Here is a 115,343-nt window from a genome sequence, read left to right on the forward strand (position 1 = left end):
CGGCCACAAAAAAGCGCCAGTTCCGTTAAAGGAGCTGACGCTTTTTTATGGCGCGAGAGGCGCAATCAGTTGGTTTGCGGCATCTCGCCCTTGGCCAGGCGCTTGTTGATATCGGCTATCACTTCCGGTAAATCGGTGATGGTGTCGATCATGTAGTGCGGCCGCGAGCCTTCGAACATGGTGTGAATGCGCTTGCGTTCGCTGGCCAGTTTTTCGCTGCTCAGGGCGCGATAGCCTTCGTAGTCCAGACCCAGCGCGTTGCCGGAACAGATCAGCGCCACGGTCCACATGCCGGCGCGGCGACCTTCGAGAATGCCCGGCACCGTGTCGTCGATTTTCACGCAGGCCGCGACGTCGTCGATGCCCAGGGCGATCACGTTGGCCAGTGCCTGAGCCGGCCAAGGGCGACCGTTGGGTACTTCGTCGGTGGCGACCACGTGATCGGCGACGTAACCGTTGGTGGCGGCCAGTTCGACCACTTTGTCCATGACCTGTTTCGGGTAGCCGGAGCACGAGCCGATCTTGATCCCTTGTTGGCGCAGGTTGGCGATGGTGTCCAGGGCGCCCGGAATCAGTGCCGAGTGTTCGGCGATTTTTTCGATCTGCAGTGGCATGAAGCGTTTGTAGATGGCGGTGACGTCATCGTCGGTTGGGGTGCGACCGAACACGTTGCGGTAACGCTCGGCGACTTGCGGCTGATCGCACAGGGTTCGGATGTGGTCCCACTTGCCCATGCCCATCGGCCCGCGGGCTTCTTCGATGGAAACCTGGACGTCGAACTCGGCGAAGGCTTCGACAAAAATCTGCGTCGGGGCGAAGGAGCCGAAGTCGACCACGGTGCCGGCCCAGTCGAGGATGGCGGCTTGGAGTTTGGTTGGGTTGGTGTAGTTCATGTCTCATATCCTGTCTTGGGGAATGGTGATCCCTGTAGCAGCTGCCGAGCCTGCGAGGCTGCGTTCGGCTGCGAAGCAGTCGTAAACCCTGCGCACCTGGTTTAACTGAAAGATCGCGGTGCTTGATTTCACGACTGCTTCGCAGCCGAACGCAGCCTCGCAGGCTCGGCAGCTGCTACAGGTCGTCGTGAATCAGATTTCTAGTACTTCCATCTCGCGCAGCACCTCGGCCACTGCCGCCACCGCAGCGTGCATTTCGGCCTGGTTGACGTGGCCGATGCAGCCGACGCGGAAGGTTTCGACCTGAGTCAGTTTTCCGGGGTAAAGGATGAAACCCTTGGCCTTGACCCGCTCGTAGAATTCCTTGAACTGATAGCGCGGGTCTTTCGGCGCGTGGAAGGTGACGATGATCGGCGCCTGGATCGCGGCGGGCAGGAAGCTGCGCAGGCCCAGTTTGGCCATGTCATCAAGCAACACCTGGCAGTTACTGGTGTAGCGCTGATGCCGAGCGGGCAAGCCACCTTCTTCGTTGTATTGCAGCAACGCTTCGTGCAGCGCCGCGACCACGTGGGTCGGCGGGGTGAAGCGCCATTGGCCGGTCTTGGCCATGTAGGTGTGCTGATCGAACAAGTCCATCGCCAGTGAGTGCGAGTTACCGGCGGCCTTTGCCAACGCTTCTTTGCGCGCGAAAACGAAACCCATCCCCGGCACACCTTCCAGGCATTTGCCCGAGGCGGCGATCAGTGCATCGAACGGCACCTGTTGGGCGTCGATCGGCAAGGCGCCAAACGAACTCATGGCGTCGATGATCAGGCGTTTGCCGTGTTGCTCGATGACGTGGGCGATTTCCGTCAGCGGGTTGAGAATGCCGGTGCTGGTTTCGCAGTGAATCAGCGCGACGTGGGTGATGCTGGCATCGGCCCGCAGCAGGCGGTCGACGTCGGCGGCGGTGGTCGGTTCATCTTCAGCGGTTTCGAAGGTGCTGAACGAGCGGCCAAGCACTTCGCAGATTTTCGCCAGACGTTTGCCGTAGGCGCCGTTGATCAGTACCAGCACTTTACCGTCGCGAGGCACCAGCGTGCCGATGGCCGCTTCGACCGCGAACGTGCCGCTGCCTTGCAACGGCACGCAGTGATGGCTGTCGCCGCCGTTGATGATCGTCAGCAGCTGTTCGCAGAGGCTGGCGGTCAGTTGGTTGAAACGGTCATCCCATGAGCCCCAGTCGACCATCATTGCCTGACGGGTGCGGCTCGATGTGGTCAATGGGCCGGGGGTGAGCAGGATGGGCTCGGCAGTACTCATTCTTGTGTCCTCGCAAAAGCTCAGTGGGATGAAGCTACGGGACATAAATTGCAATTCGGTGAGCTATCAATCAAATTGTTTGTTGTTATGCCAGCCATCAGTGAGGGTTATTCATGAATCTGTTTCAGCTGCGCGCCTTCGATGCTGTGGCTCGGGAAGGCAGTTTTACCCGCGCCGCCGAGCGCCTGTTTATCAGCCAACCGGCCGTCACCGGGCACATCAAGGCGTTGGAGGAGCACTACCAGATCACCTTGTTGCGACGCACCGCGCGGCGGGTCGAGCTGACAGAAGAGGGCACCAAATTGGCGGCGATCACCCGGGCGATGTTCGGCCTGGCCGAAGAAGCGCAGGTGATGCTGGAGGCCAACCGGCAGTTGCTGACCGGGCGCCTGGAAGTGGCGGCGGACGGGCCGCACATGGTCATGCCGATGCTCGCCAGTTTGCGCGCGCGTTATCCGGGGATCACCGTGAACCTGCGGTTGGGCAATGCTCAGGAAACATTGGCGGCGTTGTTGTCGGAGCATGCCGACGTGGCAGTGCTGACCGAGGTCGAACCGCGCAAGGGGCTGCACCTGCAAGCCTTGAGCGAGTCGAGGATTTGCGCGTTGGTGCCCGCTGGGCATCCGTGGGCGCAAAAGTCGAAAGGGGTACAGCTCAAGGAGCTGGACCAGGTGATCATGGTCCTGCGCGAGCCAAGTTCGATTACCCGACGCACGTTCGACGAGGCGTGTGCTCAGGCCAAGGTCAATCCACGGGTGTTGCTGGAGCTGGACAGTCGTGAGGCCGTGACCGAGGCCGTGGCCGCAGAATTGGGCGTGGGCGTGGTGTCGTCGGTGGAAGTCAGCCACGACCCGCGAGTGGCGGCGGTGCCGATTATTGGCGAGGGGTTGGTTAATCGGCACATGATCGGATGCATGGAGCGGCGGCGGGATTTGCGCTTGATACAGGCGTTTTTTGGGTTGGCGCCAAATCTGACTTGATCGTGGATTCCCTGTAGGAGCTGCCGAAGGCTGCGATCTTTTGATCTTCGCATTTAAAAGCAGAATCAAAAGATCGCAGCCTTCGGCAGCTCCTACAGAGTGGGTAAGCTTTCGCGAACCATCTCCAGAAACGTCGCCACCACTCGCCGCGAACTCTGTTCGCGCAAGCACACCAGGGTTTCCGTCAGCCGCCGTGTGCAATCGGTAATCGGCAACGCGCACACCCGCGAATCCGCGCCGAATTCAGCGGCCGACACCACCCCCACGCCAATCCCGACCACCACTGCCTCGCGCGCCGCTTCGCGGCCTTCGACTTCGATCGCCGGGCGGATGCGAAACCCGGCGCGGGTCATTTCTTCTTCCAGGGTTTGCCGCGTCACCGAGCCGATTTCCCGCAGCACCAGCGGCGTGTCGTCCAGGTCCGCCAGGCAGATGGATTCGCGATCAGCCCACGGATGATGGCGTGAAACGAAGGCCACCATCGGGTCATTGCGCAGTGGCAACGAAAGCAAACGATCGTCGCTGACATCGCGTCCCAGCAGGGCCAGGTCGGCTTGGTAATTGAACAGCCGAAACAGCGATTCGTCGGTGTTACCGGTTTCAATCTTTACGCTGATGCCGGGATAGCGCTCACAGAACCGCGCAATCTGCGGCAGCACATGCACCGGCGCATCCACGGCCAAAATCAGGCTGCCGGTTTGTAACGCCTGAGACGCGTGAAGCAACTCCTGCGCCTCGGCCTCGATGACGAACAGCCGCTGGGTGATGCTCAACAGGCGTTCGCCCAGATCGGTCAGGCGCACGGAGCGTTTATTGCGGTGGAACAGCAACACACCGAAACGCTCCTCGAGCTTGCGCACTTGGTCGGAAATCGCCGGTTGGGTCAGAAACAGCCGCTCGGCGGCTCTGGTAAAGCTTCCATGGACCGCGACGGCATGGAAGGCTTTGAGCTGGGCGTGGGATACCGACATCGAACACTCCAGAAACAAGCTGGGCCAGTAACAAGCTGAACTTATATTGGAAATACGATAAATCGATTTCACTTATTAATCAGTAATTGTTTTTATCCGCTTCAACCCCGGTGACTGGTCAGTCGAACAGCATCGGTGGCCATGAGCCCATGCGTGCAATCAGCAGGACTCATCTGACCGGTATCGCCTCAGGGATCAGGGGCTACCGCAGTGCTCAACAATAAAAACACAGGCGTTTTCTTCCAATTCTGCCGGCACACTCACACCCTGAGGTCAGAACCACAATGAACAGTCCCATCGGTACCATCAAGCGTTGGCGCGTGCAGATTTTCGCCATCACCTGGCTCGCGTATGCCGCGTTCTACTTCACCCGCAAAGCCTTTTCCGTGGCCAAACTGGGGATCGCCGAAGACCCCGACTTCACCCTCGACAAAATGGCCATGGCCAACCTCGATGCTATCTACCTGGCCGCTTACGCCATCGGACAATTCACCTGGGGCATTCTGGCCGACCGCTTTGGTCCAAGGGTTGTGGTGCTCGGCGGATTGCTGATTTCCGCAGTGGCCGCGCTGGTGATGGGCAGCTTTGCCACGTTGCCGATTTTCGCCACGTGCATGCTGATTCAAGGGCTGGCGCAGTCCACCGGATGGTCGGGGCTGTGCAAGAACATCGGCAGTTTCTTTCCCGCCGAGCAGCGTGGGCGGGTGCTCGGTTTATGGAGTTCCTGCTACGCCTTTGGCGGACTGGTGGCCTCACCGTTTGCGGGTTGGTGGGCGTATACGCTGATCGGCACCTGGCACGCGGCGTTCATTTCCAGTGCAGCGGTGGTTGGGCTGGCCGCCGTGTTGTTTTTTATTTTTCAGCGTAACAAACCCGAAGACGTTGGCTTGCCAGCGGTGGAGCCGGAACCGGAGCTGACCGCTGAAGAGGCACATGCTCAAAGCAAGATCAGCATCCTGGAGCCGCTGCGGGAAATCCTGCGCAACCGCACAGTGTTGGTGCTGGGGCTGGCGTACTTTCTGTTGAAACCGGCGCGCTACGCGATTCTATTGTGGGGGCCGGTGATCGTCTTCGAACAAATGCCCACGGTGGGCAAAGTCGGCGCAGCGATTATTCCCACCGCGTTCGAACTGGCCGGGCTGCTCGGGCCGATCCTGCTGGGGCTAGCCTCGGACAAACTGTTCGGTGCCCGACGCATGCCGGCCTGTGTGTTGAGCTTGTTGGCACTCACCGTTTCCCTGGCGCTGTTCATGGGCGCCCTGCAAACCGGCAGCGTGTTGCTGGTGGTGGCGCTGCTGTTCGTCATGGGCCTGACCCTGTACGGCCCGGACTCGATGATCAGCGGCGCGGCGGCCATCGATTTCGGTACCGCCAAGGCCGGTGCCACGGCGGCGGGCTTCGTCAACGGTTGCGGCTCGGTCGGGGCGATTCTCGGTGGGCTGCTGCCGGGTTACTTCGACTCGGTCACGGTGTTCATCGTCTTTGCCGGCTGCGCATTGTTCTCCGCTCTGGTGTTGATTCCTTACTGGAACAGCCGCCCGGCGGGTCTGCGTCCCGAAAGTGCATCTGTGCCTAACCAACCGATGACTGTAAAACCCCTGCGTACATAAGGATTACCCCATGAGACCTTACTGGCTGGAACAGGCGCTGGCGGCCGAGTCCTGCGCGCGGTGCGAACCTTTAGCGGGTGATGCCCGCGCCGACGTCTGCATTGTCGGTGGCGGCTACACCGGGTTGTGGACCGCAATCATGCTCAAACAGCAGAACCCCGAACTGGACGTGCTGCTGATCGAGGCGGACATCTGCGGTGCCGGTGCCAGTGGGCGCAACGGTGGTTGTGCGCTGTCGTGGTCGGCCAAGTATTTCACCCTGGAACGGTTGTTCGGCGTCGAAGAAGCCGTGCGCTTGGTCAAGGAGTCCGAGCGCAGCATCCACGCCATCGGCGCCTTTTGCGAACAGTACGCGGTGGACGCCGATTACCGCCTCGATGGCACGCTCTACACCGCGACCAATCGCGCCCAATGCGGCTCGACCGACGCGGTGATTGCGGCGCTGGAGCGCAACGGCATCAATTCTTTCACCCAGCGGCCACTGGCGGATGTACAGCGCATGGCCGGTTCCAGCAAACACCTGGAGGGCTGGTTTTCCCCGGCTGCCGCGAGTGTTCAGCCGGGCAAACTGGTGCGCGGCTTGCGTCGGGTGGCCTTGCAGTTGGGGGTGAAAATTCATGAAAACACGGCGATGACCGGCCTCGTGGAAGGCAAGCCTGCTGGGGTTAAAACACCCAATGGCACGGTTCGCGCCGACCGGGTGGTGCTGGCGATGAATGCCTGGATGGCTCGGGCGTTTCCACAGTTCGAACGCAGTGTAGCGATTGTTTCCAGCGACATGCTGATCACCGAACCGCGGCCGGATCTGCTCAACGAGATCGGTTTGACCAGCGGCGTGACGGTGCTTGATTCGCGGATTTTCGTGCACTACTACCACAACACCCCGGACGGTCGAATCATGCTCGGCAAGGGCGGCAATACCTTCGCCTACGGTGGACGAATGTTGCCGGTGTTCGATCAGCCATCGCCCTATGCCGGCTTGTTGCAGCACAGCCTGAGCGAGTTCTTCCCGGCGTTCGCCAAGGTCAAGGCCGAGGCCACCTGGAACGGGCCGTCGGATCGCTCGGTCACCGGTTTACCGTTTTTCGGCCAGATGAGTTCCAGCGGCAATGTGTTCTACGGTTTCGGTTACTCCGGCAGTGGGGTCGGGCCTTGCCATATGGGCGGGCAGATTCTCGCCTCTATGGTGCTGGGGCTGGACAATGCCTGGACTCGTTCGCCTTTGGTGAACGGCCCGTTGGGCTTTTTTCCGCCGGAACCGATCCGTTATCTGGGTTCGCTGATGGTGCGCAATGCCATTCGCCGCAAGGAGCGCGCCGAGGATCACGGGCGTCGGCCACGGCACCTCGATGTGCGTCTGGCCAAGTTTGCCGCGGCGGCGGGCAAGGCCGACAAGGGATGAAACTCAAGGTGCGAGATCCGAGCGATTGATCAGCCAATCGAGCAGCAGACGGCCATCGCGGCGTGGCTCCGGAGCTGGGCGGGGAGGCTGGGGATGGCCCATGCCGGCACACAAAACCGGCCGGTCCGGGTCGCTGTCGAGGAAACTGATCAGCACCTCGGTGCCGGCCATGGGCAGCCTGGCCGGATCGATTCGACCGTCCGGCGTTGCAAGGGCCACCGGTAGCCAGAGACCAGCGGACTCATCCGCCTCGAACGCCGGCGTCGGCCATAGCCTGACCTGTATCCGGCCTTGGTCATCGAGCGCCGCCGGTTGCCCGACGGGACCCAGCACCCGTGCGGTCTGATAGCCCGGGATGCTCGGCCTGGCTTGTTTAAGCGCCGGCCTGAAGACCGTTGACCAGGGAATGGCGGTGAACTGATTGCTGTAGCGCCGGGCAATGCCGGGCGGGTCCTCGGCGAGAATCGACGGCTGCTGCCCCCGGTGCCGGATTTCGGTGAGCAGCCACTGATCATTGAAACTCGAGAGCGGGTGCTGCGCCACTTGCAGGATCCGTCCACTGCGCAGTTCGCTGTGGTTGCTTTGGCCGTGGATCTGCCGTTGCTGGCAACGCAGGCGTTCCAGCAGTCGATGGCTGAGCTGGTCGCGATGAAGTTGTTCGGGGGCAGGGCGTGCCGTCGCCGGCCCCGTTCTGGTGAGCGGGTGGTTGGCCGCTCCATCGCCGATCACTCGCGTGCCGCGGTTTCTGGCCTCCCATCGTGCGGGGGCGAGGTCCGGCTCATGGCGCTGGAACAGTTCACTGATCACCGGCAGAACGGAGTCGTTGAATGCGTCGTCATGAAACGGCATCAGCAGTGGTTCCTGAGGGAAATTCAGGCTGTCATCGGCGAGCACCAGCACGTGCCCGTCGTGCTGATGTTCGAAGTGATAGTGGATGCCTTCTTCTTCACACAGCCGCTGCAGGAAGACCAGATCGCTCTCATCGTACTGAATGCAAAAAGGCCGGGGCGGGTAGCAGCCGTTGACCAGTTCGAAGCGATAGCTGTGCTCGGGCAACTGATGCTCCTCCAGCAACTGGCGCACGATCGCGGGCACGCTGAGACGATGAAACACCCGACGCGAACGGTGCCGATCCAAGTGTTGAAGATGGGGTGTCAGCACCAGGGAATAGCCGACCCGGTGCGGGCCGCGATGTTCGCGACTGACGCTGTGGATCACGCCGTGAATGCCTTGGTCATCCGCCAGCCGCAAAAACGCCGGTTGTTGCAGCCATTGCTCGAGGTGCATCGCCGGGGCGAGGCCGATCACGTCGATGTCGAATCGATAGGGCTGGTTGAGACTTTCATGGCCACTGAACTGCAACACCTGCAGGCTCAAACCGCCGTCGAGGAGTGTCAGGGTAAAGGGGCTTTCCTTGTCGTTGTGCATCGAACGCGCTTCTGCCAGGGAGGATGGGCGCAGAGGGTACGGAACCACAGCCCTGAAGCGTCACCGCAAATCGACTTTTCAGAATCGCCCTACAAACACTGGTGAAGAAGTCGATTCGTCATGGGGTGAAGATCTTGGAATTTTTGGTCGATTGGCATCTTTAGGCCGTATAAACTTGCGCCATGCGTCGGCCAATAGATGTCTCGGCGCCACAGATCAAGAGAGTGAGTAATGGGCGCACAGTGGAAGGTTAAACACAAAGAAGCGGCATCTAACGCCAAGGGCAAAATCTTCGGCAAACTGGTGAAAGAAATTACCATTGCTGCCCGTAACGGTGCCGATACTGCCACCAACGCACACCTGCGTCTGGTGGTCGAGCAGGCCAAGAAAGCCTCGATGCCCAAGGAAACCCTGGATCGCGCGATCAAGAAAGGCGCGGGCCTGTTGGGCGAAACCGTGCAATACCATCGCGTGACCTATGAAGGCTTCGCACCGCATCAGGTGCCGCTGATCGTTGAATGCGTGACTGACAACATCAACCGCACCGTCGCTGAAATCCGCGTCGCGTTCCGCAAGGGCCAGTTGGGCGCTTCCGGTTCGGTGGCCTGGGACTTCAACCACGTCGGCATGATCGAGGCATCCCCGGACAGCCCTGACGCCGATCCGGAAATGGCTGCGATCGAAGCCGGTGCGCAGGATTTCGAGCCGGGTGAAGACGGCGCGACGCTGTTCCTGACCGAACCTGCGGACCTGGATGCAGTGCAGAAAGCGCTGCCGGAGCAGGGTTTCACCGTGTTGTCGGCCAAGTTGGGTTACCAGCCGAAAAACCCGGTCAGTGGTTTGAGCGAGGAGCAGATGGCGGAAGTCGAAGCGTTCCTCGAAGGCCTCGATAACCACGATGACGTGCAGGACATGTTTGTCGGGTTGGCGGGTTAAAGATCAAAAGATCGCAGCCTTCGGCAGCTCCTACAGGGGTTCGCGTATACCTGTAGGAGCTGCCGCAGGCTGCGATCTTTTTCTTCAATTCTCCGCAATAATTTCCTGCAATACGCGACTAACCTCGCTGTACCCAGGCCGTGCCAGCACATCCGGCTGACAGCAACGTTGCTGTAATGCTTCTAACGACTCACGCCCTTCATCGCTCAACCCCGAGTCGATCCGCTCCAGCAATTCCCCCAGCAGCACCCCGAACGCTCGCACCTCGATCCGTTGCAGCGCGCGGCTTTCAAGGCTGTCCGAAGTGGCATGGAAAGACGCCGCGCCAAAGTCGCCCAACAGGCAATCACCGTCCTCGTTCCACATAATGTTGTGAGCATAGAGGTCGCCGTGAGTGATGCCTTGGCGGTGCAAATGTTCAGCCACTGAAGCAATGCCACTGGCGATGCGCAGCGCCACTTCAGCGTTGAATCGGGTGTCGTCGGCGTAGACGTCGCGGGTGCAGGACGCCAGGCTCGGCAGCCCGGCGAGGTTGCGGTAACTCGGATCGATCAGTTGCATCACCAACCCGGCCTGCGCTTGCGGATGGCCGGAGATCCTTCCTTCGACCCGGATCAGGTTAGGGTGGATGCCGGCGGTGATGCAGGCGTTCATTTCGTGCAGCGGTGAGCCATCGCTGGTCATCTCGCCTTTATAGAGTTTCACCGCGACCTGTTTCGTCTGTTCCCACAACCCCTGATGAATAACCCCAGACGCGCCTTCGCCGAGTTTTTTCTCCAGGCTCAGTTCGGACCAGGGAATACTCGCCGTGGCTTCGAGGGCGGCGGCATCGGCTTCGGTTTCCAGCGGATTACCGGCGTAGGCGAGCCAGGTGAGGCTCGGCAGGGTCAGCAGCCACTCGGGGAGCTCAGTGAGCTGATTGGCGGCGATGCGGATCAGTTCAAGTCGATGGCAATGCCTCAGGCTTTCGGGCAAACGCTGTAACCGGTTGCCGGCGAGCATGAGCTTTTGCAGACGCGGGCGTTCACCCAGTTCGGTCGGCAGACTCGTGATGCAGTTATCGGTCAGGATCAGCCAACGCAGCAGCGGTGGCAGCGCGGTGCCCGGCACGTTTTCGATGGCGTTGGCCTTGAAGCCGATCATCGTCAGCGCGGTGCACTGGCCAAGACAAGCGGGCAGTTCGGTGAACTGATTGTCCGAGCAGAACAGCACGCGTAAACGGGTCAGCCGGTGCAGGTCGTCCGGCAGGCTGCGCAAGGCGTTGCCACTGAGGTTGAGCACTTCCAGCGAGTCCGCCAGGTCGAGGATTTCCCGGGGGAACTCGGTCAGGCCGCAGGACAGATCCAGGCGGGTGATGCCCGACAATTGGCCGGCGCGCAGTTGTGCGAGGGTATCCATGGGCAGGTTCGCTATTGATCAGGAGGGGGGCGTGGGGGCCTGGAAATGGGCGACATGATAGCGGGAAAGTCGGGCTTGCCCTAAGGCCAGTAAGTCAAGGCGCAGAATCTGTAGGAGCGAGCGGTGCGGCGATCCGACTTGCCCGCGAAGAATGCGCCGCGGTTTTTCAGGCATTACGCGTCATCGTTCTTCGCGGGCAAGTCGGATCGCCGCACCGCTCGCTCCCACAGGATTTTCGTTAGCGCTCGATACTGCGATTCCACCGAGCATTCCATGCCGGGCGCTGTTCGTTGACCTGGTCCCAATCGATGGCGATCGCGGAGGTCAGATACTGCTTCATCGCCTCGACCTGACCGCGGGTCTTGTCGGTGGTTGGCGTATTCGGGTTGGACGGAATCTGATCGCCATCTTCAAGCGCGGCAGCTTGTGCTTCGGGGGTCAGCAGGAAGGCGGCGAGTTTCTGCGCCAGTTCCGGTTGGGTGTTGTTGGCGATGGCGCATTCAGCGACGTTGAGCACCACGGAGCCTTCCTTCGGCTGCGCATACTCCACCGGCATGCCCTTGAGTTTCAGCGCAGTGACCTGGGTCGGCGTCAGCGGGAACAGCGCCGCTTCGTCGGTCTGGAGCATTTCGGAGATTTTCGCCGAGCTCGGAATGTACTCCAGCACGTTACGTCCGACGGTGTTTGGCCAAGCCTTGAACCCCGGTTCGACGTCGGTTTCGCTGCCGCCCTGAATCCGGTTGAACATCAGAAAACCATGTAGGCCGAAGGTCGACGAGGCCATCGACTGGAACACCAGTTTGTCCTTGAAGCGCGGGTCGGCCATGTCCATCCAGGAGGTTGGCGCGCTCCAGCCTTTTTCCTTGAATAGCCGCGTGTTGTACGCCAGCCCCGTGACCCCGAGGCTGACCGCCACGGCTTGATCCTTGATGCGACCCTTGGCCGGAATCTGCGCCAGGGGCGGGCTGTCTTCGAGTTTGTCGCACAAGCCCATGGCGATGGCGCGGTACATGATGCCGTCGTCGAGGAACATCACGTGCATCTGTGGGCTACCTTTGCTGGCCTGGACCTTGGCCAGAATATCGGCGGAGGTTCCCGGCACGATCACCACGTTGACGTTGTTGGCTTTCTCGAAAGCCGGCAGCACCTTGTCGGCGTAGAGCCGCTCCATGGTTCCGCCGTTCATGCCCAGGTAAAGCGTCGGCTCGGCGTGGGCCTGGGTGGCCATGAGCAGGGCGCTCATGCAAGACAAACCGAGCATGGCATTGCGTTTGAGGTTTTTCATTGGCGCGACCTTCCTCTATCAAGCTACGGAGATGGAGTGAAACCGGGTGATGGAAAACGCATCCAGCGACGTCTTTGACGCGCCGCTGCAGATGATCTCGGTGAGCGCCTGGCCCACCGCAGGCCCGATCTGAAAGCCCGCGCCGGCAAAGCCGAACGCGTGCAACAGACCGGGTTGAGTGCTGCTGTGGCCGATCACCGGTTGGCGATCGGGCAGATAACCTTCGGTGCCGCTCCAGGTGCGAATCGCCTGGGCGCCTTCAAGAAATGGGTAGAGCTCGACGGCCTGGCGCAGGATCTCGATGACGGCATTCTGACCGGGCCGGGCGCGGGCGTCATCGAGGGCAAAACCCTGGCCGCCGCCCAACACGCAGTTGCCGCGCGCGACCTGACGGGCATAGATGCCGCCGCCCTCGACGCCGGTGCTCGCGTTCATCACCAGCGGCAACGGTTCGGTGACCAGCATTGCCGGGTGACCCGCGTGCATCGGCACTGCTTCGCCGAATTGCGCGGCGAGCTTTCCGGCCCAGGCGCCGGCGCAATTCAGTAGCCAGGGGGCGTGCAACTCGTGGCCGGTTTGAGTGCTGACCTGAAAGCGCTGACCGTCATGTTCAACGGTGCTGACCGCGCATTGTTCATGGATTTGCGCACCGTGCCGACGGGCCATCTGCGCGAAGGCGGGGGACACCAGTCGCGGGTTGGCGTGGCCGTCGTCCGGGCACAACGAGGCACCAACCGCGACCTTTCCGACCCACGGAAAACGTGTGCGCAACTCATTGCGGTCGAGTACCTGCAAATCGAGGCCGAACCCCTGGCTGCTGGCGGCGTAATCCTGCAAGGCGTGCAGGTCGTTGAGGCTGCGTGCGAGTTTCAGATGACCGCTGCGCTGGTACTCGCCGTTGATGCCGATCAGCTGCGGCAGTTGCCCCCAGATCTCGTGAGCCCGTTGCGACAGCGGCAATTGCGACAGTGGTCGGCCCTGACGCCGCACGCCGCCGTAGTTCACGCCGCTGGAGTGCGAACCGCAAAAGTCCCGCTCCAGCAATGCGACTCGTTGGCCGGCCTTGCTCAGAAACAGGGCGGCGGAGGCGCCGACAATGCCACCGCCAATGATGATTGCATCGACCTCGATCATGGCTCGACCTCCAGACCGAACGGCAACGGTTTGATCGGCGCCTGAGCTCGCAATCGGCCGATGTCGGACACAGCGCGCTGGCTTTCGCAGGCAATGATTTCCGCTGCCGCGGCGCCACACATCCGTCCCTGGCAGCGACCCATGCCGACCCGGCAATGGGCCTTGACCCGGTTGATCTCCCAATGGCCTTCGCGCACCACCTGACGGATGTCGCCGGCGCGCACTTCTTCGCAGCGGCAGATCATCAGGTCATCCGCCGCATCGGTGGCCCAGCTTTCGGGAAACAGGAAGGCGCGTTCAAGACCTTGGCGGAATCTGCCGATCGTTTGAAGCGACTGTTCCAGCCGGGTGGCGCGTTGTGGCGGGATCAGGTAACCGATGTCTTCGAGCAGCGCCAGGGCTGCCCGTTCACCGGCCATTTCGGCCGCGTCGGCCCCCATGATGCCGGCGCCATCACCGGCCAGGTACACCTCGGCGATGCTGCTGCGACCGGCGCTGTCACGCTGCGGCAGCCAGGCGCGGTTGAGCGGGTTCCAGGTGAATTCGCAACCCAGCAGGTCGGCGAGTTGGGTTTCACTGCGCAGGCCATGGGCGAAGGCTACGGCGTCGCATTCGATTCGATGTTCGCTTGTTGCGTTACGCCAGTTCAGCGATTGCACGCGGTGTTGGCCATCGATGCGTTTCAAGGTGGCGCCTTGGTGCACCGGGATGCCGTGGGCGGTTAGCCAGGTGCGGTAATAAATGCCTTTGGCCAGCGTGGAGGGTTGCGACAGCAGGCCGGGCAGGGCGCGGGCCTGAGCGCTGAAAGGCGAGCTATCGAGCACGGCGATCACGTTGGCGCCGGCCTTGGCGTATTGATACGCCACCAGATACAGTAACGGCCCGCTGCCGGCGAACACCACGCGTTCACCAATGGAACAGCCTTGAAACTTCAAGGCGATCTGCGCCGCGCCGAGGCTGTATGCCCCCGGCAGCGTCCAGCCTGGTACGGGCAGAATCCGGTCGGTGGCGCCCGTGGCGACGATCACGCGCGAGAATTCCAGCCGTGCGGCGCGGCCTTCATGCAAGGTGTCGAGCGCGCCAGCCTCGGCGTTCCACACCAGCGTGTCGGGGCGATAATCAAGTTGCTCGCGCAGTGCGTCGATGGTCTGATGCAGTGCCTTGGCCTTGCGTGCTTCGAAGCCATACAGCTTGATCGCCGAGCGCTTGAAATTCGCCGGCTGACGCCGATAAATCTGCCCGCCACCACGCGCTGCTTCGTCCAGCAGAACGGGGCGCACGCCATGGGCAACGAGGGTTTGCGCCGCCCGGATTCCGGCAGGGCCTGCGCCGATGATGACGACAGACTTCATACCCACCCCCTATGTGATAGACGCCCCAATCCTGTGGGAGCGGGCTTGCCCGCGATGACGGCGGAACATTCAACATCGGTGGTGGCTGACAGACCGCTATCGCGGGCAAGCCCGCTCCCACAGTTGGTGGAGGCATGCCGCATTATTTGTGACCGGCACGGAACCCCTGTGGGAGCGAGCCTGCTCGCGATGACTGCGGGACATCCAACATGGGTGGTGGCTGACAATCCGCTATCGCGGGCAAGCCCGCTCCCACAGGGAAATGGGTTTCTGCAGGGTGAGTTGGAGTTCATAGAGCGCGCCCCGGTTCGCGGCTGATGTGCTGTCCGGCTTCAAGCAGCGTCGAGCAGGCGCGCACCCGGCGGCCGTCGCCCAGGCGTACCCAGCAGTCCTGACAGGCGCCCATCAGGCAGAAACCGGCGCGGGGTTCGGCGCTGAAATCGCTGCCGCGCAGGTGCTCGCTGCAGGTCAGCACGGCGGTCAGCAGGGTGTCGCCGAGCAGGCCGCGGGCAGGCACGCCGTCGAGGGTAAAGTCCAGGGCCAGGCGGTCGCCTTCGGCCAGTCGTTTCAGCAGAGCCATGGCGCCCTCATTGTTTACCCACCAGAACCCGATCCAGGCCGTAGACCCGATCGAGCAGAATCATCGTCAGCGCGGTCAGCGCAATTACCAGTGCCGACACCGCCGCCATCATTGGATCGATGGATTCGGTGGCATACACGTACATGCGCACCGGCAGTGTTTGCGTGGCCGGCGAGGTGACGAAGATCGACAACGTGACCTCATCGAAACTGTTGATGAACGCCAGCAGCCAGCCACCGGCGACCCCCGGCAAAATCATCGGCAAGGTGATTTGCCGGAACAGCGTGAAGCGTCCGGCGCCCAAGGATTGCGCGGCGTGTTCGGCGCTGCGGTCCAGGCCAATGGCGGAGGCCAACACCAGCCGCAGCACATACGGCGTGATCACCAGCACATGGGCGAAGATCAGCCAGGCGAAGCTGCCGTTGACGCCCATCAGCGCAAACAAACGCAGCAACGCGACGCCCAGCACCAAGTGCGGAATGATGATCGGCGACAGGAACAGACCGTTGAAAAAGTCCCGTCCGGGAAACTCAAAGCGCGTGATTGCCAGGGCTGCCGGCACTGCGATCAGCGTCGCCAGCGTGGCGGCGCAAAACGCCAGGATCAGGCTGTTGTAGAACGCATCGACAAAGTCTGCGCGCTCGAATACCGCGCGGAACCAGCGCAGGGAAAACTCCGTGGTCGGCAGGCTCAGGGTATTTTCCGGGGTGAAGGCGACGAGGCACACCACCACCAGCGGCGCGAGCATGAACAGCACCACCAGCGTATGGAACAGCAGGGCGAAAGGACCGTTTCTGGACATGACGAATTATCCCAATGACTTCTTGTAGCGGCCTTCGATCATCCGGTTCCACGACAGCATGATCAGCAGGTTGAGCAACAGCAGCGCGACGGCAATCGCAGCGCCCATCGGCCAGTTCAGCTCCGACAGGTACTGGTCGTAGATCAGCGTGGCGACCATCTTTATCCGGCGTCCGCCGAGCAGTCCGGGAATGGCAAATGAACTCGCCGCGAGGCCGAACACGATCAAGGTGCCGGAGAGCACGCCGGGCATGATTTGCGGCAGCACCACTTTGCGCATCACCGTGAGGTGGCTGGCGCCCAGCGACAGCGCGGCTTGTTCGGCGGCGGGGTCGAGTTTTTGCAGCGAGGTCCAGACCGGAATGATCATGAACGGCAGCATCACGTGGACCAGCGCGATCACCACCGCGAACGGCGTATAAAGCAGCTTCATCGGTGAGCCACCGAAGGCTTGCAGCGTCTGGTTGACCAGGCCGTCGGCACCGAGCAACAGGCTCCAGCCGAAGGCGCGCACCACCACCGAAATCAGCAACGGCGTGAGGATCAGAATCAGGAAGATCGAGCGCCACGGCGCGCCCATGCGGCTGAGGATGTAGGCCTCGGGCACGCCGATCACCACGCAGAGCAGGGTGGTCAGGGCGCTGATCCAGAACGTCCTCAGAAAGATCTCGTAGAAGTACGGATCGCCCAGAAGGCTGCTGTAATGATCGAAGGTGTAGGCGTCGCTGTTGATCCCCGAGCTGTAATCGAAGACGTTGAACGACAGCACCAGCGTCAGCAGCAGCGGGATCACCAGCAGACCGAAGTACAACGCCAGGGCCGGTGCGGATAACCAATAGCCCTGACGTCCCTGACGTCCTTGGCGAATGACGGCAAGCGTACTCATGCCGACACCTCGTCGACACTCAGCACCCGCAGCAATGTTGCATCCCAATCGAGGCCGACCGCCGTGCCTTCGATCAAGGGGGCGGAACCATCGTTGCGGCGCACCACGCTGAGTTCGCCCAACGATGTCGATACGCCGTACAGCCATTGGCTACCGAGGAAGAAGCGGCTGACGATCTTGCCTGGCAGACGGCCCAGGCCTTTATCCAGCAAGTCGATTTTTTCCGGGCGCAGGCTCAACGTCAGTTCGCCGTCGCCACGATTGCAGACCTGCACAACGCCAGCGCTGTCCCGCTCGCCGGGCAGCAGATTGGCCTTGCCGACGAAGCCGGAAATGAACTTGGTGCGCGGGTGTTCGTAGAGGGTGTAGGGCGCGTCGATCTGAGTGATGCGCCCGGCCTGCATCACCACCACCCGATCGCTGATCGACAGCGCTTCGGACTGATCATGGGTGACCATCAGCGTGGTGATGCCGACTTCGCGCTGGATACGGCGGATTTCGAACTGCATCTCTTCGCGCAGATTGGCGTCGAGGTTGGACAGCGGTTCGTCGAGCAGCAGCACCGGCGGCTCGATCACCAACGCCCGGGCCAGCGCAACACGTTGGCGCTGACCGCCGGAAAGCTCTCGTGGATAACGCTCAGCGTGCAGGTGTAGACGCACCAGTTTCAGCACCCGATCCACCCGTTGCTGCAACTCGCCATTGGGCACTTTGCGCATGCGCAGGCCGAAGGCGACGTTGTCTTGCACGGTCATGTGCGGGAACAGCGCATAACTCTGGAACACCACGCCCAGACCACGACTGGCGGGTTTGGCGTGGGTGATGTCGCGACCGTCCAGCACAATGCGCCCGCTGCTGACTTCAACGAAGCCGGCAATCATTTGCAGGGTGGTGGTTTTGCCGCAGCCGGAGGGGCCGAGCAAGGAAACGAACTCGCCTTTTTCCACCGACAGGTTGGTGGCGACGACCGCGTCGATTTCGCCGTAACGTTTGCCGAGGTTTTCAAGTTGCACGAAGGCCATGACTGCGCTCCACCTGAGATTGTTATGCGTCGCCAAAGGCGCGCTTTTTTGTATGGGCAGATACGAAAAGGATGTTGCCGGGGTGCGTTGGCGCTCGACTTCTGCCGGCTGCCGCTGTTGTTCGAATCGCCCCTGATGGACGCAGAGTAGGACGAAGAATAGGATGGGCTCAATGGCCTATTTCACTGAAGCGATGACTATTTTCAGTTTCATTCAGTGAGTAAATTTATTGTTGAGAAATCACATGCCTGATTCCATTGAGCGGAATGAAAACAAAAATGAAGTCGGCGTGGGCGCCGTCTCAAGGCTGTTTGCGGTGCTGCGCAGCCTCGGGGATACCGTCGAGGGCGGAGAGCGCGTGACGCAACTGGCTCAGCGCATTGGTCTGTCGCAACCGACCACCCACCGCTTGCTGCGCAGCCTGATGGACGAGGGGATGGTCGAACAGGACCCGCGCAGCAAGCGCTATCGCCTGAGCCTGGAGTTTTTCGCGCTGGCGGCCCGCGCCGGCAACACAGGCAATTTGCGCGAACTGGCGCGCCCGGCGTTGCTGCGGCTGTCGGCTTCGTTGGGGGATTCGTTGTTTTTATTGGCGCGTAGCGGCTTCGATGCGATTTGTCTGGACCGCAGTGAAGGGCCGTTTCCGATCCGCACGTTTACCGGTGACATCGGCGGACGGGTGGCGCTCGGCGTGGGGCAGGGCAGCCTGGCGATTCTGGCTTTTCTGCCGGAAGAGGAGCGCGACACGGTGATTCATTACAACTTGCCGCGGCTCAAGGATTTTCACCTGTATGACGAGGTGTTCCTGCGCTCGGAAGTCGAGAATGTGCGCACCCTCGGTTACGCCGGGCGCAACACCGGCGTGTTGCAAGGCATGGCTGGAGTGGCCGTGCCGATCCTTGATCGCGAAGGCCGGGCGGTGGCGGCATTGAGTGTGGCCACGGTCAGTGATCGCCTGGGGCCGGATCGCTTGCCGACGGTGGTGGAGATGCTCAAGCGCGAAGCCGCGCTGATCGGGCCGCGGATCAATCCGTTCGATCCGCTGTTGCGAAGGCCTTCACAAGTCTTCGGGCAGGGTTGATCCCACGTTGATCGTTCCCACGCTCCGCGTGGGAATGCAGCCCGTGACGCTCCGCGTCACTGGACGCAGAGCGTCCCTAGAGGCATTCCCACGCAGAGCGTGGGAACGATCAGTATCGGGAGTCAGAACTGGACGGTTTGTTTGAGCATCTGCGCGGCCGGCGTATCACTCGGGCTGACCATTGCGTAGTTGTACCCCGCCCCCGACCAGTACTCGGCCTGCAACCCGCCATCGTTGCGACTGCCCCTCGGTAGCAGATAGTTTTTCGGTCCAGGTGGACGGACGTAGAAGCTAATCTTCTGGCCGTTCTGATTCTCGTAAATCACCATCGCCGCCGGTCCTTGTTCGGTGCTGAGCAGCCGCCCGCTAATGGGTGTGTATCCGGCAGCGGTCAGGTTCGGTAGACGATGGGCCTGGCTGAAATACCGATCGAGCCAGCCCTGTATATCGCCGTCATCGCTGACTGTGTAATCCGCCGGCAGGATGCCTTGCTGGGCAATCAGCCGGTAGGCCTGCATCGCATCGGTCATCGGCAGCGGGGTGCTGACCAGGGTCATTTGCCGGGCCTGCCAACCGCTCAAACCGCCAACGCTGACCGCGATCAGCAACATCGCGGCGCTGGCCAGATGGCGGCGCAACTGGCGTTTGACTCGCTGGCGAATCATTGCCGGGTCGAGTTGCGGGTTGGCCGGTTGCTGCAAGGCGCCGCTCAGGGCCGCGCGCAATTGTTGGGCATCGTGCTGCCAGGCGCGTACTTGCGCGGCCACTTCGGTGTTGTTGGCCAGATAAGTCTCGACCCGATGTCGGTCGGCATCGCTGAGTTGGTGATCGACGTAGGCGTGCAGGTCACGCTCGCTGGGAGGCATGCTGATCATTTGAGTCTCCGCAGAGAAGGGTGGGTGATTTCGCCGTCGCTGAGCTGGCGCAAGGCCTGGCGTGCGCGGGACAGGCGCGACATCACGGTGCCGATGGGGACGTCGAGAATCTCGGCGACCTCCTTATAACTCAGACCTTCCACCGACACCCAAAGCAGCAGCGCGCGCTGTTCGGTGCCGAGTTGATCGAAGGCTTGCAGGGTCGATTGGGCGATCACCGTGCGCTCTGCCGAAGGCTGTGCATCATCACGGCCGGTAAAGAATTCGAGCATCCGCGCATAACGCCGGGAGCGGCGATGAGCGTCGAGAAACTGCCGATAAAGAATCGAAAACAGCCAGGCACGCAAGTCACCTTCGGGACGTTTGTCGCCCCAACTCGACAGCGCGCGCTCAAGGCAGGCCTGCACCAGATCATCGGCGCTGCTGGGGTTGCGCGTCAGCGATACGGCGAAACGCCGCAGCCTGGGAATGACTTCCCTGAGTTGTTCGTCGATATCGTTCATGAAGTTCTGACCAGTCACTACGCTGTGGTGAGTGTTCAGGAAGACGCCCGACATTCGAGGTTATTCCACGCCCGGAAAAATAAACACCGGGCGATGGAATAAACCCTGGCGCGGTTCGTCTGCCTGATTCTTCCCACTTGTGGCCGATGGCCCTGGAGTCATTCATGGTAGATCGCTCATCACCACCAACGGGGCCTGGCCGGCCACCGCTGAGTGCCGCGAGCCTGACGTTGCGCCTGACCGGCATTGCCGTGGTGGTTGCCGCGCTGGCCGGGGCTTTTGCCTACGTCAACGGCACACTCGACCCACAACGCCTGACGCCGAACGCGCTGGTCAATGTACTGGAGAAAAACAACGGCGTGCACCCGGGATTTCGTCGTAACCACGCCAAGGGTGTTTGCGTGATCGGGCATTTCGAGAGCAGCAGCCAGGCACGCGAGTATTCCAGCGCCCAAGTGTTCGGCGAAGCGCGGACCCCAGTGGTCGGGCGTTTTGCGCTGCCGGCCGGCAATCCTTACGCGCCGGACAACAGCGTGCCGATCCGCAGCCTGGCGTTGCGTTTCACCCAGGCCAACGGTCAGCAGTGGCGCACCGGGATGAACAGCATGCCGGTGTTCCCGGTGGGCACGCCCGAGGCGTTCTACCAGTTGCAACAAGCGCAGTCCCCGGATCCGGCGACCGGCAAACCGAACCCGGCGGCTGTGCCGGCGTTCTTCGGTTCTCATCCGGAAGCCGCGCCATTTCTGGCCTGGATCAAAACTGCCAAACCCTCGGCCAGTTATGCAACGGAAACCTACAACAGCGTCAACGCGTTTTACCTGGTTAACGCGGCCGGGCAACGGCAGGCGGTGCGTTGGAGCATGACCCCATTGGCTCAGGACGCGGCAGGTGCAACGGCCCCTGAGGGCGGTGATTTCCTCGAGAAAGATCTGGTTCAGCGCTTGTCCGCCAGCCCGCTGCGTTGGCAGTTGAACATCACCCTGGCGAACCCCGGGGACCCGGTCAACGACGCGAGCAAGGCCTGGCCTGTCGATCGAAAAGTGCTGAACGCCGGCACGCTGGTGCTCGAAAGTACTCAGCCGCAACTCAATGGTGAGTGCCGTGACATCAACTACGACCCACTGGTATTGCCCAGCGGTATCGAAGGCTCCGACGACCCGCTGCTGGTCGCTCGCTCGGCGGGTTACGCCCGTTCCTACCTGCGCCGCACCAGCGAAGTGAAGCAGTTGCCCAACGCCAAACAGGAATCTCAATAATGAGTGCTCAACCGAACCATTTCGCGCCGTTGGCGCGGCTGCTGCACTGGCTGATGGCGCTGATGATCCTCTCGATGCTGTTTATCGGCGCGGGTATGGCGGCCTCGGTGTCCGAGCGCCATCAGTGGCTGATCAACCTGCATAAACCTTTAGGCGTGGCGATTCTGTTGCTGGTGATCGTGCGCCTGGCCGTGCGTTTTTCGACCCGGCAACCACCACTGCCGGCGGATCTGCCGGGTTGGCAAGCATTCGCGGCCAAGGCTTCGCATATCTTGTTGTACGCCTTGATGCTGATCTTGCCGCTGCTGGGCTGGGCGATGATTTCCGCGGCCGGCGACCCGGTGATGCTCAGTAGTTCTCTGCAGTTGCCGTCGATCCTGCCGGCGAATGCGCAGGTGTTTGCGTTCCTGCGCAAGGCGCATGGATATTTGGCGTATTTGCTGTTTCTGACCGTGTTGCTGCACTTGGCGGCGGCGTTGTTTCACGGGTGGGTGCGTCGTGATGATGTGCTGAACAGCATGTTGCGGGGTAAAGATCACGATTTGTAGCAGCTGGCGAAGCCTGCGTTCGGCTGCGCAGCAGTCGCAAATCCATTCTCCACGGTGGCTTGGAAAGATCGCGGGGTGTTTGGTTTTACGACTGCTTCGCAGCCGAACGCAGCCTTCGGCAGCTGCTACAGGTCAATGTGAAGCTGCTTCCGCAGGTTGAGCCTTTGGGGCCAACGTCATCCACCAATAAATCAATGCTACGGCATTGATGCCCGCACCCAGCCAACACACCCCAATCCATCCCGCCCAGGCGTACATCGCCGTCGAACCGATAGAACCCACGGCGCTGCCGATCGAATAGAACAGCATGTAGCCGGCGGTGAGTCGGCTTTGCGCTTCGGGGCGCACGCTGTAGATCATGCTCTGGCTGGTAACGTGAACGGCTTGCAGACCCAGATCCAGCGTAATCACCCCAAGCAGCAGCGCCCACAGCGAGGATTGGGTGAATCCGATGGGCAACCATGAGGCGAGCATCAGCAGCAACGACAGTCCACTGGTCCATTGACCCAAACCGCGATCAGCCAGATGCCCGGCGCGAGCGGCGGCCAGCGCACCGGCGGCTCCGGCCAGGCCGAACAGTCCGATTTCGGTGTGGGAAAGTGAAAGCGGCGGGGCACTCAGCGGCAACACCAAGGGTGTCCACAGCACCATGGCGCTGGCGAAGGTCAGCAGGGCGAGCATGGCCCGTTGACGCAATACCGGTTCTTCCTTGAACAGCGTGAATACCGAGCCGATCAACGCAACGTAAGCACTATTCGGTTGCGCATCTTCGTGCTTGGGCAGTACACGAAACCACAGCAACGCCATCACCAGGGTCAACCCGGCGGACAACAGATAAATCGAACGCCAACCGGCCAGATCGGCCATGCCGCCCGCCACCGTTCGTGCCAACAGAATGCCGACGACAATGCCGCTGGTGATCACGCCCACCACTCGTCCACGTTGCGCCGGGATGGCCAGGGTCGCGGCGTAGGCCACCAGGACTTGCGTCACGACCGCCAGTAACCCGGTCAGCGCCATGCCGAGCAACAGCCAGATGCTGTTCGAGGCAAACGTGATCATCAACAAAGCCAGGGCCGACAGCAGGGTTTGCGCGACGATCAGGCGTCGACGGTTGAGCAGATCCCCTAGCGGAACCAGCAACACAAGACCCACGCCATAACCGATCTGGGTAAGGGTGACGACGATACCGATGGTTGCCGGGTCCATGGCGAAGGCTTCGGCCATGGCATCGAGCAGCGGTTGTGCGTAATACACATTGCCGACGGCCAGGCCGCAGGCGACGGCAAACAGCAGCACCACTGCGCCGCTTAACGGGTGGTCAGGTTTCATCACAGCTTCCTTTTGTGGTTTCAAAATAAAACCAGTTGTACGGTAGGGAGTCTGGTTTTATATTGCAACCACATTTGTTGCCGGCGGACGCGGTCATGGTTAAACGTACAAGCATGGAAGGCGCCGAATGCCCGGTCGCCCGATCACTGGACGCGATTGGTGATTGGTGGTCGTTACTGATCGTGCGCGATGCGTTCGATGGCCTGCGGCGATTCGGTGAGTTCCAGCGCAATCTGGGCATGGCCAAAAACATTCTCTCGGCACGCCTGCGCACATTGGTGGCTCACGGGATTTTCGATCTGGTGCCTGCGTCGGACGGCAGCGCGTATCAGGAATACGTGCTGACGGAGAAGGGCAAGGGCCTGTTCCCGTTGATCATCGGGTTACGGCAGTGGGGCGAGGCGTTTTTCTTTGAGGCGGGGGAGGCGCATTCGCGGGTTGTCGATCGTGAGAACGGTCGACCGGTGCGGGCTCTGGAATTGCGTGCCGAGGATGGGCGCTTGTTGGGGCCGGAGGATTGTGTGCGGATTGCTGCCGAGTGAAACGTCAAAAGATCGCAGCCTTCGGTAGGAGCCTGCGATCTTTTGATTTTAAGGGTGATCAGCGCAAGGTATCGACCATGTCGGCGATGGTCGTCAGCACGTCCTTGCCCAACTGCTTCGAACGCTTGCCGGACCAGCCGGTCAGCGGGTTCGGTGCGTCGTTGTGGTCCTTAAAGGGCATTTCCAGGGTCAGCGACAGGCAGTCGAACTTCTGACCTACGCTGTTGCAGGCCAGGGTCATGTTGGCTTTGCCCGGCTCGTCGCGGGTGTAGCCGTATTTGGTCTGGAAGTCTTTGGTCTGACGTTTCAGATGACTGCGGAAATGCTCTTCGAGTTTTTCGATCCGTGGCGTATAGCCCGGGTTACCTTCGCAACCGGCGGTGAATACGTGGGGGATTTCTTCATCGCCATGGATGTCGAGGAACAGGTCGACGCCATACTTTTCCATCTGCTGCTGAACGAACAGCACTTCCGGGCTGAGTTCCTGAGTGGCGCTCTGCCAAGCGCGGTTCAGGTCCTGGCCCATGGCGTTGGTGCGTAAATGACCATGGAAGGCGCCGTCCGGGTTCATGTTTGGCACCAGGTACAGGTCGGCGCTGGCCAGGAGTTTTTTCAGCACCGGGTCGTCGTGTTTTTCCAGGCGCTCGATCACGCCTTCCATGAACCATTCGGCCATGTGCTCGCCGGGGTGTTGCTGGGCGATGATCCAGACCTTGCGTTGGCCTTCGGCCCCCGTGCCTTTGCGCAACAACTGGATGTCGCGACCTTCAACGCTCTTGCCGGTGGCCAGCAGTTCGGTGCCGGCTTTGGTCAGGGCCTGTTCGATCAGCCAGTCATGGCGGCCACGGCTGTAAGGTTCGAAATAGGCAAACCAGGCATGGGTGGCGGTGGCTTCAAGGCTGAAACGCAGGCAGTCGCCTTCGAAGATGGTCGGCACCCGGAACCAGTTGACGTGGTCATAGGACGCCACCGCCTGATAGCCATCCCAGGCTTTGTTGTACGAGGATTTGCTGGCGTTGTTCAGGCGAAACCAATGCTCCTGTCCGACGTGCAGACCGCTGGCCTTGAAGTGGAACCACTGGAAATGCTGGCTGCGAGTGTCTGGCTTGATCGCCAGCAGCGCTTGCAAAGGATTGCTGATGTCCAGCACTTCAATGTTGCCACTGTCGAAGTTCGCGTTGATGTCGAAAGAAGATCTAGCCACGGCCATAATCAATTCCTGAATATGATTTTTATGGCTGCTACTTTACACGCAAGGAAGGGATAAACCGGGGGAAATTGCGAGGGTGAAAATGGGGGGCGTCCTCCTTGACGCCGACGCAGCTTAGAGACTGTGCGAGTGATTCTCAAGTGCTATTTTGCGTTAGTTTGGCCCAATGCTACCGGGCCTCTCTTGCCAACAGATATTCTTTTGATATCATCCGCGGCAATCGAATTTGCAGCATCCACAGACTTCATTAGCCTGAAGCAAAAGCCAGAATAACTGGCAAAAAAAAGACCCGGCAAAAAGCCGGGTCAAAAACCGTGATTAGCCTGATGAGGAGATAGTCCAGGAGACCGACCTAAGGTCCCTTGGGCCATCGACTGATCTCGCGACCAGTTGATGCAATAATAATCATTATCATTTGCAAGTCAAATGTTTTTATCTGCTCGATTGGAAAATTTTCCTGTCCTCCTTCAAAGCGCTTCCTCCTCAAATGTTCTGATTGCCCTCCAGGGAGCGGTCGACCATCGCCTTGGCCATGTCGATCATGTGCACCGTCGAAAACGCCAGATCCCGGCTTGCGCCCTGCAGCTGGTTGGCTGACTCATGCGCGGTGGCGGCGGCACAGCGCAGCAGATCCGAAGCATGGACCAGTGCTTCTTCGCTGCTGATGTTACGGTTCACATCGAAGAAACGTTCTTCGCTGGCCTCTTCTGACACAGCTGGTTTCAAGTAATAGTCCAGCGCCCGCTGCGCGGCAGCAGAGCCTTTTGGCGAGTTGAGCGTGGTGTCGAATTGGGTGTCGGGCAGGGTAATGCTGGGGATGGTCATGACGATGGCAAGCTCCGTGATAGATTCAAATCCGTGAGCCCAGCTTAGTACGTACTGTATTTGTGTCTTTAATTTAAATACTACAATTTGTGTTTTGTTGGTCGGAGTACCCCACGTATCGTGCCGCACATGGATAAATGGATTGAATTGGTCAAGGCCAAAATGAGTGAACTCAAAGTCACTCAAGAGATACTCGCCGAGCGCATCGGAATGTCCCAGGGCGGCGTCGGCCATTGGCTGAATAAACGTCGTCAGCCCCGCATCCAAGAGATGAACCGTGTCTTGCAGGCGCTGGGAATGGACTATCTGGAAGTCGCGATGGTGATCAGGGAACCGCAGATCTCACAGGATGAGGAGATCTCTCTGACGCAAAAGTACAACCCGTACTTTCGCTACCCGGTCAGTGACTGGCGCGAAACCGGGGAGGTGCGCGACGGGGAGCTATCAACCTACGGCGCTTCATCGACTGTCAGCAAACCGCGCTTCGAGTTGTCCGATTACCACGCACAGGGCGCGGCGTTCTGGCTGGTGGTGGTCGGCGATGCGATGACCGCCCCCACGGGTGTGAGCATTGCCGCGGACATGTTGATTCTGGTGGACCCGGCCATCGTGCCGGAGCCTGGCAAACTGGTGATCGCCCAATGGCCCGGCAGCGCCGAGGCGGTTTTTCGCAAACTGATCGAAGAGGGCGGGCAGCGTTACCTGGTCCCGCTCAATCCGACCTATCCGAAAGCCCTTTACACTGAAGAATGTCGAATCATCGGCGTGGTGGTTCAGGCGACTGCCAAATTCTAATCAGATCGGTCCTCGCAGAGCGTAGGACCGATCTTCATTTCATGCGTGTTCCAACTCCACCAAAGCACTGCCTTCGCTGACCATCTCGCCTTCCTGGCAATACAACGCCTTGATAATCCCGGCGTGGGGCGCGCGAATGCTGTGCTCCATTTTCATCGCTTCCAGCACCACCAATTGCGCCCCGGCGTCGACCGTTTGCCCGGCCTCCACCAGCACTCGCACGATGCTGCCGTTCATGGGCGCGGTGAGTCCGCCCTGATGGCTGTGACTGGCTTCGACGGCACTGATCGGGTCATACGCTTCGATGCGGCGCAGCTCACCGTCCCATTGCAGATACAGCGTATCGCCACGGCGGATTGCCCGATGCTGGCGGCGCAAGCCGTTGTGTTCAGTCAGCAGGTATTCACCCTTGAGCTGGGCGGTATGAGCGTCGACATCGCCCAAGGTCAGCGCCCGGTCTTGCCCTTCGCAACTCAAATGCAGAGTGATTTCTGTTGGCAGTCCGGCACGGAATCCGTTGCCGATACCCCAAGGCGAACTCAGGTCATCAGCGCGGGTTGTGCTTGGCTGGCTCTGGGCAAATGCCTGCGCGGCCGCTTGCCAGAATTCATCGCTGAGGTCTGAAGGTACTGGCAGCAGTTGTTCCTGATAACGCGGAATGAACCCGGTATCCAGCTCGGCCGCGGCAAACGCCGGGTGGCCGATGATTCGGCGCAGGAAGTTGATGTTGGTCTTCAGTCCGCCAATGGCAAACTCGTCAAGCATGCTCAGCAAACGCAGCCGCGCCTGCTCACGGTCTTCGCCCCAGGCAATCAGCTTGCCGAGCATCGGGTCGTAGAACGGCGAAATCTCATCGCCTTCTTCGACGCCACTGTCCACGCGACGACCCGGCCCTTCTGCGGATTCGCGGTACAACGCCAGACGCCCGGTGGCCGGCAGAAAATCATTGCCCGGGTCTTCCGCATACAACCGCACTTCAATCGCATGGCCGATCAGCGGCACCTGATCTTGAGTCATTGGCAGCGCTTCACCGCGAGCCACGCGAATCTGCCAGGCCACCAGATCAAGGCCGGTGATGGCTTCGGTGACCGGGTGTTCGACTTGCAGGCGCGTGTTCATCTCCATGAAGAAGAACTCACCGCGCGCATCCAGCAAAAACTCGACGGTGCCGGCACCGACGTAACCGATGGCCTGTGCCGAGCGCACAGCGGCTTCACCCATCGCGCGACGCAGTTCCGGGCTCAGACCCGGAGCGGGGGCTTCTTCGACGACTTTCTGATGCCGACGCTGGATCGAGCAATCACGTTCGTTGAGGTACAGGCAATTGCCATGCTGGTCGGCGAATACCTGGATTTCCACGTGACGTGGTTTGAGCAGGTACTTCTCCACCAACATCCGCGAATCGCCGAACGACGACTGCGCTTCACGTTGTGCCGAGGCCAGGGCTTCGGCCAGTTGGCTGACCTCCTCGACCACTTTCATGCCTTTGCCGCCACCGCCCGCCGTGGCCTTGAGCAGCACCGGATAACCGATGCGTTCGCAGGCGTCGCGAAAGGTGTCGAGGTCTTGGGCTTCGCCGTGATAGCCGGGCACCAGCGGCACGCCGGCGGTTTCCATCAAGGCTTTGGCCGCGGACTTGCTGCCCATGGCGTCAATGGCCGAGGCGGGTGGGCCGAGGAAGATAAGGCCGGCCGCTTCGATTGCGCGAGCGAACCCGGCATTTTCCGAGAGAAAGCCATAACCGGGATGTATCGCCTGAGCGCCGCTGGCTTTCGCGGCGGCGATCAGTTTGTCGATTTGCAGGTAACTGTCGGCGGCTTTGCTGCCGCCCAGATCGACGCGTATATCCGCTTCTCGGCTGTGCCGGGCGTCACGGTCGGTGGCGCTGTGCACGGCCACGGTGGTCAGGCCCAGAGCCTTGGCGGTGCGCATCACTCGGCAAGCGATTTCGCCGCGGTTGGCCACCAGCAAGGTGGTGAGAACAGGTGCGCTCATCAACGCGGCTCCTTGAGGGTGGTTTCGGCTTGCCAGGTTGGCGAGCGTTTTTGCAGGAAGGCGCGCAGGCCTTCCTGGCCTTCGGGACTGACGCGAATTCGGGCGATGGCATTCTCGGTGTAGCGCCGCAGCGCCGGGGTCAGCGCACCATGGCCGACTTCACGCAGCAAATCCTTGCTGGCGCGCATGGCCGCCGGACTGTTGAGCAGCAGGTTGTCGATCCACTGATCGACTTTCTGCTCCAGCTCAGCCATCGGGTAGCTCTCCGACAACAAGCCGATTTCCCGAGCCCGTTGCCCGCCAAAACGTTCTGCGGTCAAGGCATAGCGCCGTGCTGCGCGCTCGCCGATGGCTTGCACCACGAACGGGCTGATGACCGCCGGCGCCAGGCCGATGCGCACTTCCGACAGGCAGAACTGCGCGTCGTCGGCACCGATGGCCATGTCGCAGCAACTGATCAGGCCCAGCGCGCCGCCATAGGCCGCGCCTTGCACCACCGCCACGGTCGGGATTTTCAGCTTGGCGAGGTTGTACATCAACTCCGCCAGTTCCCGGGCGTCGTCGAGGTTGGTGTGGTAATCGAGTTCGGCCGATTGCTGCATCCAGGCCAGATCGGCGCCGGCGCTGAAATGCTTGCCGCGTCCACGGATCAATAGAAAACGCAGACTGGCATCGCTCGACACTTTGTCCAGCGCGAGGATCAGTTCGCGGATCATTTCGGCGTTGAAGGCGTTGTTCTTTTCTTCACGGCTGAGCCACAAGGTCGCAAAACCCCTTGGATCGCTCAGCAGTTCGAGGGTGTTGAAGTCGCTCATATTCATCCGTCTCCACAACTCTATTCTGTAGGAGCGAGGCTTGCCCGCGAAGGAAGCGCCGCGGTGTACCTGTTGCACCGCGTCATGCCTGTTCGCGGGCAAGTCGGAACGCCGCCCGCTCGCTCCTACAAGGTCGGATCACATCCGGAACACGCCGAAGCGGCTCGGTTCGATTGGCGCGTTCAGCGACGCCGACAAGGCCAGGGCCAACACGTCGCGGGTCTGCGCCGGGTCGATGACACCGTCGTCCCACAGTCGAGCGCTGGAATAATAGGGATGCCCCTGTTCTTCGTACTGATCGAGAATCGGTTGCTTGATTTCGGCTTCCTGCTCGGCGCTGAAACCATGGCCACTGCGCTCGGCCTGCTCACGCTTGACCTGCACCAGCACGCCCGCCGCCTGTTCGGCCCCCATCACGCCAATCCGCGCGTTCGGCCACATCCACAGGAAGCGAGGATCGTAAGCCCGCCCGCACATGCCGTAGTTACCGGCGCCGAAGCTGCCGCCGATGATCACGGTGAATTTCGGCACCTTGGCGCACGCCACGGCCGTCACCAGTTTCGCGCCGTGCTTGGCGATGCCGCCGGCTTCGTACTTCTGGCCGACCATGAAGCCGGTGATGTTTTGCAGGAACAGCAACGGGATGCCGCGCTGGCAGGCCAGTTCGATGAAGTGCGCGCCTTTCTGCGCGGCTTCGGCGAACAGGATGCCATTATTGGCGAGGATCGCGATCGGGTAACCGTGCAGGTGGGCAAAACCGCAGACCAATGTCGTGCCGAACAATGCCTTGAACTCATCGAACACCGAGCCGTCCACCAGGCGCGCGATGACTTCGCGCACATCGAATGGTTGCTTGGCGTCCGCCGACACTACGCCGTACAACTCGTCGCTGCTGTACAGCGGCGCAATCGGTGTGCGTTGTTGCAGCTCACCGAGTTTGCGCCAATTGAGATTGGCGACGCTGCGTCGGGCCAAGGCGAGGGCGTGTTCATCGCTCTCGGCGTAATGGTCGGCGACGCCGGAAATCTTGCAGTGCACATCGGCCCCGCCGAGGTCTTCGGCGCTGACCACTTCGCCGGTCGCGGCTTTCACCAGCGGTGGGCCAGCGAGGAAAATCGTTGCCTGCTGACGAACCATGATCGCCTCGTCGGCCATCGCTGGTACATAAGCGCCACCGGCGGTGCAGGAGCCCATGACCACCGCAATCTGCGGAATGCCCATGGCGCTCATGTTGGCCTGATTGAAGAAGATTCGCCCGAAGTGTTCGCGGTCCGGGAACACTTCATCCTGACGCGGCAAGTTGGCGCCGCCGGAGTCCACCAGATAAATGCAGGGCAGGCGATTTTGCTGGGCGATGGTCTGCGCGCGCAGGTGTTTTTTCACGGTCAGCGGGTAATACGAGCCGCCTTTCACGGTGGCATCGTTGGCGACGATCATGCATTCGACGCCTTCCACCCGACCGATTCCGGCAATCACGCCAGCGGCGGGAACGTCTTCGCCATACACCGCGTAGGCCGCCAGTTGGCTTATTTCCAGAAACGGCGAGCCCGGATCGAGCAGGCGATTGATTCGTTCACGCGGCAGCAGTTTGCCTCGCGATGTGTGGCGTTCTTGAGCCTTCGGGCCGCCACCTTGCTGCACTTGCGCGAGCAGGGTGTGCAGGGCGTCGACCTGTTTGAGCATCGCCGCGCTGTTGGCCGCGAACTCCGCCGAACGGGGATTGAGCTGGGTATGCAGGATAGCCATGTGCAGCTCCGTTTAGCGGGTTTCGTTGAACAGTTCGCGACCGATCAGCATGCGACGGATCTCACTGGTGCCGGCGCCGATTTCGTACAGCTTGGCATCGCGCAGCAGACGACCAGCGGGGAATTCGTTGATGTAGCCGTTGCCGCCGAGAATCTGGATCGCGTCGAGGGCCATGCGGGTCGCGCATTCGGCGCTGTAGAGGATGACTCCGGCGGCGTCCTTGCGGGCGGTTTCGCCGCGCTCGCAGGCCAGGGCCACTGCATAAAGGTAGGCGCGGCTGGCGTTGAGTTGGGTGTACATATCGGCGACTTTGCCCTGGATCAGCTGGAATTCGCCGATGCTCTGGCCGAACTGTTTGCGGTCGTGGATGTACGGAACGATCAGGTCCATGCAGGCCTGCATGATTCCGGTTGGGCCACCGGAAAGTACCACGCGCTCGTAGTCGAGGCCGCTCATCAGCACTTTCACACCGCCGTTGAGCACGCCGAGGATGTTTTCTTCCGGCACTTCGACGTCATCAAAAAACAGCTCGCAGGTGTTCGAACCGCGCATGCCGAGCTTGTCGAATTTGTTGCTGCGGCTGAAGCCTTTCCAGTCGCGCTCGACGATGAAGGCGGTGATGCCGTGCGGGCCTTTTTCAAGATCGGTCTTGGCGTAGATCACGTAAGTGTTGGCGTCGGGGCCGTTGGTGATCCAGGTTTTGCTGCCGTTGAGCACGTAGTGATCGCCGCGTTTATCGGCACGCAGTTTCATCGACACCACATCGGAACCGGCATTCGGTTCGCTCATGGCCAGGGCACCGATGTGCTCGCCACTGATCAGCTTCGGCAGGTATTTGCTTTTCTGTTCGTGAGTGCCGTTGCGGTTGATCTGGTTGACGCAGAGGTTGGAATGGGCGCCGTAAGACAAAGCGACCGAGGCCGAACCACGGCTGATTTCTTCCATGGCGACGACGTGCGCCAAGTAGCCAAGGCCAGCACCGCCGTACTCTTCCGGCACGGTGATACCCAGCAAGCCCATGTCGCCGAATTTGCGCCACAGGTCGGCCGGGAACAGGTTGTCGATGTCGATCTGAGCAGCGCGCGGGGCGATCTCCTTGGCGACGAAGGACTGAACCTGATCGCGCAGCATGTCGATGGTTTCACCGAGGGCAAAGTTCAGGGATGGGTAGCTCATGGGGCACCTTTTGGCTTTTTTGTAGGGTGGGGAGGGCTGATTCGGCTCTCACCTTTACGTTAACGTAAGCCTGTGAAGAATGGCTGTCAATCACCCTTTACGTTAACGTCAACTTAGGTGATTCTGTAGGAGCTGAGCTTGCTCGCGATGAACGATGACGCGGTCCTGCAGCTAGACGCTGTGGCCTATCGCCGGCAAGTCGCATCGCCGCATCGCTCGCTCCTACAATAAAGACAATAGGGGTCGTCATGGATCAAGCCAGTGCAAGCCCGCAGCGCAGCTATACCCGTGGTTCCCAGGACAAAGCCTTGCTGGCGATGACCATCGGTCAGGCGTTTGATAACACGGTCGCGCAATACCCGAACGGGGAGGCGCTGGTCGTGCGCCATCAACAGCTGCGCTACACCTGGCAGCAGCTGTCAGAGGCCGTTGACCTGCACGCCAGAGCATTTTTGGCGCTGGGCTTGCAGACTGGTGACCGGCTCGGCATCTGGGCACCGAATTGTGCTCAGTGGTGCATCAGTCAGTTCGCCAGCGCGAAAATCGGCGTGATCCTGGTCAACATCAATCCGGCTTACCGCAGTTCCGAACTCGAATACGTGTTGAAACAGTCCGGTTGCCAATGGCTGGTCTGTGCCGGGGCGTTCAAGACTTCCGACTATCACGGCATACTGCAAGGATTGGTACCGGAATTGGCGGAGCAATCCATCGGCCAGTTGCAGAGCGAACGCCTGCCGGAACTTCGCGGGGTGATCAGCCTGGACGCGCAGCCGCCATCGGGTTTCCTGCCGTGGTCGCAGCTGACTGATCTGGCGGCCAGGGTGTCGGTCGAGCAACTGCGTGAACGTCAGGACAGTCTGCATTTCGATCAGGCGGTGAACATTCAGTACACCTCCGGCACCACCGGTTTCCCCAAGGGCGCGACCCTCAGCCACTACAACATTCTCAACAACGGTTACATGGTCGGCGAAAGCCTCGGACTGACGGCCAATGATCGGTTGGTGATTCCGGTGCCGCTGTATCACTGCTTCGGCATGGTTATGGGCAACCTCGGCTGTGTCACCCACGCCAGCACCATGATTTACCCCAACGACGCCTTCGATCCATTGCTGACGCTGAGCACCGTCGCCGAAGAAAAAGCCACCGCGCTTTACGGTGTGCCGACCATGTTCATCGCCATGCTCGATCAGCCCAAGCGCGCCGAGTTTGATTTGTCGAGCCTGCGCACCGGGATCATGGCCGGGGCGACCTGCCCGATCGAGGTGATGCGCCGGGTTATCAACGAAATGCACATGAGCGAAGTGCAGATTGCCTACGGCATGACGGAGACCAGCCCCGTGTCTTTGCAGACCGGTCCGTCAGACGAGCTGGAATTGCGCGTCACCACCGTTGGCCGAACCCAGCCGCAACTGGAAAGCAAAATCATCGACGAGGCGGGCAAACTGGTACCGCGCGGCACCATCGGTGAGCTGTGTACGCGAGGCTACAGCGTGATGCTCGGCTACTGGAATAACCCGCAAGGCACCGCCGAGGCTATCGATGAGGCGGGCTGGATGCACACCGGCGATCTGGCGAGCATGAACGACGAAGGCTACGTGTGCATCGCCGGGCGTAACAAGGACATGATCATCCGCGGCGGTGAGAATGTTTACCCAAGGGAGCTGGAAGAGTTCTTCTTCACCCACCCGGCGGTCGCCGACGTGCAGGTGATCGGCATTCCTTGCACCCGTTATGGCGAAGAGATCGTTGCCTGGATCAAATTCCACCCCGGCCACCGCGCCACCGAGCAGGAACTGCAAACCTGGTGCAAGGAGCGCATCGCACACTTCAAGACGCCGCGTTACTTCAAGTTCGTCGAGGAGTTTCCGATGACGGTGACGGGGAAGATCCAGAAGTTTCGGATGCGTGAGATCAGCATCGAGGAGTTGCGCATCAACAAGGCTAATGAATAACCCTGTGGGAGCGGGCTTGCCCGCGATGGCGTCAGACCAGTCGACATCAATGTTGAATGTTCCGGCCTCATCGCGGGCAAGCCCGCTCCCACAGGAGACCTGGAAACCCAAACGCCAGAAAGCACAAAGGGGAGCCGAAGCTCCCCTTTAATTTTGTCGTACGTGCTCTTTTTTTATTATTGAGGGGCGGTCTGTTGTTGTTTTTGGCAACCGTGGCCCTTTACCGCTGTTTTTGTCGATCCCCATCCGGGATCAAGAGCAAACGTATTTTTTTGAGCGCTGATCTACTTTTTCGCCAAGCGATCCAACCAGTTCGGGAGCTACCTGAAGGTAGTTTTATTGTTCTCTGCCCGGTTGCGGGTTACTTCGAAAAGCACCCTGAAAAGCACATCCTCTCCAAAAAAATCTGTTAGCTGCGTCTCTGCCGTGTTGTTCTTGTTATGTCAGAGTCGTTACGTCTTATTTTTATTGGTTTGCAGTTTTTATTCTTGTTATGCCATAGAGATAGCAGAAGCCGTGCCAACTTTTAAAAACCTTTTAAAATCAACGGTTTGAGTTTTTTGTAGGAATTTTCATCCGAGCCAAACCTGACAATTTGTTTCCGTGTTACTCGCTTCCGCCCACGTTTCTGCACACGCGGTAACACCCGGACACATCCACACTGTCACTGCGCGCTGCGGGCCTTGGCCACGCGCGAACCGGTAGGGCGCCCCAGCACCGCGCAAATCTGTTGGCCGGCCCGAATCAAGGCGTCCAGGTCGATTCCGGTCTCGATGCCCAGGCCGTTGAGCAGGTAAACCACGTCTTCGGTCGCGACATTTCCGCTGGCGCCCTTGGCGTACGGGCAGCCGCCGAGGCCGGCGATGGAGCTGTCAAACACCGCGATGCCTTCCAGCAGGCTGGCGTAGATGTTGGCCATGGCTTGGCCATAGGTATCGTGAAAGTGCCCGGCGAGTTTTTCACGTGGCACATCGGCCGACACCACTTCGAACATCTTGCGGGTCGCGCCGGCGGTGCCGGTGCCGATGGTGTCTCCCAGCGAAACCTCGTAACAGCCCATTGCATAGAGCTCACGAGCAACCCGGGCGACTTGTGCAGGTGCGATGTCACCTTCATAAGGGCAGCCCAGCACGCAGGACACGTAACCGCGCACGCTGACGCCGTGTTGTTTGGCGGCGTCCATGATCGGTACGAAGCGCTCCAGGCTCTCGCTGATCGAGCAATTGATGTTGCGCCGGGAAAACGATTCGGACGCTGCGGCGAATACGGCGACTTCCTTGACCCCGGCGGCGATGGCGTCTTCAAAGCCCCGCAGGTTGGGGGCGAGGGCGCCGTAGGTTACGCCGGGCTTGCGCTGGATCTGCGCGAAAACCTCGGCGGAGCCGGCCATTTGCGGCACCCATTTGGGCGAGACGAAACTGCCGACTTCTATATAGCCCAGGCCTGCGGCAGACAGTGCATCGACCAGTTGCACCTTGTCGGCAACGCTGATGGGCTGGGCTTCGTTTTGCAGACCGTCGCGGGGGCCGACTTCGACCAGGCGTACGTGGGTGGGTAGGGGCATGGCAATGGACCTGTTGAAATTGTATGAATGTTCACAGAACCCTGTAGGAGCTGAGCTTGCTCGCGAAAGCGTCAGGTCAGTCGACATCAATGTTGAAGGACATACCGCTTTCGCGAGCAAGCTCAGCTCCTACACGAGCTGCTGGCTCTTGATCGTCTGTTCCAGCGCCTGAGTACAGCGCTCTTCAGCCGTGTCGAGTTCCAGTTTCATCTGTTCGATATCCAACAGCTGCTGTTCGAGTTGTTCCCGACGTTCGGCGATTTTCGCCAGCATGCTGTGCAGTTGCTTGGTGTTACCGCTGGAGGGGTCGTAGAGTTCGATCAGCTCGCGGCATTCGGCCAGGGAAAAACCAATGCGCTTGCCCCGCAGGATCAGCTTAAGGCTGACCTTGTCACGGGGCGAATAAATGCGTTCCTGACCGCGACGCTCGGGGCTGAGCAGGCCTTGCTCTTCATAGAAGCGAATGGCCCGGGTGGTGATGTCGAGCTCGCGGGCGAGGTCGGAAATGCTATAGGTCTGGCTGCTCATGGAAGCGCTCGAAAAAGGTCATGGCGCTAAGCTAATGGCAGGTTGACGTTTACGTCAAGGGGCATGAATTTATGGTGCTGCTAATGGCCTCTTCGCGGGCAAGCCTCGCTCCTACAAGGTCGCGTCGAGCCAAATCGACACCAGACCCTGTAGGAGCGAGGCTTGCCCGCGAAGAACGATGACGCGGTCCAAAGCCCTACACCTTATCCAGCTTCTTCTCATGCGCCGTGACCTGCTGACACAACTCGATCATCTGCTCACGCATCCAGCGGTTGGCCGGGTCCTGGTCGGTGCTTTCGTGCCAGTAGAGGTGGGTTTCCACCGGCGGAACTTCTTTGACCGGCAGGTTCACCGAGTACAAGTCATGGCGACGGGCGAAGCGTTCCGGCACGGTCATGACCATGTCGGTCTGCTGCAGCACCTGTGACGCCATCAGGTAATGCTGGGAGCGCAGCGCGATCTTGCGCTGGATGCCCATTTTGCCCAGGGCCAGGTCGACATAACCCAGACCGCTGCGCCGGCTGGAAATATGGATGTGGGTCAGGGACAGATAATCGTCGAGGGTGAATTTGTCTTTGCCCGCCAACGGATGGCCCTTGCGCATGGCGCACACGTAACGGTCCTCCATCAACTTGACGTGACGCACCTGCGGGTCAGTGTTGAGCGGCGCATCCACGGCGAAATCGAGACGACCGGCGGCCAATTCCTTGGTGGTCTCGCGACGTTTGGACAGGAAGCTTTCGATGATCACCGTCGGCGCCAGGCGTCGCAGGCGCTGGAACAGCGGCGGCAGAATCACCGCTTCAGTGAGGTCAGTCATGCTGATGCGGTAGGTCTTGACCGCCTGCAACGGATTGAAAATACGACTTTCCTGCACCGACACCCGCAGCAAAGAGAGGGCGTTACGCACCGGGCCGATGATGTTTTGCGCCATCGGCGTGGGCACCATGCCTTGGGCGGTGCGCACGAAAAGCGGATCGTTGAAGGTCTCGCGCAGGCGGGCTAGAGCGTTTGAGACCGCTGGTTGAGTAATGCCGACAATCTGCCCGGCGCGAGTCAGGTTGGCTTCGGTATAGATCGCGTCGAAGACGATGAAAAGGTTGAGGTCGACCTTGCTCAGATTCATTGCGCTGCGCTCTCTGTTCTTGTTTTAGGAAGGTAGCTCGATCAGTCGATCATATATCGGTGATGAATGTTAATACACGCCGAGAATAGGCTAGGTAAATTATCAACGCTGTTCTAGCATCGATTGCATGACCTGAACAACCTCCCTTTAGAAGGTAGCTGCCCATGGATTTCGCTTATTCGCCCAAAGTGCAAGAACTGCGTGAGCGCGTGACCGCGTTCATGGACACCTACGTTTATCCCGCTGAAGCGGTGTTCGAACGCCAGGTCGCCGAGGGCGATCGCTGGCAGCCGACAGCGATCATGGAAGAACTCAAACTCAAGGCCAAAGCTGAAGGCCTGTGGAATTTGTTTCTGCCTGAATCCGAACTCGGCGCCGGCCTGACCAATCTCGAATATGCGCCATTGGCGGAAATCATGGGCCGCTCGCTGCTGGGTCCGGAACCGTTCAACTGCTCCGCGCCAGACACCGGCAACATGGAAGTGCTGGTGCGTTACGCCAATGAAGAACAGAAGCAGCGCTGGCTCGAACCGCTGTTGCGCGGCGAGATCCGCTCGGCGTTCGCCATGACCGAGCCGGACGTCGCCTCGTCCGACGCCACCAACATGGCCGCCCGCGCTGTGCGTGATGGCGACGAATGGGTGATCAACGGCAAGAAATGGTGGACCTCTGGCGCCTGTGATCCGCGTTGCAAGATTCTGATTTTCATGGGCCTGAGCAACCCGGATGCACCGCGCCATGCGCAGCACTCGATGATTCTGGTGCCGGTGGATGCCCCAGGCGTGAAGATTGTGCGTCCGCTGCCGGTGTTCGGTTACGACGACGCGCCTCATGGTCATGCCGAAGTGCTGTTCGAAAACGTCCGGGTGCCGTACGAAAACGTCCTGTTGGGTGAAGGACGCGGCTTCGAAATTGCTCAGGGTCGCCTCGGCCCAGGCCGGATTCACCACTGCATGCGTTCGATCGGTATGGCCGAGCGTGCGTTGGAGCTGATGTGCAAACGTGCGGTCAACCGCACTGCGTTCGGCAAACCCCTGGCGCGTCTGGGCGGTAACATCGACAAAATCGCCGACTCACGGATGGAGATCGACATGGCGCGCCTGCTGACGTTGAAAGCGGCGTACATGATGGACACCGTCGGCAACAAGGTGGCGAAGAGCGAAATCGCGCAGATCAAAGTCGTCGCGCCGAACGTGGCATTGCGGGTGATCGACCGGGCGATCCAGATCCATGGCGGGGCAGGGGTTTCAAACGATTTCCCGCTGGCCTACATGTACGCCATGCAACGCACCCTGCGCCTGGCCGACGGCCCGGACGAGGTGCACCGCGCGGCGATTGGCAAGTTCGAAATCGGCAAATATGTGCCTAAAGAGATGATGCGTAGCGGGCAGTAAGACCGCGTCATAGTTCTTCGCGGGCAAGCCTCGCTCCTACAGAAATTTACCGCCCCCTGTAGGAGCGAGGCTTGCCCGCGAAGGCGTCGGCCCATTCAACCCATCAACATCAGATTCAATACACCCAAACCTCAACTCGCCGATTCTTGATCCGCCCTTCATCCGCGCTGTTGGCCGCCACCGGCATCTCGGCGCCGAAACCGCGAATCTCGCGAAACACCACGCCGCTTTTCACCAGTTCTCGCCGCACCGCCATGGCCCGCAGTTTCGACAGCAGGTCAGCCCGCGCCGGGTCGCTCTTGGCGTCGCCAAACCCTACCAGCGTCACCTGCCGATTGGTTTTGTCGTGTTGCTTTATATAGTCGAGCACCCGCGACAGGTCCTGTCGGGCCTTGTTGTCCAGCGTCGCGCTGCCTTCTTCGAAGCGAAAGTTCACCGTCAGCCGCTGGGCATGACGGCTGAGTGCCTGATAGCCCTCGGGCATCAATGCATTCGGCGTGACCGCCATGGCCTGAACGGTCTGAGCGATAAAACCATTGGCCGCGACGATCGCCTGGCCTTTGCTGCTTTGGGCAAACTTCACCAAGGCCTTGGCCCAGGGATTTTTCCCATTTGGCGGCAGGTAAAAAAACAGCCGACGGGACAGCGGGTAATCTTCCGTCGCGATCAGGCTATTGAGCGGCAGCATGGCCTGGGAGTCGCCATCGACAATGGCCACGGCTTTGGCCTGGCGCACATAAGGCAAACCGATGAAGCCGATGGCTTGCGGGTCCAGACTGACCGCGTCGGACAATTGTTCGCTGGATTCGAAGCGTTTCGCGTTGCCGCTCAGGGTTTTCCCACGCGGGCTGAGGACCAGTTCCTTGAACGTGTCATAGGTGCCCGATTGATCATCCCGCGCATAGAGATGAATCGTCCCACCGGTGCCGCCGAGTTCTTCCCACGTTTTCGCTTCGCCGCTGAAGATTCGCGCCAGTTGTACGGTGTTGAGTTGCTTCAGCGGATTGTGCGGATGAAGGATGATTGCCAGCCCGTCGATGGCGATGACTTGCTCGGCAATCGGGCTTTTCAGATCGCCCAGCGGCTCAAGATCCAGCCGTTCGCTGTCCTTGATCGGGCGCGATGAGGCCGCGAGATCGGCAGAGGCGATTTTCAGGGCTTTGAAGCCGGTGCTGGAGCCGTGGGCTGCGACCTCCACTTCGACTCGGCGTCCCTGAACGGTTTCGCCGACGATGCGTTGTTCGTTGGCTTTGTCCGGGGCTTCGCGATGAACCTTGAGCAGGCCCTGTTCACGCATCAACCCCTCGACCAGCGCCGGGCCCAATGCCGCGCCAATGGTATTGGAGCCCTGGATGCGCAGCACCGGGCCACGTTCGGGCGTGGGCAAATCGCTGGCCGACACCGTCAACGACAACACGGCGCCGAGCAGCAACAGAAACAACACGCGCAGCGTCATGCCGGCACCTTATAAGCCTGGGAAAGTGCCGGGAGAATAAGTCAGTAAGGTTTCTGAACGATGACAGTGATCGTTCCCACGCTCTGCGTGGGAACGCCGCCGGGGACGCTCCGCGTTCCGCTCTTGAATGTGACGCAGAGCGTCACGGGATGCATTCCCACGCAGATCGTGGGAACGATCAGCAAAACCGGATCAGCTCAGCTCAAGCCAGATCGGTGCGTGATCGGACGGCTTTTCCATCGCGCGAAGATCGTAATCCACGCCGGCATCCTTCACTCGCGGCAACAACCCATGGGACGCCATGATCAGATCGATCCGCAGCCCACGCTTGGGCTCATCCTCAAACCCGCGGCTACGGTAATCGAACCAACTGAAACGGTCGGAGATGTCCGGGTTCAGGTGACGGAAGCTGTCCACCAAGCCCCAATTCTTCAGGCGGGCCATCCATTCGCGTTCTTCGGGCAGGAAGCTGCATTTGCCGGTTTTCAGCCAGCGTTTCATGTTGTCCGGGCCGATACCGATGTCGCAGTCTTCCGGGGAAATGTTCACATCGCCCATCACCACAATCGGCTGATCGTTGCTGAACTGGCTTTCCAGCAACTGCTGCAAATCGCTGTAGAAACGTTCCTTGGCCGGGAATTTTGTGGGGTGATCGCGGCTTTCGCCCTGTGGGAAATAGCCGTTCATGATGGTTACCGGCACGCCATTGGCGTCGGCAAAAGTGCCCCAGATGAAGCGCCGCTGGGCGTCTTCTTCGTCAGTGGTGAAACCTTTGTACAACGCAATCGGTTCCTGGCGCGAGAGCAGGGCGACGCCGTAATGACTCTTTTGCCCGTGGTAATACACGTGATAACCCAGCGCCTGAACTTCGGCCAGAGGGAATTGGTCGTCGTGAACCTTGGTTTCCTGCAGCCCGATCACGTCCGGTTGATGTTTCTCAATCAGCGCCGCCAGCTGATGCGGGCGAGCGCGCAGCCCGTTGATGTTGAAGGAGACGATCTTCATGGTCGGCAGTCCTGGCAAAAGTGCGATGCTAGCTGACATGTAGGAATGGGGCCAGCCTTGGGGTGAGGGGATTCGTTGTGTTCTGTCAGAGATGTGTTGGCAGATCGGGCCTCTTCGCGGGCAAGCCTCGCTCTTGTAGGAGCGAGGCTTGCCCGCGAAGGCGTCTGCCCAGTCGATGAAGATCCTGGCTTGGTCTATACCTGTGTGGGGAACTGTGAAGCCACCCAAAGGCTCGTACCAATAAGAACGCGGCCTTCTGAGCCGCGCCCAGGGGAGATTTACCGTTATGCCCGAAACCTCGACCGTCATTGCCGATATTCACATGCTCGACAGCGGCTATTCCCGCGAAGCACGCTCCTTGTTGTACCAGGCATACCGGCACGAGCCGACGTTCGGCTATCTATTCGAAGCCGAACGCCCTGGTTATGAACAACGGGTAAGGGCGACGGTGCGCGAACTGGTCAAGCAACACTTTCTTCAGGATTTGCCGGCCATCGGCCTGCTGGTCAACGATCGCTTGATCGGCATCGCCCTGATCGCACCGCCGCAACGCCGCCTGGGCATCACCGAAAGCTGGGCCTGGCGCCTGCGGATGGTGCTCAGCACCGGGTTTCGTTGCACCCGACGCTACCTCGATTACCACGCCGCCGTAATGGCGTGCGTGCCGTCCGATTCGGTACACGTGTTGCCATTACTGGGGGTTCATCCGCAATTCCAGGGCAAGCACTTCGGCGAACAATTACTGCAAGCGGTCCATAACTGGTGCGCGGTCGATGAGCACTCACAGGGCGTGATCCTCGACACCGGAAACCCTCGTTATCTGGAGTTCTATAAGCGTCAGGGCTATGAGGAAATCGGCGAAGTGGCGGTAGGACCGATTCTTGAACACGTGTTTTTCCACGCTAATCCGCAAGTGTTGCAAACGGCAACGGCGTAGCAGTAGAACTTTCGCAGCAGGTCAGGCTCTATCAGGCCCCCAGGCTCGTGATAGCATCCGCGCTATGAAGTTTTCCGGAAGATTTACCAGTGGCGTGCTGATGCTGATTTCCAGCTGCGCGGCGCTGGCGCAAAGTGAATTGGATGTGAGGATCAAACCGTCCAACGATGAACTGAAGGCCAATATAGAAGGCTATATCGGTAGCCTCGGCGATCGTGATGAAGAAGCCTTGCTGCGCTTCAGTCGCGGCGCCGAAGAACAGGCGCGCAAGGCCGCCCAGGCCTTGGGTTATTACCAGCCGCAAATCGACAGCGACGTGAAGGGCGGCAAGACGCCGCGCCTGGTGCTGACTATCGAACCCGGCGAGCCCATCCATTTGCGCTACGTCACGGTGCGCATCGACGGCCCGGCGGCCTCGTTCAAATCCTTTCGTGTGCCGAAAAGCGACCTGCTCAAACCCGGTGCGGTGCTGAACCATGGCCGTTACGAAGACGCCAAGCGGCTGATCCAGAACCAGGCCTCGCGCTACGGTTTTTTCAGTGGACGTTTCACTCGCCAGAAACTGTTGGTGGACCCGCGGGCCGGCGTCGCCGACATCGAATTAATCTACGACAGCGGCCCGCGCTATGCGCTGGGCAAAGTCAGTTTTGAAGGCGATACACCGTTCGACGAAGACCTGCTGCAACGCATGGTGCCGTTCAAGGCGGGTACGCCCTATGACTCCGAACTGATCGCCGAACTCAATCAGGCGCTGCAATCGAGCGGCTATTTCGAGGGCGTGCGCGTGGATGCGGCGCCGACCGCGTCCAAGGACGAGGTGATCCCGGTGGCGGTCAAACTCGAAACCCGCAAACCACGGACCATGGGCCTCGGTCTGGGCTTTTCCACCGACGTCGGTCCACGGGCCAAAGCCAACTGGACCCGCCACTGGGTTAATCCTCAGGGGCATAGCTATGGTTGGGAGGCGGAGATTTCGGCGCCACGGCAGAACGTCGGGCTGTTTTACGACGTTCCGCTGGACCCACCATTGACCGACAAACTGCGCTTTGCGGGTGGTTATCAGAGCGAAGAAATTGCCGACAAGGACTCCCTTAGCAAGCTGCTGACTCTCGGCCCCGAGTGGCACAGCAAGTTGCCCAGTGGCTGGCAGCGGGTGGTGTCGCTCAAGTGGCAACGCGAGGAATACCAACTCGGTGACGATTCGGGGCTCAGCACCTTGTTGATGCCGGGCGTGAGCTATTCGTACCTGAAAAGCGACAACCGCATCGATCCGCACAACGGTTATCGCCTGCAATTCGAAACCAAAGTCGCCAAGGAAGGATTGGGTTCGGACACCAACCTGATCTACGGCACGGCGCTGGTCAAAGGCCTGACCACGGTCTTCGACAAACACCGCTTGCTCGGCCGGGTGCAGGTCGGCGGCAGCGCCACCAATGGTTATAAATCCGTTCCGCCGTCCTTGCGCTTCTTTGCCGGTGGCGATCAGAGCGTGCGCGGTTACGATTACCAGAGTTTGTCCCCGGAAAACTCTGATGGCGACCGTATCGGTGGCCGCTACATGGTGGCCGGCAGCGTCGAGTATCAATACTCCGTCGCCGAAAAATGGCGGGTCGCAACCTTCATTGACCAAGGCAACTCCTTCAACACACTCGAACTGCCGAACCTGAAAACCGGTGTCGGTATCGGCGTACGCTGGGTTTCGCCGGTGGGGCCGATTCGCCTCGACCTGGCCCACGCGATGGACGACGACGGCGGCATTCGACTGCACTTTTCCATGGGACCTGAGCTGTGAAGCGTGGTTTGAAAATAACGCTGCTGGCGATCCCGGCGCTGCTGATGCTGATCGTGCTGACACTGGTCACCGTACTGGGCACTCCGACGGGCAGTCGCTGGGCACTCGGGTTTGTACCGGGTTTGACTGTGGAGAATTTCCAGGGCCGTTTGGGTGGGCAGTGGAGCGCCGATCATCTGGTGTGGCAGCAGGACAGCAGCAGGGTTGAGCTGAACAAAGCCATTTTCGCCTGGTCGCCGCTGTGCCTGATGCGCATGACGTTGTGCATCGAGCAATTGCAGGCCGAGCAGGTCAGCCTGCAATTCCCGCCGGGCGTGGAAGAGGAAAGCAGTGGCCCGATCAGTCTTCCGGACTTGAAATTGCCGCTGGCCATCGAATTGGGCGACGTCAAAATCGGCCGTCTGCTGTTCAACGGCAGTGAAGAACTCAAAGGGCTGCAACTGGCGGCGCACTGGACCGAGAAGGGTCTGCAGATCGACTCGGTGCACTTGCAACGTGATGAACTGAGCCTGAACCTGTCAGGCCTGTTGCAGTCGAGCGGTAACTGGCCGCTGACCGCTGAAGGCAAACTGACTTTGCCGGCACCGGGTACCGAACCATGGGCATTGGCTCTGAAGGTCGACGGTAATCTGCTGAAAACCCTGAACCTGAAAGCCGACAGCAGCGGTTACCTGAACGGGCAACTTATTGGCGAGCTGCAACCGCTGGTGGAAAACCTGCCGGCCAAAGTGCGCATCACCGCTGACGGCTTCAAGGCCAGCGCTGATCTACCGGACACCCTGCAACTCAATCAACTGGAACTCACCGGCGACGGCGACCTGAAAAACGGTTACCAGTTGCTCGGCAAAGCCACATTGCCCGCAGAACAAGGCCCGGTCGCGCTGTTGCTGCAAGGCAAGGTCGACGCCAAGGGCGCGCAGATCGCCGACCTTGATCTGACGGCCAACGACAAACAAAGCCTCAAGCTCACCGGGCTTGTGGACTGGAGCAAAGGCCTGAATGCTGAAGCGAAAATCGACTGGCTGGATTTCCCGTGGCACCGTCTCTATCCGCTGATCGACGAGCCGCAAGTGGCGCTGCGCAGCTTCAACGGTGAGGTCTCCTATACCGACGGCAACTACATCGGTAACTTCAAAGCCGCACTGGATGGCCCGGCCGGGGCGTTCAGTCTGAACAGCCCGTTCAGCGGCGACTTGAGCAAAATCCACCTGCCGCAATTCAAACTCGAAGCCGGGCAGGGCAAGGCCGAAGGGCACTTGAACCTGCAGTTTGCCGACGGTATCGCCTGGGATACGGCGCTGGACCTCTCGGCGATCAACCCGGCGTACTGGCTCGCGGAGTTGCCTGGCACGTTGGCCGGTCCCTTGCGCAGCAAAGGCGAGATGAAGAATGAAAGGCTCAGCCTGACCGCCGACCTGGACCTGAAAGGCAAACTGCGCGGGCAACCGGCGGTGTTGCAAGCCAAGGCCGATGGCGGCGGCGAGCAATGGAACCTCAGCGCGCTGCAGATTCGCCTCGGTGACAACAGCATCAACGGCCAAGGCAGCCTGCAACAGAAACTCGCCGGCCGGATCGACATCAAGATGCCGCGTCTGGCCCAGCTCTGGCCGCAACTGCGCGGGCAGCTCAATGGCCGGGTCGATGTCGCCGGCACGCTCAAGGCGCCACAAGGCAAACTCGGCCTGCAAGGCACGCAACTGGCCTTCGAAGACAATCGCCTGCAAAGCCTCAATCTGGACGCCACTCTCGACAGCGCTCAGCGGGCGAAGATCGACCTCAAGGGCAGCGGGATTCGGGCTGGTGATACCTCGCTGGGCACGTTGACCGCCAGTGGTCAGGGCGATATTAAAAACCAGAAACTCACCCTCGACCTGCAAGGGCCGAAGCTGAAACTGGCGCTCGGTCTCGACGGCACGCTGGACAAGGGCAATTGGCGCGGGCGTCTAGCCAGTGGCGATATCCAGGCCGGCGGTCAGGACTGGAAACTGCAAAATCCGGCGAAGCTTGAGCGACTGGCGGACGGCAAAATCAACTTCGGCGCCCATTGCTGGGTGTCCGGCCCGGCCAGCCTGTGCGGCGAAGACCAGCGCTTGATGCCCGAGCCGAAGCTGCGTTATCACCTCAAGCAATTCCCGATCGACAGTTTGGCGCAGTGGTTGCCGAAGGATTTTGCCTGGAAGGGCAAGCTCAACGCCGACCTGCAGCTGGACCTGCCGGCCAGCGGTCCGAACGGCCAGATCAGCATCGATGCCAGCGGCGGCACCTTGCGTATGCGCGAGAAGGAGCAATGGCTGGACTTCCCGTACCAGACCCTGAAACTCACCAGCAAGCTCACGCCAAAACGCATCGACACCGACCTCAACTTTGTCGGCGGCAAGCTCGGTGAACTGATGGTTCAGGCGCAGATCAATCCGATACCGAAAAACAAACCGCTGACCGGTTCATTCCGCCTCAATGGTCTGGACTTGTCGGTGGCGCGGCCGTTTGTGCCGATGGTCGAGAAACTCACTGGGCGCCTGAACGGTAGCGGCACGCTGTCCGGTGGGTTGCTGGCGCCGCTGGTCAACGGCAACCTTGAGCTGCGCGATGGTGAAATCTCCGGGCCTGAACTGCCGATGGCGCTCGAAGCCTTGCAACTTCAAGCCGTGATTGCCGGCGAAACCGTGCAACTGAACGGCGGCTGGAAAAGCGGCAAAAGCGGGCAAGGCAGCCTCAATGGCAACATCGCCTGGGGCCAGGCGCTGATGGTGGATCTGGCGCTCAAGGGCTCGCGATTGCCGGTCACCGTCGAACCCTACGCCGAGCTGGAAGTCGCGCCGGACCTGAAGATTTCCATGAAGGACGACAAACTGGCAATCGTCGGCAAAGTGCTGGTGCCCAAGGGTGAAATCACCGTGCGCGAACTTCCACCGTCGACGGTGAAAGTCTCCGATGACACGGTGATCGTCGGTCAGCAGACCGAAGAGGGTAAGCCGCCGATGGCCATGGCGATGGACATCGATGTGGTGGTTGGACAGGACAAACTCAGCTTTGCCGGATTCGGCCTGACCGCCAACCTGCAAGGTCAGGTGCACATCGGCGACAACATGGACACCCGTGGCGAGCTGTGGCTCAACGACGGGCGTTATCGCGCCTACGGCCAGCGACTGACGGTGCGCCGGGCGCGATTGTTGTTTGCCGGTCCGATCGATCAGCCGTACCTCGACATCGAAGCGATTCGCCAGACCGACGACGTCATTGCCGGCATTCGCCTGAGTGGCAGCGCCGAGCAGCCGACCACGCAGATCTTTTCCGAACCGGCGATGAGTCAGGAGCAGGCGTTGTCCTATCTGGTGCTCGGGCGTCCGCTGAGCACCACCGGTGAAGACAACAACATGCTCGCCCAGGCTGCCCTCGGGCTGGGTTTGATGGGCAGTTCGGGTGTGACCAGCGGGTTGGCCAAGGATCTGGGTATTCAGGACTTCCAGCTCGATACCCAAGGCAGCGGCGCCAGCACTGCTGTAGTGGCCAGTGGCAACATTACCGAGAAACTCAGCCTGCGTTATGGCGTCGGGGTGTTCGAGCCGGCCAACACTATCGCCTTGCGCTACAAGCTGAGCAAAAAGGTCTACCTCGAAGCCGCCAGCGGCGTGGCCAGTTCGCTGGACATCTTCTACAAGCGGGATTTCTAGGTCCGCGTTTTCTTCCAGATACCGCGTCGCTCCAATCGCGGGCAAGCCCGCTCCCACAAGGATCTCGCCGAACCTGTGGGAGCGGGCTTGCCCGCGATGGCGTCAGAGTGTTCACCGCAGAATCCATCGCCATTTATCAACCAAATACAAAGCACCCTAACTATTGCGTTGACATTCGCTGCCTAGGCAGTAACATCTCGACATACATTCTCTGCTTAGGCAGCTAATCGGTGGTCAGATGAAACATTTCACCTCATACGATTTTCACAAGTGCCATCTCGGCCTCTTGCTCGGGCGCGCCGCGCTGCTCAAGGACCGGATCATCGACACCCACATGGAACCCCACGGCATCACCGCCGCGCAATTCAAAGTGCTGATCATCATGGCCCAGTTCGGCGTCAATACCCCGGCCGAGCTGTGCCGTCACCTGTCGCTGGACAGCGGTTCGATGACTCGCATGCTCGATCGTCTGGAACAGAAAGGTTTCCTCGCCCGCCAACGCTCCGAGGCAGACCGGCGTCAGGTTCAACTGGTGCTGACCGAACAGGGCCAGCAGCTGACCGACCAGCTGCCGCAGATCGGCGCCGAGGCCATGAATGAACTGGCCGGTGCCCTCACCCCGGACGAATTGAAAATCCTGGAACAGATCCTGAAGAAAATTTTGGTAGCGGCGGGTGACCCGATCACCCTGCAGCGGGTAGGTAGCAATGAACAATAAAAGCCTGCGTGGTGGATTGAGCCTGGTGCTGTTGGCCATGAGCCTCGCCGGTTGCGCCAGTTACAGCGGCCTGACCACCGAAGGCGTCAGCCTCGATGCGAAAAATCTCAAGGTCGGGCAATCCCTCACCGGCGTGACCCTGTCGCCCGCCGCGTGGCCAAAAAGTGACTGGTGGAAAAGCCTCGGCGACCCGCAACTCGACGGTCTGATCCGCGAAGCCTTGCACGACAGCCCCGACATGCAGATCGCCGACGCCCGCGCCCACCAGGCCAGCGCCGCTGCCTATGCCGCCGACGCCGCGCGGATGCCGACCCTCGATGCCAGCGCCGGCGTCAGCCGTTCGCGTCTGGCTCGCGATCAGGACCCGAGCGGGCAGGGTGGCACCTACTCCACCGTGCGCAACGTGGGTGCCAGTTTCAATTACAACTTCGACCTTTGGGGCGGTCAGCGCGCTGCCTGGGAAGCCGCATTGGGCCAAGCCCGTGCCGCCGAAGTCGATCAGCAAGCCGCGCAGCTGACCTTGTCCGCTGACGTCGCCCGTGCCTACAGCGATCTGGGGCAGGCACATATCATCCATGACTTGGCCAGCGAAGACCTCAAGCGCACCCAACAAATGCTCGACCTCAGTCAGCGTCGTCTGAGTTCGGGGATCGACAGCCAGTACCAATTCCAACAGACCGAAAGCCTGGAAGCCAGCGCCGAAGCCAGCCTGATCGACGCCGAGAAACGCCTGCAAAGCGCGAAAATCGCCTTTGCCGTGCTGCTGGGCAAAGGTCCCGATCGTGGTAACGAAATCACCCGACCGAAAGTTCTTCAGGCAAGCGCCGTGGCTTTGCCGTCGGTGCTGCCGGCGGAATTGCTCGGTCGTCGCCCGGACTTGGTGGCGGCACGCTGGCGGGTTGAAGCCGCGAGCAAAAACATCGCGGCGGGCAAGACCCGGTTCTACCCCAACCTCAACCTGAGCGCGGTGGCGGGTGTCGAGTCGTTGCTGGGCGATGCGATGTTTGGTTCAGCGAGTCGTTTCTTCAACGTCGCGCCGACGATCTCGGTGCCGATTTTCGACGGTGGCCGTTTGCGTGCCGACCTCGATTCCCGTGACGCCGATTACGACCTCGCGGTGGCGCAGTACAACAAAAGCCTGGTGAAAGCCCTGGGCGATGTCAGCGACACCATCAACCAGTTGCGCGATATCGGCCGGCAAATCGGCGCCCAGCAGCACGCCACCGACATTGCCCAGGATTCTTACAACACCGTGGTCCAGCGTTACGGTTCCGGCATCGGTAACTACCTGGACGTGCTCAGCATCGAGCAGCAATTGCTCCAGGCCCAGCGTCAGCTGGCCAACCTGAATGCCGAGCAGATCGACCTGTCGATTCAACTGATGCAAGCGCTGGGCGGCGGCTTCCAGGGCGAAACCCTGACCGCGGCCAACGCAACCCCAGCCACGCAGCACAACTAATTCAAGGTACCCGTCATGGCCACTGTCGATACATCCCAAGCCCCTGACAACGCTCAAGACACGAGCAATCCACGCAAACGCAAAGTGATGCTGTTTGTGCTAACCATCGTGGTATTCCTCGCCGGGCTCGGCGTCTGGGGTTATCACCAATTTTACGGTCGCTGGAACGAAAGCACCGACGACGCCTATGTGAACGGCAACGTGGTGGAAATCACTCCGTTGGTTACCGGCACCGTGGTTAGCATCGGTGCCGACGATGGCGATTTGGTCCACGAAGGCCAGGTGCTGATTAACTTTGACCCGAACGACGCTGAAGTCGGTCTGCAAAGTGCCCAGGCCAATCTGGCTCGCACTGTGCGTCAGGTTCGAGGCTTGTACAGTAATGTCGACGGCATGAAAGCCCAGGTCAATGCGCAACAGGCCGAAGTGCAGAAGGCTCAGGACAACTTCAATCGCCGGAAAAACCTCGCCGCTGGCGGGGCGATTTCCCAGGAAGAATTGTCCCACGCCCGCGATGACCTGACCTCGGCGCAAAACGCCCTGGCCAACACCAAACAACAGCTCATGACCACCAGCGCGTTGGTCGATGACACCGTGGTGTCGTCGCACCCGGACGTGATGTCCGCCGCCGCACAATTGCGTCAGGCCTACCTGACCCATGCCCGCAGCACCTTGATCGCGCCGGTCACCGGTTACGTTGCCAAACGCAGTGTGCAACTGGGCCAGCGGGTCCAGCCGGGCACCGCGCTGATGGCGGTGATCCCGCTGGATCAACTGTGGATCGACGCCAACTTCAAGGAAACCCAACTGCGTGACATGCGTATCGGTCAGCCGGTAGACATCGAAGCCGACCTTTACGGCAGCGACGTCAAATACAGCGGCACCATCGACAGCCTCGGTGCCGGGACCGGCAGCGCGTTTGCCTTGCTGCCGGCGCAAAACGCCACCGGAAACTGGATCAAGATCGTGCAGCGGGTGCCGGTGCGGATTCACATCAACGCCGAAGAGCTGGTCAAGCACCCGTTGCGGGTCGGCCTGTCGACTCAGGTCGATGTCAACCTGCGTGACCAGAGCGGTCCGGTGCTGGCGCAACAGTCGCCGCAAAAGGCCTCGTTCAGCACCAGCGTCTACGACCGTCAGTTGGCCGAGGCCGACGCGATGATCACTCAGTTGATTCACGACAACAGCGTCGCGGTCAACAAAACCGCGCACCGCTGATTCGCCATCACACCGGCCCTGTGGGAGCGAGCCTTTGTGGTGAGGGGGCTTGCCCCCGCTCGGCTGCGAAGCAGTCGCAAAGCTTTCGGGGTCGCTTCGCGACCCAACGGGGGCAAACCCCCTCACCACAAAGGCTTGCTCCCACAAGGTCAGCTGCGTCAGTAACAGGCGCTGTGCCAATCAGGTTTCAAAGGATTTGCGATGAGCAATAACGCGTCTTTCACGCCGCCCAGCCTCCTGCTCAGCACCATCGGTCTGTCGCTGGCGACCTTCATGCAGGTGCTCGACACCACCATCGCCAACGTGGCCTTGCCGACGATTTCCGGCAATCTGGGTGTGAGTTCGGAGCAGGGCACCTGGGTCATCACCTCGTTTGCCGTGAGCAATGCCATCGCGCTGCCGCTGACCGGTTGGCTCAGCCGGCGTTTCGGTGAGGTAAAGCTGTTTCTTTGGGCGACGATACTGTTCGTGCTGGCCTCGTTTCTGTGCGGTATTTCAACCTCGATGCCAGAGCTGATCGGCTTTCGGGTGCTTCAAGGCCTGGTGGCCGGGCCGTTGTATCCGATGACGCAGACGCTATTGATTGCGGTCTATCCGCCCGCCAGGCGAGGCATGGCCTTGGCATTGCTGGCGATGGTCACGGTGGTGGCGCCGATTGCCGGGCCGATTCTCGGCGGCTGGATCACCGACAGTTATAGCTGGCCGTGGATTTTCTTTATCAACGTGCCGATCGGGATTTTCGCGGTGATGGTGGTGCGCCAGCAACTCAAGGCGCGGCCGGTGGTGACCAGTTACCAGCCGATGGATTACGTGGGTTTGATCACGTTGATCATTGGCGTGGGCGCGTTGCAGGTGATCCTCGACAAGGGCAATGACCTGGACTGGTTCGAGTCGAATTTCATCATCATCGGCGCGGCAATTTCAGTGATTGCGCTGGCGGTGTTCGTGATCTGGGAAATGACCGACAAGCATCCGGTGGTCAATCTGCGGCTGTTCGCCCACCGCAATTTCCGCATCGGCACCATCGTGTTGGTGGGCGGTTACGCCGGGTTCTTCGGCATTAACCTGATCCTGCCGCAATGGCTGCAAACCCAAATGGGCTACACCGCCACCTGGGCCGGATTGGCTGTGGCACCGATCGGTATTCTGCCGGTGCTGCTGTCGCCGTTTGTCGGCAAGTACGCGCACAAGTTCGACCTGCGACTGTTGGCCGGTGGCGCGTTCCTCTGTATCGGTTTGAGTTGCTTCATGCGCGCCGGGTTTACCAATGAAGTGGACTTCCAGCACATCGCCCTGGTGCAGCTGTTCATGGGCATTGGCGTGGCGCTGTTCTTCATGCCGACCTTGAGCATTTTGATGTCGGATTTGCCACCGAGCCAGATTGCTGACGGCGCAGGGCTTGCGACCTTCCTGCGAACCCTGGGCGGTAGTTTTGCGGCCTCGTTGACCACCTGGATCTGGATTCGCCGCGCCGATCAACACCATGCATATTTGAGTGAAAGCATCACCACGTATGAGCCGGCGACCCGGGATGCCTTGAATGCGTTGGGCGGGGCGGGTAACCCGGCCTACGCGCAACTGGATCATGTGCTGACGAGCCAGGCGTACATGCTCTCCACCGTGGATTACTTCACGTTACTGGGGTGGGCGTTCATGGGATTGATTCTGCTGGTGTGGCTGGCGAAACCGCCGTTTGCGGCGAAGGCGGGGCCGGCCTCGGCAGGCCACTAAGCCCGGACGATCGTTCCCACGCTCCGCGTGGGAATGCCTCAACGGACGCTCCGCGTTCGGCTCTGGAAGGGACGCAGAGCGTCCCGGGCTGCATTCCCACGCAGAGCGTGGGAACGATCAGGCAGGTTCTTTTGTTTGGCTGTCAGTTTACGGGTGCTGCCAATTGCGGTGGCGGGGTGAAGTCGAAAGGCGCCAACGCAAACCCTTGCTCATCCACCTGCAACGCCCAACCCTGACGATCCCAATCCCCCAACACAATGCGTTTGGCCGCCTGCTCGCCAATCTGCAACTTGTGAATGGCGGGGCGGTGGGTGTGCCCATGGATCAAGGTTTTCACTCCATAGTGCTGCATGATCCGCGGCACTTCTTCCGGCGTGACATCAACAATGTCATTGGCCTTCATCCGCGTCTGCGCCCGGCTTTCGCTGCGCAGCTTGCGCCCCAGTTTATGGCGAGTGCGCAAGGGCAGGTGCCGCAGGATAAACAGGGTGATCGGGTTGCGCAGGTAACGCCGCAGCTTCATATACGCTTCGTCGCGGGTGCAAAGGCTGTCGCCGTGCATCAATAGCACCGGCTCGCCGTAAAACTGCACGACACTCGGGTCCTTCAGCAATGTACAGCCAGCCTGTTTGCAGAAGGCCTTGCCAAGCATGAAGTCGCGATTGCCGTGCATCAGAAAAATGGCCGTGCCGCTGTCGCTGAGTTCGCGCAGGGCCTGGCAGATGGAACGCTGGAACGGCGTCATGGCATCGTCGCCAATCCACGCCTCGAAAAAGTCGCCCAGAATGTACAACGCACTCGCCGAACGGGCGCGTCCAGCGAGCAAATCCAGAAACGCCCGGGTAATGTCCGGGCGCTCCTCTTCCAGATGCAAGTCTGAAATCAGCAGTATCACTCAATGATCTCGGCTTTCTCGATGATCACGTCTTCTGCTGGTACGTCCTGGTGGCCGGCTTTGGAAGTCGTGGCCACGCCTTTGATCTTGTCGACCACGTCGGTGCCTTCAACTACTTTGGCGAATACGGCGTAGCCCCAACCCTGAGCGGTTTTGCCGCTGTGGTTCAGGAAGCTGTTGTCAGCCACGTTGATGAAGAACTGGGCGGAAGCCGAATGCGGCTCCATGGTGCGGGCCATGGCCACGCTGTACTTCACGTTCGGAAGGCCGTTGTCGGCTTCGTTCTGGATGCTTGGGCGCTTGTCTTTCTTTTCTTTCATGCCTGGCTCGAAACCGCCGCCCTGGATCATGAAGTTACCGATGACGCGGTGGAAAACAGTGTTTTCGTAGTGACCGGCTTTGACGTACTCGATGAAGTTGGCCACGGTGATCGGGGCTTTTTCGGCGTTCAGTTCCAGGACGATGTCGCCGAAGTTGGTAGTCAGTTTGACTTGGGTCATGATCTGTACTCTTTAAGGAATTCGTGGGTTTCGGGCGTGTTGACCCTCAACCAGTCCGGCCAGTGTTGGCCAAGGCACGCAGTTTAGCGTGCCGGGCGCGAATTTCGAGGCTGTTTTTCATTGGCAACCGATTAAATGCAACCGATTGCCGGCCTGCTCTGTCAGCCACTTGACAGCATCGGCTATGATAAGCCCCTTTGATTTATAACAGCCGCTTTGATTTGGCCAACTGGCCGCGCACTTGTACGTTCAAGGATCCTATGAGCAAGCCCACTGTCGACCCTACCTCGAATTCCAAGACCGGCCCTGCCGTGCCGGTCAATTTCCTGCGCCCGATCATCCAGGCGGACCTGGACTCGGGTAAGCACACGCAGATCGTCACCCGTTTCCCGCCTGAGCCCAACGGCTACCTGCACATCGGTCACGCCAAGTCGATCTGTGTGAACTTCGGTCTGGCCCAGGAATTCGGCGGCGTCACGCACCTGCGTTTCGACGACACCAACCCGGCCAAGGAAGACCAGGAATACATCGACGCGATCGAAAGCGACGTCAAATGGCTGGGCTTCGAATGGTCCGGTGAAGTGCGCTATGCCTCGCAGTATTTTGACCAGTTGCACGACTGGGCGGTAGAGCTGATCAAGGCCGGCAAGGCTTACGTCGATGATCTGAGCCCGGAACAGGCCAAGGAATACCGTGGCAGCCTGACCGAGCCGGGCAAGAACAGCCCGTTCCGCGACCGCTCCGTGGAAGAAAACCTCGACTGGTTCGCCCGCATGCGCGCCGGCGAATTCCCGGACGGCGCACGCGTGCTGCGGGCCAAGATCGACATGGCCTCGCCGAACATGAACCTGCGCGACCCGATCATGTATCGCATCCGTCACGCGCATCACCACCAGACCGGCGACAAGTGGTGCATCTACCCGAACTACGACTTCACCCACGGTCAGTCGGACGCCATCGAAGGCATCACCCACTCGATCTGCACCCTGGAGTTCGAAAGCCATCGTCCGCTGTACGACTGGTTCCTCGACAACCTGCCCGTGCCGGCACACCCGCGTCAGTACGAGTTCAGCCGCCTGAACCTGAACTACACCATCACCAGCAAGCGTAAGCTCAAGCAACTGGTCGATGAAAAGCACGTTCATGGCTGGGACGATCCGCGCATGTCCACGCTGTCGGGCTTCCGCCGCCGTGGCTACACGCCGAAATCGATCCGCAACTTCTGCGAAATGATCGGCACCAACCGTTCCGACGGCGTCGTCGATTTCGGCATGCTCGAATTCAGCATCCGTGATGACCTCGACCACAGCGCCCCCCGCGCCATGTGCGTGTTGCGTCCGCTGAAAGTCGTGATCACCAATTATCCGGAAGGCCAGGTCGAAAACCTCGAATTGGCGTGCCACCCGAAAGAAGACATGGGCGTGCGCGTTCTGCCGTTCGCCCGTGAGCTCTACATCGACCGTGAAGACTTCATGGAAGAGCCGCCAAAAGGCTACAAGCGCCTGGAGCCGAACGGCGAAGTGCGTCTGCGCGGCAGCTACGTGATCCGTGCCGACGAAGCGATCAAGGACGCCGATGGCAACATCGTCGAACTGCGTTGCTCGTACGATCCGGAAACGTTGGGCAAAAATCCGGAAGGCCGCAAGGTCAAAGGCGTGGTGCACTGGGTGCCGGCCGCGGCCAGCGTCGAATGCGAAGTGCGTCTGTACGATCGCCTGTTCCGTTCGGCCAACCCGGAGAAAGCCGAAGACAGCGCCAGTTTCCTGGACAACATCAACCCTGACTCGCTGCAAGTTCTCACTGGTTGTCGTGCCGAGCCTTCGCTTGGCAATGCACAGCCGGAAGACCGTTTCCAGTTCGAGCGCGAAGGTTACTTCGTCGCGGATATCAAGGACTCGAAGCCAGGTGTTCCGGTGTTCAACCGTACCGTGACCCTGCGCGATTCGTGGGGCCAGTGATTCAGCGTTAAGGAAGGAGCATTCGTGCTTACGATCTACAACACGCTCACCAAGAGCAAAGAAGTCTTCAAGCCTCTGGATGGCAACAATGTGCGCATGTACGTCTGCGGGATGACCGTGTACGACTACTGCCACATTGGCCATGGCCGCAGCATGGTCGCGTTCGACCTGGTGACCCGCTGGTTGCGGTTCAGCGGTTACAACCTGACCTACGTGCGCAACATCACCGACATCGAAGACAAGATCATCAATCGGGCGAAGGAGAACGGCGAGCCGTTCGACGCGCTGACCGAGCGCATGATCACTGCGATGCACGAGGACGAGGCGCGCCTCAACATCCTCAAGCCGGACATGGAGCCGCGAGCCACCGATCACATCGCTGGTATGCAGAGCATGATCCAGACCCTGATCGACAAGGGTTACGCCTACGCACCGGGCAATGGCGACGTGTACTACCGCGTCGCCAAGTTCATGGGCTACGGCAAGCTGTCACGCAAGAAGATCGAAGACCTGCGCATCGGCGCACGGATCGAAGTCGACGAGTCCAAGCAGGACCCGTTGGACTTCGTGCTGTGGAAAGGCGCCAAGCCGGGCGAGCCTAGCTGGCCATCGCCGTGGGGTGACGGCCGTCCGGGCTGGCACATCGAGTGCTCGGTGATGTCCACCTGCTGCCTCGGCGAGACCTTCGACATTCATGGCGGCGGCAGCGACCTGGAGTTCCCGCACCATGAAAACGAAATCGCCCAGAGCGAAGCGGCGACCGGCAAGACCTACGCCAACGCGTGGATGCATTGCGGCATGATTCGCATCAATGGCGAGAAGATGTCCAAGTCCTTGAACAACTTCTTCACCATTCGCGACGTGCTGGAAAAGTACCACCCGGAAGTCGTGCGTTACCTGCTGGTATCCAGCCACTACCGCAGCGCGATCAACTATTCGGAAGACAACCTCAAGGACGCCAAGGGCGCGCTTGAGCGTTTCTACCATGCGTTGAAAGGCCTGCCGAGCGTGGCACCGGCCGGTGGCGAAGCCTTTGTCGAGCGCTTCACTCAGGTGATGAACGACGACTTCGGCACGCCGGAAGCCTGCGCGGTGCTGTTCGAGATGGTGCGTGAGATCAATCGTCTGCGTGAGAGCGATCTCGATGCGGCGGCGGGTTTGGCGGCTCGTTTGAAAGAGTTGGCCAGCGTGTTGGGTGTGTTGCAGCTTGAGGCCGATGACTTCCTGCAGGCCGGTGCCGAAGGGCGCGTGGACGCAGCCGAAGTCGAGGCGCTGATTGCTGCACGTTTGGCGGCTCGTGCCGGTAAAGACTGGGCCGAATCCGACCGCATCCGCGACCAGCTCACCGCCATGGGCGTGGTGCTGGAAGACGGCAAGGGCGGGACGACCTGGCGTCTGGCTGACTGATTGCTGTATTGGCTACAAACAAAACCCGCCTTGTGCGGGTTTTTGTTTGCCTCACTGATCGTTCCCACGCTCTGCGTGGGAATGCAGCCCGGGACGCTCCGCGTCCCTTCCATAGCCGAACGCGGAGCGTCCGTTGAGGCATTCCTTTGCTGCGCGTGGGAACGATCAGTCGTCTGACTGGCGCAATCGCTTGTAAAGGGTGTTGCGACTAACCCCGAGCCTGCGGGCCAAATGGGAAATATTCCCCCCAGCCGCCTGCAACTGCCGATTCAATTCCTCGGCATCATTCAAATCAACCACTATCGGCTCCGGCGAATCCACCGGCTCCATCTCCAGATCGACAAAAAAATCATCCGGCAAATGCTCCAGCCGCACGGGTTGTTCCTCGGCCATCGCCAGCGCCACCTGCATCACACTGCTGACCTGGCGCAAATTTCCCGGCCACGGATGACGATTGAACAGCGCCATCACTTCACGGCTCAAGCCAGCCCATTGGCTCGGTTCGCGGTGCTGGTCCCACAGCCGTTTGAACAGCGCTTCTTTATCGCTGCGTTCCCGTAGCGGCGGCAGTTCCAGGGTCAAACCACCGATCCGGTAATACAAATCCTCACGAAACCGCCCCAGCTGAACCTGCTCGCGCAACGAGCGGTTGGTCGCTGAAATGATCCGAATGTCTACCGGGAACAACTCGCTGCTTCCTACCGGTTGCACACAACGTTCCTGCAATACCCGCAGCAACCGGGCCTGGGTCGGCAGCGGCATATCGCCGATTTCATCGAGGAACAGGGTGCCTTTGTCGGCCTTGCGGATCAGCCCGATGCTGCCTTTCTGGTTGGCGCCAGTGAACGCACCTTTCTCATAGCCAAACAGCTCGGATTCCACCAGTTCGGCGGGGATCGCCGCACAGTTGACGGCAATGAACGGCTGTTTGCTGCGTGAACTGGCCTGGTGCAGGGCTTTGACGAAGACTTCCTTGCCGACTCCGGTTTCCCCATGGATCAACAGCGGAATGTCCTTTTCCAGCAAGCGTTCAGCCTGGCGCACGGCTTTTTCTACGCGGCTGTCGCCAAAATGCAGGGTGTTGAGGCTGATCGCGGCGGGTGCCGCCACGGTGGCTTCGGCAAACACTCGGGCTTGAATCGGTGCTTGTTTTGGCCGTTTCAGCAGACATTGAAAGCGGTTGCGCCCCGAGGCTTGCAGGGCAAACGGCAGGCCGTCCGGCTGGTTCAGCAGTTCCAGCAATGAGACTTTGAACAGGCTTTCGACGCTGACCCGCGTCAGACTGATGCCCAGCAGGTTATCGGCCCGGCGATTAGCCGACAGCACCTGACCGGTTTCATCGAAAATCAGCAACCCGGCCCATTGGCTGTCGAGGTTATTCAGCCCGGTATTGAAGGTCAGTTGGAAATGCTGGCCGTGGAACAGGTTGAGGATCAGCCGGTTCTCCACGGTTTGGCTCATCATCTTGACCATGCCCAGGGTATGGGATGGCGGCAGGTAGCTGTCGCTGGACACATCCAGCACCGCGATCACTTTGCGCTCGGCATCGAAAATCGGCGCGGCGGAACCGGTCATGAAGCGATTGGCCTTGAGAAAATGTTCATCGTGCTCGATGTGCACCGCCTGCTCGCAGGCCAACGCGGTGCCGATCGCATTGGTGCCGCTGCAACGTTCCATCCAGCTGGCGCCGGCGCTGAAACCGCGAGTCAGGCTCGGCTCGATGAAACGCTGGGTACCCCAGGACGTCAGCACCTGGCCCTGATTGTCGGCGAGCATGATCAGGCAATTGGAGTTGCTGAGGATGTTCTCGTAATACGGCAGGACTTCCTGATGGGTGGTCTGCACCAGTGAATGCTGGCTCTCCAGCAACTGGGCGATGCCATCGGCGGGTAGCTGATCGAACGCTGGCGCGCTCTGATGATCGAGCCCGAACGCGCGGCAGCGGGACCAGGAGTCCTGGATGATGGCGTCGTGGGAGAGCGGCGGGGCAGGTGCGGCCATGGCAGTCGATCTCTGAGCATTATTATTTTTGTTATGAGTAACGCGATTCATGTAGCAGCTGGCGAAGCCTGCGTTCGGCGACGAAGTCGTCGTGAAATCGAGCGTCGCGGTGTATCAGGATGACCATGCAAACAGGTTTTACGACGACTGCGTCGCCGAACGCAGGCTTCGCCAGCTGCTACACAGGATCGCGTGGAATCGAGTATTCGTGTCGCTAAAAGCATCCGTAGAGTGTTGTTCACTATTGTTCATTGTCAATCATTGAACTGTTCAAATGTTCATCCGCGGTTGTTCATTTCTGTTCAGCAAGGAACGCGATTTTTATCCCATTTGAAGGAATTTCAAGTCAGATCAACCGCTTGGAGTTTCTGGCACGAATGTCGCTGTAGTGCTCTGGTCGCTTGACTCCAATAATAAAAAGGCCGAGCCATGTCACTAATCCTGGAGCACGTCAGCCGTACCGTCGAGGGTCAGACCTGGATCGACGATGCGTGCCTAAACTTCGAACCCGGATCGTTCAACGTTTTGCTCGGTCGCACGCTGTCCGGCAAAACCAGCCTCATGCGCCTGATGGCCGGTCTGGATAAACCCGACAGCGGCCGCATCCTGATGAACGGCGTCGATGTCACTCAGCGCCCGGTGCGTTTGCGCAATGTGTCGATGGTCTATCAGCAGTTCATCAATTACCCGACCATGACGGTGTTCGAGAACATCGCCTCGCCGCTGCGTCAGTCCGGTGTTTCCAACGAGCTGATCCAGAGCAAAGTGCTGGAAACCGCGAAGATGCTGCGCATCGAGAAATTCCTCCAGCGTTATCCTTTGGAACTCTCCGGCGGCCAGCAACAGCGCACGGCCATGGCCCGGGCGCTGGTCAAGGACGCCGAGCTGATTCTGTTCGACGAGCCGCTGGTCAACCTTGACTACAAACTGCGCGAAGAGCTGCGCCAGGAAATGCGCGAGCTGTTCAAGGCCCGGCACACCATCGCGATTTACGCCACCACGGAACCTAATGAAGCCTTGGCCCTGGGCGGCACCACCACGATTCTTCATGAAGGTCGGGTGATTCAAAGCGGCAAGTCCTCCGAGGTGTATCACCAGCCGCAAACGGTGCTGGCGGCGGAGCTGTTCTCCGAGCCGCCGATCAATCTGATGCCGGGGCGCATCGCCGGTAACGAAGTCAGTTTCGCCAATTTTGTGCACTTCCCATTGAACGTCGATCTGCGGCCGGTGGGCGAGGGCGAGTTCCGTTTCGGCGTGCGCCCCAGCCATATTTCGCTGGTGCCGAGCAACGACGACGATCTGGAACTGGCGGTGACCGTCGAGGTGGCCGAGATCAGTGGTTCGGAAACCTTCCTGCACGTGCGCAACGAGTATTTCCTGCTGGTGCTGCACTTGCCGGGTGTTCACGAATACGACGTCGACGCGCCGATTCGCATCTATATCCCGACCCATAAACTGTTTGTGTTCGATAGGCAGGGGCGGCTGGTTCAGGCGCCCGGTCGCCGCATTGCGAGGGTTGCCTGATGGCTGAAATCCGTTTGCAGAACCTTGCTCATAGCTACACCCCAACGCCGACCGGCCCTGAGGATTACGCGATCCGCGAGATGGATCACGTTTGGGAACAGGGCGGTGCTTATGCGCTGCTCGGGCCTTCGGGGTGCGGCAAGTCGACCTTGCTCAACATCATTTCCGGGTTGCTCAGCCCGTCCCAGGGCCAAGTGCTGTTCGACAGCAAAGTGGTCAATGAACTGACCCCGGAAAAACGCAACATCGCCCAGGTTTTCCAGTTTCCGGTGGTCTACGACACCATGACAGTGTTCGATAACCTGGCCTTTCCATTGCGCAATCAGGGCATGGACGAGGCGAAAATTCACACCAAGGTGCAGGAAATCGCTGAAGTCCTCGACCTCCAGGCATTGCTGTACAAGAAGGCGCGCAACCTCACCGCCGATGAAAAACAGAAGGTTTCCATGGGCCGTGGACTGGTGCGCGATGACGTGTCGGCAATCCTCTTCGATGAACCGCTGACGGTGATCGACCCGCACCTGAAGTGGAAGTTGCGACGCAAGCTCAAGCAGATCCACGAGCAGTTCAACATCACAATGGTCTACGTCACCCACGATCAGCTCGAAGCTTCGACCTTCGCCGACAAGATCGCGGTGATGTATGGCGGGCAGATCGTGCAGTTCGGTACGCCTCGGGAGTTGTTCGAGCGGCCGAGCCACACCTTTGTCGGCTATTTCATTGGCAGCCCGGGGATGAACCTGATCGAGGTCCAGCCACAAGCCGGCGGTGTCGGTTTTGCCGGGACTCACTTGCCGTTGTCCGACTCGATGCAGAAACGAATCGCCGAGTCCGAATGGAAAACCCTGAAGGTCGGCATTCGTCCGGAGTTCGTTCATGTGTGGGACGAACCCTGTGACGACGCGATGCAGGCACAAGTCGTACACGTTGAAGACCTGGGTACCTACAAAATCATGACCCTGAACCTCGACGGCGCTCCTTTGAAAGTACGCTTGGCCGAAGATAAACCAGTGCCCGAAGGCACGGCGTACATCAGTTTTCCGGCGCAATGGCTGATGGTCTATGCCGATGATTACCTGCTGGAGGTCCTGCCATGAACAAGGTGCAGAACAACAAGGCCTGGTGGCTGGTGTTGCCGGTGTTTCTGCTGGTGGCATTCAGTGCGGTGATCCCGATGATGACCGTGGTCAACTACTCGGTGCAGGACATCTTCGACCAGTCCAGCCGCTACTTCGTCGGTGCCGACTGGTACCGGCAGGTGCTGCTCGACCCACGCTTGCATGACTCGCTGCTGCGCCAGTTCATCTACTCCGGCTGCGTGTTGCTGATCGAAATTCCATTGGGCATCGCCATCGCCCTGACCATGCCGACCAAGGGCCGCTGGTCGTCGGTGGTGCTGATCATTCTGGCGATTCCATTGCTGATTCCATGGAACGTGGTCGGCACGATCTGGCAGATTTTTGGCCGGGCCGACATCGGTTTGCTCGGTTCGAGCCTCAATGCCATGGGCATCAGCTACAACTATGCGGCCAACACCATGGACGCCTGGGTCACGGTGTTGGTGATGGACGTGTGGCACTGGACGTCGCTGGTGGCGCTGTTGTGTTTCTCCGGTTTGCGGGCGATTCCGGACGTGTATTACCAGGCGGCGCGGATTGATCGGGCGTCGGCCTGGGCGGTTTTCCGACACATCCAGTTGCCCAAGCTCAAGAGCGTGCTGCTGATCGCGGTGATGCTGCGGTTCATGGACAGCTTCATGATCTACACCGAGCCGTTCGTACTGACGGGTGGCGGTCCGGGGAATGCCACTACCTTCCTGAGTCAGACGCTGACCCAAATGGCCATCGGGCAATTCGACCTCGGCCCGGCGGCGGCTTTCTCGCTGGTGTATTTCCTGATCATCCTGTTGGTGTCGTGGCTGTTCTACACCGCCATGACTCACTCTGACGCCAATCGGTGAGGCCCGCCATGAGCAAGAGAAAGCTTATTCCACTGCTGATCTACATCCTGTTCCTGCTGGTGCCGATCTACTGGCTGCTGAACATGTCCTTCAAGAGCAACACCGAAATCCTCGGTGGTCTGACGCTGTTTCCCCAGGATTTCACCTTCGCCAACTACAAGGTGATCTTCACTGACCCGAGCTGGTACACCGGTTATCTCAACTCGCTGTACTACGTGAGCCTGAATACGGTGATTTCCCTGAGCGTGGCGCTGCCGGCGGCGTATGCGTTTTCGCGCTATCGTTTCCTCGGTGACAAGCACTTGTTCTTCTGGCTGCTGACCAACCGCATGGCACCACCAGCAGTTTTCCTGCTGCCGTTCTTCCAGTTGTATTCCTCGATCGGGCTGTTCGACACCCATATCGCGGTGGCGCTGGCGCACTGTCTGTTCAACGTGCCATTGGCGGTGTGGATTCTTGAAGGCTTCATGTCCGGCGTTCCCAAGGAAATCGACGAAACCGCCTACATCGACGGCTACAGTTTCCCCAAGTTCTTCGTGAAGATCTTCGTTCCACTGATCGGCTCCGGGATCGGTGTCACAGCGTTTTTCTGCTTCATGTTTTCCTGGGTCGAGCTGTTGCTGGCGCGAACCTTGACCTCGGTAAACGCCAAGCCTATCGCGGCGGTAATGACCCGAACGGTCTCGGCATCCGGAATTGACTGGGGCGTACTGGCGGCGGCGGGGGTGTTAACGATCCTGCCGGGCCTGTTGGTGATCTGGTTTGTTCGCAACCACGTGGCCAAGGGCTTTGCTCTGGGCCGGGTATGAGGAACTGATGATGGAATGGATGAGTTGGACGGGTCCCACGGCGGCGTTCTTCAGCGTCATTGCCTTGACTCTGGCGGGCATGACGACCTGGGAGTTGCGTTCGCCGAGTGTCCCTCGGCGTGGTTTTTTGCCGATTGCCACCACCCGTGGCGATCGGCTGTTTATCGGTCTTCTCGGCAGCGCCTACCTGCATTTGCTGGTAATCGGCGTCACCGACTGGAGCATCTGGGTAGCGTTCGCGTTGTCCCTGGTGTGGCTGTTGGCTGTGATGCGTTGGGGCTAGTCGACATCGATCGGCAATGCTGCTCCGAAACTCAAACAGGAGGTCTCTATGTTCGACAAAAACAATAAGCTGCGACATAGCGTTTCATTGGCAGCCATGTTGGCACTCAGCGGGTTGAGCGCTGCGGCCTGGGCCGATGCCTATGAAGACGCCGCCAAGAAATGGATTGGCAGCGAGTTCAAACCGTCCACCCTGACCGAAGCCCAGCAGCTCGAAGAGCTGAAGTGGTTCATCAAGGCGTCCGAGCCGTTTCGCGGGATGAGTATCAAAGTGGTGTCGGAAACCATCGCCACCCACGAATATGAATCCAAGGTGTTGGCCAAGGCTTTCACCGAGATCACCGGGATCAAGCTGACCCACGACTTGCTGCAGGAAGGCGACGTGGTGGAAAAGCTGCAGACCCAGATGCAGTCGGACAAGAACATCTATGACGGCTGGGTCAACGATTCGGACCTGATTGGCACGCACTTTCGCTACGGCAAGACCGAATCGATCACCGACCTGATGGCCAACGAAGGCAAGGCCTTCACCTCGCCGACGCTGGACATCAAAGACTTCATCGGCATCTCGTTCACCACCGCGCCGGACGGCAAGGTCTATCAACTGCCCGACCAGCAGTTCGCCAACCTCTACTGGTTCCGCGCCGACTGGTTCGAGCGAGCGGATCTGAAAGCGAAATTCAAAGAAAAGTACGGTTATGAACTGGGTGTACCGGTGAACTGGTCGGCCTATGAAGACATCGCCAAATTTTTCAGCGAAGACGTCAAGGAGATCGACGGCAAGCGCGTCTACGGTCACATGGACTACGGCAAGAAAGACCCGTCCCTTGGCTGGCGCTTCACCGATGCGTGGTTCTCCATGGCGGGCGCTGGTGACAAAGGTATACCCAACGGCTTGCCAGTGGACGAGTGGGGCATCCGCGTCGAGGATTGTCATCCGGTCGGCTCCAGCGTGACCCGCGGCGGCGATACCAATGGCCCGGCGGCGGTCTATGCGACCACCAAGTACGTGGACTGGATGAAAAAATACGCGCCACCGGAAGCGGCGGGCATGACCTTCTCCGAATCCGGCCCTGTGCCGTCCCAGGGCAATATCGCCCAGCAGATCTTCTGGTACACCGCGTTTACCGCCGACATGACCAAACCGGGCCTGCCGGTGATGAACGCCGACGGCACGCCGAAATGGCGCATGGCACCGTCGCCAAAAGGTCCGTACTGGGAAGAGGGCATGAAGCTCGGTTATCAGGACGCCGGCTCCTGGACGTTCCTCAAGTCCACGCCTGAAAAGCAAAAACTCGCGGCCTGGCTGTACGCGCAGTTCGTGACGTCGAAAACCGTATCCCTGAAGAAAACCATCGTCGGCCTGACCCCGATTCGCGAGTCGGACATCAACTCGCAAGCCATGACCGACCTGGCACCGAAACTCGGTGGTCTGGTGGAGTTCTATCGCAGCCCGGCCCGCGTGCAATGGACCCCGACCGGGACCAACGTGCCCGACTATCCTCGTTTGGCGCAACTGTGGTGGAGCCACATCGCCGAAGCGGCCAGTGGCGAGAAAACGCCACAACAGGCACTGGACGGTCTGGCCAAGGATCAGGATGCAATCTTGACCCGTCTGGAGCGCTCAAAGGCGCAAGCTACCTGCGCGCCGAAAATGAATCCGGAGCGGGATGCGCAGTACTGGTTCGATCAGCCGGGCGCGCCGAAAGCGAAACTGGCGAACGAGAAGCCTAAAGGCGAAACCGTGAGCTATGCCGAACTGTTGAAATCGTGGGAGGCGGCGCGTAAGTAATCGTCTGTTATGTGAAACGCGAACGGCACCGAAAGGTGCCGTTTTGCTTTGTGCCTGATGGGCCGCCTTCGCGAGCAAGCCCGCTCCCACAGTTAGCCGTAGGAGTTCCCCAATGGTGTGTTCACTGGAGATCCACTGTGGGAGCGGCGGTGCGGCGATCCGACTTGCTCGCGATGGCGTCATTGAAAACGCCACAAACACTTCAGGTCAGCGCCGCCAGTTGTTGAACCGTCTCCGGAAAGCGCTCAACCAGCCGGATCAGCGTTGTCGCCTGAGCATTGGGTTTCGCCCGCCCTTGTTCCCAGTTCTCCAGCGTCCGGGTGTTGGTGCGCAAGTACATCGCAAACACCGGCCGGGAGAGATTCAGTTGCTGGCGGATGCCGACCACTTCCTCTGCCGTAATCGGCGCCAGTTTGGCCAGTTTTACTTTGTGCGTACGTAGAGTGATTTTACCTTGGCGCTCATCGGCCAAGGCTTCAAACCCCTCTACCAGCTCGGAAAAAATGTCACGTTTCATCGCTCGTTCTCGCTTTGATTTCTTGATAAAGCATTTCTTTAAGCAGTTTTTTCTGTTGTGGCGTCAGATCGTCCTGCTCGTTCTTGCCATACAAGGTAAAGAGCCAGAACTGGTCGAAACCGGACCACCAGTAATAAATCACCCTCAGCCCACCGCGCTTGCCCTTGTTTCGCCGCTCATCCACCACTCGAATTTTGCGCAGACCTCCGGTGCCTTCGACGACATCTCCCGCTTCCGGGTTTTGCAGCAGCTCCTGCTGGAACCGGTGAAACAGATCATCATCCAGGTAGTCACTTCGATGCTTTTGAAATACGGGTAATTCGATAAAAAGAGCGTCCATGTTCTGTACGTTACCTGCGTATATTTCTATCACAAGAATCGAATAGGTCAAGGCTTCTGTTCCTGCCCAATTCGGTCAAGTCGTTACGTTAAAGTCGAAGGCAGGATCGGGATGTAGGACGCGGCTGATTCATCCGCGAGGCGATTCTGGATATCGGGGAGGAGAGGGCCGGTTAAACCAAAATTGCTAAATTTGCGTACCTGGCCATGGGGCGGCGGTGAGCAGCTTTATCGGCTCGGTCATGGCCGTTGAACGATCAGCCGACCGAATGGGTCACGGTGGTGATGTTCGAGGTCATTTCTCAATCCTGAGGGCCTTCAAAACTATCGATCATGTCATCGGGCAGAGGCACGTCGAAATCGTCAGGAATAACCAGTTTTCCTTTCATCGCTCCGATACGCGGGTCAAAGGGTTTTTCCACTGCAAACCGGCGTCCAGAGGCCAAGGCGTCGAAGCCTTCTACCCATTCGGCACAAATATCTCGTTTCATGGTTCGCGATCGCTCTTGATAGCTGATCTTCGAATTTAACGGCAAATGCCTCCTGCGGGATGTCAGCTATTGCCCACCGCCTTGCAGGTATCTTCCTGTAAGTGGAAGGGCGATGAAGAGTAAAAAATCACAGCCTGCGGACAGCTCCTACACAGTGCGTATTTCAATTCTGAATGTTTAAAGTTGTGTGGGAAATACAGAACCTTCCCACAATGTTTTCAGGTTGTCCGTCGGACGTCCGCTCTCTAGCCTATGTTCGTCGCTGCCAATTCAGCGATCGGGATTAGAACCCCGGAACCCCCAATTCAAAAGCCGATACCGAATCCCTACTGGCCAATGCCAGCGAGTCATTGTCCTCGGCTACGGTCATGCTCTGTGACTTCGCCGCTCTGCTGGAAGGCACGCATCGCAAGACCCTGTTGGGTATTGCGCAAGTGGTCATGTTGGGAGAGTTGGCGGTGAATCAGGCGTTGGATAACGTTGAGCCGGCTGTCGCCACGACGGATCGCAGTCAACTAAACCAGCCCCCGCAAATTCGGCCAGTCAGTTAAGCAATTTCAGCCGCGACGCATTCTTTGTAGCAGCTGGCGAAGCCTGCGTTCGGCTGCGTAGCAGTCGTAAAATCAGAGATCGCGGTATGTCAGGCAGACCGCATCAGCCGGATTCACTACTGCTACGCAGCCGAGCGCAGGCTTCGCCAGCTGCTACAGATCGCATTACGGCTTAACTGACTGGCTAAACCCAAAGGTGCCCTTTTTTGTTTGTTAACAAGTCGGTGGCGGCGCCAGACCGAAGGGTTTGTCGCAATCGATTGAATGGTTTCGTAATGCGGCTTCGAGATTGACTTGTCGGACCATCCTCAGCACTATCCGCCCATGATTTACATACGCCGAATGAACATGATGTGCCCCTCTATGACCGCCTCTGGCGGGCCATGAGGTCATGCGTGCTTAGAATTTGACGTGTTACCCCAAGCCCCGCCAGAGATGGACGGGGCTTTTTAGTTCTCCGTCCGAACATGGCTGACGGAGAGTGAAATGTTCGAGATTAGACGAGCCAGCCACAGCGATTCCCAGACAGCATTCGACATTCGCCTTTTAGCGATCCGGCATCAATGCATCGGCGCCTATACCGAGACGCAGCTATTGGCCTGGACGGCTGGTGCGGCCGAGGATGGCTATTACACACTGATGGAGAAGCACTTCTATCTGGGCTGTATTGACAGCGAGCCGGTGGCGACAGGAATGCTTGACCTGGAGAACAGCGAAATCGGCGCGATCTTTGTGCATCCTGGCTTTATGCAGCGGGGTATCGGCAGGAGAGTCCTGGACCACCTCGAATGCCTGGCGCGAGAGTTGGGCCTGGAAAAAGTCAAGCTTGATGCTACTTTGAATGCGGCTGACTTTTACCGACGCTACGGTTTCGTCGGTGAGGAGCCTGCGATTTACCATTCCCCTTCGGGGCTTCAACTGGCGTGTGTTCCTATGGTGAAGGGGCTTCTATAGATCAGGTTTGATTTGATTGCTCAGGAACTGGAGCAAGAAAAAGGCTGCGATCACGGGTTTCTGAAAATCCATCATCCCCCAAACGCAAAAACGGCACCCGAAGGTGCCGTTTCTGTTTTCTGCCGAGTGCGCTTAAGCGATCAACCCGCCAACCCCGTTTGCTGAACCAGGTTCAGCAGCGGCTGTGGATACAGGCCGAGGAAGAATGCCAGTACGGCAATCGCCAGCAGCATCACGCCGCCTGCACGTTGTTCCCAGTGCAGCTGGGCATCGTGGCGACGCAGGTTCGGTTCGATCAGGTACAGGGTGACCATCACACGCAGGTAGTAGAAAACGCCGATGGCGCTGCCCAGTACCAGGGAGCCGACCAGCCACCATTGCTGCGATTCGACACCGGTGGCGATGATGTAGAACTTGCCGATGAAGCCCGCGGTCAACGGGATACCGGCCAGGGACAGCATCATCACGGTCAGGACGGCGGTCAGGTACGGACGGCGCCAGAACAGGCCGCGGTATTCGTACAGGGCATCCGCGTCACGGCCGTTGTACGGCGAGGACATCAGGGTGATCACGCCGAACGCGCCGAGGCTGGTGATCACGTAAGTGACCAGGTACACGCCGATGGCTTCCACAGCCAGGCCTTTGCTCGCCACCAGGGCGATCAGCAGGTAGCCGAAGTGGGCGATGGACGAGTAACCCAGCAGACGCTTGAGGTTGCTCTGGGCCAGTGCCAGCAGGTTACCGAACAGGATCGACGCGATGGCGATGATGGTCAGTACGTCGCTCAGCACGCCACTGCTCGCCGCTGGCGAGATCTGGAACAGACGCACCATCACCGCGAACACGGCGACTTTCGACGCAGTGGCGAGGAATGCCGCCACCGGTGCCGGAGCACCTTCGTAAACGTCCGGGGTCCAGAGGTGGAACGGTACCAGCGACAGTTTGAACGCCAGGCCGATCAACATCATGCCCAGCCCCAGTTGAGCCAGAGAACTTGGCAGACCAGTGGCCGCCAGGGCCTGACCGATGCCGTTGAAGCTCAAGCTGCCAGCGTCGGCGTAGAGCAGGGCCATGCCGAACAACAGGAACGCGGAACCGGCAGCCGACAGCACCATGTATTTGATGCCGGCTTCCAGCGAACGCTTGTTGAAGAAGGCATACGCCACCAGACCGTAAACCGGTACCGAGAGCAGTTCCAGACCGACGAACAACCCGGCCAGGTGCTGCGCGCTGACCAGTACCAGACCACCGGCGGCGGACATCAGGATCAGCAGGTAAAGTTCTTCACGGTTGCCCGGATAGCCCGAACCGCCATCGCCCAGGTAGGCGTGGGCGAGGGTTACGCAGGCGAGGGTGGCGACCAGGATCAGCGCCATGTACAGGCAAGCGAAGGTGTCGATCTGCAGCAATGGCGTCACGGCCAGGGGCGCGACTTTCAGGGCTGGCAGGATCGACAGCAGGGCCAGGTTCAGACCTGCCACCGACAACAGGAAGGTCTGTGAGTGGTTGCGGCGCCATGCGATAGCCAGCATCACCACGATGATCGTGGCGCTGGTGATCAACAACGGCGCAAGCGCGATAAAGTGTTGAGTCGTGAATTCCATAGCGCTCTTACCGGGCCGAAGCGAGTTGAGTGAAGGCGGTGCCGAGCCACTGCTGTACGCCATGCATCGTCGCGGCAGAGGTATCGAGGAACGGTTGCGGGTACACGCCGATGTAGATCAGCAGCGCCGCCAGTCCAACCACCATGATCAGTTCGCGACCGTCCATGCCATGCAACACCGCGTCCGATTTCGACGGGCCGAAGAAGGCACGGTGGACCATGATCAGCGAGTAGACTGAGCCGAACACCAGGCCGGACGTCGCGATCACGGTGATCCATGGAGCGCTGGCGAAGGTGCCGATCAGGATCAGGAACTCACCGACAAAGTTACCGGTCGCCGGCAAGCCCAACGACGCGGCGGCGAAGAACAGGCTCAGAGCTGGCAGGTAGGCAATCTTCGACCACAGGCCACCCATCTCACGCATATCGCGGGTGTGGGTACGCTCGTACAGCTGACCGGAGAGGATAAAGAGTGCCGCGGCCGACAGACCGTGCGCCAGCATCTGCATCACTGCGCCCTGCAGCGCCAGTTGGCTGCCGGAGTAGATGCCGATCAGTACGAAGCCCATGTGGGAAACGGACGAAAAGGCGATCAGACGCTTGATGTCGGTTTGCGCGAAGGCCAGGAACGCACCGTAGAAAATCCCGATCAGGCCCAGGGCCATGGCGAACGGCGCGAACTCGGCCGAGGCATTCGGGAACAGCGGCAGGGCGAAACGCAGCAAGCCATACGCCGCAGTCTTCAACAAGATACCGGCCAGGTCCACGGAACCCGCGGTCGGTGCCTGGGCGTGAGCGTCAGGCAACCAGGAGTGGAACGGCACCACAGGCAGCTTGACCGCGAAGGCGATGAAGAAGCCGAGCATCAGGATGTACTCGGTGGTCATCGACATCTTGGTCTTCAACAGATCGGCGTAGTTGAAGGTAATCACGCCGGTGTCATTGAAGTTGACCAGTACCAGCCCCAGGATCGCCACCAACATGATCAGGCCGGAAGCCTGAGTGAAGATGAAGAACTTGGTCGCCGCGTAGATCCGGGTTTTCTTGCCGTCCGAAGAACTGTGACCCCAGAGCGCGATGAGGAAGTACATCGGCACCAGCATCATTTCCCAGAAGAAGAAGAACATGAACAGGTCGAGAGCGAGGAACACGCCGACGACACCGCCCAGGATCCACATCAGGTTCAGGTGGAAGAAGCCCACGTGACGCTGAATCTCTTTCCACGAGCAGAGTACCGAGAGGACACCCAGCAGGCCGGTCAGCAGGATCATCAACAGCGACAGGCCGTCGAGGGCCAGGTGCACGTTGATGCCGAAGCGCTGGATCCAGACGTGTTTGAATTCAATCACCCAGGTCGGATCGGCACCCGGTGCCGGAGCAAATGAATAGTCACCGTTGGCCCACAGCCAGAGGCCGAGGGAGAGCAGCAGGGACATGGTGATCAGCGCAATCCAGCGGGGGAGGGTAGCGCCGAAGCGCTCACCCATCCAGCACAGCAGGCCGCCGATGAAGGGGATCAGGATTAGCCAAGGCAGAATCATGACGGGCTCGTTTCCTTTCGCAAGTTCGCAAGGTTCATATCAGACCGCTACCAGCACGACGGCGCCGATTACCAGCACGGCACCAGCAGCCATCGAGGCGGCATACCAACGCAATTGACCGGTCTCGGTGCGGCTCAGGGCGGAATGACCGCCTTTGGCCATACGCGGGATCAGACCGATAGTCTGGTCGAGCGGGTCTTTGCGCAGTACATGGCTGATCGCAAGGTAAGGCTTGACGAACAGTTTGTCGTAGATCCAGTCGAAGCCCCAGGCAGCGAACCACCAGGCCGAAAGGATGCGGCCGATGCCGCTGTTGGCGACGGCCGTGGCGAAGCGGCGCTTGCCGAGGAACAGCAACGCGGCCAGCAGGATACCGGCCAGTGCGATGGCGCCCGAGGCGATTTCCAGGCTGTGCTTGGCTTCGCCGCCGGCGTGGCCGACGCTTTCTGGCAGTACACCGTGCAGCGGCGGAACGATCATCGCGCCGACGAACGTCGACAGCACGATCAGCACCGACAGTGGCAGCCAGTGAGCGATACCGTGACCGGCATGGGCTTCGGTCTTCGCTTCACCGTGGAACGCGATGAAGATCAGGCGGAAGGTGTACAGCGAGGTCATGAAGGCACCGACCAGACCTGCATACAGCAGACCCTGGTTGCCGCTGGCGAACGCTTCCCAGAGGATTTCGTCCTTGGAGTAGAAGCCCGCGGTCACCAGAGGCAAGGCCGCCAGGGCCGCGCCGCCGACGATGAAGCTGGCGTAGGCCAGTGGCAGTTTCTTCCACAGACCGCCCATCTTGAAGATGTTCTGCTCGTGGTGGCAGGCAACGATTACCGAACCGGATGCAAGGAACAACAGCGCCTTGAAGAAGGCGTGGGTCATCAGGTGGAAGATCGCGCCTTCCCACGCGCCTACGCCCAGCGCCAGGAACATGTAGCCGATCTGGCTCATGGTCGAGTAGGCGAGGATACGTTTGATGTCGGTCTGAACCAGTGCGGCAAAACCTGCCAGCACCAGCGTCACGCCACCGACAACACCCACCAGGTGCAGGATATCCGGCGCCAACACAAACAGACCGTGTGTACGGGCGATCAGGTAGACACCGGCGGTCACCATGGTCGCAGCGTGGATCAGTGCCGAAACCGGGGTAGGGCCGGCCATCGCATCCGCCAGCCAGGTTTGCAGCGGCAGTTGCGCGGATTTACCGACAGCACCACCCAGCAGCATCAGGGTCGCCAGAACGATCCAGAAGTCGCCGGCCTTGAAGTGCTCAGGCGCCTTGACCAGCAGTTCCTGGATGTTCAGCGTGCCCAACTGTTGGAACAGGATGAACAGGCCGATGGCCATGAACACGTCGCCGACGCGGGTCACGATGAAGGCTTTGAGTGCTGCGTTACCGTTGTTGCGGTTGCTGTAGTAGAAACCGATCAACAGGTACGAGCACAGGCCCACGCCTTCCCAGCCGAAGTACACGAACAGCAGGTTATCGGCCAGGACCAGGAACAGCATGCTGGCGATAAACAGGTTGGTGTAGGCGAAGAAGCGCGAGTAACCGGCTTCACCACGCATGTACCAGGACGCGAACAGGTGGATCAGGAAGCCGACGCCGACCACCACACCGAGCATGGTCAGGGACAGACCATCCAGGTACAGCGCGAAGTTCGGCGTGAAGCCTTCCACCGCCATCCACTGCCACAACACTTGGGTGTAGTGACCGCCTTCAGGGGGCGCAACGTTGAACTGCCAGATGATGTAAGCAGTGACGATGGCCGACAGGCCGATGGAGCCGACGCCGATCAGCGCCGAAAGGTTTTCTGACCAGCGACCGCGTGAAAACGACAGCAGCAGGAAACCTATGAGAGGGAATACGAAAGTCAGATAGAGAAGGTTCATCCGCGCATCTCGCTGGCAGCGTCGATATCGAGAGTGTGGAAGCGGCGATACAGCTGCAACAGAATCGCCAGGCCGATACTGGCCTCGGCGGCTGCCAGGCTGATCACCAGGATGAACATGATCTGTCCATCCGGCTGACCCCAGCGGCTACCGGCAACGATGAACGCCAACGCGGAGGCATTCATCATGACCTCCAGGCTCATCAGCACGAAGAGAATGTTGCGCCGGACCATCAGGCCGACCAGACCGAGGCAGAACAGGATGCCGGCGACCGCCAGACCATGCTCCAAAGGGATAGCAGGCATCGTCATTGCTCCTTGGCTTCGTTACGGCCCAGATGGAACGCCGTGACGGCTGCGGCAAGCAGCAGCATCGAGGCGAGTTCGACCACCAGCAGATAAGGACCGAACAGGCTGATGCCCACGGCCTTGGCGTCTACGGTGGTGTGGCCGATGGCCTGACCGCTGGCATCGCTGAACAACACGTACAGCAGTTCAACCAGCAGCAGGGTGCCGAGGGCGACCGGGCCGAGCCAGATGCCGGGCTTGAGCCAGACGCGCTCTTGCTGAACCGAGGCGGGCCCCAGGTTCAGCATCATCACCACGAACACGAACAGCACCATGATGGCGCCGGCGTAGGCGATCACTTCCAGCACACCGGCGAACGGCGCGCCGAGGGCGAAAAAGGTCATGGCCACGGCGATCAACGAAATGATCAGGTAGAGCAGGGCGTGCACGGGGTTGGTGTTGGTGATCACGCGAAGCGTGGACACAACAGCGATACCCGATGCGAAATAGAAAGCGAATTCCATCTTTCTTCCTTAAGGCAGCAAGCTCTTCACGTTGATCGGTTGGGCTTCATTCTGCGCGGCGCCTTTCGGCTTACCGGCAATCGCCATACCTGCAACACGATAGAAGTTGTAATCAGGGTTTTTGCCGGGGCCGGAGATCAACAGATCTTCTTTCTCGTACACCAGGTCCTGACGTTTAAACTCGGCCATCTCGAAATCCGGTGTCAGCTGGATCGCGGTGGTCGGACAGGCTTCCTCGCAGAGGCCGCAGAAAATGCAGCGCGAGAAGTTGATACGGAAAAACTCCGGGTACCAGCGACCGTCATCGGTTTCAGCTTTCTGCAGCGAGATGCAACCTACCGGGCACGCCACGGCGCACAGGTTGCAAGCTACGCAACGCTCTTCGCCGTCGGGGTCGCGGGTCAGCACGATACGTCCACGGAAGCGCGGCGGCAGGTACACGGCTTCTTCCGGGTACTGCAGCGTGTCGCGCTTGCGGAAGGCGTGGCCGAAGATCATCACCAGGCTGCGAAGCTGGGTGAAGAAGCCATGCACGATGTCAAATATGTACTTCATGATTCTCTATCCTCACTGAGCCGCGACGGCGGGCGTGTTGAGCAACACGATCGCAGCGGTCACCAGCATGTTGACGAGGGTCAGCGGCAGGCAGAACTTCCAGCTGAAATCCATCACTTGGTCATACCGTGGGCGCGGGATCGAGGCGCGCAGCAGGATGAAGAACATGATGAAGAACGCGGTTTTCAGTGCGAACCAGATGAACGGGATCTGCGGCAGAATGCCGAACGGACCGTGCCAGCCACCGAAGAACAAGGTCACCAGCAGCGCCGAAATCAACACGATGCCGATGTACTCGCCGACGAAGAACATGCCCCATTTCATGCCGGCGTATTCAATGTGGTAACCGTCGGCCAGCTCCTGTTCCGCTTCCGGCTGGTCGAACGGGTGACGGTGAGTCACGGCGACGCCAGCGATGAAGAAGGTCAGGAAACCGAAGATCTGCGGAATGATGAACCACAGGTTCTGCGCCTGGTATTCAACGATGTCGCGCATGTTGAACGAGCCAACCTGGATCACGATGCCCATCAGCGACAGGCCCATGAACACTTCGTACGACACGGTTTGTGCCGAGGCCCGCAAGCTGCCCAACAGGGCGAACTTGTTGTTACTCGACCAACCGGCGAACAGCACCGCGTAAACCGACAGACCGGCCATGGCGAAGAAGAACAGGATGCCGATGTTGATGTCCGCCACGCCCCAGGTCGGGGTGATCGGGATGATCGCGAAGGCCATCAGCAAGGCGCTCATGGCCACGACCGGTGCCAACGTGAAGATCACTTTGTCGGCGAACGGCGGGGTCCAGTCTTCCTTGAAGAACATCTTGATCATGTCGGCGGCGATCTGGAACGCGCCGAACGGGCCGACGCGGTTCGGACCGTAACGGTCCTGCCAGAGGGCGAGCAGACGACGCTCGACCCAGCTCAGCAGCGCGCCGCACACCACCACGGCGAGCAGAATCACGATGGCCTTGAGGACCGCGATGATGATGTCGATCACTTCAGGAGTGAACCAGGTCATAGCGCTGCCTCCTGCAGACCGTCAACGGATTTGCCAAAGATCGCGGGCGGAATGCCGGCGATACCGGCCGGCAACGCGACCAGACCGGCGCCCAGCTCTTCGTTGATGCGCAGCGGCAGACGCAAGGTCTGACCGGCCACGTTCAGGCTCAGCAGAGCACCGTCATTAACGCCCAGGCGATCGGCTTCGGACTTGGCCAGCGACAGGTACGGGGCTGGAATGCGTTCTTGAACCGGCGCGGCTTTGGAAGAGTTCTCTTCGCTGCCGAACAGGTGGAAGAACGGCACGACCTGCCAGGTGCCCGGAGCCGGGTTGAACGCGCGCGGAACACTGGCGAACCAGTTCAGCGAATCACCGGTGCTTTCGATCAGGCGAGTGCCTGGGTCGCCCGCACGCAGGTGACCACCGACTTCGTCCTGGAATTTGTTCCAGGCTTGCGGCGAGTTCCAGCCCGGCGACCAGGCGAATGGGACCTGCTGACGCGGTTCGACCGAGCCCGAGTAACCTTCCATGGAGAACGAGAACGCGGTGTCGTTGTCCTGGGAGGTACGCGGTTCGTGCACGCTGATGTCGGCGCGCATGGCGGTCCGGCCACTGTAACGCAGCGGTTCGCGAGCCAGTTTCAGGCCTTTGATCCGGAACGCGGCGGACGGCGCGGCATCGACGATGCGCGCCAGTTGCGGTTTGCTCGCAGCAACAGCAGCGGTGACGTGGTCCAGTTGGGTCCAGTCGATCGGCTGGTTCAGCAGGGTAGCGCGCAGGGCATGCAGCCAGCGCCAGCCTTCATGAACCAGAATGCTTGCGTCGAGGTAAGTCGGGTCGAAGACCTGGAAGAAACGCTGGGCGCGGCCTTCCTGGCTGACCAGCGTACCGTCGCCTTCAGCGAAGCTGGCCGCTGGCAGAACCAGGTGCGCGCGATCGCTGGTGGCGGTCTTCTGATGGTCCGCCACGATCACCACTTTCGCGGCGTTCAGGGCAGCATCGACACGAGCTTTGTCGGTGCGGGTGTACAGATCGTTTTCCAGCACGACGATGGCGTCGGCCTTGCCGTCGATTACCGCTTGCAGGGCTGCGTCGACCGAATCACCACCGAGCATGGCCAGGCCGAGGCTGTTGGCCTCTGGCACGATCAGGCTGATGGAACCGTTCTTCTCGCGCAGCTTCAGGGCCTTCGCAATGTTGGCAGCAGCCTCAATCAATGCCTTGGAACCCAGCGAGGTACCGGCAATGATCAATGGACGCTTGGCAGCGAGCAGGGCGTTGGCGATGCGCTGAGCCAGTTCGAGGGCTTCAGCGTCCAGGCCTTCAACGGCCGGCGCGCTGGCATCGAGGGCATGAGCCACGGCGAAACCGATGCGGGCCAGGTCGTCAGGAGCTGCGTGAACGCATTCTTCAGCCACGTCGTCGAGCTTGGTTTCAGCCAGGCTGGCGATGAACAGCGGGTTCAGCGCGTTCTGACCGATGTTCTTCACCGCGGCATCGAGCCACGGCTGAACGCGCATGGCGTCGGCCATGTCTTCGGCCTTGCCCTTGACCGATTGACGCAGGGCCAGGGCCATGCGCGCGGCAGTCTGGGTCAGGTCTTCGCCGAGGACGAAAATCGCATCGTGATCTTCGATGTCGCGCATGTTCGGGATCGGCAGCGGGCTGTCTTTGAGCACCTGCACAACCAGACGAATGCGCTCAAGTTCAGCGGCTTCGATGCCGGAGTAGAAGTGCTCGGCGCCGACCAGTTCAAGCAACGCGTAGTTGCTCTCGAGGCTGGCGCGCGGCGAACCGATACCGACGATGTTGCGACCGCGCAGCAGGTCAGCAGCTTTATCCAGCGCTTCGTCGAGGCTCAGCTTGGCGCCATTGGCCAACAGTGGCTGACGCGGGCGGTCTTCGCGGTTGACGTAGCCATAGCCGAAACGGCCACGGTCGCACAGGAAGTACTGGTTCACCGAACCGTTGAAACGGTTTTCGATGCGACGCAGTTCGCCGTAACGCTCGCCCGGGGAAATGTTGCAACCGCTGGAGCAGCCATGGCAGATGCTCGGCGAGAATTGCATGTCCCACTTACGGTTGTAGCGTTCGGAGTGAGTCTTGTCGGTGAACACACCGGTCGGGCAGACCTCGGTGAGGTTGCCGGAGAACTCGCTTTCGAGGGTGCCGTCTTCAACGCGACCGAAGTACACGTTGTCGTGGGCGCCGAACACGCCGAGGTCGGTGCCGCCGGCGTAGTCCTTATAGAAGCGCACGCAGCGATAGCAGGCGATGCAGCGGTTCATTTCGTGGGAAATGAACGGGCCCAGTTGCTGGTTCTGGTGGGTGCGCTTGGTGAAGCGATAACGGCGCTCGTTGTGGCCGGTCATCACCGTCATGTCTTGCAGGTGGCAGTGACCGCCTTCCTCACAGACCGGGCAGTCGTGAGGGTGGTTGGTCATCAGCCATTCAACAACACTGGCGCGAAACACTTTCGCTTCTTCGTCGTCGATGGAGATCCAGCTGCCATCGGTGGCGGGGGTCATGCAAGACATGACGATCCGACCACGCTTGTCGTTCTCGTCGGTGTACTGCTTGACCGCGCACTGGCGGCAAGCGCCAACGCTGCCAAGGGCTGGGTGCCAGCAGAAATAAGGGATATCGAGGCCTAGCGACAGACACGCCTGTAACAGGTTGTCTGCCCCATCGACTTCGAGCTCTTTGCCGTCTACGTGGATAGTGGCCATGGTTCAAAGTTCTTCGTTGGCCCGGTGTCAGCGGGCGTGGCTAATGGAATCTTGTTATTCGCGTGAATCAACACAGCCGTTCACGGCGTCATCACACGAGAAGACGAAGGGCACGGACCCTTCGCCTTTTTAAGCGTTTACGCGCCGACTACGATCGGCTTTGCCAGAGGCGGGACGACGGCGCTGGTAGGCGCGATGCCGGCTTCGAACTCTGGGCGGAAGTATTTGATGGCGCTGCCCAACGGCTCCACGGCACCTGGTGCGTGTGCACAGAAGGTCTTGCCCGGGCCGAGGAAACCGACCAGACCCAGCAGGGTCTCGATATCGCCGGCTTGCCCTTCACCGTTCTCGATCGCGCGCAGCAGCTTGACGCTCCACGGCAGACCGTCACGGCACGGGGTGCAGAAGCCGCAGGATTCGCGGGAGAAGAACTCTTCCATGTTGCGCAGCAAGGACACCATGTTGACGCTGTCGTCCACCGCCATGGCCAGGCCGGTACCCATACGGGTGCCCACTTTGGCGATGCCGCCGGCGTACATTTGTGCGTCCAGGTGTTCCGGCAACAGGAAACCGGTACCGGCGCCGCCTGGCTGCCAGCACTTGAGCTTGTAACCGTCGCGCATGCCGCCGGCGTAATCTTCGAACAGCTCGCGACCGGTGACGCCGAACGGCAACTCCCACAGCCCAGGGTTCTTGACCTTGCCGGAGAAGCCCATGAGCTTGGTGCCCATGTCTTCGCTGCCTTCGCGGGCCAACGATTTGTACCAGTCCACGCCGTCGGCAATGATCGCCGGCACGTTGCACAGGGTTTCCACGTTGTTCACGCAAGTCGGCTTGCCCCAAACGCCCACGGCGGCAGGGAAGGGCGGCTTGGAGCGCGGGTTGGCGCGGCGGCCTTCGAGGGAGTTGATCAGTGCGGTTTCTTCACCGCAGATGTAACGCCCGGCACCGGTGTGGACGAACAGCTCGAAATCAAAACCCGAGCCCAGGATGTTTTTGCCCAGCAGGCCAGCAGCCTTGGCTTCTTCCACGGCACGGTTCAGGTGCTTGGCGGCAGTGGTGTATTCGCCACGCAGGAAGATGTAGCCACGGTAGGTTTTCAGCGCGCGAGCACTGATCAGCATGCCTTCGATCAGCAGATGGGGCAGTTGCTCCATCAGCATGCGGTCTTTCCAGGTGTTCGGCTCCATTTCATCCGCATTGCACAGCAGGTAGCGGATGTTGATGGATTCGTCCTTGGGCATCAGGCCCCACTTCACGCCCGTAGGGAAGCCTGCACCGCCGCGGCCCTTGAGGCCGGAATCTTTCACGGTTTGGACGATGTCGTCCTGGGCCATGTCGGCGAAGGCCTTGCGCGCAGCGGCGTAACCGTTCTTGGCCTGGTATTCGTCGAGCCAGACGGCTTCGCCGTCGTCACGCAGACGCCAGGTGAGCGGATGAGTCTCAGCGACACGCTTGATGCGGTTGGCAGGACCAAAGGAAGTCAGGGTCATACGTAGCCCTCGAGCAATTTGGCAACGCCGGCAGGCTGCACATCACCGAACGTGTCGTCGTCGATCATCAGCGCCGGCGCCTTGTCACAGTTGCCGAGGCAGCAGACCGGCAGCAGGGTGAAACGACCGTCGATGGTGGTCTGACCCAGGCCGATGCCCAGCTTGCTCTGGATTTCGCTGACCACCGACTCATGGCCGCCGATGTAGCAGACCATGCTGTCGCAGACGCGAATGATGTGACGGCCCACGGGCTGACGGAAGATCTGGCTGTAGAACGTCGCCACCCCTTCAACATCGCTGGCCGGGATGCCAAGCATCTCGCCGATGGCGTAGAGCGCGCCGTCAGGCACCCAGCCACGTTCCTTCTGGACGATCTTCAGGGCTTCGATCGACGCCGCGCGCGGGTCTTCGTAGTGATGCAACTCGTGCTCGATGGCCGAGCGCTCGGTTTCGCTCAGGGCGAAACGGTCTGTCTGGATAAGCGGGCTGTTCATGCTTAGCGGTCCACGTCGGCCATAACGAAATCGATACTACCCAGGTACGCGATCAAGTCCGCGACCATGCTGCCTTTGATCACCGAAGGGATCTGCTGCAGGTGCGGGAAGCTTGGGGTACGAATCCGGGTGCGGTAGCTCATGGTGCCGCCATCGCTCGTCAGGTAATAACTGTTGATGCCCTTGGTCGCTTCGATCATCTGGAAGGATTCGTTGGCCGGCATGACCGGGCCCCACGAAACTTGCAGGAAGTGCGTGATCAGGGTCTCGATGTGTTGCAGCGTGCGCTCTTTGGGTGGCGGCGTGGTCAGCGGGTGATCCGCCTTGTACGGGCCTTCCGGCATGTTGCGCATGCATTGCTCGATGATCTTGATGCTCTGGCGCATTTCTTCGACGCGAACGATGCAACGGTCGTAGGCATCGCCATTGGCCGCCAGCGGGACTTCAAATTCGAAGTTCTCGTAGCCGGAGTACGGGCGCGCCTTGCGCAGATCGAAATCGCAACCGGTGGCGCGCAGGCCGGAACCGGTGACACCCCATTCCAGGGCCTCTTTGGTGTTGTAGTCGGCGACGCCGATGGTCCGGCCACGCAGGATGCTGTTGTCCAGTGCGGCTTTCTGGTATTCGTCCAGACGCTTGGGCATCCACTCGACGAAATCCTTGACCAGTTTTTCCCAGCCGCGCGGCAGGTCGTGGGCGACGCCACCGATGCGGTACCAGGCCGGGTGCAGACGGAAACCGGTGATGGCTTCGATCACCGTGTACGCCTTCTGGCGGTCGGTGAAGGTGAAGAACACCGGGGTCATGGCGCCGACGTCCTGGATGTAAGTCCCCAGGAACAGCAGGTGGCTGGTGATCCGGAAGAACTCGGCCATCATGATGCGGATGACGTCGACCTTCTCGGGCACCTTGATGCCGGCCAGCTTCTCGACCGAGAGCACGTACGGCAGGTTGTTCATCACGCCGCCGAGGTAGTCGATACGGTCGGTGTACGGAATGAAGCTGTGCCAGGACTGACGCTCGGCCATCTTCTCGGCACCACGGTGGTGGTAACCGACGTCCGGCACGCAGTCGACGATCTCTTCGCCGTCCAGCTGCAGGATGATACGGAATGCACCGTGAGCCGAAGGGTGGTTGGGACCCAGGTTGAGGAACATGTAGTCCTCATTCGGTCCGGAACGCTTCATGCCCCAGTCTTCAGGCTTGAAGCGCGCGGCTTCTTCCTCAAGCTGTTGCTTGGCCAGGGTCAGGCTGAACGGGTCGAACTCGGTGGCGCGGGCCGGGAAGTCCTTGCGCAGCGGGTGACCTTCCCAGGTCGGCGGCATCATGATGCGGGTCAGGTGCGGGTGACCGGCAAAGTTGATGCCGTACATGTCCCACACTTCACGCTCGTACCAGTTGGCGTTCGGCCAGAGACCGGTAACGGTCGGCACGCTAAGGTCGCTCTCGGACAAGGCGACCTTGATCATTACGTCACTATTACGTTCGATCGACATCAAGTGATAGAACACAGTGAAGTCGGCGCCGCTTGGCAGCCCTTGACGCTTGGTGCGCAGACGCTCGTCCACGCCGTGCAGGTCATAGAGCATGACGTACGGCTTGGGCAGGTTGCGCAGGAAGGTCAGGACTTCGACGAGTTTGGCGCGGGCAACCCAAAGCACCGGCATGCCGGTGCGGGTCGGCTGGGCGGTGAACGCCTCCGGGCCAAAACGATTGTTCAGTTCGACGACCACATCCTGGTCGTCTGCCTTATAAGGCGGGATGTACAGAGCACTGCCTGTAGTCATGGTTATTTATCGCTTTCGGTCAACGTAAAGAATGAAGCCAGTTTCTCGTTTCTTTGTAAGAACAGATCTGGATCAGACTTCGTCGGGGCTGCGCAGGTTGGTGACTGCGATTCGCTGTTCGCGGCGCTGTTCCTTTTGCGAAGGCATCTCGGCGCGGTACACGCCTTGATCGCCGACGACCCAGGAAAGTGGGCGACGCTCCTGTCCAATCGACTCTTGCAAGAGCATCAAGCCTTGTAGAAAAGCTTCAGGGCGGGGCGGGCAGCCAGGCACGTAGACGTCCACGGGCAGGAACTTGTCCACCCCTTGAACGACGGAGTAGATGTCGTACATGCCACCGGAGTTGGCGCACGAACCCATGGAGATGACCCATTTAGGCTCTAGCATTTGCTCGTAGAGACGCTGAATGATCGGCGCCATCTTGATGAAGCAGGTACCGGCGATAACCATGAAATCCGCCTGACGCGGCGATGCCCGGATAACCTCGGCGCCAAAGCGCGCGATGTCGTGGGGCGCCGTGAAGGCGGTGGTCATTTCCACGTAGCAGCACGAAAGACCGAAGTTATACGGCCACAGGGAGTTCTTGCGCCCCCAGTTGATCGTGCCGTTGAGCACGTCTTCGAGCTTGCCCATGAAAATGTTTTTGTGGACTTGATCTTCTAACGGATCGGAAACGGTTTCCCGCTGGCCAATCGGATACTGCTCGTTAGGAGCATCGGGGTCGATCCTGGTGAGATTGTATTGCATTGCCAAAGCCTCATTGTTTCAGCTTCGCTTGCCGCTTACGACGAGCTTCCGGAGCCCAGTCAAGGGCGCCCACTCGGAATAGGTAGACAAGGCCTGCCAACAGAATTGCTATGAAAACGAGAGCTTCGACGAATCCGGTCCAGCCGCTTTCGCGGACGGACACAGACCAGGCAAAGAGAAAAAGGGCTTCGATATCGAAGATCACGAAGAGCATCGCGACCAGATAGAATTTGGCTGAGAGCCGCAAGCGGGCGCCACCGGTAGGTAGCATGCCGGACTCGAACGGTTCGTTTTTGCTGCGACCCCAGGCTTTTGACCCAAGGAGGCTGGATACGCCGAGCATGAAGGCGCACAGGCCGCCGACACCCAGAAGGAAAATGGCAAAGCCCCAGTTGTGGGCCATGAGTCCGGTCGCTTCGGGCATGCTGGTAATCCTTAACAGAGAGCAAAGGTCTCTGAGCTTGAAAAGAAACAAAGCAGTGACGATATGTCGCAGCAATCAATCGCGGTGATTTTATGGCTAAACACCGAGCAAGTAAAATTCAGATAGCGAAATTATTTACAAGAATAAGGACATAGCGTGCCTCCAAAGCCCTGTAGCCCATGCCGCTCGGGCATTAGCGGGGGTTTTGTCAAATATGTCTTGTAGGGAATGTAACGAACATAGTTGTCGCTAAATGATAATCAATATTATTTATCGCGGTTTTCAAACCGTTTAACGGGTAAAGGGTCACGAAGTTGTCTTATATGCGCGTTACTGCAAGTAGCAGGCGCCCCCGTTTTACCCTCTTTTTCTGATCGCAGTACCGCTCTGGATCAATGTTTTTCGCAAAATTTTGGGGGTTGACGCATTCCCTGTGGGAGCCGGGCTTGCCCGCGATAGCGATCTGTCAGTCAACATCTGCAGCGCCTGACACACCGCTATCGCGGGCAAGCCCGCTCCCACAGGGTTTTGCGGGGTTGTTAAATCGCAGGCAAAAAAAACGCCCCGAACCAGTCGGGGCGTCAGATGAGCGGCTTTGCGGTTAGCTTTTTATTCGGTCCGCAAGGGCCGTTTGTTAAACGAAGCAGATCAGTGGAACTGTTCTTCTTCGGTCGAACCGGTCAGCGCGGTCACCGAGGACGTGCCACCTTGAATCACGGTGGTCATGTCGTCGAAGTAGCCGGTGCCCACTTCCTGCTGGTGAGCCACGAAGGTGTAGCCCTTCGAAGCGTCAGCGAACTCTTGCTCTTGCAGCTTCACGTAGGCAGTCATGTCGTTGCGGGCATAGTCGTGCGCCAGGTTGAACATGCTGTGCCACATGTTGTGAATGCCGGCCAGGGTGATGAACTGGTGCTTGTAACCCATGGCGGACAGTTCGCGCTGGAACTTGGCGATGGTCGCGTCGTCCAGGTTTTTCTTCCAGTTGAAGGAAGGCGAGCAGTTGTACGACAGCAGTTGGTCCGGGTATTCCTTTTTGATCGCTTCAGCGAAGCGACGAGCCTCGTCCAGATCCGGCTTGGCGGTTTCGCACCAGATCAGGTCGGCGAACGGCGCGTAGGCCAGGCCGCGAGCGATGGCCTGGTCGAGACCGGCGCGTACTTTGTAGAAACCTTCCTGAGTACGTTCGCCAGTTACGAATGGCTGGTCGTACGGGTCGCAGTCGGACGTCAGCAGGTCGGCTGCGTTGGCGTCGGTACGGGCCAGGATGATGGTCGGTGTACCGGCAACGTCAGCTGCCAGACGAGCAGCGGTCAGCTTCTGCACAGCTTCCTGGGTCGGAACCAGTACCTTGCCGCCCATGTGGCCGCATTTTTTCACGGAAGCCAGTTGGTCTTCGAAGTGAACGCCGGCGGCGCCAGCTTCGATCATGCTCTTCATCAGCTCGTAGGCGTTCAGTACGCCGCCGAAACCGGCTTCAGCGTCCGCCACGATCGGCGCGAAGTAGTCGATGTAACCTTCGTCGCCCGGGTTCTTGCCGGCTTTCCACTGGATCTGGTCAGCACGACGGAACGAGTTGTTGATGCGCTTGACCACGGTCGGAACCGAATCCACCGGGTACAGCGACTGATCAGGGTACATCGATTCGGCGGAGTTGTTGTCCGCAGCCACTTGCCAGCCCGACAGGTAGATCGCCTGGATACCGGCCTTGACTTGTTGCACAGCCTGGCCGCCGGTGAGGGCGCCCATGCAGTTGACGAAATCTTTCTCAGGGCGGAAGGACGGCTTGGCACCCTGGGTTACCAGGTTCCAAAGCTTGTCGGCGCCCATTTTTGCAAAGGTGTGCTCAGGTTGAACCGAGCCACGCAGACGGACGACGTCAGCAGCGGAGTAATTGCGTGTCACGCCTTTCCAGCGCGGGTTTTCAGCCCAATCTTTTTCGAGGGCTGCAATTTGCTGTTCGCGTGTCAGTGCCATGGAGATAAACCTCGTCGCGTCTTTAATCGAAAGTAGTTCTGGGTGGACAGTTCCTGCGTGCCAAGTACGCAATTCAAAGGGGCGTAAAAGGCTGCTCGCTGACCAGAAGCTTAGGCGGTCAAGTCGGATTTGGCGGGGAAGGCGACGGGATGAACGATGGGCTCTTGGGGGAAGTGAGCAGGTAAGGGCGAACTGGCGAGCGCATTCGGGCGTCGTGGGCCTTGGTGCGAACTTCAGTGTGGAGCCGGGTTACCTATTACGCTTCCGTCCCTCGGGACAACTTCGTTCCAGTCGGCAACCTCGTCAAACACACCTTGTGGGCGGTACAGACACGAATCGGCTCGCGGGGTAGGTGCGAACAACAACTCGAAAGCCCTTGCCAGGGCCTCTGATTAGCGGGAGCGAGGCCATCATGCCTTTGCTTTTTTGGCTCGTCAAACGTTTTGTAGTGCTTTTTTTCAAGCACTACATCTTTGGTCTAATACGACTAACCAGTCAGTTTTCGGTGCTTTAGTCCAACGTATCGACTTTCACCCGCAGAGTCATGTCATCCCGGCCCTGAGTCGAGTAGCTGCGGGTCAGGCCCTGTTTGTCGGCCTGAGTCTGGCGATTTACGCCGGCCAGGGTGATCCACTCGCCCAGTCGGCCGCTGACAGTTGTGTCGGTACTTTGCACGTTCACTACATCGGGACGTTCCTGGCTCATCCGGTCACGGTTGGTACTGATTGCCAGATGAACGATGTCGCCGGTGACGCTGGCGGTGACGTAGAAGCCTTGGGTGACGTTGCGGTATTCGGTCTGGCTGCGCAGGTCGCCATAGCTGTCGGTCTGCGCGCTGGTCAGCGGCACGCTCTGGCCGACCTGGATCAGCGCCGGTGTGCCTTCACTGGCTTGAACCTGCTGGATGCCGCCGTCACGGCTGTCAGTGCTGTGGTTGATGATGCGGGTCTGGCTCGGCTTGGCACCGTTCACCGAGTAACCCTGATCGCCCTGGAAGTTGTTTTCGTTGGTGTCGACCGTGATCAGCAAGCGCTTGGCGGCCACATCGAGTTGGCTGATCACGGCCTTGAGTTCGTCGATCTTGCGCTGTTCTGCGTTGACGATCAGCTGATTGCCATAGGCGCTGACCTGGCCGTCCTTGCCGATGAAGTTCTGCGCCACCGGTAGCAGATCGGCGCTGGTGCGATAGTTCAGGGGCACGATCTCGGTGGCGGCCATGACCGAAAAACTGCAGGTCAGCAGCAGCGTGGTGAGCAGGGTGCGTAGGGACATTTCCGTTATCTCCGGCCTTTAAAGTCTTGATATTGCCAGTTTGTCGGCTTGCAGTGGGGCAAGTTGAATCGTAGACAGCAAAACGCCCCGGCATCCGAAGATGGCGGGGCGTTTTGTGGTGTTCTTGAGGGTGCTTTCGCGGGCAAGCCTCGCTCCTACGGGTTCAGCGTAAATCCTGTAGGAGCGAGGCTTGCCCGCGAAGGCCTCACCTCGGTGTCAGGCCGAGTGACGCACCATGTCCACATGCGGAATCCCGGCTTCCAGGAATTCCTCACTGACCATGCTGAAGCCCAAGCGCTCGTAGAACGCCGTGGCCTGCACTTGCGCGCTCAGCATCTGCTGCTTCAGCCCGCGCTCCTCGGCTTCACCGATCGCCGCTTGCATCAGCGCATCGCCGACTTTCAGACCTCGCCAGTCCTTCAGCACCGACACCCGGCCAATGTGACCATCGGGCAGTAGGCGGGCGGTGCCGATCGGAAAGTCGCCTTCGAGGGCGAGGAAATGCACCGCGCTCTCGTCATCAGCATCCCATTCCAGTTCAGGCGGAACGGATTGCTCGGCGATGAACACCGTCTCACGAATGCGCCGGATCTCGGCGTTGTCCTTTTGCCAGTCTGCGACACGTACGTGAATTTTATTCATCGGCAAACCCCAGGCTGCCTTGCTTGATCAGTTCGCACAGCAGGCCGCGACCGTCTTCATCGCTGAGCCAGTCGCCGAGATTGTCGACGTGCAGCGCATCGGCGGCGCAGATCATCTTCAGCAACTCGCGCAGTTTGCCCGGCAGATAACGGCTCTGACCGCTGGCAAACAGCAGCAGGTCATCATCGACTTCCGACCAGGCCAGGCGTGCGCTCGGATTGCGGATCAGCACGGCGCCTTGCTCGAGACTGGCGAGCAGGTCGTCTTCCTCGATTTCTTCCGGGCCAACCACCAGTTCCGGGTAGCGCGGCTCGGTCATGAACTGGCCGAACCAGGTCAGCAGCAGGCGCTCGTCGCTCATGTGCTCGGCCAGCAGGCTTTTCAGGCGATCGAGGGCGTCGTGCTGGATCTGATGAGGATCGACAGCCGGCAGGGCGTCGGCGTCGGTGTAACGCTCTTCGTCCGACAGAAACTGGCTGAGGAAATCGGTGAAGTGAGTCAGCACTTCAGCTGCGCTCGGCGCGCGGAAACCGACCGAGTAAGTCATGCAGTCGTCAACGGCCACGCCGCAGTGAGCCAGGCGCGGCGGCAGGTAGAGCATGTCGCCCGGTTCCAGGACCCACTCATCGGTCGCTTCGAAGTCGGCGAGGATGCGCAGGTCGGCGTGTTGCAGCAGCGGGCTTTCGGAGTCGCACATCTGGCCGATTTTCCAGTTGCGCTTGCCGTGGCCTTGCAGCAGGAACACGTCGTAGTTATCGAAGTGCGGACCGACGCTGCCACCTGGGGCGGCAAAGCTGATCATCACGTCGTCGATGCGCCAGCTCGGCAGAAAGCGGAAATGCTCGAGCAGTTCGCTGACTTCCGGCACGAATTGGTCGACGGCTTGCACCAGCAGGGTCCACTCGCGTTCCGGCAACTTGCTGAATTCGTCTTCGGCGAACGGGCCGCGGCGCAATTCCCAAGGGCGCTCGCCGTGCTCGATGATCAGGCGCGATTCGACTTCTTCTTCCAGCGCCAGGCCGGCCAGTTCGTCGGCGTCGATCGGGCTTTCGAAATCAGGGATCGCCTGACGGATCAGCAGGGGTTTTTTCTGCCAGTAGTCACGCAGGAATTCGCGCGCCGTGATGCCGCCCAGAAGTTGAAGAGGAATGTCAGGATTCATGTGTAACCTATTGAAAAAAAGCACTTTTCAGACGGGAATAAAAACGCCCGGCGCTGCCGGGCGTCTCAAACGGGTAAAGCGGTTGATCAGATGCGTTTGGCTTGCTCTACAGCGTTGCCGATGTAGTTCGCCGGGGTGAGCAGTTTCAGCTCAGCCTTGGCTTGCGCCGGCATGTCCAGCCCGTCGATGAAGGTCTGCAGCGCTTCAGGGCTGATGCCCTTGCCGCGAGTCAGCTCTTTCAATTTCTCGTACGGGTTTTCGATGTTGTAGCGACGCATCACGGTCTGGATCGGCTCGGCCAATACTTCCCAGCACGCGTTCAGGTCAGCGGCAATCTTTTGCTCGTTGAGCTCCAGCTTGCTGATGCCTTTGAGGCTGGCTTCGTACGCGATCACGCTGTGGGCGAAGCCGACACCGAGGTTGCGCAGTACGGTGGAGTCGGTCAGGTCACGCTGCCAGCGGGAGATCGGCAGCTTGCTCGCCAAGTGCTGGAACAGTGCGTTGGCGATACCCAGATTGCCTTCGGAGTTTTCGAAGTCGATCGGGTTGACCTTGTGCGGCATGGTCGACGAACCGATTTCGCCAGCGATGGTGCGCTGTTTGAAATAACCCAGGGAGATGTAGCCCCAGATGTCGCGGTCGAAGTCGATCAGGATGGTGTTGAAGCGCGCGATCGCGTCGAACAGCTCGGCGATGTAGTCGTGCGGTTCGATCTGCGTGGTGTACGGGTTGAAGCCCAGGCCCAGCTCGTCTTCGATGAAGGCGCGGGCGTTGGCTTCCCAGTCGATCTGAGGATAGGCCGAAAGGTGAGCGTTGTAGTTGCCGACAGCGCCGTTGATTTTGCCCAGCAGCGGAACGGCGGCGACTTGAGCGATCTGACGCTCCAGACGGTAAACCACGTTCGCCAGCTCTTTGCCCAAGGTGGTCGGCGAGGCCGGTTGACCGTGGGTGCGCGACAGCATCGGCACGTCAGCGAAACGGATCGCCAGCTCGCGGATGGCTTCGGCGGTCTGGCGCATCAGCGGCAGCATCACGTCATCACGGCCTTCGCGCAGCATCAGGGCGTGGGACAGGTTGTTGATGTCCTCGCTGGTGCAGGCGAAGTGGATGAATTCGCTGACGGCAGCCAGTTCTGGCAGTTTGGCCGCTTGCTCTTTGAGCAGGTACTCAATGGCTTTGACGTCGTGGTTGGTGGTGCGCTCGATCTCTTTGACGCGCTCGGCGTGCTCCAGAGAGAAGTTTTCCGCCAGGGTGTTCAACACCGCGTTGGCTTCGGCGGAGAACGCCGGCACTTCGCTGATGGCAGGGTGAGCGGCCAGGCGCTGGAGCCAGCGCACTTCAACCAGAACGCGAGCACGGATCAAACCGTATTCGCTGAAAATTGGGCGCAGGGCCTGGGTTTTGCCGGCGTAGCGGCCGTCAACAGGGGAAACCGCAGTGAGCGAAGAGAGCTGCATGGGGTGTTCTCGGACAGTCGGGCAACGAAATGGGGCGCGTATCATACATGAAAAAATCCGCCGGTCCGTTGCCAACTGACCGGCGTATTACGCGTTACTGACTACAAAGCGGTATTGCGGGCGCGGTTCAGCTGCTACGCATCAGCGGGTAAAGCTCTTTAAGCAACTTGCGTCGGCTGATCACCAACTGCCAGCGATGACCGCCCAACTGCCGCCACAGGCGTGCCGATCGAATTCCGGCCAGCAACAGCGCGCGAATCTTCGAGGCATTGCTCGGTTGCTGCAAGTTGCGCATGTCGCCGTGCACCTGAATCCGTTGGCGCAGGGTGCTCAGGGTATCCTGATACAACGCACCACAGGCAGCGATCACGTTTTCATGAGCCGGGCCGAAGTGCTCGACTTGAGACTGAATCTGCGGCAAACGCTTGCCGATCACTTCCAGCAAGTCGTCGCGCTTGGCCAGCTGACGTTCCAGCCCCAGCATCGCCAGGGCGTAGCGCAGCGGTTCGCGCTGGAGGGTGCTGGGGTCTCGCTCCAGGGCGCCGATCAATGCGCGGTAGCCTTCACGCAGATTGATGTCGTCGCCGCCATAGACTTCCAGCGTGTCCTTGGGGTCGCGAATCAACAGGCTGCCGAGCATGCAGGTCAGGCCGGCTTCGTTGGTCTGACCGGTCTTGGCGATCTTGTCGACCAGTACGGCGGCGAGAAACACGCCGCCCAGCGCTGTGAGTTGCTCCTGAGTCGGGCTCATGCGCGCTGACCCTTGCTGGTCCAGGGTTCGGCCACTTCGATCACGCCACCGCCGAGGCAGACTTCACCGTCGTAGAACACCACGGATTGGCCTGGGGTGACCGCGCGCTGCGGGTCATCGAAGGTCGCGCGGTAGCCGCTGGCGGTCTTCTCCAGCGTGCAAGGCTGGTCGCTCTGGCGATAACGCACTTTGGCGGTCAGCTTGCGCGGCTCGGTCAAATCGATGGGGTTGACCCAATAAATATCCGAGGCGAGCAGGGCGCGGGAGAACAGATAAGGGTGATCATTGCCCTGGCCAACGATCAGCTCGTTGTGTTCCAGGTCCTTGATCAGCACGTACCACGGCTCGTCACCGGCGTCTTTCAACCCGCCGATGCCCAGGCCCTGACGCTGGCCGATGGTGTGATACATCAAGCCGTGGTGACGGCCGATGACTTCGCCTTCGGTGGTCTTGATCTCGCCTGGCTGGGCCGGCAGGTACTGCTTGAGGAAGTCGCTGAAGCGGCGTTCGCCGATAAAGCAGATCCCGGTGGAATCCTTTTTCTTCGCGGTGGCCAGGTCGTGTTTCTCGGCAATCGCGCGCACTTCGGGTTTTTCCAGTTCGCCGACCGGGAACAGCGTCTTGGCGATCTGTTCACCGCCGACGGCGTGCAGGAAATAGCTCTGGTCCTTGTTCGGGTCCAGGCCCTTGAGCAATTCGGTGCGGCCATCGATGTCGCGGCGGCGCACGTAGTGGCCGGTGGCGATCAGGTCGGCGCCGAGCATCATGGCGTAGTCGAGGAACGCCTTGAACTTGATTTCGCGGTTGCAGAGGATGTCCGGGTTCGGCGTGCGACCGGCCTTGTATTCGGCCAGGAAATGCTCGAACACGTTGTCCCAGTACTCGGCGGCGAAGTTGGCGGTGTGCAGCTTGATGCCAATCTTGTCGCACACGGCCTGAGCGTCCGCCAGGTCATCCATGGCGGTGCAGTATTCCGTTCCATCGTCTTCTTCCCAGTTCTTCATGAACAGGCCTTCCACCTCATAACCCTGCTCGATCAGCAGGAGAGCGGAAACGGAAGAGTCCACGCCGCCGGACATGCCGACAATGACGCGCTTCTTTTGTGTGTCAGAAGGGGCTGGATCACGCATAGGGATTCAATGAGTGTCTTGAAAAAGGACGCGATTCTAGCAGGCTCAAGCCTGCAAGGCTAAAGAGAAGGGCGGATCAGCTCGAGGCTGAAGTGTTTGCCGTCCAGATAATCATCGATACAGCGGATGATCAGCTCACTGCGCCAGTTTGCGCGCTGTTGCAGCAGTTCGTCACGCGTCAGCCATTTTGCGCCGACGATACCGTCGTCCAGCTGATAGTCCGGGTGGTGTTTGAGCGGTTTTGCGGTGAAGCAGACCCGCTGATAGGTCACGCCATTGCTCGGCGCGGTATAGAGATAAATACCCACCACGCCTGTCGGCTCGACGTCCCAGCCGGTTTCCTCAAGGGTTTCACGCACGGCGGCGTCGATCAGGGTTTCATCCGGGTCCAGATGACCGGCGGGCTGGTTGAGCACTGTTTGTCCGTGCTTGAGTTCTTCGACCATCAGGAAACGACCATTGTCTTCGACGATGGTGGCGACGGTGATGTGGGGTAGCCAATCCATGAAGCTTCCTCAATTTGAATGTTGAAACCCGATCCTGTGGGAGCTGGCTTGCCTGCGATAGCGGTAGGTCAGTCAATTTCAGTGTTGAATGATAAATGGCTATCGCAGGCAAGCCAGCTCCCACAGGGTTTGTTTCGGCAGATAGATATGTGTAAAAGCCAGAAACAGAAACCCCGGCGCTGGGCCGGGGCTTCTTTGCATCCTTACAACCTTAAACCAGCGCAGCGATCGCGGCGTTGAAGGTGTTGCTCGGGCGCATGGCCTTGCTGATCAGTTCGGCATTGGCGTGGTAGTAACCGCCGATGTCCACTGGCTTGCCCTGAACGGCATTGAGCTCGGCAACGATGGTCGCTTCGTTCTCGGTCAGGGTTTTGGCCAGTTCGCCGAACTGCGCTTGTAGTGCAGTGTCTTCGGTCTGGGCGGCCAGGGCTTGAGCCCAGTACAGTGCCAGGTAGAAGTGGCTGCCGCGGTTGTCGATGTTGCCGACTTTGCGCGATGGCGACTTGTTGTTGTCCAGGAACTGGCCAGTGGCTTGATCCAGGGTCTTGCCCAGCACCAGCGCTTTAGGGTTGTTGTAGGTAACACCCAGGTGTTCGAGGGAAGCAGCCAGGGCCAGGAATTCGCCCAGGGAATCCCAGCGCAGGAAGTTCTCTTCCAGCAGTTGCTGAACGTGCTTCGGTGCCGAACCGCCGGCGCCGGTTTCAAACAGACCACCGCCGTTCATCAGCGGAACGATCGACAGCATCTTGGCGCTGGTGCCCAGTTCCATGATCGGGAACAGGTCAGTCAGGTAGTCGCGCAATACGTTGCCGGTCACCGAAATGGTGTCCTTGCCTTCACGAGTGCGGTCCAGGGTGAACTTCATCGCGTCGACAGGCGACATGATGCGGATGTCCAGGCCGGAAGTATCGTGATCCTTCAGGTAGGCCTGAACTTTCTCGATTACTACGCCGTCGTGGGCGCGCATTGGGTCCAGCCAGAAAATGGCCGGAGTTGCGCTTGCACGAGCACGGTTGACGGCCAGTTTGACCCAGTCCTGGATCGGCGCGTCTTTGGTCTGGCACATGCGGAAGATGTCGCCGGCTTCAACCGACTGTTCCAGCAGAGTGCGGCCTGCGCTGTCGGAAACCCGAACCACGCCGTTTGCCTTGATCTGGAAAGTCTTGTCGTGGGAGCCGTACTCTTCAGCTTTTTTCGCCATCAGGCCAACGTTCGGCACGCTGCCCATGGTGGTCGGATCGAAAGCACCGTTAGCCTTGCAGTCTTCGATCACCGCCTGGTAGATGGTGGCGTAGCAGCGATCCGGGATCACAGCCTTGGTGTCGTGCAGCTGGCCGTCGGTGCCCCACATTTTGCCGGAGTCACGGATCATTGCCGGCATCGAAGCGTCGACGATGACGTCGCTCGGTACGTGCAGGTTGGTGATGCCTTTGTCGGAGTTGACCATGGCCAACGACGGACGAACGGCGTAGACCGCCTGGATGTCCGCTTCGATCTGCGCTTGTTGCTCGGCAGGCAAAGCCTTGATGCGAGCGTACAGGTCGCCGATGCCGTTGTTCAGATTGAAGCCGATCTGGGCCAGCACGTCAGCGTGCTTGGCCAGTGCGTCTTTATAGAACTCGGCAACGATCTGGCCGAACATGATCGGGTCGGAAACCTTCATCATGGTGGCTTTCAGGTGAACCGACAGCAGCACGCCTTTGGCTTTGGCGTCTTCGATCTCGGCCGCGATGAAGCTGCGCAGTGCGTTTTTGCTCATGACGGCGCAATCGAGGATCTCACCGGCTTGTACGGTGGTTTTTTCTTTCAGGACGGTGGTGGTGCCGTCTTGAGCGATCAGTTCGATTTTGACGGCGTCAGCGGCGTCGATCAGGGCGGCTTTTTCGCTGCCGTAGAAATCGCCGGTGCTCATGTGAGCGATGTGAGACTTGGAGTCTTTGGCCCAGGCGCCCATTTTGTGCGGGTGCTTGCGCGCGTAGTTCTTGACCGACAGTGGTGCACGACGATCGGAGTTGCCTTCGCGCAGAACCGGGTTTACGGCGCTGCCCTTGATCTTGTCGTAACGCGATTTGGCGAGCTTGTCGGCATCGCTGGTCACGGTTTCCGGGTAGTCCGGCAGTGCGAAGCCCTGGGCTTGCAGCTCTTTGATCGCGGCCTGCAGTTGCGGAACCGAAGCGCTGATGTTCGGCAGCTTGATGATGTTGGCTTCAGGCGTAACGGCCAGGTCGCCCAGTTCGGCGAGGTGGTCGGCTACGGCTTTGTCACCCAATTGCTCGGGGAAGCTGGCCAGAATGCGCCCTGCAAGAGAGATATCGCGGGTTTCAACGGCGATATCAGCCGAGGCGGTGAAAGCCTCTACGATAGGCAACAGTGAATAGGTGGCGAGGGCTGGGGCTTCGTCGGTGAAGGTATAGATGATCTTCGAGCGGGTGGGCATATTCGGATTAACTCTCTCTTCTTTGCTAAAGCGTGCGCAGAAACTCGAGGGGCGCCGGGTAAGCGCGTTCGTTCAAAGTCATCCATGAGCCGAATGTCGAGGTTTCTTCGCGGTGATGTTGGGTGCATCAGTCGAGCGTCAAGCGGGTGGATTGCGATAACAATCCGGCTTATTCGGGCCCAACGTCTTGTGATAGAGCGGTCGGCCGTCGTGACTCTGTGGTCAGCGGCGGCATTATACATAGGTAGCTGGCAATCTGCCGATGGTTCATAGGTAACGTTTTTCGTCCATTGGTCTAAAGGTCGCAGGGGAGTGCGACGCGTAGAGTCGTTCGCCGTGCTTGAGTTTGGCGCTTTTCCCTTTGCTTTCAGGGTTGTACGTCGCGAACTGGGCAGCTTTGCGGCAGATGGGTGGAACATAGGGTTTGCGCGCCGATTTAACTGGGGTACGCTCGAACGCAGCCAGATGTTCAATCCAAACAATGGAGTACAGCATGGGATACAAGAAGATTCAGGTTCCGGCCGTCGGCGACAAAATCACCGTCAACGCAGACCATTCTCTCAATGTTCCTAACAACCCGATCATCCCCTTCATCGAAGGCGATGGTATTGGCGTTGATATCAGCCCGGTCATGATCAAGGTTGTCGATGCTGCTGTTAAGAAGGCTTACGGCGGCGAGCGCAAAATTTCCTGGATGGAAGTCTACGCCGGGGAGAAAGCGACTCAGGTTTACGATCAGGACACCTGGCTGCCTCAGGAAACCCTGGACGCCGTCAAGGATTACGTGGTTTCCATCAAGGGCCCTCTGACCACGCCGGTTGGCGGTGGCATCCGTTCGCTGAACGTGGCCCTGCGTCAGCAACTCGACCTGTACGTGTGCCTGCGTCCGGTGCGCTGGTTCGAAGGCGTGCCGAGCCCGGTCAAGAAGCCAGGCGATGTCGACATGACCATCTTCCGTGAAAACTCGGAAGACATTTATGCCGGTATCGAATGGAAGGCCGGTTCGCCGGAAGCGACCAAGGTCATCAAGTTCCTTAAAGAAGAAATGGGCGTCACCAAGATCCGTTTCGACGAAAACTGCGGTATTGGCGTCAAGCCGGTTTCCCTGGAAGGCACCAAACGTCTGGCGCGCAAGGCTCTGCAGTATGTAGTCGATAACGACCGCGACTCGCTGACCATCGTGCACAAAGGCAACATCATGAAGTTCACCGAAGGCGCCTTCAAGGAATGGGCCTACGAAGTGGCCGCTGAAGAATTCGGCGCGACCCTGCTCGACGGCGGTCCGTGGATGCAGTTCAAGAACCCGAAAACCGGCAAGAACGTCATCGTCAAGGACGCCATCGCCGACGCCATGCTCCAGCAGATCCTGCTGCGCCCGGCCGAGTACGATGTGATCGCGACCCTGAACCTGAACGGGGACTACCTCTCCGACGCCCTGGCGGCGGAAGTGGGCGGTATCGGTATCGCGCCAGGTGCGAACCTGTCCGACACCGTGGCCATGTTCGAAGCGACCCACGGTACCGCGCCGAAGTACGCCGGCAAGGACCAGGTCAACCCGGGTTCGTTGATCCTGTCCGCCGAGATGATGCTGCGTCACATGGGCTGGACCGAAGCGGCCGACTTGATCATCAAAGGCACCAACGGCGCGATCTCCGCGAAAACCGTGACCTATGACTTCGAACGTCTGATGGAGGGCGCGAAACTGCTGTCGTCTTCCGCGTTTGGTGATGCGCTCATCTCGCATATGTAAGCCGCAGATGTAAGCCAGCTGACAGAAAAACCGCCTTCGGGCGGTTTTTTTATGACTGGATGATGGGGGGGCATCAGCTCGACACTGTTTCTTTCCGGGTGGCGGGAGTGGTCTGTTCGGTCGGGGGGGCGACAGGCACGATCTTTACTGCATGCAACCCTTTGGGGCCCTGAATGATCTCGAAGCCAACGATTTGCCCGGCCTTGAGGGTTTTATACCCTTCCATGTCAATGGCCGAATAATGGGCAAAGAAATCGATATCCTTGCCTTCCTCGTCGCGACCTTCTCTGGCGTCGGTGTTAATGAAACCGAACCCCTTGGCATTGTTGAACCATTTCACCGTACCGACTGACATACCCATATCCCTCTGCAACAGACTCCATCACTGGAGTATCATCCAGTTAATCCGCAGTCTGATCTTGCAAATAAGATTGACTCCGCGGACCTTTTTTACCCACTGTGGGCTCTATTGTTTGTAACACCGATTTTCCGATAGTCAAGGTGACCGGGCAGTCGGAGTTGAAATCCTCGATGGCCGCCCCCACCACTGTATTTGCACAACTGACGAACCTTTCTTTCCATGCATGCAATCAGCCAGATTCGACTAACATTCAATCAGGATCGCCCGATTCTCCAAAAAGATCACCCGGAGGAACACGACGACGATTCCGCAGGCATTGCTGTTCAGGAGGCTAAGCCTGCTTTACAGGCGCCGCCTATGTATAAGGTGGTTTTGTTCAACGATGACTACACACCGATGGATTTCGTCGTCGAAGTGCTCGAGGTGTTTTTTAACCTGAATCGCGAGCTGGCGACCAAGGTCATGCTGGCCGTCCACACAGAAGGACGGGCAGTATGTGGAGTGTTTACCCGCGACATCGCCGAGACCAAGGCCATGCAGGTCAACCAGTACGCCAGGGAAAGCCAGCATCCGCTACTCTGTGAAATCGAGAAGGACGGTTAATCGCCGACCACTTGGGTATGAGGTGAAGCTATGTTAAACCGCGAGCTCGAAGTCACCCTCAATCTTGCCTTCAAGGAGGCTCGTTCGAAGCGTCATGAATTCATGACCGTCGAGCACCTCCTGTTGGCCCTATTGGATAATGAGGCTGCCGCCACCGTTTTGCGTGCCTGCGGCGCAAACCTCGACAAACTCAAGCATGATCTGCAGGAGTTCATCGACTCCACCACGCCATTGATCCCTCTTCATGACGAGGATCGTGAAACCCAGCCAACCCTGGGCTTCCAGCGTGTACTGCAACGTGCTGTCTTTCACGTACAGAGCTCGGGCAAACGCGAAGTGACTGGCGCTAACGTGCTGGTCGCAATCTTCAGTGAGCAAGAGAGTCAGGCAGTGTTTCTGCTGAAACAGCAGAGCGTTGCGCGCATCGATGTCGTCAACTACATCGCCCATGGCATTTCCAAAGTGCCGGGGCATGGCGATCACTCTGAAGGTGAACAAGATATGCAGGACGACGAGGGCGGTGAGTCTTCTTCTTCAGGCAATCCTCTGGATGCTTATGCCAGCAACCTCAACGAACTCGCGCGCCAGGGTCGTATCGATCCGTTGGTAGGCCGTGAGCTGGAGGTCGAGCGCGTCGCGCAGATCCTCGCGCGTCGTCGCAAAAACAACCCGCTACTGGTGGGCGAGGCAGGCGTGGGTAAAACCGCGATTGCCGAAGGCCTGGCCAAACGCATTGTCGACAACCAGGTGCCGGACCTTCTGGCCAACAGCGTGGTGTATTCCCTCGATCTGGGGGCCTTGCTGGCCGGGACCAAGTACCGCGGCGATTTCGAGAAGCGCTTCAAGGCGCTGCTCAATGAGCTGAAAAAACGTCCGCAGGCGATCCTGTTCATCGACGAGATCCACACCATCATCGGTGCGGGCGCTGCGTCCGGTGGTGTCATGGATGCTTCGAACCTGCTCAAGCCATTGCTGTCTTCGGGCGACATTCGCTGCATCGGTTCGACCACGTTCCAGGAATTCCGCGGAATCTTCGAGAAGGACCGTGCTCTGGCCCGGCGCTTCCAGAAGGTCGATGTGTCGGAACCATCGGTGGAAGACACCATTGGCATTCTGCGCGGCCTGAAAGGGCGTTTCGAAGCGCACCACAATATCGAATACAGCGATGAAGCCCTGCGCGCCGCTGCTGAACTGGCCTCGCGTTACATCAATGACCGGCACATGCCGGACAAAGCGATCGACGTCATCGACGAGGCGGGCGCCTATCAGCGTCTGCAACCGATCGAGAAGCGCGTGAAACGCATCGAAGTGCCTCAGGTCGAGGACATCGTCGCGAAAATCGCGCGAATTCCGCCAAAGCACGTCACCAGTTCCGACAAAGAGCTACTGCGTAACCTTGAGCGTGACCTGAAGCTCACGGTATTTGGTCAGGATGCGGCGATCGACTCGCTGTCGACCGCGATCAAACTGTCCCGTGCCGGCCTCAAGTCGCCTGACAAGCCCGTCGGTTCGTTCCTGTTCGCAGGGCCGACCGGTGTTGGTAAAACCGAGGCCGCGCGGCAACTGGCCAAGGCGTTGGGGGTCGAGCTGGTTCGCTTCGACATGTCCGAGTACATGGAGCGCCACACCGTATCGCGTCTGATCGGTGCGCCTCCAGGCTATGTCGGGTTCGATCAGGGCGGTCTGTTGACCGAAGCCATTACCAAGCAGCCTCACTGCGTGCTGTTGCTCGATGAAATCGAGAAGGCGCATCCGGAAGTCTTCAACCTGCTGTTGCAGGTCATGGACCACGGTACGCTGACCGATAACAACGGGCGCAAGGCGGACTTCCGTAACGTGATCGTCATCATGACGACCAACGCCGGTGCCGAGACTGCAGCGCGTGCTTCGATCGGTTTCACTTATCAGGACCATTCGTCCGATGCGATGGAAGTGATCAAGAAGAGCTTCACGCCGGAATTCCGTAACCGTCTGGACACCATTATCCAGTTTGGTCGCCTCAGCCATGAGGTCATCAAAAGCGTGGTGGACAAGTTCCTTACCGAACTTCAGGCGCAGCTGGAAGACAAGCGTGTGCTGCTGGAAGTCACCGACGCTGCTCGCAGCTGGCTGGCGGCGGGTGGCTACGACTCGGCAATGGGTGCTCGTCCAATGGCGCGTTTGATCCAGGACAAGATCAAGCGTCCACTGGCCGAAGAGATCCTCTTTGGCGAACTGGCCGAACATGGCGGTGTGGTACACATCGACATCAAGGACGGCGAGCTGACCTTCGAGTTCGAGACCACGGCTGAAATGGCCTGACGTTAAACCGCAACAAAGCAAAAGGCGCCGATTGGCGCCTTTTTGCTGTCTGGTCGATTTCAAGCGATAAACACAAAACCCTGTGGGAGCGGGCTTGCCCGCGAAGGCGGCGGCACATTCAGCATTCAGGCAAGCAGACCCACCGCTATCGCGGGCAAGCCCGCTCCCACAGGATCTGTGCAATGGCTCGAAATGTGGCAGCTAATTCCCCCACAAACAAAAACGCCCGGCATAGCCGGGCGTTTTGTATTGACTTGATTAGCGAGCGCGGTAGGTGATGCGCCCTTTGCTCAAGTCATAGGGCGTCAGCTCGACGCGCACTTTGTCGCCGGTAAGAATACGGATGTAGTTCTTGCGCATCTTGCCGGAGATATGCGCGGTTACGACGTGCCCATTTTCCAACTCCACACGAAACATGGTGTTGGGCAGGGTGTCGACGACAGTGCCTTCCATTTCGAAGCTGTCTTCTTTCGACATGCAGTAAAGCCCTCGGTGTCCAATGAATGGCCCGGTGCAACTGCGCCAGGCAAAAGCGGCGTGCATTGTGCCCGAAAAATGGGGTTTAAGCCAAGGGGTTCTAGCTCAGGATGACCCAACGCTGATTAATCAGCAGTTCGATAGGGCGATATTGGGTCTTGTAGCTCATTTTTTTGCAGTTTTTGATCCAGTAGCCGAGATAGACCGCTTCCAGCCCCAGACGTCGGGCTTCGCCGATTTGCCAGAGAATCGCATAACGCCCCAGGCTACGACGCTCTTCAGCGGGCTCGTAGAAGGTGTAGACCGCCGACAGACCGTTGGGTAGCAAGTCAGTGACCGCCACAGCCAGCAGCCGGCCTTCGAGACGAAATTCGTAGAAGCGGGAGAATGGCAGGTCACGCACCAGGAAAGTCGAAAACTGGTCGCGGCTCGGCGGATACATATCGCCATCGGCGTGACGCTGTTCGATGTAGCGCTGATAAAGGTCGAAATACTCTTCACTAAACTTTGGTCTGGAGGGGCGTACCTGCAAGTCGGCATTGCGTTTGACAATGCGTTTCTGTTGACGGTTGGGCGTAAATTGCGCCACAGGAATGCGCGCCGGTACGCACGCATTGCAATGCTGGCAATGGGGCCGGTAGAGATGATCGCCACTGCGACGAAAGCCCATTTCCGACAGATCTGCGTAGACATGCACATCCATGGGCTGACTAGGGTCGAGGAACAGCGTCGTGGCCTGCTCCTCGGGCAGATAACTGCAAGAGTGGGGCTGAGTGGCATAAAACTTCAAACGCGCCAACTCGGTCATGATCAACCCTCGGGATAAGCTTTTGATTTGGGGGTGCTCTCAATTCGCTTCCCCGCATTAAGTGTAAGCCACGCGCGCAAAAGTCGCTCATCAAACCCAGGTGGCACGGCCGGGTTGATCCAGGTGCCGCGCAAGGTAGCCGGCAAATTCGCGGCGGGGGATCGCTCGGGCACCCAGACTGTGCAGATGATCGGTAGGCATCTGGCAGTCGATCAGCACAAAACCTGAGTCTTTCAAGTGTCGCACCAGGGTGGTGAAGCCATATTTGGAGGCATTGTCGGCGCGGCTGAACATTGACTCGCCGAAAAACAATTGCCCCATGGCCAGGCCGTAGAGCCCGCCGACCAGCACGCCATCGTCCCAGACTTCCACCGAATGGGCGTAACCCCGCCTGTGCAGTTCGACATAGGCATCCTGCATCGCTTGGGTGATCCAGGTGCCGTCAGCGTACTCGCGCGGTGCGGCGCAGGCGCGAATGACCGCGGCAAAATCCCGATCGAAGGTCACTTGATAGCGCTGTTGGCGCAGCAGTTTGTTCAAGCTGCGGGAGACATGCAGTTCGTCGGGAAACAGTACCGTGCGCGGATCCGGCGACCACCAGAGAATCGGCTGGCCCTCCGAGAACCACGGAAAGCAGCCGTGACGATAGGCTTGAATCAGACGATCGGCGGACAAATCGCCACCCGCGGCCAGCAACCCGTTGGGGTCGCGCATGGCTTTTTCCAGCGGAGGAAAGGTCAGGGTGTTGCGTTGTAACCAAGTCAGCATGGCATCCGGGCTTGCAGAAGGGGAGGGCGGTAGCGAGCCGTTGAGCCCGCCTTGTAGGAGGTTAACCGTCAAACGGTGGGGATGTCATCGAGATACTTTTCGGCATCCAGCGCCGCCATGCAGCCAGCCCCGGCGGAAGTCACCGCCTGGCGGTAAATATGATCGGCCACGTCACCGGCGGCGAACACACCTTCGATGTCCGTGGCGGTGGCGTCACCTTCGCTGCCACCCTTGATCAGCAGATAACCGTCGCGCATTTTCAGCTGGCCCTGAAACAGGTCGGTGTTGGGCTTGTGGCCGATGGCGATGAATACGCCGGCCAGCGGCAACTCATTGGTTTCGCCCGTATGACTGTGTCGCAGACGCGCACCAGTCACGCCGCTGGCATCGCCCAGCACTTCGTCCAGATTCTGGTTCCAGTGCAGGCGGATATTGCCGTTGGCGGCTTTTTCGAAGAGTTTGTCCTGGAGGATTTTCTCCGAACGCAGTTTGTCGCGACGGTGAATCAGATGAACTTCCTTGGCGATATTCGACAGGTACAGCGCCTCTTCAACGGCCGTGTTACCTCCGCCGACCACCGCGACTACCTGATTGCGGTAGAAAAAGCCATCGCAGGTGGCGCAGGCCGAAACCCCTTTGCCGGCAAAGGCTTCTTCCGAGGGCAGCCCCAGGTATTGGGCCGACGCGCCAGTGGCGATAATCAGCGCATCGCAGGTGTAGGTGCCGCTGTCGCCAATGAGCTCGAACGGGCGCTGTTGCAACTTGGCCGTATGGATGTGGTCGTAAACGATCTCTGTGTCGAAGCGTTCGGCGTGTTTTTGCATGCGTTCCATCAGTACCGGGCCGGTCAGGCCTTCGACGTCGCCGGGCCAGTTGTCGACTTCGACGGTGGTGGTCAGCTGGCCACCTGCCTGTATGCCGGTGATGACAACGGGTTTGAGGTTGGCGCGAGCGGCATAAACGGCTGCGCTGTAACCGGCAGGGCCGGAACCCAGAATGATCAGGCGGGAATGCTTCGCTTCACTCATAAAAACACCTCATAAGCCTTTGTCACAAAAGAGAATGCATGCTCAAATTGGACTGCGCGTATTGTGCTGTTGGCTATGCTGCACCCAAGGTCTCAAGCATGGCATCGGGCGAACAAACCCGTACAATGCCTGCTTGTAACCGTGTTTGTATCAAAAAAGCGCTGCGTGCCGTATTTCGAAAAACCGGGGCGCAGTGTTAAAAGTAGTCCCAGTTGCGCCTGTTAACTTTTTTACCTGCCTGGATTGGGCAGTTTTTATAGTCATTCAACAGATGGACGCGCCATGGGCGCAGGAAAAGAAGCGTTTTGAAGAAATCCACCGCAGCACCTAAAACAGTCGTCCCGCTATGGCGCCAGCAATTGCACTACCGGCTCAAGGAAGGTGCATTGATCGCCATCGGCGCCCTGTGCCTGTTCCTGATGATGGCTTTGTTGACCTACGGCAAAGACGATCCGGGCTGGAGCCATAACAGCAAGATCGACGATGTGCAGAACTTCGGCGGGCCTGCCGGCTCTTACAGCGCCGACATCCTGTTCATGGTCCTGGGTTACTTCGCCTACATTTTCCCGCTGCTGCTGGCGATCAAGGCGTATCAGATCTTCCGCCAGCGCCACGAGCCGTGGCAGTGGAGCGGCTGGCTGTTCTCCTGGCGCCTGATCGGCCTGGTGTTTCTGGTGCTGTCGGGTGCGGCGCTGGCCCACATTCATTTCCATGCGGCGACCGGTCTGCCGGCCGGCGCGGGCGGTGCTTTGGGCGAAAGCCTCGGCGATCTGGCCAGGAACGCGCTGAACATCCAGGGCAGCACGCTGTTGTTCATCGCGCTGTTCCTGTTCGGCCTGACGGTGTTCACCGACCTGTCGTGGTTCAAGGTGATGGACGTCACCGGCAAGATCACCCTTGATCTGTTCGAACTGTTTCAGGGCGCGGCCAATCGCTGGTGGGCGGCCCGTGTCGAACGCAAGCAACTGGTTGCTCAACTGCGTGAGGTCGACGATCGCGTGCATGACGTGGTCGCGCCGACCGTCACCGACAAACGCGAGCAGGCCAAGGTCAAGGAGCGCCTGATCGAGCGCGAGCAGGCCCTGAGCAAGCACATGTCCGAGCGCGAGAAGCAGGTGCCGCCGGTGATTGCCCCGGCTCCGCCCAAACCCGCAGCGCCCAGCAAGCGCGTGGAAAAAGAGAAGCAGGCGCCATTGTTCGTCGACAGCGCCGTGGAAGGCACCTTGCCGCCGATCTCGATTCTCGACCCTGCGGAAAAGAAACAACTCAATTATTCGCCTGAATCCCTGGCGGCCGTCGGCCACTTGCTGGAAATCAAGCTCAAGGAATTCGGCGTCGAAGTCTCGGTGGATTCGATTCACCCGGGTCCGGTCATTACCCGTTACGAAATCCAGCCAGCCGCCGGCGTCAAAGTCAGCCGCATCTCCAACCTGGCGAAAGACCTGGCCCGTTCCCTGGCCGTGACCAGTGTGCGTGTCGTCGAAGTGATTCCGGGCAAGACCACGGTCGGTATCGAGATCCCTAACGAAGACCGGCAGATCGTGCGGTTCTCCGAGGTCTTGTCGACCCCCGAGTACGATAACTTCAAGTCCCCGGTCACTCTGGCGCTGGGTCATGATATCGGCGGCAAACCGGTCATCACCGACCTGGCGAAAATGCCGCACTTGTTGGTGGCCGGTACGACCGGTTCCGGTAAGTCGGTGGGCGTGAATGCGATGATCCTGTCGATTCTTTTCAAGTCTGGCCCGGAAGACGCCAAGCTGATCATGATCGACCCGAAAATGCTCGAGCTGTCGATCTACGAAGGCATTCCGCACCTGCTGTGCCCGGTGGTCACCGACATGAAGGACGCCGCCAACGCCTTGCGCTGGAGCGTCGCAGAGATGGAACGGCGCTACAAACTGATGGCGAAGATGGGCGTGCGTAACCTGTCGGGCTTCAACGCCAAGGTCAAGGAAGCCCAGGACGCCGGCGAGCCGTTGAGCGATCCACTGTACAAGCGCGAAAGCATCCACGACGAAGCACCACTGCTGCAAAAACTGCCGACCATCGTCGTGGTCGTCGACGAATTCGCCGACATGATGATGATCGTCGGCAAGAAGGTTGAAGAGCTGATCGCCCGTATCGCCCAGAAGGCCCGTGCGGCCGGTATCCACTTGATCCTCGCGACCCAGCGTCCGTCGGTGGACGTGATCACCGGTCTGATCAAGGCGAACATTCCGACCCGTATGGCGTTCCAGGTATCGAGCAAGATCGATTCGCGGACCATCATTGACCAGGGCGGTGCCGAACAACTGCTGGGCCACGGTGATATGTTGTACATGCCGCCAGGCACCAGTCTGCCGATTCGTGTTCACGGCGCGTTCGTGTCCGACGATGAAGTTCATCGGGTGGTTGAAGCCTGGAAACTGCGCGGCGCGCCGGAATACAACGATGACATCCTCGCCGGTGTCGAAGAGGCCGGTAGCGGCTTTGAAAACGGCGGCGGTGGCGGTGACGATGATGCCGAAACCGATGCGCTCTACGACGAAGCGGTGCAGTTCGTACTGGAAAGCCGTCGTGCGTCCATCTCCGCGGTTCAGCGCAAGCTGAAAATCGGCTACAACCGCGCGGCGCGCATGATCGAAGCCATGGAAATGGCCGGGGTCGTGACGTCCATGAACACTAACGGTTCGCGTGAAGTCCTGGCCCCTGGCCCGGTGCGTGACTGATCCGGTTTTGAAAGGGGCGGTGTCTTGAGACGCCGCCCGCACTCCCACGAATGTTTATGAGGACTCCCATGCGTCTTATCCGCATGTTGTTGCTGCCGGTACTGGCTTTGACCACGCTCTCGGCCCACGCCGATGACAAGGACGTGGCGCGTCTGACTCAACTGCTGGAAAAATCCCAGACCCTGACCGCGCGTTTCTCCCAGCTGACCCTCGATGGCAGCGGCACCCAGTTGCAGGAAACCGCCGGTCAAATGTCCTTGCAGCGCCCGGGCCTGTTCTACTGGCACACCGATGCGCCGCAGGAACAACTGATGGTGTCCGATGGCAAGAAGGTTTCCCTGTGGGACCCGGACCTGGAGCAGGTCACCATCAAGACCCTCGACCAGCGCCTGACCCAGACTCCGGCACTGTTGTTGTCCGGTGACGTGTCCAAGATCAGCCAGAGCTTCGACATCAGCGCCAAGGAAGCCGGCGGCGTGATCGACTTCACCTTGAAGCCGAAAACCAAAGACACCCTGTTCGACAGCCTGCGTCTGTCGTTCCGCAACGGTCTGGTCAATGACATGCAACTGATTGACAGCGTCGGCCAGCGCACCAATATCCTCTTTACTGGCGTGAAGGCCAACGAGCCGATTCCTGCGTCCAAATTCAAGTTCGACATCCCCAAGGGTGCCGACGTGATCCAGGAATAAAACGCAGGACCTGTGGGAGCGGGCTTGCCCGCGATGGCGTCAGGTCAGGCGACTCTGATGTTGAATGTAATGCCGCCATCGCGGGCAAGTCGGATCGCCGCACCGCCGCTCCCACAGGGATCGCAGCGTTCAAATAATTGGCTGAATGGCATCAGGACCCAGTGAGGTTTCATAAGTAGTGATGGACCTGTTTCGCAGCGCCCCGATCGCTCAGCCCTTGGCCGCACGCCTGCGCGCGACCAATCTGGATGAGTACGTCGGTCAGGAACACCTGCTCGCTCGCGGCAAGCCTTTGCGCGAAGCGCTGGAGCAGGGTGCCCTGCATTCGATGATTTTCTGGGGGCCGCCGGGGGTGGGTAAAACCACTCTGGCGCGGCTGCTCGCGGAAGTCTCCGATGCGCACTTCGAAACGGTTTCGGCGGTGCTGGCCGGCGTAAAGGAAATCCGCCAAGCGGTGGAAGTTGCCAAGCAGCAAGCCGGGCAATACGGTAAACGCACCATCCTGTTCGTCGATGAAGTGCATCGCTTCAACAAGTCCCAGCAGGATGCGTTCCTGCCGTACGTTGAAGATGGCACGCTGATTTTCATCGGCGCGACCACCGAAAACCCCTCGTTCGAACTCAATAACGCACTCCTGTCCCGGGCGCGCGTCTATGTGCTCAAAAGCCTCGACGAAGCGGCCCTGCGCAAGTTGGTGCATCGCGCATTGACCGAAGAGCGTGGGTTGGGCAAGCGGCAACTGACCCTCAGCGATGAAGGCTTCCAGATGCTGTTGTCCGCCGCCGATGGCGATGGCCGGCGTCTGCTCAATCTGCTGGAAAACGCCTCGGACCTGGCCGAAGACAACAGCGAGATCGGCGTCGATTTGCTGCAAAGTCTGCTCGGCGATACCCGTCGGCGCTTCGACAAGGGCGGCGAAGCCTTCTACGACCAGATTTCCGCGCTGCATAAATCGGTGCGCGGCTCCAATCCCGATGGCGCGCTGTATTGGTTCGCGCGGATGATCGACGGCGGTTGCGATCCGCTGTACCTGGCTCGGCGCGTGGTGCGCATGGCCAGCGAAGACATCGGCAACGCCGACCCTCGCGCCCTGAGCCTGTGCCTGGCGGCGTGGGAAGTGCAGGAGCGCCTCGGCAGTCCAGAAGGTGAATTGGCGGTGGCCCAGGCCATTACCTATCTGGCCTGCGCGCCGAAAAGCAACGCGGTGTACATGGGTTTCAAAGCCGCGATGCGCAGCGCCACCGAACATGGTTCGCTCGAAGTGCCGCTGCACCTGCGCAACGCGCCGACCAAATTGATGAAGCAATTGGGCTATGGCGACGAATACCGGTATGCCCACGATGAACCGGATGCCTACGCCGCTGGCGAAGACTACTTCCCGGACGAGCTCGAACCGCAACGGTTTTATCAACCAGTGCCCCGCGGCCTGGAACTGAAGATCGGCGAAAAGCTTAGTCACCTCGCGCAGCTTGATCGTCTAAGCCCCCGGCAGCGGAGAAAATAGTGATTCCATTGATCGTTGCCGTTTCTGTCGGCGGTGTCGCCGGTACGCTATTGCGCTTCGCCACCGGTAACTGGATCAACGCGAATTGGCCGCGGCACTTCTATACCGCGACGCTGGCCGTTAATATCGTGGGCTGTTTGCTGATCGGCGTTTTATACGGCCTGTTTTTGATACGCCCGGAAGTTCCGATTGAGGTACGCGCCGGGTTGATGGTTGGCTTCCTCGGGGGGCTGACGACTTTTTCATCCTTTTCACTGGATACGGTGCGCTTGCTGGAAACCGGGCAAGTGCCGCTGGCCCTGGGCTATGCGGCGATCAGCGTATTCGGCGGGCTGCTCGCCACCTGGGCTGGCCTGTCCTTGACCAAACTTTGATAACGAGAAACCGACATGCTCGATTCCAAACTGTTACGTAGCAACCTTCAGGACGTAGCGGACCGCCTGGCATCCCGTGGCTACACGCTGGATGTTGCGCGCATCGAAGCGCTGGAAGAACAGCGCAAGACCGTCCAGACCCGCACCGAAGCTCTGCAGGCTGAACGTAACGCGCGCTCCAAGTCCATCGGTCAGGCCAAGCAGCGCGGCGAAGACATTGCGCCGTTGATGGCGGACGTCGAGCGCATGGCGGGTGAGTTGAGCGCCGGTAAAACCGAACTGGACGCGATTCAGACCGAGCTGGATTCGATCCTGCTGGGCATCCCGAACCTGCCGCACGAATCGGTGCCGGTCGGCGATGACGAAGAAGGCAACGTTGAAGTGCGCCGCTGGGGCACGCCGGAGGCTTTCGATTTCCCTGTTCAGGATCACGTGGCCCTGGGCGAGAAGTTCGGCTGGCTGGACTTCGAAACCGCCGCCAAGCTGTCCGGCGCCCGTTTCGCCCTGCTGCGCGGCCCGATCGCTCGTCTGCACCGTGCATTGGCACAGTTCATGATCAACCTGCACATCAACGAACATGGTTACGAAGAGGCTTACACCCCGTACCTGGTGCAGGCGCCTGCCTTGCAGGGCACCGGTCAGTTGCCGAAATTCGAAGAAGACCTGTTCAAGATCAGCCGCGAAGGCGAAGCCGATCTGTACCTGATCCCGACCGCTGAAGTGTCGCTGACCAACATTGTCGCTGGCGAGATCGTCGATTCGAAATTGCTGCCGATCAAGTTCGTGGCACACACGCCGTGCTTCCGCAGCGAGGCCGGTGCATCGGGTCGCGACACTCGCGGCATGATCCGTCAGCACCAGTTCGATAAAGTCGAGATGGTCCAGATCGTTGAGCCATCGACTTCGATGGAAGCGCTGGAAGGCCTGACCGCCAACGCCGAGAAAGTCCTGCAGCTGCTGGAACTGCCGTATCGCACCCTGGCGCTGTGCACCGGCGACATGGGCTTCAGCGCGGTCAAGACCTACGACCTGGAAGTGTGGATTCCGAGCCAGGACAAATACCGCGAGATTTCGTCGTGCTCCAACTGTGGCGATTTCCAGGCCCGCCGCATGCAAGCGCGTTTCCGCAACCCGGAAACCGGCAAGCCTGAGTTGGTTCACACCCTGAACGGTTCCGGCCTGGCGGTCGGTCGTACCCTGGTGGCGGTGCTCGAGAACTACCAGCAGGCCGACGGTTCGATCCGTGTGCCTGAAGTGCTCAAGCCGTACATGGGTGGCCTTGAGGTCATCGGCTAAATGGACTATCTGCCGCTGTTTCATAACCTTCGCGGCAGTCGTGTGTTGGTCGTCGGTGGGGGGGAGATTGCCTTGCGCAAATCCCGCCTGCTGGCCGAAGCCGGTGCGCTGCTGCGGGTGGTCGCACCTGAAATCGAACCGCAACTGCGCGAGCTAGTGGTCGGCAGCGGTGGCGAGTGCCTGGTGCGTGGCTACGTCGAGGCGGATCTGGACGGTTGCGCGCTGATCATCGCCGCCACCGATGACGAACCGCTGAACGCGCAAGTCTCCGCCGATGCTCATCGGCGTTGCGTGCCGGTCAACGTGGTCGATGCGCCAGCCCTGTGCAGCGTGATCTTCCCGGCAATCGTCGACCGCTCTCCGTTGATCGTCGCGGTGTCCAGCGGCGGCGATGCGCCAGTGCTGGCGCGGTTGATTCGCGCCAAGCTGGAAACCTGGATTCCCTCCACCTACGGTCAACTGGCCGGGCTGGCGGCGCGTTTCCGCACTCAGGTCAAAGGCCTGTTTCCGGATGTGCAGCAGCGCCGGGCGTTCTGGGAAGATGTATTCCAGGGCCCGATTGCCGACCGGCAACTGGCCGGGCAGGGCGCCGAAGCCGAGCGCTTGATGCTGGCGAAAATCAATGGCGAAGCACCTGTCGCTACCGGCGAGGTTTACCTGGTGGGCGCCGGGCCGGGGGATCCCGACCTGTTGACCTTCCGCGCCTTGCGTCTGATGCAGCAAGCCGATGTGGTGTTGTATGACCGCTTGGTGGCGCCGGCGATTCTGGATTTGTGCCGTCGCGATGCCGAGCGAGTCTACGTTGGCAAGCGCCGCGCCGATCACGCCGTGCCTCAAGAGCAGATCAACCAGCATCTGGTGGATCTGGCCAAGGCCGGCAAACGCGTGGTGCGCTTGAAGGGCGGCGATCCGTTTATCTTCGGGCGCGGCGGTGAAGAGATCGAAGAACTGGCGGCCCATGGCATCCCGTTTCAGGTCGTACCGGGCATCACCGCCGCCAGCGGTTGCGCGGCGTATGCCGGGATTCCGCTGACTCACCGCGATTACGCGCAGTCGGTGCGGTTCGTCACCGGGCACCTCAAGGACGGTTCCACCGATTTGCCGTGGGCCGACCTGGTCGCGCCGGCGCAAACCCTGGTGTTTTACATGGGGTTGGTGGGTTTGCCGATTATCTGCGAGCAGTTGATCAAACACGGTCGCGCGGCCGATACCCCGGCCGCGTTGATCCAGCAGGGCACCACGGTCAATCAGCGGGTGTTTACCGGCACCCTGGCCGACCTTCCACGGTTGGTGGCGGAGCATGAAGTGCATGCGCCGACGCTGGTGATCGTCGGGGAAGTGGTGCAACTGCGCGAGAAACTGGCGTGGTTCGAAGGGGCTCAGGCGCAGGTCTAGAGACCGAGTCGCCTCCATCGCGGGCAAGCCCGCTCCCATAGGTTATTGGGTGAAGCTGCAATCTTTGGCATCACCCAAATCCCTGTGGGAGCGGGCTTGCCCGCGATGAGGCCCTCAAAGCCTGTACGAATTCAGATCCTGCGCCAAACTCCTTCCCCACTAAAGCGCTCACGATCATGCGCCGCAGTGAAATCCTGCGCCGGCCCTTTCGGCACGATCCCGGTCGGATTGATGGTCTTGTGGCTGCCGTAGTAGTGATGCTTGATGTGCTCAAAACTCACCGTCTCGGCTATCCCCGGCCACTGATAAATCTCCCGTAGCCAGTTCGACAGATTTGGATAATCGGCAATCCGTCGCAGGTTGCACTTGAAGTGCCCGTGGTACACCGCATCAAAGCGAATTAGCGTGGTGAACAACCGAATGTCCGCTTCGGTCAGGTACTCGCCCGCCAGGTAACGATTAGCGTCTAACAGCTGCTCCAGCCGATCCAACTCATCAAACAACTCATCGAACGCTTCTTCATAAGCCTGCTGCGACGTAGCAAACCCGGCGCGATAGACACCGTTGTTCACCGCTGGATAAATCCGCTCGTTCAGTGCATCGATCTCGGCCCGCAATGGTGCCGGGTAGAAATCCAGATCATTGCCGGTCAACTCATCAAACGCGCTGTTGAACATGCGGATGATTTCCGCTGATTCATTGTTGACGATGCGATTCATCTGCTTGTCCCAGAGCACCGGCACGGTGACGCGACCGGTGTAGTCGGCGGTATCGGTGGTGTAGCGCTGGTGCAGAAAATTGAAGTGATCGAGCTTGTCGCCGGTCGAGCCCCGGTTTTCATCGAAGGTCCAGCCGTTTTCCAGCATCAACCAACTGACCACCGACACATCGATCAGGTTTTCCAGGCCTTTGAGCTTACGCAGGATCAGCGTGCGATGAGCCCACGGGCAGGCGAGGGATACGTAGAGATGATAGCGACCGGCCTCGGCGGCAAAACCACCGACGCCGGTCGGGCCTGGCTTGCCGTCGGCGGTCAGCCAGTTGCGACGTTGCGCCTGTTCACGCTGGAACGTGCCGTCCTTGCTTTCGTACCACTGATCTTGCCAGCGGCCTTCGACTAACAAACCCATGTTCAAAACTCCTCAACCGATAAGCGTTGGAGACGAGTCTATGCGCATAGGTTCGAACAAAAAGCGCAAAGGTTGGGCGTTTATGATCGGTTAAATCGATCGGTCCCTTGCATCCCAATACTGTTGGGCGGTTTCGAACGCTTGCTCGCGTGTCTGGCCGAGACCGCGCAACGCCAGGGCCATGGTCGAGATCAATGCCATTTGCGGATAGCTGTCGACAACGTCGCCACGCCATACGGCTTTCAGGTGCTCCGGATCGAGCGTGGCCGGTTTGACGTGGCGCTGGGTCGACAGTTGTGGCCATTCTTCATCCCAGCTTTCGCCGCCGGTGGTGCCATACAAGTGACTGTCGGCGTCCGGATTGATCTCGATTTCGCCGCCATCACCCTTGATCACGATGGCGGTGTCGCCGAGCAAACCGCTGGCATCGCGATGCACGGCCTGATAGCCGGGGTGGAAAATGCTTTGCAGGCCGCAGCGAGCGCCCAGCGGGTTGAGAATCCGTGCCAGGGAATGGATCGGCGAGCGCAGGCCCAAGGTGTTGCGCAGGTCGATCATCCGCTGAAGTTGCGGGGCCCAATCCACCAAAGGCATGAACGCCAGACCGCCCTTATCGAGCGCCGCGCCGACCTGCTGCCAGTTGCGGCACAGTGGAATGCTCAGCGTCTCGAGCAGTTGTTCGCTGTACAGCCGACTGGCCGTGTGCGCGCCGCCGCCATGCATGAAGATGCGCACGCCGTTCTGCGCCAGGCACTTGGCCGCCAGCAAATACCACGGCAGATGACGCTTCTTGCCCGCATACGTCGGCCAGTCCAGATCGACCGCCAGCGCCGGTGGATTCAGGCGCTCGCGCAAGGCTTCGGTGAACCCGGCCATTTCCTCGGCGCTTTCTTCCTTGTGCCGCAACAGCATCAGGAACGCGCCGAGCTGGGTGTCCTCGACCTTTTCATCAAGCACCATGCCCATGGCTTGGCGGGCTTCTTCGCGAGTCAGGTCGCGGGCGCCACGTTTGCCTTTGCCGAGGATCCGCACGAATTGGGCGAACGGGTGCTCGGCGGGTGTTTCGAGGGTCAGTGCTGGATAGTCGGTCATAAGCAATTCGTCGGTTTGGGCAGGCCCGCCAGTTTCGCGGCGAGTTTGGCAGGGGTGCCTTTGAACAGTCGGTTCAGGTGCAGGCTGTTGCCTTTGTCGGGGCCGAGTTTCAATGCGGTGTACTTGATCAGCGGGCGGGTCGCCGGGGACAGCTGGAATTCGTCGTAGAAACTGCGCAGCAGTTCGAGGATCTCCCAGTGTTCCGCGCTTAACTCGATGTCTTCGGCAGCGGCAAGGGCGGCGGCCACTTCGGCAGACCAGTCACTCAGTTCGACCAGAAAACCGTCCTTGTCCAGTTCAATGGCGCGGGCGCCGACCGTCAGGGATTTCATAGCCAACTGTTAACCTTGTCGTAGTGAATCGACAGCTCGACGAAGGCTGGGTAATCGATAGCCCTGGCCCAATCCGGGACTTGCAGAGCCCGTGCTTGAGCATCTTCGGCCAGCACGAACAGTTTCAGGCCGCGAGCCTGCAACGTGCTGAATGGTGCAGTGCCTGGCTGCAAGGCATAAGCCGCATCGCCACTGAGCAGCAGCGCATCGTCGGCGCCGATCACGCGCAGACAACTGATCAGGCGGTCGTCGCCGAAAGGGGAATGAGACAACACATGCAAAGTCGACATCAGAGGGTGATCACCTGGTCGTAACGGTCAATAAGGGCGGTGATTTCCTGGGCGGCCAACACCTGGGCTTCTTCAAGCGACAGACCTTTTGGGTCCAGACCACGGGCAGCGGCGCTTTCAGCGCATACAAACAGGTCTTCGACACCAAACATCGGCAAGGCTTGCAGGTTGGCGCTCAGGTCTTTCTGTTGCAACGCCTTGGCGTCCTGTTTCGCGGCGAGCTGGAACACGCCGTCATCGAGGAACAGCAGCCCGATCGGCAGATCGAAGGCGCCGCCGGCCAGCACGATGTCCAGCGCTTCCCGTGCATTCGGCCCGGACCACGGCGCCTGACGGCTGATAATCAGCAAGGATTTAGCCATCTCACGCGCCTCCGAAACAGATCAAGCGGTCAGCGTCTTGCACCGCATCATGCAACTGGCCGAGGCCGGACAATTCCCACGGCGCACCCACGGCTACCGCTTCACGCTGATAGCGCTGGGCTTCTTCCTCGTTCAACACCCCACGGCGCAGGGCAGCGGCGATGCAGACCACGCCATCGAGTTGATGCTCGCTGACAAAGTTGCGCCATTGCTTGGGCAAATCCTGCTCATCCTGAGGCGTGACCACGCTGCCGGACGCGTTGTAGACGCCATCCTGATAGAAAAACAGCCGGACAATCTCATGCCCGCCGGCCAGCGCGGCCTGGGCGAACAGCAAGGCACGGCGCGATGAGGGCGCGTGGGCAGCGGAAAACAGCGCAATGGCGAATTTCATGACGGGCTCGATCAGCAAAACTGCGGCCATGATAAAGCTTTATCGGCGGGGCGGC

The 115,343-nt window shown here is 59.8% G+C and carries 101 protein-coding genes and 1 pseudogene; 37 read left to right on the forward strand and 65 right to left on the reverse strand.

What is annotated here, in order from left to right:
- Positions 1-65 precede the first annotated feature (65 nt).
- Positions 66-893 (reverse strand): phosphonoacetaldehyde hydrolase, encoded by an 828-nt coding sequence (gene phnX / locus NHU87_RS00700; RefSeq protein ID WP_253544812.1) that lies wholly within the window; start codon positions 891-893, stop codon positions 66-68.
- 192 nt (positions 894-1,085) lie between these two features.
- Positions 1,086-2,195: a 2-aminoethylphosphonate--pyruvate transaminase gene (locus NHU87_RS00705; protein WP_253544813.1), complete on the reverse strand. Its 1,110-nt coding sequence runs from the start codon at positions 2,193-2,195 to the stop codon at positions 1,086-1,088.
- A gap of 113 nt (positions 2,196-2,308) precedes the next feature.
- On the opposite strand from NHU87_RS00705, the gene NHU87_RS00710 reads away from it, so the two are divergent.
- Positions 2,309-3,175: a LysR substrate-binding domain-containing protein gene (locus NHU87_RS00710; protein ID WP_050683296.1), complete on the forward strand. Its 867-nt coding sequence runs from the start codon at positions 2,309-2,311 to the stop codon at positions 3,173-3,175.
- A 92-nt stretch (positions 3,176-3,267) separates the two neighbouring features.
- Here the strand turns inward: NHU87_RS00710 and NHU87_RS00715 are convergent, their stop codons facing one another.
- Positions 3,268-4,146 (reverse strand): LysR family transcriptional regulator, encoded by an 879-nt coding sequence (locus NHU87_RS00715; RefSeq protein ID WP_253544814.1) that lies wholly within the window; start codon positions 4,144-4,146, stop codon positions 3,268-3,270.
- 284 nt (positions 4,147-4,430) lie between these two features.
- On the opposite strand from NHU87_RS00715, the gene NHU87_RS00720 reads away from it, so the two are divergent.
- Positions 4,431-5,756: an MFS transporter gene (locus tag NHU87_RS00720; protein ID WP_253544815.1), complete on the forward strand. Its 1,326-nt coding sequence runs from the start codon at positions 4,431-4,433 to the stop codon at positions 5,754-5,756.
- Positions 5,757-5,766: 10 nt separating this feature from the next.
- Positions 5,767-7,158 (forward strand): FAD-dependent oxidoreductase, encoded by a 1,392-nt coding sequence (locus tag NHU87_RS00725; protein WP_253544816.1) that lies wholly within the window; start codon positions 5,767-5,769, stop codon positions 7,156-7,158.
- 3 nt (positions 7,159-7,161) lie between these two features.
- Here the strand turns inward: NHU87_RS00725 and NHU87_RS00730 are convergent, their stop codons facing one another.
- Positions 7,162-8,586: a type VI secretion system Vgr family protein gene (locus tag NHU87_RS00730; RefSeq protein ID WP_253544817.1), complete on the reverse strand. Its 1,425-nt coding sequence runs from the start codon at positions 8,584-8,586 to the stop codon at positions 7,162-7,164.
- 231 nt (positions 8,587-8,817) lie between these two features.
- On the opposite strand from NHU87_RS00730, the gene NHU87_RS00735 reads away from it, so the two are divergent.
- The gene (locus tag NHU87_RS00735) at positions 8,818-9,522 is read left to right on the forward strand and encodes a YebC/PmpR family DNA-binding transcriptional regulator (protein WP_253544818.1); all 705 of its coding nucleotides are present in this window, start codon (positions 8,818-8,820) and stop codon (positions 9,520-9,522) included.
- A gap of 84 nt (positions 9,523-9,606) precedes the next feature.
- On the opposite strand, the gene NHU87_RS00740 is transcribed toward NHU87_RS00735, so the two are convergent.
- From NHU87_RS00740 to NHU87_RS00775, 8 genes are all read right to left on the reverse strand, one after another.
- A complete protein-coding gene (locus NHU87_RS00740) occupies positions 9,607-10,920 on the reverse strand; it encodes a leucine-rich repeat-containing protein kinase family protein (RefSeq protein ID WP_253544819.1) in 1,314 nt (437 codons plus the stop codon).
- A 238-nt stretch (positions 10,921-11,158) separates the two neighbouring features.
- Positions 11,159-12,205, reverse strand: coding sequence for an ABC transporter substrate-binding protein (locus tag NHU87_RS00745; RefSeq protein WP_253544820.1), 1,047 nt, complete (start codon positions 12,203-12,205; stop codon positions 11,159-11,161).
- An 18-nt stretch (positions 12,206-12,223) separates the two neighbouring features.
- On the reverse strand, positions 12,224-13,339 hold the full coding sequence (locus NHU87_RS00750; protein ID WP_253544821.1) for an NAD(P)/FAD-dependent oxidoreductase: 1,116 nt from the start codon (positions 13,337-13,339) through the stop codon (positions 12,224-12,226).
- A complete protein-coding gene (locus NHU87_RS00755; RefSeq protein ID WP_253544822.1) occupies positions 13,336-14,691 on the reverse strand; it encodes an NAD(P)/FAD-dependent oxidoreductase in 1,356 nt (451 codons plus the stop codon). The genes NHU87_RS00750 and NHU87_RS00755 overlap by 4 nt, the downstream gene beginning before the upstream one ends.
- Positions 14,692-14,980: 289 nt before the next feature.
- On the reverse strand, positions 14,981-15,271 hold the full coding sequence (locus tag NHU87_RS00760; RefSeq protein ID WP_253544823.1) for a (2Fe-2S)-binding protein: 291 nt from the start codon (positions 15,269-15,271) through the stop codon (positions 14,981-14,983).
- Positions 15,272-15,278: 7 nt separating this feature from the next.
- The gene (locus NHU87_RS00765; RefSeq protein ID WP_007896923.1) at positions 15,279-16,073 is read right to left on the reverse strand and encodes an ABC transporter permease; all 795 of its coding nucleotides are present in this window, start codon (positions 16,071-16,073) and stop codon (positions 15,279-15,281) included.
- Between the two features lie 6 nt (positions 16,074-16,079).
- A complete protein-coding gene (locus tag NHU87_RS00770) occupies positions 16,080-16,958 on the reverse strand; it encodes an ABC transporter permease (RefSeq protein ID WP_253544824.1) in 879 nt (292 codons plus the stop codon).
- A complete protein-coding gene (locus NHU87_RS00775; protein WP_253544825.1) occupies positions 16,955-17,980 on the reverse strand; it encodes an ABC transporter ATP-binding protein in 1,026 nt (341 codons plus the stop codon). Before NHU87_RS00775 ends, NHU87_RS00770 begins: the two co-directional genes overlap by 4 nt.
- Before the next feature lie 244 nt (positions 17,981-18,224).
- On the opposite strand from NHU87_RS00775, the gene NHU87_RS00780 reads away from it, so the two are divergent.
- A complete protein-coding gene (locus tag NHU87_RS00780) occupies positions 18,225-19,061 on the forward strand; it encodes an IclR family transcriptional regulator (RefSeq protein ID WP_253544826.1) in 837 nt (278 codons plus the stop codon).
- 122 nt (positions 19,062-19,183) lie between these two features.
- On the opposite strand, the gene NHU87_RS00785 is transcribed toward NHU87_RS00780, so the two are convergent.
- Positions 19,184-19,936 carry an anti-sigma factor family protein gene (locus tag NHU87_RS00785; RefSeq protein WP_253544827.1) on the reverse strand — a complete coding sequence of 251 codons (753 nt, stop codon included), beginning with the start codon at positions 19,934-19,936 and terminating at the stop codon, positions 19,184-19,186.
- Positions 19,933-20,439 carry an RNA polymerase sigma factor gene (locus tag NHU87_RS00790; RefSeq protein WP_253545606.1) on the reverse strand — a complete coding sequence of 169 codons (507 nt, stop codon included), beginning with the start codon at positions 20,437-20,439 and terminating at the stop codon, positions 19,933-19,935. Before NHU87_RS00790 ends, NHU87_RS00785 begins: the two co-directional genes overlap by 4 nt.
- 164 nt (positions 20,440-20,603) lie before the next feature.
- Between NHU87_RS00790 and NHU87_RS00795 the strand changes: the two genes are divergently transcribed.
- Positions 20,604-21,695 (forward strand): catalase family peroxidase, encoded by a 1,092-nt coding sequence (locus NHU87_RS00795; RefSeq protein ID WP_253544828.1) that lies wholly within the window; start codon positions 20,604-20,606, stop codon positions 21,693-21,695.
- A complete protein-coding gene (locus NHU87_RS00800; RefSeq protein ID WP_253544829.1) occupies positions 21,695-22,243 on the forward strand; it encodes a cytochrome b in 549 nt (182 codons plus the stop codon). Before NHU87_RS00795 ends, NHU87_RS00800 begins: the two co-directional genes overlap by 1 nt.
- A 132-nt stretch (positions 22,244-22,375) precedes the next feature.
- Here NHU87_RS00800 and NHU87_RS00805 read toward each other — a convergent pair whose 3' ends face one another.
- Complete coding sequence (locus tag NHU87_RS00805; protein WP_253544830.1) at positions 22,376-23,575, reverse strand: MFS transporter; 1,200 nt, start codon at positions 23,573-23,575, stop codon at positions 22,376-22,378.
- A 95-nt stretch (positions 23,576-23,670) separates the two neighbouring features.
- On the opposite strand from NHU87_RS00805, the gene NHU87_RS00810 reads away from it, so the two are divergent.
- On the forward strand, positions 23,671-24,117 hold the full coding sequence (locus NHU87_RS00810) for a winged helix-turn-helix transcriptional regulator (protein ID WP_038983663.1): 447 nt from the start codon (positions 23,671-23,673) through the stop codon (positions 24,115-24,117).
- 58 nt (positions 24,118-24,175) lie between these two features.
- On the opposite strand, the gene NHU87_RS00815 is transcribed toward NHU87_RS00810, so the two are convergent.
- Together NHU87_RS00815 and NHU87_RS00820 are read right to left on the reverse strand one after the other, a co-directional pair.
- A complete protein-coding gene (locus NHU87_RS00815; protein ID WP_253544831.1) occupies positions 24,176-25,327 on the reverse strand; it encodes a M14 family metallopeptidase in 1,152 nt (383 codons plus the stop codon).
- Positions 25,328-25,810: 483 nt separating this feature from the next.
- A complete protein-coding gene (locus NHU87_RS00820) occupies positions 25,811-26,152 on the reverse strand; it encodes a DUF6124 family protein (protein ID WP_253544832.1) in 342 nt (113 codons plus the stop codon).
- A gap of 129 nt (positions 26,153-26,281) precedes the next feature.
- Between NHU87_RS00820 and NHU87_RS00825 the strand changes: the two genes are divergently transcribed.
- Entirely contained in the window at positions 26,282-26,947 is a 666-nt protein-coding gene (locus NHU87_RS00825; RefSeq protein WP_253544833.1) for a LexA family protein, read from the forward strand.
- 39 nt (positions 26,948-26,986) lie between these two features.
- Here the strand turns inward: NHU87_RS00825 and NHU87_RS00830 are convergent, their stop codons facing one another.
- From NHU87_RS00830 to NHU87_RS00845, 4 genes are all read right to left on the reverse strand, one after another.
- Positions 26,987-28,942, reverse strand: coding sequence for an acetyl/propionyl/methylcrotonyl-CoA carboxylase subunit alpha (locus NHU87_RS00830; protein WP_253544834.1), 1,956 nt, complete (start codon positions 28,940-28,942; stop codon positions 26,987-26,989).
- Positions 28,942-29,757, reverse strand: coding sequence for a gamma-carboxygeranoyl-CoA hydratase (locus tag NHU87_RS00835; RefSeq protein WP_007904070.1), 816 nt, complete (start codon positions 29,755-29,757; stop codon positions 28,942-28,944). The genes NHU87_RS00830 and NHU87_RS00835 overlap by 1 nt, the downstream gene beginning before the upstream one ends.
- Before the next feature lie 138 nt (positions 29,758-29,895).
- Entirely contained in the window at positions 29,896-31,503 is a 1,608-nt protein-coding gene (locus tag NHU87_RS00840) for a carboxyl transferase domain-containing protein (protein WP_008014290.1), read from the reverse strand.
- Between the two features lie 12 nt (positions 31,504-31,515).
- Positions 31,516-32,679, reverse strand: coding sequence for an isovaleryl-CoA dehydrogenase (locus tag NHU87_RS00845; protein ID WP_253544835.1), 1,164 nt, complete (start codon positions 32,677-32,679; stop codon positions 31,516-31,518).
- A 248-nt stretch (positions 32,680-32,927) separates the two neighbouring features.
- Between NHU87_RS00845 and NHU87_RS00850 the strand changes: the two genes are divergently transcribed.
- Positions 32,928-34,631: an AMP-binding protein gene (locus NHU87_RS00850; protein ID WP_253544836.1), complete on the forward strand. Its 1,704-nt coding sequence runs from the start codon at positions 32,928-32,930 to the stop codon at positions 34,629-34,631.
- 664 nt (positions 34,632-35,295) lie between these two features.
- On the opposite strand, the gene NHU87_RS00855 is transcribed toward NHU87_RS00850, so the two are convergent.
- From NHU87_RS00855 to NHU87_RS00865, 3 genes are all read right to left on the reverse strand, one after another.
- Positions 35,296-36,195 (reverse strand): hydroxymethylglutaryl-CoA lyase, encoded by a 900-nt coding sequence (locus NHU87_RS00855; protein ID WP_253544837.1) that lies wholly within the window; start codon positions 36,193-36,195, stop codon positions 35,296-35,298.
- Positions 36,196-36,324: 129 nt separating this feature from the next.
- Entirely contained in the window at positions 36,325-36,723 is a 399-nt protein-coding gene (locus tag NHU87_RS00860) for a MerR family transcriptional regulator (protein ID WP_007904077.1), read from the reverse strand.
- A 196-nt stretch (positions 36,724-36,919) separates the two neighbouring features.
- A complete protein-coding gene (locus tag NHU87_RS00865; protein WP_030130891.1) occupies positions 36,920-37,849 on the reverse strand; it encodes a LysR family transcriptional regulator in 930 nt (309 codons plus the stop codon).
- 164 nt (positions 37,850-38,013) lie between these two features.
- Here NHU87_RS00865 and NHU87_RS00870 point away from each other — a divergent pair, with 164 nt between their 5' ends.
- Positions 38,014-39,243 carry an acyl-CoA dehydrogenase gene (locus NHU87_RS00870; RefSeq protein WP_095053146.1) on the forward strand — a complete coding sequence of 410 codons (1,230 nt, stop codon included), beginning with the start codon at positions 38,014-38,016 and terminating at the stop codon, positions 39,241-39,243.
- Positions 39,244-39,358: 115 nt separating this feature from the next.
- Here NHU87_RS00870 and NHU87_RS00875 read toward each other — a convergent pair whose 3' ends face one another.
- Positions 39,359-40,699 (reverse strand): substrate-binding domain-containing protein, encoded by a 1,341-nt coding sequence (locus tag NHU87_RS00875; RefSeq protein WP_253544838.1) that lies wholly within the window; start codon positions 40,697-40,699, stop codon positions 39,359-39,361.
- Between the two features lie 192 nt (positions 40,700-40,891).
- Complete coding sequence (gene xthA, locus NHU87_RS00880) at positions 40,892-41,704, reverse strand: exodeoxyribonuclease III (protein ID WP_253544839.1); 813 nt, start codon at positions 41,702-41,704, stop codon at positions 40,892-40,894.
- A gap of 286 nt (positions 41,705-41,990) precedes the next feature.
- Here xthA and NHU87_RS00885 point away from each other — a divergent pair, with 286 nt between their 5' ends.
- From NHU87_RS00885 to NHU87_RS00915, 7 genes are all read left to right on the forward strand, one after another.
- The gene (locus tag NHU87_RS00885; RefSeq protein ID WP_123721999.1) at positions 41,991-42,641 is read left to right on the forward strand and encodes a GNAT family N-acetyltransferase; all 651 of its coding nucleotides are present in this window, start codon (positions 41,991-41,993) and stop codon (positions 42,639-42,641) included.
- Positions 42,642-42,705: 64 nt separating this feature from the next.
- Complete coding sequence (locus NHU87_RS00890) at positions 42,706-44,433, forward strand: autotransporter assembly complex protein TamA (RefSeq protein ID WP_253544840.1); 1,728 nt, start codon at positions 42,706-42,708, stop codon at positions 44,431-44,433.
- Positions 44,430-48,104 carry a translocation/assembly module TamB domain-containing protein gene (locus tag NHU87_RS00895; RefSeq protein WP_253544841.1) on the forward strand — a complete coding sequence of 1,225 codons (3,675 nt, stop codon included), beginning with the start codon at positions 44,430-44,432 and terminating at the stop codon, positions 48,102-48,104. Before NHU87_RS00890 ends, NHU87_RS00895 begins: the two co-directional genes overlap by 4 nt.
- A 238-nt stretch (positions 48,105-48,342) precedes the next feature.
- The gene (locus NHU87_RS00900) at positions 48,343-48,822 is read left to right on the forward strand and encodes a MarR family winged helix-turn-helix transcriptional regulator (protein WP_253544842.1); all 480 of its coding nucleotides are present in this window, start codon (positions 48,343-48,345) and stop codon (positions 48,820-48,822) included.
- The gene (locus NHU87_RS00905; RefSeq protein WP_253544843.1) at positions 48,812-50,281 is read left to right on the forward strand and encodes an efflux transporter outer membrane subunit; all 1,470 of its coding nucleotides are present in this window, start codon (positions 48,812-48,814) and stop codon (positions 50,279-50,281) included. The genes NHU87_RS00900 and NHU87_RS00905 overlap by 11 nt, the downstream gene beginning before the upstream one ends.
- Positions 50,282-50,296: 15 nt before the next feature.
- On the forward strand, positions 50,297-51,499 hold the full coding sequence (locus NHU87_RS00910; RefSeq protein WP_253544844.1) for an efflux RND transporter periplasmic adaptor subunit: 1,203 nt from the start codon (positions 50,297-50,299) through the stop codon (positions 51,497-51,499).
- Positions 51,500-51,700: 201 nt separating this feature from the next.
- A complete protein-coding gene (locus NHU87_RS00915; RefSeq protein WP_253544845.1) occupies positions 51,701-53,230 on the forward strand; it encodes a DHA2 family efflux MFS transporter permease subunit in 1,530 nt (509 codons plus the stop codon).
- 142 nt (positions 53,231-53,372) lie between these two features.
- Here the strand turns inward: NHU87_RS00915 and lpxH are convergent, their stop codons facing one another.
- Entirely contained in the window at positions 53,373-54,125 is a 753-nt protein-coding gene (gene lpxH / locus NHU87_RS00920; RefSeq protein ID WP_253544846.1) for a UDP-2,3-diacylglucosamine diphosphatase, read from the reverse strand.
- Positions 54,122-54,625, reverse strand: a complete 504-nt coding sequence (locus tag NHU87_RS00925) for a peptidylprolyl isomerase (protein WP_253544847.1) — start codon at positions 54,623-54,625, stop codon at positions 54,122-54,124. The genes lpxH and NHU87_RS00925 overlap by 4 nt, the downstream gene beginning before the upstream one ends.
- 260 nt (positions 54,626-54,885) lie before the next feature.
- Here NHU87_RS00925 and NHU87_RS00930 point away from each other — a divergent pair, with 260 nt between their 5' ends.
- Positions 54,886-56,583 (forward strand): glutamine--tRNA ligase/YqeY domain fusion protein, encoded by a 1,698-nt coding sequence (locus NHU87_RS00930; protein ID WP_253544848.1) that lies wholly within the window; start codon positions 54,886-54,888, stop codon positions 56,581-56,583.
- Positions 56,584-56,607: 24 nt separating this feature from the next.
- Entirely contained in the window at positions 56,608-57,990 is a 1,383-nt protein-coding gene (gene cysS / locus NHU87_RS00935) for a cysteine--tRNA ligase (RefSeq protein WP_253544849.1), read from the forward strand.
- A 165-nt stretch (positions 57,991-58,155) separates the two neighbouring features.
- Here the strand turns inward: cysS and NHU87_RS00940 are convergent, their stop codons facing one another.
- The gene (locus tag NHU87_RS00940; RefSeq protein WP_253544850.1) at positions 58,156-59,991 is read right to left on the reverse strand and encodes a sigma-54-dependent Fis family transcriptional regulator; all 1,836 of its coding nucleotides are present in this window, start codon (positions 59,989-59,991) and stop codon (positions 58,156-58,158) included.
- Between the two features lie 429 nt (positions 59,992-60,420).
- On the opposite strand from NHU87_RS00940, the gene NHU87_RS00945 reads away from it, so the two are divergent.
- From NHU87_RS00945 to NHU87_RS00970, 6 genes are read left to right on the forward strand one after another with little or no spacing between them, the layout of a single operon-like run.
- Positions 60,421-61,515, forward strand: a complete 1,095-nt coding sequence (locus NHU87_RS00945) for an ABC transporter ATP-binding protein (RefSeq protein ID WP_253544851.1) — start codon at positions 60,421-60,423, stop codon at positions 61,513-61,515.
- Positions 61,515-62,612: an ABC transporter ATP-binding protein gene (locus NHU87_RS00950; protein ID WP_253544852.1), complete on the forward strand. Its 1,098-nt coding sequence runs from the start codon at positions 61,515-61,517 to the stop codon at positions 62,610-62,612. The genes NHU87_RS00945 and NHU87_RS00950 overlap by 1 nt, the downstream gene beginning before the upstream one ends.
- A complete protein-coding gene (locus NHU87_RS00955; RefSeq protein WP_095053159.1) occupies positions 62,609-63,475 on the forward strand; it encodes a carbohydrate ABC transporter permease in 867 nt (288 codons plus the stop codon). Before NHU87_RS00950 ends, NHU87_RS00955 begins: the two co-directional genes overlap by 4 nt.
- Before the next feature lie 8 nt (positions 63,476-63,483).
- Positions 63,484-64,284, forward strand: a complete 801-nt coding sequence (locus NHU87_RS00960) for a carbohydrate ABC transporter permease (protein WP_253544853.1) — start codon at positions 63,484-63,486, stop codon at positions 64,282-64,284.
- A 10-nt stretch (positions 64,285-64,294) separates the two neighbouring features.
- Positions 64,295-64,567: a DUF2160 domain-containing protein gene (locus NHU87_RS00965; protein WP_253544854.1), complete on the forward strand. Its 273-nt coding sequence runs from the start codon at positions 64,295-64,297 to the stop codon at positions 64,565-64,567.
- A gap of 48 nt (positions 64,568-64,615) precedes the next feature.
- Positions 64,616-66,358, forward strand: a complete 1,743-nt coding sequence (locus NHU87_RS00970) for an ABC transporter substrate-binding protein (RefSeq protein ID WP_253544855.1) — start codon at positions 64,616-64,618, stop codon at positions 66,356-66,358.
- A gap of 202 nt (positions 66,359-66,560) precedes the next feature.
- Here NHU87_RS00970 and NHU87_RS00975 read toward each other — a convergent pair whose 3' ends face one another.
- The 3 genes from NHU87_RS00975 to NHU87_RS00985 form a co-directional block, all read right to left on the reverse strand.
- The gene (locus NHU87_RS00975) at positions 66,561-66,875 is read right to left on the reverse strand and encodes a helix-turn-helix domain-containing protein (RefSeq protein ID WP_253544856.1); all 315 of its coding nucleotides are present in this window, start codon (positions 66,873-66,875) and stop codon (positions 66,561-66,563) included.
- Positions 66,865-67,215, reverse strand: a complete 351-nt coding sequence (locus tag NHU87_RS00980) for a type II toxin-antitoxin system RelE/ParE family toxin (protein ID WP_253545608.1) — start codon at positions 67,213-67,215, stop codon at positions 66,865-66,867. Before NHU87_RS00980 ends, NHU87_RS00975 begins: the two co-directional genes overlap by 11 nt.
- A 301-nt stretch (positions 67,216-67,516) precedes the next feature.
- On the reverse strand, positions 67,517-67,705 hold the full coding sequence (locus NHU87_RS00985; protein ID WP_253544857.1) for a hypothetical protein: 189 nt from the start codon (positions 67,703-67,705) through the stop codon (positions 67,517-67,519).
- 302 nt (positions 67,706-68,007) lie between these two features.
- On the opposite strand from NHU87_RS00985, the pseudogene NHU87_RS00990 reads away from it, so the two are divergent.
- Both NHU87_RS00990 and NHU87_RS00995 read left to right on the forward strand, forming a co-directional pair.
- A pseudogene (locus tag NHU87_RS00990) lies at positions 68,008-68,256 on the forward strand (DUF6124 family protein); the annotation flags it as partial.
- Between the two features lie 486 nt (positions 68,257-68,742).
- Positions 68,743-69,210, forward strand: coding sequence for a GNAT family N-acetyltransferase (locus NHU87_RS00995; RefSeq protein WP_253544858.1), 468 nt, complete (start codon positions 68,743-68,745; stop codon positions 69,208-69,210).
- Between the two features lie 140 nt (positions 69,211-69,350).
- On the opposite strand, the gene nuoN is transcribed toward NHU87_RS00995, so the two are convergent.
- The 22 genes from nuoN to NHU87_RS01105 form a co-directional block, all read right to left on the reverse strand.
- Positions 69,351-70,814: an NADH-quinone oxidoreductase subunit NuoN gene (gene nuoN, locus NHU87_RS01000; protein WP_253544859.1), complete on the reverse strand. Its 1,464-nt coding sequence runs from the start codon at positions 70,812-70,814 to the stop codon at positions 69,351-69,353.
- A gap of 7 nt (positions 70,815-70,821) precedes the next feature.
- Positions 70,822-72,354, reverse strand: a complete 1,533-nt coding sequence (gene nuoM / locus NHU87_RS01005) for an NADH-quinone oxidoreductase subunit M (protein ID WP_253544860.1) — start codon at positions 72,352-72,354, stop codon at positions 70,822-70,824.
- 39 nt (positions 72,355-72,393) lie between these two features.
- Positions 72,394-74,247 carry an NADH-quinone oxidoreductase subunit L gene (nuoL, locus tag NHU87_RS01010; protein WP_253544861.1) on the reverse strand — a complete coding sequence of 618 codons (1,854 nt, stop codon included), beginning with the start codon at positions 74,245-74,247 and terminating at the stop codon, positions 72,394-72,396.
- Entirely contained in the window at positions 74,244-74,552 is a 309-nt protein-coding gene (nuoK, locus tag NHU87_RS01015) for an NADH-quinone oxidoreductase subunit NuoK (protein WP_007905077.1), read from the reverse strand. Before nuoK ends, nuoL begins: the two co-directional genes overlap by 4 nt.
- Positions 74,553-74,554: 2 nt before the next feature.
- A complete protein-coding gene (gene nuoJ, locus NHU87_RS01020; protein ID WP_007905076.1) occupies positions 74,555-75,058 on the reverse strand; it encodes an NADH-quinone oxidoreductase subunit J in 504 nt (167 codons plus the stop codon).
- Between the two features lie 9 nt (positions 75,059-75,067).
- On the reverse strand, positions 75,068-75,613 hold the full coding sequence (gene nuoI / locus NHU87_RS01025; protein WP_197679435.1) for an NADH-quinone oxidoreductase subunit NuoI: 546 nt from the start codon (positions 75,611-75,613) through the stop codon (positions 75,068-75,070).
- Positions 75,614-75,625: 12 nt separating this feature from the next.
- Complete coding sequence (gene nuoH / locus NHU87_RS01030) at positions 75,626-76,633, reverse strand: NADH-quinone oxidoreductase subunit NuoH (RefSeq protein WP_253544862.1); 1,008 nt, start codon at positions 76,631-76,633, stop codon at positions 75,626-75,628.
- Positions 76,630-79,344: an NADH-quinone oxidoreductase subunit NuoG gene (gene nuoG / locus NHU87_RS01035; RefSeq protein ID WP_253544863.1), complete on the reverse strand. Its 2,715-nt coding sequence runs from the start codon at positions 79,342-79,344 to the stop codon at positions 76,630-76,632. The genes nuoH and nuoG overlap by 4 nt, the downstream gene beginning before the upstream one ends.
- 137 nt (positions 79,345-79,481) lie before the next feature.
- Positions 79,482-80,837 (reverse strand): NADH-quinone oxidoreductase subunit NuoF, encoded by a 1,356-nt coding sequence (gene nuoF / locus NHU87_RS01040; RefSeq protein WP_253544864.1) that lies wholly within the window; start codon positions 80,835-80,837, stop codon positions 79,482-79,484.
- Positions 80,834-81,331 carry an NADH-quinone oxidoreductase subunit NuoE gene (nuoE, locus tag NHU87_RS01045; protein ID WP_253544865.1) on the reverse strand — a complete coding sequence of 166 codons (498 nt, stop codon included), beginning with the start codon at positions 81,329-81,331 and terminating at the stop codon, positions 80,834-80,836. The genes nuoF and nuoE overlap by 4 nt, the downstream gene beginning before the upstream one ends.
- A 2-nt stretch (positions 81,332-81,333) precedes the next feature.
- Positions 81,334-83,118 (reverse strand): NADH-quinone oxidoreductase subunit C/D, encoded by a 1,785-nt coding sequence (nuoC, locus tag NHU87_RS01050; protein WP_095053166.1) that lies wholly within the window; start codon positions 83,116-83,118, stop codon positions 81,334-81,336.
- Positions 83,119-83,190: 72 nt separating this feature from the next.
- Positions 83,191-83,865 carry a NuoB/complex I 20 kDa subunit family protein gene (locus NHU87_RS01055; protein ID WP_050682721.1) on the reverse strand — a complete coding sequence of 225 codons (675 nt, stop codon included), beginning with the start codon at positions 83,863-83,865 and terminating at the stop codon, positions 83,191-83,193.
- 10 nt (positions 83,866-83,875) lie between these two features.
- Positions 83,876-84,289 carry an NADH-quinone oxidoreductase subunit A gene (locus tag NHU87_RS01060; protein WP_007905050.1) on the reverse strand — a complete coding sequence of 138 codons (414 nt, stop codon included), beginning with the start codon at positions 84,287-84,289 and terminating at the stop codon, positions 83,876-83,878.
- Between the two features lie 648 nt (positions 84,290-84,937).
- Positions 84,938-86,263, reverse strand: a complete 1,326-nt coding sequence (aceA, locus tag NHU87_RS01065; protein ID WP_253544866.1) for an isocitrate lyase — start codon at positions 86,261-86,263, stop codon at positions 84,938-84,940.
- A gap of 510 nt (positions 86,264-86,773) precedes the next feature.
- Positions 86,774-87,535 carry a secretin N-terminal domain-containing protein gene (locus NHU87_RS01070; RefSeq protein ID WP_253544867.1) on the reverse strand — a complete coding sequence of 254 codons (762 nt, stop codon included), beginning with the start codon at positions 87,533-87,535 and terminating at the stop codon, positions 86,774-86,776.
- Positions 87,536-87,751: 216 nt separating this feature from the next.
- A complete protein-coding gene (locus tag NHU87_RS01075) occupies positions 87,752-88,177 on the reverse strand; it encodes a GNAT family N-acetyltransferase (protein ID WP_253544868.1) in 426 nt (141 codons plus the stop codon).
- Positions 88,170-89,339: a ribosomal protein uL16 3-hydroxylase gene (locus NHU87_RS01080; protein ID WP_253544869.1), complete on the reverse strand. Its 1,170-nt coding sequence runs from the start codon at positions 89,337-89,339 to the stop codon at positions 88,170-88,172. Before NHU87_RS01080 ends, NHU87_RS01075 begins: the two co-directional genes overlap by 8 nt.
- Before the next feature lie 86 nt (positions 89,340-89,425).
- Positions 89,426-90,796, reverse strand: a complete 1,371-nt coding sequence (purB, locus tag NHU87_RS01085; RefSeq protein ID WP_253544870.1) for an adenylosuccinate lyase — start codon at positions 90,794-90,796, stop codon at positions 89,426-89,428.
- 127 nt (positions 90,797-90,923) lie between these two features.
- Positions 90,924-91,547 carry a high frequency lysogenization protein HflD gene (gene hflD / locus NHU87_RS01090; RefSeq protein ID WP_253544871.1) on the reverse strand — a complete coding sequence of 208 codons (624 nt, stop codon included), beginning with the start codon at positions 91,545-91,547 and terminating at the stop codon, positions 90,924-90,926.
- Entirely contained in the window at positions 91,544-92,677 is a 1,134-nt protein-coding gene (mnmA, locus tag NHU87_RS01095; RefSeq protein WP_253544872.1) for a tRNA 2-thiouridine(34) synthase MnmA, read from the reverse strand. The genes hflD and mnmA overlap by 4 nt, the downstream gene beginning before the upstream one ends.
- A gap of 59 nt (positions 92,678-92,736) precedes the next feature.
- Positions 92,737-93,183 carry an NUDIX hydrolase gene (locus tag NHU87_RS01100; protein WP_007905033.1) on the reverse strand — a complete coding sequence of 149 codons (447 nt, stop codon included), beginning with the start codon at positions 93,181-93,183 and terminating at the stop codon, positions 92,737-92,739.
- A 211-nt stretch (positions 93,184-93,394) separates the two neighbouring features.
- Positions 93,395-95,620, reverse strand: a complete 2,226-nt coding sequence (locus NHU87_RS01105; RefSeq protein ID WP_253544873.1) for an NADP-dependent isocitrate dehydrogenase — start codon at positions 95,618-95,620, stop codon at positions 93,395-93,397.
- Positions 95,621-96,113: 493 nt separating this feature from the next.
- On the opposite strand from NHU87_RS01105, the gene icd reads away from it, so the two are divergent.
- Positions 96,114-97,370 (forward strand): NADP-dependent isocitrate dehydrogenase, encoded by a 1,257-nt coding sequence (gene icd / locus NHU87_RS01110; protein WP_007905029.1) that lies wholly within the window; start codon positions 96,114-96,116, stop codon positions 97,368-97,370.
- A 73-nt stretch (positions 97,371-97,443) separates the two neighbouring features.
- Here icd and NHU87_RS01115 read toward each other — a convergent pair whose 3' ends face one another.
- Positions 97,444-97,725: a cold shock domain-containing protein gene (locus tag NHU87_RS01115; RefSeq protein WP_253544874.1), complete on the reverse strand. Its 282-nt coding sequence runs from the start codon at positions 97,723-97,725 to the stop codon at positions 97,444-97,446.
- Positions 97,726-97,950: 225 nt separating this feature from the next.
- Here NHU87_RS01115 and clpS point away from each other — a divergent pair, with 225 nt between their 5' ends.
- Together clpS and clpA are read left to right on the forward strand one after the other, a co-directional pair.
- Complete coding sequence (gene clpS / locus NHU87_RS01120) at positions 97,951-98,334, forward strand: ATP-dependent Clp protease adapter ClpS (RefSeq protein WP_150746587.1); 384 nt, start codon at positions 97,951-97,953, stop codon at positions 98,332-98,334.
- A 30-nt stretch (positions 98,335-98,364) separates the two neighbouring features.
- Positions 98,365-100,635 carry an ATP-dependent Clp protease ATP-binding subunit ClpA gene (gene clpA / locus NHU87_RS01125; protein ID WP_038982525.1) on the forward strand — a complete coding sequence of 757 codons (2,271 nt, stop codon included), beginning with the start codon at positions 98,365-98,367 and terminating at the stop codon, positions 100,633-100,635.
- Positions 100,636-100,893: 258 nt separating this feature from the next.
- Here clpA and infA read toward each other — a convergent pair whose 3' ends face one another.
- From infA to trxB, 4 genes are all read right to left on the reverse strand, one after another.
- The gene (gene infA / locus NHU87_RS01130; protein ID WP_002553999.1) at positions 100,894-101,112 is read right to left on the reverse strand and encodes a translation initiation factor IF-1; all 219 of its coding nucleotides are present in this window, start codon (positions 101,110-101,112) and stop codon (positions 100,894-100,896) included.
- A gap of 100 nt (positions 101,113-101,212) precedes the next feature.
- The gene (locus NHU87_RS01135; RefSeq protein ID WP_253544875.1) at positions 101,213-101,920 is read right to left on the reverse strand and encodes an arginyltransferase; all 708 of its coding nucleotides are present in this window, start codon (positions 101,918-101,920) and stop codon (positions 101,213-101,215) included.
- 90 nt (positions 101,921-102,010) lie between these two features.
- On the reverse strand, positions 102,011-102,688 hold the full coding sequence (gene aat, locus NHU87_RS01140; RefSeq protein ID WP_253544876.1) for a leucyl/phenylalanyl-tRNA--protein transferase: 678 nt from the start codon (positions 102,686-102,688) through the stop codon (positions 102,011-102,013).
- Positions 102,689-102,756: 68 nt separating this feature from the next.
- Positions 102,757-103,716 (reverse strand): thioredoxin-disulfide reductase, encoded by a 960-nt coding sequence (gene trxB / locus NHU87_RS01145; RefSeq protein ID WP_253544877.1) that lies wholly within the window; start codon positions 103,714-103,716, stop codon positions 102,757-102,759.
- A gap of 305 nt (positions 103,717-104,021) precedes the next feature.
- Here trxB and NHU87_RS01150 point away from each other — a divergent pair, with 305 nt between their 5' ends.
- The 6 genes from NHU87_RS01150 to cysG all read left to right on the forward strand — a co-directional run bounded on the left by NHU87_RS01150 (position 104,022) and on the right by cysG (position 111,688).
- Complete coding sequence (locus NHU87_RS01150) at positions 104,022-106,427, forward strand: DNA translocase FtsK (protein WP_253544878.1); 2,406 nt, start codon at positions 104,022-104,024, stop codon at positions 106,425-106,427.
- 68 nt (positions 106,428-106,495) lie between these two features.
- Entirely contained in the window at positions 106,496-107,119 is a 624-nt protein-coding gene (gene lolA, locus NHU87_RS01155; RefSeq protein ID WP_007904916.1) for an outer membrane lipoprotein chaperone LolA, read from the forward strand.
- 181 nt (positions 107,120-107,300) lie between these two features.
- Positions 107,301-108,623, forward strand: coding sequence for a replication-associated recombination protein A (locus NHU87_RS01160; RefSeq protein ID WP_253544879.1), 1,323 nt, complete (start codon positions 107,301-107,303; stop codon positions 108,621-108,623).
- Positions 108,623-108,997 carry a fluoride efflux transporter CrcB gene (gene crcB, locus NHU87_RS01165; protein ID WP_253544880.1) on the forward strand — a complete coding sequence of 125 codons (375 nt, stop codon included), beginning with the start codon at positions 108,623-108,625 and terminating at the stop codon, positions 108,995-108,997. Before NHU87_RS01160 ends, crcB begins: the two co-directional genes overlap by 1 nt.
- Positions 108,998-109,012: 15 nt before the next feature.
- Positions 109,013-110,293, forward strand: coding sequence for a serine--tRNA ligase (gene serS, locus NHU87_RS01170; RefSeq protein ID WP_253544881.1), 1,281 nt, complete (start codon positions 109,013-109,015; stop codon positions 110,291-110,293).
- On the forward strand, positions 110,294-111,688 hold the full coding sequence (gene cysG, locus NHU87_RS01175; protein WP_253544882.1) for a siroheme synthase CysG: 1,395 nt from the start codon (positions 110,294-110,296) through the stop codon (positions 111,686-111,688).
- A gap of 131 nt (positions 111,689-111,819) precedes the next feature.
- Here the strand turns inward: cysG and NHU87_RS01180 are convergent, their stop codons facing one another.
- The 6 genes from NHU87_RS01180 to tusD all read right to left on the reverse strand — a co-directional run bounded on the left by NHU87_RS01180 (position 111,820) and on the right by tusD (position 115,288).
- Positions 111,820-112,818 carry a glutathione S-transferase family protein gene (locus NHU87_RS01180; protein WP_253544883.1) on the reverse strand — a complete coding sequence of 333 codons (999 nt, stop codon included), beginning with the start codon at positions 112,816-112,818 and terminating at the stop codon, positions 111,820-111,822.
- 90 nt (positions 112,819-112,908) lie between these two features.
- Positions 112,909-113,910, reverse strand: coding sequence for a glycosyl transferase family protein (locus NHU87_RS01185; protein WP_253544884.1), 1,002 nt, complete (start codon positions 113,908-113,910; stop codon positions 112,909-112,911).
- Positions 113,907-114,242 (reverse strand): TusE/DsrC/DsvC family sulfur relay protein, encoded by a 336-nt coding sequence (locus tag NHU87_RS01190; protein WP_253544885.1) that lies wholly within the window; start codon positions 114,240-114,242, stop codon positions 113,907-113,909. Before NHU87_RS01190 ends, NHU87_RS01185 begins: the two co-directional genes overlap by 4 nt.
- Positions 114,239-114,532, reverse strand: coding sequence for a sulfurtransferase complex subunit TusB (gene tusB, locus NHU87_RS01195; protein ID WP_253544886.1), 294 nt, complete (start codon positions 114,530-114,532; stop codon positions 114,239-114,241). Before tusB ends, NHU87_RS01190 begins: the two co-directional genes overlap by 4 nt.
- Entirely contained in the window at positions 114,532-114,894 is a 363-nt protein-coding gene (gene tusC / locus NHU87_RS01200; protein ID WP_038982573.1) for a sulfurtransferase complex subunit TusC, read from the reverse strand. Before tusC ends, tusB begins: the two co-directional genes overlap by 1 nt.
- A 1-nt stretch (position 114,895) precedes the next feature.
- On the reverse strand, positions 114,896-115,288 hold the full coding sequence (tusD, locus tag NHU87_RS01205; RefSeq protein ID WP_064621317.1) for a sulfurtransferase complex subunit TusD: 393 nt from the start codon (positions 115,286-115,288) through the stop codon (positions 114,896-114,898).
- Between the last annotated feature and the right edge of the window lie 55 nt (positions 115,289-115,343).

The organism is Pseudomonas mandelii (genome assembly GCF_024138395.1).
GTDB lineage: Bacteria > Pseudomonadota > Gammaproteobacteria > Pseudomonadales > Pseudomonadaceae > Aquipseudomonas > Aquipseudomonas mandelii_E.

Bases quoted from the DNA above. Each gene is read 5' to 3' on its own strand.
- tusC (WP_038982573.1), bottom strand. From the start codon at position 114,894: ATGGCTAAATCCTTGCTGATTATCAGCCGTCAGGCGCCGTGGTCCGGG.
- NHU87_RS00780 (WP_253544826.1), top strand. From the start codon at position 18,225: ATGCCTGATTCCATTGAGCGGAATGAAAACAAAAATGAAGTCGGCGTG.
- NHU87_RS00760 (WP_253544823.1), bottom strand. From the start codon at position 15,271: ATGGCTCTGCTGAAACGACTGGCCGAAGGCGACCGCCTGGCCCTGGAC.
- NHU87_RS00970 (WP_253544855.1), top strand. From the start codon at position 64,616: ATGTTCGACAAAAACAATAAGCTGCGACATAGCGTTTCATTGGCAGCC.
- phnX (WP_253544812.1), bottom strand. From the start codon at position 893: ATGAACTACACCAACCCAACCAAACTCCAAGCCGCCATCCTCGACTGG.
- NHU87_RS00765 (WP_007896923.1), bottom strand. From the start codon at position 16,073: ATGTCCAGAAACGGTCCTTTCGCCCTGCTGTTCCATACGCTGGTGGTG.
- NHU87_RS00740 (WP_253544819.1), bottom strand. From the start codon at position 10,920: ATGGATACCCTCGCACAACTGCGCGCCGGCCAATTGTCGGGCATCACC.
- NHU87_RS00805 (WP_253544830.1), bottom strand. From the start codon at position 23,575: ATGAAACCTGACCACCCGTTAAGCGGCGCAGTGGTGCTGCTGTTTGCC.
- trxB (WP_253544877.1), bottom strand. From the start codon at position 103,716: ATGAGTGAAGCGAAGCATTCCCGCCTGATCATTCTGGGTTCCGGCCCT.
- hflD (WP_253544871.1), bottom strand. From the start codon at position 91,547: ATGAGCCCGACTCAGGAGCAACTCACAGCGCTGGGCGGCGTGTTTCTC.
- NHU87_RS00770 (WP_253544824.1), bottom strand. From the start codon at position 16,958: ATGAGTACGCTTGCCGTCATTCGCCAAGGACGTCAGGGACGTCAGGGC.
- NHU87_RS00865 (WP_030130891.1), bottom strand. From the start codon at position 37,849: ATGAATCTGAGCAAGGTCGACCTCAACCTTTTCATCGTCTTCGACGCG.
- NHU87_RS00720 (WP_253544815.1), top strand. From the start codon at position 4,431: ATGAACAGTCCCATCGGTACCATCAAGCGTTGGCGCGTGCAGATTTTC.
- clpA (WP_038982525.1), top strand. From the start codon at position 98,365: ATGTTAAACCGCGAGCTCGAAGTCACCCTCAATCTTGCCTTCAAGGAG.
- NHU87_RS00900 (WP_253544842.1), top strand. From the start codon at position 48,343: ATGAAACATTTCACCTCATACGATTTTCACAAGTGCCATCTCGGCCTC.
- aceA (WP_253544866.1), bottom strand. From the start codon at position 86,263: ATGGCACTGACACGCGAACAGCAAATTGCAGCCCTCGAAAAAGATTGG.
- xthA (WP_253544839.1), bottom strand. From the start codon at position 41,704: ATGAAGATCGTCTCCTTCAACATCAACGGGCTGCGCGCTCGCCCGCAT.
- nuoK (WP_007905077.1), bottom strand. From the start codon at position 74,552: ATGCCTGCTATCCCTTTGGAGCATGGTCTGGCGGTCGCCGGCATCCTG.
- NHU87_RS00705 (WP_253544813.1), bottom strand. From the start codon at position 2,195: ATGAGTACTGCCGAGCCCATCCTGCTCACCCCCGGCCCATTGACCACA.
- NHU87_RS00745 (WP_253544820.1), bottom strand. From the start codon at position 12,205: ATGAAAAACCTCAAACGCAATGCCATGCTCGGTTTGTCTTGCATGAGC.
- NHU87_RS01180 (WP_253544883.1), bottom strand. From the start codon at position 112,818: ATGGGTTTGTTAGTCGAAGGCCGCTGGCAAGATCAGTGGTACGAAAGC.
- NHU87_RS00915 (WP_253544845.1), top strand. From the start codon at position 51,701: ATGAGCAATAACGCGTCTTTCACGCCGCCCAGCCTCCTGCTCAGCACC.
- NHU87_RS00870 (WP_095053146.1), top strand. From the start codon at position 38,014: ATGGATTTCGCTTATTCGCCCAAAGTGCAAGAACTGCGTGAGCGCGTG.
- NHU87_RS00890 (WP_253544840.1), top strand. From the start codon at position 42,706: ATGAAGTTTTCCGGAAGATTTACCAGTGGCGTGCTGATGCTGATTTCC.
- NHU87_RS00975 (WP_253544856.1), bottom strand. From the start codon at position 66,875: ATGAAACGTGACATTTTTTCCGAGCTGGTAGAGGGGTTTGAAGCCTTG.
- NHU87_RS00905 (WP_253544843.1), top strand. From the start codon at position 48,812: ATGAACAATAAAAGCCTGCGTGGTGGATTGAGCCTGGTGCTGTTGGCC.
- NHU87_RS00960 (WP_253544853.1), top strand. From the start codon at position 63,484: ATGAGCAAGAGAAAGCTTATTCCACTGCTGATCTACATCCTGTTCCTG.
- NHU87_RS01115 (WP_253544874.1), bottom strand. From the start codon at position 97,725: ATGTCAGTCGGTACGGTGAAATGGTTCAACAATGCCAAGGGGTTCGGT.
- NHU87_RS00710 (WP_050683296.1), top strand. From the start codon at position 2,309: ATGAATCTGTTTCAGCTGCGCGCCTTCGATGCTGTGGCTCGGGAAGGC.
- NHU87_RS00925 (WP_253544847.1), bottom strand. From the start codon at position 54,625: ATGACCCAAGTCAAACTGACTACCAACTTCGGCGACATCGTCCTGGAA.
- NHU87_RS00790 (WP_253545606.1), bottom strand. From the start codon at position 20,439: ATGAACGATATCGACGAACAACTCAGGGAAGTCATTCCCAGGCTGCGG.
- icd (WP_007905029.1), top strand. From the start codon at position 96,114: ATGGGATACAAGAAGATTCAGGTTCCGGCCGTCGGCGACAAAATCACC.
- NHU87_RS00875 (WP_253544838.1), bottom strand. From the start codon at position 40,699: ATGACGCTGCGCGTGTTGTTTCTGTTGCTGCTCGGCGCCGTGTTGTCG.
- NHU87_RS00855 (WP_253544837.1), bottom strand. From the start codon at position 36,195: ATGCCCCTACCCACCCACGTACGCCTGGTCGAAGTCGGCCCCCGCGAC.
- aat (WP_253544876.1), bottom strand. From the start codon at position 102,688: ATGCTGACTTGGTTACAACGCAACACCCTGACCTTTCCTCCGCTGGAA.
- nuoF (WP_253544864.1), bottom strand. From the start codon at position 80,837: ATGACCCTGACTTCCTTTGGTCCTGCCAACCGCATCAAGCGTGTCGCT.
- NHU87_RS00965 (WP_253544854.1), top strand. From the start codon at position 64,295: ATGGAATGGATGAGTTGGACGGGTCCCACGGCGGCGTTCTTCAGCGTC.
- NHU87_RS01070 (WP_253544867.1), bottom strand. From the start codon at position 87,535: ATGTCCCTACGCACCCTGCTCACCACGCTGCTGCTGACCTGCAGTTTT.
- NHU87_RS00835 (WP_007904070.1), bottom strand. From the start codon at position 29,757: ATGAGCGACTTCAACACCCTCGAACTGCTGAGCGATCCAAGGGGTTTT.
- NHU87_RS00930 (WP_253544848.1), top strand. From the start codon at position 54,886: ATGAGCAAGCCCACTGTCGACCCTACCTCGAATTCCAAGACCGGCCCT.
- NHU87_RS00850 (WP_253544836.1), top strand. From the start codon at position 32,928: ATGGATCAAGCCAGTGCAAGCCCGCAGCGCAGCTATACCCGTGGTTCC.
- NHU87_RS00985 (WP_253544857.1), bottom strand. From the start codon at position 67,705: ATGAAACGAGATATTTGTGCCGAATGGGTAGAAGGCTTCGACGCCTTG.
- nuoG (WP_253544863.1), bottom strand. From the start codon at position 79,344: ATGGCCACTATCCACGTAGACGGCAAAGAGCTCGAAGTCGATGGGGCA.
- NHU87_RS00845 (WP_253544835.1), bottom strand. From the start codon at position 32,679: ATGAGCTACCCATCCCTGAACTTTGCCCTCGGTGAAACCATCGACATG.
- nuoH (WP_253544862.1), bottom strand. From the start codon at position 76,633: ATGACCTGGTTCACTCCTGAAGTGATCGACATCATCATCGCGGTCCTC.
- NHU87_RS00815 (WP_253544831.1), bottom strand. From the start codon at position 25,327: ATGGCCGTGGCTAGATCTTCTTTCGACATCAACGCGAACTTCGACAGT.
- infA (WP_002553999.1), bottom strand. From the start codon at position 101,112: ATGTCGAAAGAAGACAGCTTCGAAATGGAAGGCACTGTCGTCGACACC.
- NHU87_RS01100 (WP_007905033.1), bottom strand. From the start codon at position 93,183: ATGGATTGGCTACCCCACATCACCGTCGCCACCATCGTCGAAGACAAT.
- nuoI (WP_197679435.1), bottom strand. From the start codon at position 75,613: ATGAAGTACATATTTGACATCGTGCATGGCTTCTTCACCCAGCTTCGC.
- nuoJ (WP_007905076.1), bottom strand. From the start codon at position 75,058: ATGGAATTCGCTTTCTATTTCGCATCGGGTATCGCTGTTGTGTCCACG.
- NHU87_RS01080 (WP_253544869.1), bottom strand. From the start codon at position 89,339: ATGAATCCTGACATTCCTCTTCAACTTCTGGGCGGCATCACGGCGCGC.
- tusD (WP_064621317.1), bottom strand. From the start codon at position 115,288: ATGAAATTCGCCATTGCGCTGTTTTCCGCTGCCCACGCGCCCTCATCG.
- mnmA (WP_253544872.1), bottom strand. From the start codon at position 92,677: ATGCGTGATCCAGCCCCTTCTGACACACAAAAGAAGCGCGTCATTGTC.
- NHU87_RS01055 (WP_050682721.1), bottom strand. From the start codon at position 83,865: ATGCAATACAATCTCACCAGGATCGACCCCGATGCTCCTAACGAGCAG.
- NHU87_RS00775 (WP_253544825.1), bottom strand. From the start codon at position 17,980: ATGGCCTTCGTGCAACTTGAAAACCTCGGCAAACGTTACGGCGAAATC.
- NHU87_RS00725 (WP_253544816.1), top strand. From the start codon at position 5,767: ATGAGACCTTACTGGCTGGAACAGGCGCTGGCGGCCGAGTCCTGCGCG.
- NHU87_RS01190 (WP_253544885.1), bottom strand. From the start codon at position 114,242: ATGAAATCCCTGACGGTCGGCGCCCGCGCCATTGAACTGGACAAGGAC.
- NHU87_RS00995 (WP_253544858.1), top strand. From the start codon at position 68,743: ATGTTCGAGATTAGACGAGCCAGCCACAGCGATTCCCAGACAGCATTC.
- NHU87_RS00810 (WP_038983663.1), top strand. From the start codon at position 23,671: ATGGTTAAACGTACAAGCATGGAAGGCGCCGAATGCCCGGTCGCCCGA.
- NHU87_RS01185 (WP_253544884.1), bottom strand. From the start codon at position 113,910: ATGACCGACTATCCAGCACTGACCCTCGAAACACCCGCCGAGCACCCG.
- NHU87_RS01105 (WP_253544873.1), bottom strand. From the start codon at position 95,620: ATGCCCACCCGCTCGAAGATCATCTATACCTTCACCGACGAAGCCCCA.
- clpS (WP_150746587.1), top strand. From the start codon at position 97,951: ATGCATGCAATCAGCCAGATTCGACTAACATTCAATCAGGATCGCCCG.
- NHU87_RS00785 (WP_253544827.1), bottom strand. From the start codon at position 19,936: ATGATCAGCATGCCTCCCAGCGAGCGTGACCTGCACGCCTACGTCGAT.
- nuoE (WP_253544865.1), bottom strand. From the start codon at position 81,331: ATGAACAGCCCGCTTATCCAGACAGACCGTTTCGCCCTGAGCGAAACC.
- NHU87_RS00950 (WP_253544852.1), top strand. From the start codon at position 61,515: ATGGCTGAAATCCGTTTGCAGAACCTTGCTCATAGCTACACCCCAACG.
- nuoC (WP_095053166.1), bottom strand. From the start codon at position 83,118: ATGACTACAGGCAGTGCTCTGTACATCCCGCCTTATAAGGCAGACGAC.
- cysG (WP_253544882.1), top strand. From the start codon at position 110,294: ATGGACTATCTGCCGCTGTTTCATAACCTTCGCGGCAGTCGTGTGTTG.
- NHU87_RS00945 (WP_253544851.1), top strand. From the start codon at position 60,421: ATGTCACTAATCCTGGAGCACGTCAGCCGTACCGTCGAGGGTCAGACC.
- NHU87_RS00860 (WP_007904077.1), bottom strand. From the start codon at position 36,723: ATGAGCAGCCAGACCTATAGCATTTCCGACCTCGCCCGCGAGCTCGAC.
- tusB (WP_253544886.1), bottom strand. From the start codon at position 114,532: ATGTCGACTTTGCATGTGTTGTCTCATTCCCCTTTCGGCGACGACCGC.
- serS (WP_253544881.1), top strand. From the start codon at position 109,013: ATGCTCGATTCCAAACTGTTACGTAGCAACCTTCAGGACGTAGCGGAC.
- NHU87_RS00910 (WP_253544844.1), top strand. From the start codon at position 50,297: ATGGCCACTGTCGATACATCCCAAGCCCCTGACAACGCTCAAGACACG.
- NHU87_RS00840 (WP_008014290.1), bottom strand. From the start codon at position 31,503: ATGGCTATCCTGCATACCCAGCTCAATCCCCGTTCGGCGGAGTTCGCG.
- NHU87_RS00715 (WP_253544814.1), bottom strand. From the start codon at position 4,146: ATGTCGGTATCCCACGCCCAGCTCAAAGCCTTCCATGCCGTCGCGGTC.
- NHU87_RS00825 (WP_253544833.1), top strand. From the start codon at position 26,282: ATGGATAAATGGATTGAATTGGTCAAGGCCAAAATGAGTGAACTCAAA.
- NHU87_RS00885 (WP_123721999.1), top strand. From the start codon at position 41,991: ATGCCCGAAACCTCGACCGTCATTGCCGATATTCACATGCTCGACAGC.
- NHU87_RS00980 (WP_253545608.1), bottom strand. From the start codon at position 67,215: ATGGACGCTCTTTTTATCGAATTACCCGTATTTCAAAAGCATCGAAGT.
- nuoL (WP_253544861.1), bottom strand. From the start codon at position 74,247: ATGAACCTTCTCTATCTGACTTTCGTATTCCCTCTCATAGGTTTCCTG.
- NHU87_RS00830 (WP_253544834.1), bottom strand. From the start codon at position 28,942: ATGAGCGCACCTGTTCTCACCACCTTGCTGGTGGCCAACCGCGGCGAA.
- NHU87_RS00940 (WP_253544850.1), bottom strand. From the start codon at position 59,991: ATGGCCGCACCTGCCCCGCCGCTCTCCCACGACGCCATCATCCAGGAC.
- NHU87_RS00730 (WP_253544817.1), bottom strand. From the start codon at position 8,586: ATGCACAACGACAAGGAAAGCCCCTTTACCCTGACACTCCTCGACGGC.
- nuoM (WP_253544860.1), bottom strand. From the start codon at position 72,354: ATGATTCTGCCTTGGCTAATCCTGATCCCCTTCATCGGCGGCCTGCTG.
- purB (WP_253544870.1), bottom strand. From the start codon at position 90,796: ATGCAGCTCTCTTCGCTCACTGCGGTTTCCCCTGTTGACGGCCGCTAC.
- nuoN (WP_253544859.1), bottom strand. From the start codon at position 70,814: ATGGAATTCACGACTCAACACTTTATCGCGCTTGCGCCGTTGTTGATC.
- NHU87_RS01075 (WP_253544868.1), bottom strand. From the start codon at position 88,177: ATGAATAAAATTCACGTACGTGTCGCAGACTGGCAAAAGGACAACGCC.
- NHU87_RS00800 (WP_253544829.1), top strand. From the start codon at position 21,695: ATGAGTGCTCAACCGAACCATTTCGCGCCGTTGGCGCGGCTGCTGCAC.
- NHU87_RS00735 (WP_253544818.1), top strand. From the start codon at position 8,818: ATGGGCGCACAGTGGAAGGTTAAACACAAAGAAGCGGCATCTAACGCC.
- NHU87_RS00955 (WP_095053159.1), top strand. From the start codon at position 62,609: ATGAACAAGGTGCAGAACAACAAGGCCTGGTGGCTGGTGTTGCCGGTG.
- NHU87_RS00755 (WP_253544822.1), bottom strand. From the start codon at position 14,691: ATGAAGTCTGTCGTCATCATCGGCGCAGGCCCTGCCGGAATCCGGGCG.
- lolA (WP_007904916.1), top strand. From the start codon at position 106,496: ATGCGTCTTATCCGCATGTTGTTGCTGCCGGTACTGGCTTTGACCACG.
- NHU87_RS01160 (WP_253544879.1), top strand. From the start codon at position 107,301: ATGGACCTGTTTCGCAGCGCCCCGATCGCTCAGCCCTTGGCCGCACGC.
- NHU87_RS01135 (WP_253544875.1), bottom strand. From the start codon at position 101,920: ATGACCGAGTTGGCGCGTTTGAAGTTTTATGCCACTCAGCCCCACTCT.
- NHU87_RS00820 (WP_253544832.1), bottom strand. From the start codon at position 26,152: ATGACCATCCCCAGCATTACCCTGCCCGACACCCAATTCGACACCACG.
- NHU87_RS01060 (WP_007905050.1), bottom strand. From the start codon at position 84,289: ATGCCCGAAGCGACCGGACTCATGGCCCACAACTGGGGCTTTGCCATT.
- NHU87_RS00750 (WP_253544821.1), bottom strand. From the start codon at position 13,339: ATGATCGAGGTCGATGCAATCATCATTGGCGGTGGCATTGTCGGCGCC.
- NHU87_RS00795 (WP_253544828.1), top strand. From the start codon at position 20,604: ATGGTAGATCGCTCATCACCACCAACGGGGCCTGGCCGGCCACCGCTG.